We start from the raw sequence: 113,036 nt of genomic DNA, 5'->3' as shown, positions 1-113,036 counted from the left end.
GAAGGATGGACGATTGGTCCAGGTTCTCGAAGGCTTCGAGACCGCGCCCCTGGCGCTGTCGGCGGTGTATCCGCAACATCGGCAGAGCTCGCGCCCGGTGCAGGCGCTGGTGGACTTCCTGCGCGAATACATGCAGTGATCGAGCGAACGCGTTCAGCCGTCCAGGCGACGGCTGAAGCATTCGTGGCCGGTCAGGCAGCGAGGTTGGCGCTGCTCATTTCTTTCTTGTATTGCGCTTTCAGGGTTTCCATCTGCTCACCCAAGGCATCCAGCTTGGCTTTGCCCAGCAGTTTCTTGGCCTGAGGGAACATTTCCTTCTCTTCTTCTTCGATGTGGTGTTCAAGCAGTTCCTTGACCACTTTCACCCGTCCCGCGAATTCCGGCTTGGAAGGATCGGTGGCTTTCAGGTCCGGCAACACCAGGGAGTCGACGGTGCGGTGTTCCTCCTTGGCCTCGTAGTACATCTCCACCTCTTCCTTGCCCCCGGCCTGTTTGTAAGCGGGATACAGGATTTCTTCTTCCAGCCGGGTGTGGATGGTGATTTCCATCTCCAGCTTCGCCAACAGGTCGGTGCGCTTCTTGACGCCGCGTTCGGTGGACTCGCTCAGTTGGGCAAGAATGCCCTTGACGCGCTCATGGTCGGCTTTCAACAGATCGATGGCGTTCATATACAGCTCCTCGGCAATTCACGGTTGCGGGCCGACTTCAAGCGTCGACGCCGCGTTACAGGAGGATTGCATGGGGCGTGCCAGTCGTTGATCTCTTGAAAAGCCTTTAAAAACAGTGGGTTGTATTTGATCTGGATTTCAGCGTCGTGCAGCCTGCATGAAGCGGGGAAAAGCACCTTGCACTTTGCGCTGTCCGCCAATCGCTCCCTGCCTGATCGGGTGGGTGGCCCGATTCGCTAAGGCGTTTCGAGCAGGTGCCGAACCTTGGCGGCAATGGCCAGGCAGGAAGTCAGCCCTGGCGATTCGATACCGAACAGGTTGATCAGGCCCGGTACCCCGTGCTCGGCCTCGCTGCTGATGAGGAAGTCCCGGGCAGGTTCGCCGGGAGCGGAAATTTTCGGGCGGATACCGCTGTAGGCCGGTTGCAGGCTCTGGTCCGGCAGGCCTGGCCAGTAATCGCGAATCGCCGGATAAAAAACCTCGGCCCGGGCCGGATCGACCCGGTAGTCCTCGTGGTCGACCCATTCCACGTCAGGGCCGAAGCGGGCCTGGCCCGCCATGTCCAGGGTCATGTGGGTACCCAGGCCGGCGGCTTGCGGAGCCGGGTAGATCAAGTGGCGGAACGGCGCGCGCCCGGCAAGGCTGAAGTAGTTGCCCTTGCACAGGTAGTCATCGGGCACCGTCTGCGCTGGCAAGCCTTCCATGCGCCGGGCAAGGGCAGGCGCGTGCAAGCCGGTGGCATTGATCAGCAGGCGACAGGACAGGCTCATCTGTGCCGAGCCGCCTACCTCCAGGGTGAAATGCCCGGCTTCGATGCGAACCCCAAGTAGCGGTGAATGGAACGCAACGTCCGCCCCGGCCGCTTGGGCATCGCCCTGCAACGCCAGCATCAGGCCATGGGAATCCACGATGCCGGTGGAGGGCGAGTACAGCGCGGCGACACAGGCCAGCGCCGGTTCCAGGGCCAGTGCCTGCGTCCGGTCGAGCAGGCGCAAGTCGTCCACCCCATTGGCCAGCCCGCGTTCGAGCAGTGTCTGGAGGCCGGCCAATTGCGCCTGGTCTCTGGCGACGATCAATTTGCCGAGGCGTCGGGTGGCCACGCCATGGCTTTCACAATAAGCGTACAGCCGGTGTCGACCTTCGACACACAACTGCGCCTTGAGGCTGCCCGGCGGGTAGTAGATGCCGGCATGAATGACCTCGGAGTTTCGCGAGCTGATGCCCATGCCGACGGCGGCACCGGATTCGATCACCAGCACTTCATGGCCGGCGCGGGCCATCTCCCGCGCCACGGCCAGGCCGACGACCCCTGCGCCTGCCACTACGCATTGGATATCCACACGCAACCTCGATTCTCCTTCAATAGGGAAAGACCTGAGCGCGTTCAGGGTAGCCTCGCCCGGGGAAGGGGGGAAGCGTGGAGGTGACGAAAACATGGATGTGATTAAACTGGCCGGACTCAACGAGGCGTACGGGCTGCGCATTTGGGCCGCGCGTTCCCTACGTTGCCCGTACGTACCCTAGGCGATCGACTTGCCGATCGGGCCTTTTGTCTGACCTTGTCCACGGAGAATCCCCGATGCCTCGTTTTGCAGCCAACCTCAGCATGCTGTACCCGCAACATGATTTCCTGGAGCGTTTCGCGGCTGCGGCGGCCGATGGTTTTTCGGCTGTCGAGTACCTGTTCCCCTATGACCACACCCCTCAGGTGCTCAAGCAGAGGCTCGATGACAACGGCCTTGTCCAGGTGCTGTTCAACGCGCCACCCGGGGATTGGGCCGCGGGGGAGCGGGGGATCGTGTCGTTGCCGGGACGTGAGCAGGAATTTCGCGAGGGTTTCGAGCGTGCCCTGGATTATGCCGCGGTACTGGGCAACTCCAGGATTCATGTCATGGCCGGCGTGCTCCCGTCCGAAGCCGAGCGGGCGCGATATCACGCGGTGTATCTGGAGAACCTCGCCCATGCCACGGCCCAGGCCGCGAAAGCCGGGATCACTGTGCTGCTCGAACCGATCAATACCCGGGACATGCCTGGCTTTTTCCTGAATCGCCAGGACCAGGCCCAGGCCATCTGCCGGGAAGTGGGGGCCGACAACCTCAAGGTCCAGTTCGACTGCTACCACTGCCAGATTGTCGAAGGTGACCTGGCGAGCAAACTGCGGCGCGACTTCAACCGCATCGGCCATGTCCAGATTGCCGGCGTGCCGGACCGCCACGAGCCGGACCTTGGAGAAGTCAATTATCCCTTTGTGTTCGAGCTGCTGGATGAGTTGGGCTATGACGGCTGGGTCGGATGCGAATATCGGCCGCGCGGCGATACTTCGGTGGGTCTGCAGTGGCTGCGGGACTGGAAGGCACGCTGACGCTTGTGGAGCGCGCCTGCTCGCCATGGCGGACTGATTCCAATGACCGATCACTGCGCCAGATCACACCTGGAGCAACCTTGGCGGTGGCAGCGGTCTGTGCCCGGTGACTGGAAGGGCAGGGCCGTGGTAGTGGTGCACTTGGCCGCGAAACCGCGGTAGGCGGACGAGGCGTAAAGCCGAACGACGCTTTTCTCGGGCATAAAAAAACCGTATCTCGCGATACGGTTTTTCTTCAAGCGAACAGCATTCGCGATCAGCCCGTCAGGCCCGCCTGCTGAACCAGGGTCAGCAATGGCTGTGGGTAGACGCCGAGGAAGAACGCCAATACGGCGATGGCCAGCAGCATCACGCCGCCTGCCTTCTGTTCCCAGTGCAACTCGGCATCGTGACGACGCAGGTTCGGTTCCATCAGGTACAGGGTGACCATGACGCGCAGGTAGTAGAACACGCCGATGGCACTGCCCAGCACCAGGGAGCCGACCAGCCACCATTGGTGAGCCTCGACGCCGGTGGCGATGATGTAGAACTTGCCGATGAAGCCGGCGGTCAGCGGGATACCGGCCAGGGACAGCATCATCACGGTGAGCACGGCGGTCAGGTACGGACGGCGCCAGAACAGGCCGCGGTATTCGTACAGGGCGTCGGCGTCGCGGCCGTTGTACGGCGAGGACATCAGGGTGATCACGCCGAACGCGCCAAGGCTGGTGATCACGTAGGTGACCAGGTACACGCCAATGGCTTCCACGGCCAGGCCTTTGCTGGCGATCAGGGCGATCAGCAGGTAGCCGAAGTGGGCGATGGACGAGTAACCCAGCAGACGCTTGAGGTTGCTCTGGGTCAGGGCCAGCAGGTTACCGAACAGGATCGAGGCGATGGCAATGATGGTCAGCACGTTGCTCATGACGCCACTGCTGGCCACCGGAGAGATCTGGAACAGACGCACCATCACGGCGAACACCGCCACCTTGGAAGCTGTGGCCAGAAACGCCGCCACCGGGGCCGGGGCGCCTTCGTAGACGTCCGGGGTCCAGAGGTGGAAGGGCACCAGCGACAGCTTGAACGCCAGGCCGATCAGCATCATGCCCAGGCCCAGTTGCGCGACCGGGCTGGGCAGGCCGGTGGCCGCCAGGGCCTGGCCGATACCGACGAAGCTCAAGGTGCCGGCTTCGGCGTAGAGCAGGGCCATGCCGAACAACAGGAACGCAGAGCCGGCCGCCGACAGCACCATGTACTTGATGCCGGCTTCCAGGGAGCGCTTGTTGAAGAAGGCATAGGCCACCAGGCCGTACACAGGCACCGACAGCAGCTCCAGGCCGATGAACAGGCTGGCCAGGTGCTGGGCGCTGACCAGGACCAGGCCACCGGCGGCGGCCATGAGGATCAGCAGGTACAGCTCTTCGCGGTTGCCCGGGTAGCCCGAACCGCCATCGCCCAGGTAGGCGTGGGCGAGGGTGACACAGGCCAGGGTGGCGACCAGGATCAGCGCCATGTACAGGCAGGCGAAGCTGTCGATCTGCAACAGCGGGGTGACCGTCAGCGGGGCGACTTTCAGGGCCGGCAGGATCGACAGCAAGGCCAGGTTCAGCCCCGCCACCGACAGCAGGAAGGTCTGGGAGTGATTGCGGCGCCAGGCGATCGCCAGCATCACCACGAGGATCGTGGCGCTGGTGATCAACAGCGGCGCAAGCGCGATAAAGTGTTGAATCGTGAATTCCATAGCGCTCTTACCGGGCCGAAGCGAGTTGAGAGAAGGCGGTGCCGAGCCACTGCTGCACGCCATGCATCGTGGCGGCAGAGGTGTCGAGGAACGGTTGCGGGTAGACGCCGAGGTAAATCAGCAACACCGCAAGGCCAAGCACCATGATCAGTTCGCGACCGTCCATGCCGCGCAGCACTTCGTCCGACCTGGACGGGCCGAAGTAGGCGCGGTGGATCATGATCAGCGAGTAGACCGAACCGAACACCAGGCCGGAGGTGGCGATGGCGATGATCCACGGCGAACTGACGAAGGTGCCGATCAGGATCAGGAACTCGCCGACGAAGTTGCCGGTACCCGGCAGGCCCAGGGAAGCGGCCGCGAAGAACAGGCTGATGGCCGGCAGGTAGGCGATGCGCGACCACAGGCCACCCATTTCACGCATATCCCGGGTGTGCAGGCGCTCGTACAACTGGCCGCTGAGGATAAACAGCGCCGCCGCGGACAGGCCGTGGGCCAGCATCTGGATCACCGCGCCCTGCAGGGCCAGCTGGCTGCCGGAATAGATACCGATCAGCACGAAGCCCATGTGCGAGACGCTGGAGAAGGCGATCAGGCGCTTGATGTCGGTCTGGGCGAAGGCCAGGAACGCACCGTAGAAGATCCCGATCAGGCCGAGGGTCATCGCGATCGGCGCGAACTCGGCCGAGGCGTTGGGGAACATCGGCAACGCGAAGCGCAGCAGGCCATAGGCCGCCGTCTTGAGCAGGATACCCGCCAGGTCCACGGAACCTGCGGTCGGTGCCTGGGCGTGGGCATCCGGCAGCCAGGAGTGCAACGGTACCACCGGCAGCTTCACCGCGAAGGCGATGAAGAAGCCCAGCATCAGCACGTACTCGGTGGTGCGCGACATCTGCACTTTCAACAGGTCGGCGTAGTTGAAGGTGATCACGCCGGTGTTGTTGAAGTTGACCAGCACCAGACCGAGGATCGCCACCAGCATGATCAGGCCGGAAGCCTGGGTGAAGATGAAGAACTTGGTCGCCGCGTAGATCCGGGTTTTCTTGCCGTCCGCCGAGCTATGACCCCAGAGCGCGATGAGGAAGTACATCGGCACCAGCATCATTTCCCAGAAGAAGAAGAACATGAACAGGTCCAGCGCGAGGAACACGCCGACGACGCCGCCCAGGATCCACATCAGGTTCAGGTGGAAGAAGCCCACATGGCGCTGGATCTCTTTCCAGGAGCAGAGCACCGAGAGGATACCCAGCAGGCCGGTCAGCAGGATCATCAGCAGCGACAGGCCGTCGAGGGCCAGGTGCACGCTGATGCCGAAGCGCTCGATCCACAGGTGCTTGAATTCAAGCGCCCAGGTCGGATCGGCGCCGGGGGCCGGAGCGAATGAATAGTCGCCGGTCGCCCACAGCCAGAGGCCGAGCGCGAGTTCCAGGGACATGGTCAGCAGCGCGATCCAGCGCGGGAGGGTGGAGCTGGAACGCTCCGCCATCCAGCACAGCAGGCCGCCGATAAAAGGGATCAGGATTAGCCAGGGCAGAATCATGACGGGCTCGTTTCCTTTCGCAAGTTCGCAAGGTTCATATCAGACCGCTACCAGCACGATGGCGCCGATAACCAGCACGGCGCCAGCCGCCATGGAAGCCGCATACCAACGCAGTTGACCGGTCTCGGTACGGCTCAGGGCGGTGTGGCCGCCCTTGGCCATGCGCGGGATCAGGCCAATGGTCTGGTCGAGCGGGTCTTTGCGCAGAATGTGGCTGATCGCAAGGTATGGCTTGACGAACAGTTTGTCGTAGATCCAGTCGAAGCCCCAGGCAGCGAACCACCAGGCCGAAAGGACACGGCCGAGGCCGCTGTTGGCGATCGCGGTCACGAAGCGACGCTTGCCCAGGAACAAGAGGGCGGACAGCAGGATACCCGCCAGGGCGATGGCGCCCGAGGCGATTTCCAGGCTGTGCTTGGCTTCGCCGCCTGCATGGCCGACGCTTTGTGGCAGCACGCCGGCAAGCGGTGGGGTGATCAGGGCGCCGACGAAAGTCGACAGCACGATCAGTACCGACAGCGGCAGCCAGTGGGCGATGCCGTGGCCGGCGTGGGCTTCGGTCTTGGCTTCACCATGGAACGCGATGAAGATCAGGCGGAAGGTGTACAGCGAGGTCATGAACGCACCCACCAGGCCTGCGTAGAGCAGCCCCTGGTTGCCGCTGGCGAACGCTTCCCAGAGGATTTCGTCCTTGGAGTAGAAGCCGGCGGTCACCAGTGGCAGGGCCGCCAGGGCCGCGCCACCGACGATGAAGCTGGCGTAGGCCAGTGGCAGTTTTTTCCACAGGCCGCCCATCTTGAAGATGTTCTGCTCGTGGTGGCAGGCAACGATCACCGCACCGGAGGCCAGGAACAGCAGGGCCTTGAAGAACGCGTGGGTCATCAGGTGGAAGATCGCGCCTTCCCAGGCACCGACACCCAGGGCCAGGAACATGTAGCCGATCTGGCTCATGGTGGAGTAGGCGAGGATCCGCTTGATGTCGGTCTGCACCAGGGCGGCGAAACCGGCCAGCACCAGGGTCACGCCGCCGACGATGCCCACCAGGTGCAGGATGTCCGGCGCCAGGGCGAACAGGCCGTGGGTACGGGCGATCAGGTACACGCCCGCGGTCACCATGGTTGCCGCGTGGATCAGGGCCGAGACCGGGGTAGGGCCGGCCATCGCGTCCGCCAGCCAGGTCTGCAGCGGCAGCTGTGCGGATTTGCCGACGGCACCACCGAGCAGCATCAGGGTCGCCAGGACGATCCAGAAGTCGCCGGCCTTGAAGTGCTCGGGAGCACGGACCAGCAGTTCCTGGATGTTCAGCGTGCCCAGCTGCTGGAACAGGATGAACAGGCCGATGGCCATGAACACGTCGCCGATCCGGGTCACGATGAATGCCTTCAGCGCCGCGTTGCCGTTGTTGCGGTTGCTGTAGTAGAAACCGATCAACAGGTACGAGCACAGGCCCACGCCTTCCCAGCCGAAGTACACGAACAGCAGGTTATCGCCGAGCACCAGGAACAGCATGCTGGCGATGAACAGGTTGGTGTAGGCGAAGAAACGCGAGTAACCGGCTTCACCGCGCATGTACCAGGAAGCGAACAGGTGGATCAGGAAACCCACGCCGACCACCACGCCGAGCATGGTCACCGACAGGCCGTCCAGATACAGGGTGAAGCTCGGCGTGAAGCCTTCCACCGCCATCCACTGCCACAGCACCTGCGCGTACGCGCCACCTTGCGGCGGGGCGACGTTGAACTGCCAGATCACGTAGGCCGTGACGATGGCGGACAGGCCGATGGAACCGACGCCGATCAATGCCGAGAGGTTTTCCGAGAAGCGGCCCCGCGAGAACGACAGCAGCAGGAAGCCGATGAGGGGGAATACGAAAGTCAGGAAGAGTAGGTTCATCCGCGCATCTCGCTGGCAGCGTCGATATCGAGAGTGTGGAAGCGGCGATGCAGCTGCAGCAGAATCGCCAGGCCGATACTGGCCTCGGCGGCTGCCAGGCTGATCACCAGGATGAACATGACTTGTCCATCCGGTTGCGCCCAGCGAGCGCCCGCGACGATGAAGGCCAGGGCGGAGGCATTCATCATGACCTCCAGGCTCATCAGCACGAACAGAATGTTGCGGCGGACCATCAGGCCGACCAGACCGAGACAGAACAGGATGCCGGCAACCGCCAGACCATGCTCGAGAGGGATAGCAGGCATGTGATTACTCCTTCGCCTCGTTACGGCCCAAATGGAACGCCGTGACGGCTGCGGCGAGCAGCAGCATCGAGGCGAGTTCGACCACCAGCAGGTACGGGCCGAACAGGCTGATGCCCACGGCCTTGGCGTCCACGGTGGTTTGACCGATGGCCTGGCCGCTCTGGTGAGCGAACAGCACATACAGCAGTTCACCCAGCAGCAGGGCGGCGAGGATCACCGGCCCGGCCCAGATGCCCGGCTTGAGCCAGGAGCGCTCCTGCTGGACCGAGGCAGGGCCCAGGTTCAGCATCATCACCACGAACACGAAAAGCACCATGATGGCGCCGGCGTAGGCGATCACTTCCAGGGCACCGGCGAACGGTGCGCCGAGGCTGAAGAACGTCATGGCCACGGCGATGAGCGAAATGATCAGGTAGAGCAGGGCGTGCACGGGGTTGGTGTTGGTGACCACTCGAAGCGTGGACACCACCGCGATACCCGATGCGAAATAGAAAGCGAATTCCATCTTTCTTCCTTAAGGCAGCAAGCTCTTCACGTTGATCGGCTCGGCTTCGTTCTGCGCGGCACCTTTCGGCTTACCGGCAATGGCCATACCTGCAACACGATAGAAGTTGTAATCAGGGTTTTTACCGGGACCGGAAATCAGCAGGTCTTCTTTCTCGTACACCAGGTCCTGACGTTTGAAGTCGGCCATTTCGAAATCCGGCGTGAGCTGGATCGCGGTGGTCGGGCAGGCTTCTTCGCAAAGGCCGCAGAAGATGCAACGCGAGAAGTTGATGCGGAAGAAGTCCGGGTACCAGCGACCGTCTTCGGTCTCGGCTTTCTGCAGCGAGATGCAGCCTACCGGGCAAGCCACGGCGCACAGGTTGCAGGCCACGCAGCGTTCCTCGCCGTCGGGGTCGCGGGTCAGGACGATGCGGCCACGGTAGCGAGGTGCCAGGTAGACCGCTTCTTCGGGGTATTGCAGGGTGTCGCGCTTGCGGAAGCCATGGCCGAAGATCATGACCAGGCTCCGCAGTTGGGTACCGGTACCCTTAACGATGTCGCCAATATATTTGAACATGGGTCAAATCCTCACTGAACCGCGGCCGCAGGCGTGTTCAACAACACGATCGCAGCGGTCACCAGCAAATTGATCAGGGTCAGTGGCAGGCAGAATTTCCAGCTGAAGTCCATCACCTGGTCGTAGCGTGGGCGCGGGATCGAGGCGCGCAGCAGGACGAACAGCATGATGAAGAACGCGGTCTTCAGGGCGAACCACACGAAGGACAGTTGCGGCAGGATGCCGAACGGACCATGCCAGCCGCCGAAGAACAGCGTGACCAGCAGTGCCGAGATCAGGACGATGCCGATGTATTCACCGACGAAGAACATGCCCCATTTCATGCCGGCGTATTCGATGTGGTAACCATCGGCCAGTTCCTGTTCCGCTTCCGGCTGGTCGAAGGGGTGACGGTGAGTCACGGCCACGCCAGCGACGAAGAACGTACAGAAGCCGAAGAACTGCGGAATGATGAACCACAGGTTCTGCGCCTGGTACTCGACGATGTCGCGCATGTTGAACGAACCGGCCTGGACCACGACGCCCATCAGCGCCAGACCCATGAACACTTCGTAGGACACGGTCTGGGCCGAAGCACGCAGGCTGCCCAGCAGGGCGAACTTGTTGTTGCTCGACCAACCGGCGAACAGCACCGCATACACCGAAAGGCCGGCCATGGCGAAGAAGAACAGCAGGCCGATGTTCAGGTCCGCCACGCCCCAGGTCGGGGTGATCGGGATGATCGCGAAGGCGATCAGCAAGGCGCTCATGGCCACCACCGGTGCCAGGGTGAAGATCACCTTGTCGGCGAACGGTGGCGTCCAGTCTTCCTTGAAGAACATTTTGACCATGTCGGCGGCGATCTGGAACATGCCGAACGGGCCGACGCGGTTCGGACCGTAGCGGTCCTGCCACCAGCCCAGCAGGCGACGTTCGACGAAGCTCAGCAGTGCCCCGCAGACCACCACGGCCAGCAGGATCACGATGGCCTTGAGGACTGTCAGGATCACTTCGATCACTTCAGGGGTGAACCAGCTCATTGCGCTGCCTCCTGCAGACCATCGACGGTCTTGCCGAACACCGCCGGTGGGATACCCGCCAGGCCGGCCGGCAGGGCCACCAGGCCGGCGCCCAGTTGCTCATTGATACGCAGCGGCAGGCGCAAGGTCTGGCCAGCGACGTTCAGGCTCAGCAGGGCGCCGTCGTTGACGCCCAGGCGATCAGCCTCCGATTTGGCCAGAGACACGTAGGCGGCCGGGATGCGTTCCTGTACCGGAGCGGCCTTGGAAGAGTTCTCTTCGCTGCCGAACAGGTGATGGAACGGTACGACCTGCCAGGTGCCCGGGGCCGGATTGAAAGCGCGCGGTACATTGGCGAACCAGCCCAGGCCATCGCCCTGGCTTTCGATCAGGCGAGTGCCCGGATCGCCGGCACGCAGGTGACCACCGACCTCGTCCTGGAACTTGTTCCAGGCCTGGGGCGAGTTCCAGCCCGGCGACCAGGCGAACGGCACTTGCGAGCGCGGTTCGGCCGAGCCCGAGTAACCTTCCATCGAGAAGGCGAACGCGGTGTCCTTGTCCTGCGGGGTGCGCGGTTCGTGGACGCTGATGTTGGCGCGCATCGCGGTGCGGCCGGAATAACGCAGCGGTTCACGGGCCAGCTTCAAGCCCTTGATGCGGAACGAGGCGGACGGTGCGGCGTCGACGATGCCGGCCAGTTGAGCGGAGCTCGATGCGACTGCAGCCGTGACGTGGTCCAGTTGGGTCCAGTCGATCGGCTGGTTCAGCAGGGTGGCGCGCAGGGCATGCAGCCAGCGCCAGCCCTCGTGGACCAGGATGCTGGCGTCCAGGTATTGCGGGTCGAAGACCTGGAAGAAACGCTGGGCGCGACCTTCCTGGCTGACCAGCGTCCCGTCGCCTTCGGCGAAGCTCGCCGCCGGCAGCACCAGGTGGGCGCGGTCGGTGGTGGCGGTTTTCTGATGGTCGGCGACGATCACCACTTTCGCGGCATTCAACGCGGCGTCCACCTTGGCCTTGTCGGTGCGGGTGAACAGGTCGTTCTCCAGCACCACGATGGCATCGGCGCTGCCGTCGATCACGGCTTGCAGCGCCGCGTCCACCGACTCGCCGCCGAGCATGGCCAGGCCGAGGCTGTTGGCTTCGGGCACCACCAGGCTGATGGAGCCGTTCTTTTCCCGCAGCTTGAGGGCCTTGGCGATGTTGGCGGCCGCTTCGATCAGGGCCTTGGAGCCCAGGGAGGTACCGGCGATGACCAGCGGACGCTTGGCCGCCAGCAGGGCGTCGGCGATGCGCTGTACCAATGCGCCTGCTTCGCTGTCCAGGCCTTCGACGGCCGGGGCGCTGGCGTCCAGGGCGTGGGCCACGGCGAAACCGATGCGCGCCAGGTCGTCCGGAGCTGCATGGACGCATTCCTCGGCCACGTCATCGAGCTTGGTTTCGGCGAGGCTGGCGATGAACAGGGGGTTCAGCTCATGCTGGCCGATGTTCTTCACGGCAGCGTCGAGCCATGGCTGGACACGCATGGCGTCGGCCATCTCCTCGGCCTTGCCCTTGACCGACTGACGCAAGGCCAGGGCCATGCGGGCCGCGGTCTGGGTCAGGTCTTCACCGAGGACGAACACTGCGTCGTGGTCTTCGATGTCACGCATCGTCGGCACGGGCAGCGGGCTGTCCTTGAGCACTTGCAGCACCAGGCGGATGCGTTCCAGCTCGCCGGCTTCGATACCGCTGTAGAAGTGTTCGGTACCGACCAGCTCACGCAGCGCGTAGTTGCTTTCCAGGCTGGCCCGTGGCGAGCCGATGCCGACGATGTTGCGGCCGCGCAGCAGGTCGGCGGCCTTGTCCAGGGCTTCGTCCAGGCTCAGCTTGGTGCCGTCGGCCAGCAGCGGCTGGCGAGGGCGGTCCTTGCGGTTGACGTAGCCGTAGCCGAAACGGCCGCGGTCGCACAGGAAGTACTGGTTCACCGAACCGTTGTAGCGGTTTTCGATGCGACGCAGTTCGCCGTAGCGTTCGCCCGGGCTGATGTTGCAACCGCTGGAGCAGCCGTGGCAGATGCTTGGCGCGAACTGCATGTCCCACTTGCGGTTGTAGCGCTCGGAGTGGGTCTTGTCGGTGAACACACCGGTCGGGCAGACCTCGGTGAGGTTGCCGGAGAATTCGCTTTCCAGGGTGCCGTCTTCGACGCGACCGAAGTACACGTTGTCGTGGGCGCCGAACACGCCCAGGTCGGTGCCGCCGGCGTAGTCCTTGTAGAAGCGCACGCAGCGGTAGCAGGCGATGCAACGGTTCATCTCATGGGAAATGAACGGGCCCAGCTGCTGGTTCTGGTGGGTGCGCTTCTTGAAGCGATAACGGCGCTCGTTGTGACCGGTCATCACGGTCATGTCCTGCAAGTGGCAGTGACCACCTTCCTCGCAGACCGGGCAGTCGTGCGGGTGGTTGGTCATCAGCCATTCGACGACACTGGCGCGGAACGCCTTGGATTCCTCATCGTCGATGGAGATCCAGGTGTTGTCGGTGGCAGGGGTCATGCAGGACATGACGATGCGACCGCGGGTGTCGTTCTCGTCGGTGTACTGCTTGACTGCGCACTGGCGGCAGGCCCCGACGCTACCAAGCGCGGGGTGCCAGCAGAAATAAGGGATGTCGAGGCCTAGCGACAGACATGCCTGTAACAGGTTGTCTGCCCCATCGACTTCGAGCGCTTTGCCGTCTACGTGGATAGTGGCCATGGTTCAAAGTTCTTCGTTGGCCCGGTGTCAGCGGGCGTGGCTAATGGAATCTTGTCGTTCGTCCGAGTCCAAACAGCCCAGGAGGCGTCATCGGACGAAAAGGCGAAGGGCACGGACCCTTCGCCTTCTTAAGCGTTGTTACGCGCCGACCATGGTCGGCGTGACCACCTGATTGAGATCGCCGGCGCGGGTTGGCGCGATGCCGGCCTCGAATTCAGGGCGGAAGTACTTGATCGCGCTGCCCAGCGGTTCCACGGCACCCGGTGCGTGGGCACAGAAGGTCTTGCCCGGGCCGAGGAAACCCACCAGGCCCAGCAGGGTCTCGATGTCGCCGGCCTGGCCTTCGCCATTCTCGATGGCCCGCAACAACTTGACGCTCCATGGCAGGCCATCGCGGCAAGGGGTGCAGAAGCCGCACGACTCACGAGCGAAGAACTCTTCCATGTTGCGCAGCAGCGAAACCATGCTGACGCTGTCGTCCACCGCCATGGCCAGGCCGGTACCCATGCGGGTCCCGACCTTGGCGATGCCGCCGGCATACATCTGCGCGTCCAGGTGTTCGGGCAGCAGGAAGCCGGTACCGGCACCGCCGGGCTGCCAGCACTTGAGCTTGTAGCCGTCGCGCATGCCGCCGGCGTAGTCCTCGAACAGCTCGCGGCCGGTGATGCCGAAGGGCAGCTCCCACAGGCCGGGGTTCTTGACCTTGCCGGAGAAGCCCATGAGCTTGGTGCCCATGTCTTCGCTGCCGTCGCGGGCCAGGGATTTGTACCAGTCCACGCCGTCGGCGATGATCGCCGGCACGTTGCACAGGGTCTCGACGTTGTTCACGCAGGTCGGCTTGCCCCACACGCCCACGGCGGCAGGGAAGGGCGGCTTGGAGCGCGGGTTGGCGCGGCGTCCTTCCAGGGAGTTGATCAGTGCGGTTTCTTCACCGCAGATATAACGCCCGGCGCCCGTGTGGACGAACAGCTCGAAATCGAAGCCGCTGCCCAGGATGTTCTTGCCCAGCAGGCCCGCGGCCTTGGCTTCTTCCACGGCACGGTTCAGGTGCCTGGCGGCGGTGGTGTATTCGCCGCGCAGGAAGATATAGCCGCGGTAGGTCTTCAGCGCCCGGGCGCTGATGAGCATGCCTTCGATCAGCAGATGGGGCAGTTGCTCCATCAGCATGCGGTCCTTCCAGGTGTTGGGCTCCATCTCATCCGCGTTGCACAGCAGGTAGCGGATATTGATGGATTCGTCCTTGGGCATCAGTCCCCACTTCACGCCGGTAGGGAAGCCCGCGCCGCCGCGGCCCTTGAGGCCCGAGTCCTTCACGGTCTGGACGATGTCGTCCTGGCCCATGTCGGTGAAGGCCTTGCGCGCGGCGGCATAGCCGTTCTTGGCCTGGTATTCGTCCAGCCAGACCGGCTCGCCGTCGTCACGCAGGCGCCAAGTCAGGGGGTGGGTTTCGGCCGAACGCTGGATGCGGTTGGCGGGCCCGAAGGAAGTCAGGGTCATACGTAGCCCTCCAGCAGTTTGGCAACGCCGGCTGGCGTAACGTCACCGAAGGTGTCGTCGTCGATCATCAGTGCCGGGGCCTTGTCGCAGTTGCCCAGGCAGCACACCGGCAGCAGGGTGAAGCGGCCGTCGGCAGTGGTCTGGCCCAGGCCGATGCCCAGTTTGCTCTGCAGCTCGCCGACCACCGACTCGTGGCCGCCGATGTAGCAGACCATGCTGTCGCAGACGCGAATGATGTGGCGGCCCACCGGCTGGCGGAAGATCTGGCTGTAGAAGGTGGCGACGCCTTCGACGTCGCTGGCCGGAATGCCGAGGATCTCGCCGATGGCGTAGAGCGCGCCATCGGGTACCCAGCCACGTTCCTTCTGGACGATCTTGAGGGCTTCGATAGACGCCGCGCGCGGGTCTTCGTAGTGATGCAGCTCGTGCTCGATGGCCGAGCGCTCGGTTTCGCTCAGGGCGAAACGGTCTGTCTGGATAAGCGTGCTGTTCATGCTTAGCGGTCCACGTCGGCCATAACGAAGTCGATACTACCCAGGTACGCGATCAAGTCCGCGACCATGCTGCCTTTGATCACCGAAGGGATCTGCTGCAGGTGCGGATAGCTTGGAGTGCGGATCCGGGTGCGGTAGCTCATGGTGCCGCCATCGCTCGTCAGGTAATAACTGTTGATACCCTTGGTCGCTTCGATCATCTGGAAGGATTCGTTGGCCGGCATGACCGGGCCCCACGAAACCTGCAGGAAGTGCGTGATCAGGGTCTCGATGTGTTGCAGCGTGCGCTCCTTTGGCGGCGGCGTGGTCAGCGGGTGATCCGCCTTGTACGGGCCTTCCGGCATGTTGCGCATGCACTGGTCGATGATTTTGATGCTCTGGCGCATCTCCTCGACGCGAACCATGCAGCGGTCATAGGCATCGCCGTTGACGGCCAGTGGTACTTCGAATTCGAAGTTCTCGTAGCCGGAATAGGGGCGAGCCTTGCGCAGGTCGAAATCGCAGCCGGTGGAACGCAGGCCGGCACCGGTGACGCCCCATTCCAGGGCCTCTTTGGTGTTGTAGGCAGCGACCCCGATGGTACGACCCTTGAGAATGCTGTTCTGCAGGGCGGCCTTGGTGTATTCGTCCAGGCGCTTGGGCATCCACTCGACGAAATCCTTGACCAGCTTTTCCCAGCCCCGGGGCAGGTCGTGGGCGACGCCGCCGATGCGGTACCAGGCCGGGTGCAGGCGGAAGCCGGTGATGGCTTCGATCACCGTGTAGGCCCGCTGGCGGTCGGTGAACGTGAAGAACACCGGGGTCATGGCGCCGACGTCCTGGATATAGGTACCCAGGAACAGCAGGTGGCTGGTGATACGGAAGAACTCGGCCATCATGATGCGAATCACGTTGACCCGGTCCGGTACCGTGATACCGGCCAGTTTCTCGACCGAGAGCACGTACGGCAGGTTGTTCATCACGCCGCCGAGGTAGTCGATGCGGTCGGTGTACGGGATGTAGCTGTGCCAGGACTGGCGCTCGCCCATCTTCTCGGCGCCACGGTGGTGATAGCCGATGTCCGGGACGCAGTCGACGATCTCTTCGCCGTCCAGTTGCAGGATGATGCGGAACGCACCGTGGGCCGAAGGGTGGTTCGGGCCGAGGTTGAGGAACATGTAGTCCTCGTTCGCCCCGGAGCGCTTCATGCCCCAGTCTTCGGGTTTGAAGCGCGCGGCTTCTTCCTCCAGCTGCTGCTTGGCCAGGGAAAGGCTGAACGGGTCGAACTCGGTGGCGCGGGCCGGGAAGTCCTTGCGCAGCGGGTGACCTTCCCAGGTCGGCGGCATCATGATGCGTGTCAGGTGCGGGTGACCGCGGAAGTCGATGCCGAACATGTCCCAGACTTCGCGCTCGTACCAGTTGGCGTTCGGCCAGATACCGGTCACGGAGGGCACGCTGAGGTCGTTTTCGGACAAGGCGACCTTGATCATTACGTCACTATTACGTTCCACCGACAGCAGGTGGTAGAACACGGTGAAGTCGACACCGCTCGGTAGCCCTTGGCGCTTGGTACGCAGGCGCTCGTCCACGCCGTGCAGGTCATAGAGCATGACGTAGGGCTTGGGCAGGTTGCGCAGGAAAGTCAGGACTTCGACGAGCTTCTCGCGGGCAACCCACAGCACCGGCATGCCGGTGCGGGTTGCCTGGGCGGTGAACGCCTCGGGGCCAAAACGGTTGTTCAGTTCGACGACCACATCCTGGTCGTCTGCCTTGTAAGGCGGGATGTACAGAGCACTGCCTGTAGTCATGGTTATTTATCGCTTTCGGTCAACGTAAAGAATGAAGCCAGTTTCTCGTTTCTTGTACGGAACAGAGCTGGATCAGACTTCGTCGGGGCTGCGCAGGTTGGTGACTGCGATTCGCTGTTCGCGGCGCTCGGCCTTTTGCGACGGCATGTCGGCGCGGTAGACGCCTTGATCGCCGACGACCCAGGAAAGCGGGCGACGTTCCTGTCCGATGGATTCCTGCAGCAGCATCAGGCCTTGCAGGAACGCTTCGGGACGAGGCGGGCAGCCGGGCACGTAGACATCCACCGGGAGGAACTTGTCGACTCCCTGAACCACGGAATAGATGTCATACATGCCACCGGAGTTGGCACAGGCGCCCATGGAAATGACCCACTTGGGTTCCAGCATCTGCTCATACAGGCGCTGGATGATGGGGGCCATCTTCAGGAACGGCGTACCGGCGATAACCATGAAGTCCGCCTGGCGCGGCGATGCCCGGATTACCTCGGCGCCGAAGCGCGCGATGTCGTGGGGCGCCGTGAAGGCGGTGGTCATTTCCACGTAGCAGCACGAAAGGCCGAAGTTGTACGGCCACAGGGAGTTCTTGCGACCCCAGTTGACCGTGCTGTTCAGCACGTCTTCGAGCTTGCCCATGAAGATATTCTTGTGGACTTGATCTTCTAACGGATCGGCGACGGTTTCCCGCTTGCCGATCGGATACTGCTCGTTAGGAGCATCGGGGTCGATCCTGGTGAGATTGTATTGCATTGCCAAAGCCTCATTGTTTCAGCTTCGCTTGCCGCTTGCGCCGAGCTTCCGGAGCCCAATCAAGTGCCCCCACCCGGTAAAGGTAGACAAGACCTGCCAACAGAATTGCTATGAAAACGAGAGCTTCGACGAATCCGGTCCAGCCGCTTTCGCGGACGGACACAGACCAGGCAAAGAGAAAGAGGGCTTCGATATCGAAGATCACGAAGAGCATCGCGACCAGATAGAATTTGGCTGAGAGCCGCAAGCGGGCGCCACCGGTAGGCAGCATGCCGGACTCGAACGGTTCATTTTTGCTGCGTCCCCAGGCTTTTGACCCGAGGAGGCTGGAGACGCCGAGCATGAAGGCGCACAGGCCGACGACACCCAGAAGGAAAATGGCAAAGCCCCAGTTGTGGGCCATGAGTCCTGTCGCTTCGGGCATGCTGGAAATCCTTAACAGAGAGCAAAGGTCTCTGAGCTTGAAAAGAAATAACGCAGTGACGATATGTCGCAGCAATCAATCGCGGTGATTTTATGGCTAAACACCGGGCAAGTAAAATTCAGATCACGAAATTATTTATTGGAATAAGGACATGGCGCACCTCCAGGGCCGCGCGGCCCCGGCCCGACGGGCATTGGCCGGCTATTGAACAATAATATTTCGTGCGGAATGCAACAATGATAACGACTTCCAAATGATAATTATTGTTATCTGTATTGCGCCCTCCATGTGCACTTAAAGTCGTGTCGAGGGGAGCTGTCTTAATCGTCGCTACTGCAATTGTCAGCGTCGGACGTTTTACTCCTTTTCCGACCGCCCAATACTGCGTTCGATCAATTTTTCTATCGTTGCGCTGAAGTTTCTGCTGAGGTTTCCGTAAAGGAGGGCCGCTGGCGCTCAAGGCTGCATGGGGCACTGCTCCTGTGGAGGCCAGGCTTGGCCGCGATGCCAGCAAATGAGTCCCGAGGCAGACTGTCTTGCGTCCAGCGCGGCCAAGCCTGGCTCCACAGGGGCAGGCTTGTTCCTAAGCGTAGGCCGCTTCCAGGAAAACGAGTGAAAAAAAGGAGCGACGGATCGATGTCCGGCAATCCAGTCCATCCTGGAGCCTGTGACCCGGGGAGGATGCGCATGAGCGATGCCGCTGCTCGAAAAAATCGGCAGGGGTCGGAGACGGAAGTCTTGAAGGAGTGATATCAAATGGCTATCTTTGCGGTTCATTCATCTAATCATCTATATCAATGCTGGTTAGACATGCCTCTTCATAGATAGCTGCGTCAGTTTTCATCGTTCGCGGCTGGGATTACTCAAGGAATGTCATGAAGTCTCCGATCGCGAATATGAGCGTTATGCTCAAGCTGGCTTTGGGTTTTGCCGTTGTGCTGTTTCTGACCGCCATCCTCGCCGCGACCGGCTGGTTCAGCTTGGGCAAGATGATCGAGCGTGCGGACCGGATGTCGAGCATTGCCGAGTTCGGCGACCGTCTGGACCATCTGCGCAGGGCTCGATTCCAATATCAGTTGGACAAGGGCGATGAGCAGAAAGGGGCATTGATCCAGGCGTCGCTGGAGCAGCTTGTCGCCAAGGAGAAAAGCCTGGCAAAAGAGCTGAGAAAACCGGAAAACCTGAAGAAGCTCGCCTTGATCGAGCAGGCCAGCGCGCAGTATCAGCGGGCACTGGATACCATGCGCGAGGCCTATCGCAATGACGCCGCCATGCGCAAGGAGATGGGGACCAACGCGGTCAAAGGCGCCGCGCTGATTGCCAAGGTCATCAGTGATGTGGAAGCCATGCCCGTCTCGGACGAGCGCCGCTTCGACCTGTACAGGGTGATCCTCAAGGTCAAGGAGGACGTGGCCCTGGTGCGTTATGAAGTGCGTGGCTATACCGGCAATCCCAACAGCGCCACCGAACAGGCCGCCACCCGCCAGCTTGAAAATGCGTTCAAGAGCATCGACACCCTCAACAGCGCTTTCGGCCCCGCCTATGCCGATACCATCAAGCAACTGGAAACCGCGCTGATCGCTTACCGCCAATCGGTGCAGAACTTCACCGCCAGCAACCAGGCCATTGGCAAGGCTGTGCAGGAAACCGTCGACCTGGGTGAAACCATCACCCGCCTGACGGATGAAATGTATGCCAGCCAGTTGGCCTACCTGGATGAAGAAAGCACCCGTTCGCGGATCCTGCAGTTGAGCTGTACTGCATTGGCGATACTGTTGGGGATTCTTGCGGCCGTGATCATCACGCGCCAGATTACCCGGCCGTTGCAGGACACGCTGGCAGTGGTTGATCGCATCGCGGCAGGTGACCTCACCCAAGACATGGTCGTGACCCGTGGTGATGAGCTGGGTGCCTTGCAGCAAGGTATCCAGCGCATGGGCGTTACGTTGCGCGACCTGATCGGCGGCATCCGGGATGGCGTCACCCAGATCGCCAGCGCCGCCGAAGAGCTGTCGGCTGTCACTGAGCAGACCAGTGCCGGGGTCAATAGCCAGAAGACCGAGACTGACCAGGTGGCCACTGCCATGCACGAAATGTCGGCGACGGTGCATGAAGTCGCGCGCAATGCCGAACAGGCTTGCGCAGCCGCGTCGGAGGCCGACGCACAGGCCCGTATCGGCGACGAGGTGGTCGCGCAAGCCATCGTCCAGATTGAGCGTTTGGCCGGCGAAGTCGGGCGCTCCGTCGAAGCCATGAACGAGTTGGAGCAGGAAAGCGGGCGCATCGGCAAGATCATGGACGTGATCAGGGCGGTGGCCGAGCAGACCAACCTGCTGGCCCTCAATGCGGCCATCGAGGCCGCTCGCGCCGGTGACGCCGGGCGTGGCTTTGCCGTGGTCGCCGACGAAGTGCGCGGGCTGGCCCAGCGTACCCAGCAGTCCACCGAAGAGATTGAAAGCCTGGTGGCGGGCATGCAGAACGGCACGCGCCAGGTCTCGAATATCATGCGAAACAGCCGTGAACTGACTGACAGCAGCGTGGAATTGGCCGGTAAGGCTGGCACCTCCCTGGGCAATATCACCCAGGCGGTTTCCGGCATCCAGGCCATGAACCAGCAGATTGCCGCCGCCGCGGTGCAACAGAGTTCGGTGGCCGAGGACATCAGTCGCAGTATCTTGAGCGTGCGCGATGTCTCCGAGCAGACCGCCTCGGCCAGCGAGGAAACCGCAGCCTCCAGCATCGAACTGGCGCGCCTGGGGAACCAGTTGCAGCAACTGGTGAGCCATTTCAAAGTGTGAAAACAGCGCAAAGCCGGCGAAAAAAAGCCCCGAACCAGTCGGGGCTTCAGATTGGCGGCCTTGCGGTTAGCTTTGACTCGGTCCGCAAGGGCCGTTTAACGATGGATCAGTGGAACTGTTCTTCTTCGGTGGAGCCGGTCAGTGCGGTTACCGACGAGGTGCCGCCCTGGATCACGGTGGTCATGTCGTCGAAGTAACCGGTGCCCACTTCCTGCTGGTGCGCCACGAAGGTGTAGCCCTTGGCGGCGTCGGCGAACTCCTGCTCCTGCAGTTTCACGTAGGCGGTCATGTCGTTGCGGGCGTAGTCGTGCGCCAGGTTGAACATGCTGTGCCACATGTTGTGGATGCCGGCCAGGGTGATGAACTGGTGCTTGTAGCCCATGGCGGACAGTTCGCGCTGGAACTTGGCGATGGTCGCGTCGTCCAGGTTTTTCTTCCAGTTGAAGGAAGGCGAGCAGTTGTACGACAGGATCTGGTCCGGGTATTCCTTCTTGATCGCTTCGGCGAAGCGACGCGCTTCTTCCAGGTCCGGCTTGGCGGTTTCACACCAGATCAGGTCGGCGTACGGCGCGTAGGCCAGGCCGCGGGCGATTGCCTGGTCCAGGCCGGCGCGGACTTTGTAGAAGCCTTCCTGGGTGCGGGTGCCGGTCACGAACGGCTGGTCGTACGGGTCGCAGTCGGAAGTCAGCAGGTCAGCGGCGTTGGCGTCGGTACGGGCCAGGATGATGGTCGGTACGCCAGCGACGTCGGCGGCCAGGCGGGCAGCGGTCAGCTTCTGTACGGCTTCCTGGGTCGGCACCAGTACCTTGCCGCCCATGTGGCCGCATTTCTTCACCGAGGCCAGCTGGTCTTCGAAGTGAACGCCGGCGGCGCCTGCTTCGATCATGCTCTTCATCAGCTCGTAGGCATTCAGTACGCCGCCGAAACCGGCTTCGGCGTCAGCCACGATTGGCGCGAAGTAGTCGATGTAGCCTTCGTCGCCTGGGTTCTTGCCGGCTTTCCACTGGATCTGGTCGGCGCGACGGAACGAGTTGTTGATGCGCTTGACCACGGTGGGAACCGAATCCACCGGATACAGCGATTGGTCGGGGTACATCGATTCGGCGGAGTTGTTGTCGGCAGCCACTTGCCAGCCCGACAGGTAGATCGCCTGGATGCCGGCCTTGACTTGCTGTACGGCCTGGCCGCCGGTCAGGGCGCCCATGCAGTTGACGAAATCTTTCTCGGGACGGAAGGATGGCTTGGCGCCCTGGGTCACCAGGTTCCAGAGCTTCTCGGCGCCCATTTTCGCAAAGGTGTGCTCAGGTTGAACCGAGCCACGCAGACGGACGACGTCAGCAGCGGAATAATTGCGCTTCACGCCTTTCCAGCGTGGGTTCTCAGCCCAGTCTTTTTCAAGGGCTGCAATTTGCTGTTCGCGTGTCAGTGCCATGGAAATAAACCTCGTCGCATCGTCGGGTGTGGAAGATTCCTGCTCCTGCCGGTTTCACCAAACATTGGCGAAGAAGGCTGCTCGCTGGCCAGGGGGCCGGGCATACAAGTCGGTTCAGGCGAGGAGGCGACGGGATGAACGATGGGCTCGAGGGGAAAGTGAGCAGGTAGAGGCGAACTGCGGGCGCATTCGGGCGTCGTGGGCCTTCATGTGAACTCAGAGTGATGCCGGGTTACCTAGTTACGCTTCCGTCCCTCGGGACAACTTCGTTCCAGTCGCAACCTCGTCAAACACACCTTGTGGGCGGTACAGACACGAATCGGCTCGCGGGGTAGGTGCAAGCGACGACCCGAAGGCCCTTGCCAGGGCCCCTGATTAGCGGGAGCGAGGCCATCATGCCTTCGGTTTTTTTGCTCGTCAAACGTTTTGTAGTGCTTTTTTTCAGCCACTACATCTTTGGTCTAATACGACTCATCAGTCAGTTTTTGATGCTTCAGTTCAGGGTGTCGACCTTGACCCGCAGAATCATGTCGTCGCGACCTTGTGTCGAGTAGCTGCGGGTCAGGCCTTGTTTGTCGGCTTGTGTCTGGCGATTCACGCCCGCCAGGGTGATCCATTCCCCCAGGCGACCGCTGACTGTTGTGTCGGTACTCTGGACGTTCACTACATCGGGACGTTCCTGGCTCATACGGTCACGGTTGGTACTGATGCTCAGATGAACGGTCTCGCCGGTAACGCTGGCGGTGACATAGAAACCCTGGGTGACATTGCGGTATTCGGTCTGGCTCTGCATGCGGCCATAGGTGTCGGTCTGGGTGCTGGTGAAGGGCACGCTTTGTCCGACCTGGATCAGCGCCGGTTGGCCTTCGCTTGCCTGTACCTGCTGCACCCCACCGTCACGGCTGGCTGTGCTGCGGTTGATGATGCGGGTCTGGCTGGGGGCTGCCCCGTTGATGGAGTAGCCTTGGTCGCCTTGCAGGTTGTTCTCGTTGGTGTCCACGGTGATCAGCAGGCGTTTGGGGGCGGTATCCAACTGGGCGAGGAATTGCCGGAGTTCTTCGATCTTGCCAGGTTCGGCGTTGACGATCAGTTGGTTGCCGTAGGCGCTGACCTGGCCGTCCTTGCCGATGAAGTTCTGCGCCACCGGCAGCAGGTCGGCGCTGGTGCGGTAGTTCAGCGGCACGATTTGTGTGTCGGCCATGGCCGACAGGCTGCAGCCGAGCAGCAGGGTGACCAGGAGGGTGCGTAGAGGCATGTCCATTTCTCCGCGAGACAAAGGCTTGATATTGCCAGTTTGTCGGCCCCGAGTGGGGCAAGTTGAATGGTAGACGGCAAAACGCCCCGGCATCGGGGGATGGCGGGGCGTTTTTTGATAAGGCTTGAGGGCTTCATCGCGAGCAAGCTCGCGATGGCCGCGCTGCGGATTCAGGCCGAGTGCCGCACCATGTCCACATGAGGGATCCCCGCTTCCAGGAACTCCTCGCTGACCACGGCAAAGCCCAGGCGCTCATAGAACGGCGTGGCATGGACCTGGGCGCTGAGCATCTGCTGCTTGAGCCCGCGTCTCTCGGCTTCGGCGATCACGGCTTGCATCAGCGCATCGCCGACTTTCAGGCCGCGCCAGTCCTTGAGGACCGAGACGCGGCCGATATGACCCTCGGTCAGCAGGCGAGCGGTGCCAATGGGGAAATCGCCTTCGAAGGCCAGGAAATGCACTGCATCCTGGTCATCGCAATCCCATTCCAGCTCGGGTGGAACGGACTGTTCGACAATGAACACGGTCTCACGAATGCGCCGGATCTCGGCGTTGTCCTTTTGCCAGTCTGCGACACGAACGTGAATTCTATTCATCGGCGAACCCCAGGCTGCCTTGCTTGACCAACTCGCAGAGCAGGCCGCGACCATCTTCGTCGGCCAGCCATGGGCCGAGGTTTTCGATATGCAGCGCATCCGCGGCGCAGATCATCTTCAGCAGCTCACGCAACTTGCCCGGCAGGTAGCGGCTCTGGCCGCTGGCGAACAGTAGCAGGTCGTCGTCGACTTCCGACCAGGCCAGGCGTGCGCTCGGGTTGCGAATGATCACCGCGCCTTGCTCCAGGCCGGCCAGCAGGTCGTCCTCTTCCAGCTCGGGCCCGACCACCAGTTCCGGGTAGCGTGGCTCGGTCATGAACTGGCCGAACCAGGTCAGCAGCAGGCGTTCGTCGCTCATGTGTTCGGCCAGCAGGCCCTTGAGGCGATCGAGGGCGTCGTGCTGGATCTGATGCGGGTCGCTCACCGGGCGCGCATCGGCGTCGGTGTAGCGTTCTTCGTCCGGCAGGAACTGGCTGAGGAAATCGGTGAAATGAGTCAGCACCTCGGCGGCGCTCGGCGCGCGGAAACCCACCGAATACGTCATGCAGTCATCCACGGCCACGCCGCAGTGGGCCAGGCGGGGCGGCAGGTAGAGCATGTCACCCGGTTCCAGGGTCCACTCGTCGTTCGCCTCGAAGTCGGCGAGGATGCGCAGGTCGGCGTGCTGCAGCAAGGGACTCTCGGAGTCGCACATCTGGCCGATCTTCCAGTTGCGCTTGCCATGCCCTTGCAGCAGGAATACGTCGTAGTTGTCGAAATGCGGGCCAACGCTGCCACCGGGGGCGGCGAAGCTGATCATCACATCGTCGATGCGCCAGCTGGGCAGGAAGCGGAAGTGCTCCAGCAATTCGGCGACTTCCGGTACGAATTGATCGACCGCCTGTACCAGCAGTGTCCATTCGCGCTCTGGCAGTTTGCTGAATTCGTCTTCGGCGAACGGGCCGCGACGCAATTCCCAGGGACGCTCGCCGTGCTCGATCACCAGGCGCGACTCGACTTCTTCTTCCAGGGCCAGGCCGGCCAGTTCGTCGGCGTCGATCGGGCTTTCGAAGTCAGGGATGGCCTGGCGGATCAGCAGCGGTTTCTTCTGCCAGTAGTCGCGCAGGAACTCCCGTGCCGTGATGCCGCCCAGGAGTTGCAGAGGAATATCAGGATTCATGTGTAACCTATTGAAAAAAATTACTTTTCAGACGCGAATAAAAACGCCCGGCGCGGCCGGGCGTCTCAGGGCAAGGCAATGGGTCAGATACGCTTGGCTTGTGCCGCCGCATTGCCGATGTAGCGGGCCGGCGTGAGCTTTTTCAGCTCGGTGCGCGCTTCGGCGGGCATGTCCAGGCCGTCGATGAAAGTCTGCAACGCTTCAGGGCTGATGCCCTTGCCACGGGTCAGTTCTTTCAGCTTCTCATACGGGTTTTCGATGTTGTAGCGGCGCATCACGGTCTGGATCGGCTCGGCCAGGACTTCCCAGCAGGCGTCGAGGTCGGCGGCGATCTTCTGCTCGTTCAGCTCCAGCTTGCCGATGCCCTTGAGGCTGGCTTCGTAGGCAATGACGCTATGGGCGAAACCCACGCCCAGGTTGCGCAGTACCGTGGAGTCGGTCAGGTCGCGCTGCCAGCGGGAAATCGGCAGCTTGCTCGCCAGGTGCTGGAACAGTGCATTGGCGATGCCCAGGTTGCCTTCGGAGTTCTCGAAGTCGATCGGGTTGACCTTGTGCGGCATGGTCGAGGAACCGATTTCGCCGGCGATGGTGCGCTGCTTGAAATAGCCCAGGGAGATGTAGCCCCAGATGTCGCGGTCGAAGTCGATCAGGATGGTGTTGAAGCGTGCGATCGCGTCGAACAGCTCGGCGATGTAGTCGTGCGGTTCGATCTGGGTGGTGTACGGGTTGAAGCTCAGGCCCAGCTCGTCTTCGATGAAGGCACGGGCATTGGCTTCCCAGTCGATGTCCGGGTAGGCCGACAGGTGCGCGTTGTAGTTGCCCACGGCGCCGTTGATCTTGCCCAGCAGGGGCACGGCGGCGACTTGAGCGATCTGGCGCTCCAGGCGGTAAACGACGTTCGCCAGTTCCTTGCCCAGGGTGGTCGGCGAAGCCGGCTGGCCGTGGGTGCGCGACAGCATCGGTACGTCGGCGAAACGGATCGCCAGTTCGCGAATGGCCTGGGCGATCTGGCGCATCAGCGGCAGCATCACGTCATCGCGGCCTTCGCGCAGCATCAGGGCGTGGGACAGGTTGTTGATGTCCTCGCTGGTGCAGGCAAAGTGGATGAATTCGCTGACCTTGGCCAGTTCCGGCAGCTGGGCCGCCTGCTCCTTGAGCAGGTATTCGATGGCCTTGACGTCGTGGTTGGTGGTGCGCTCGATCTCTTTGACGCGCTCGGCGTGCTCCAGGGCGAAGTTCTCGGCCAGGGCGTTCAGCACCGCATTGGCTTCGGCGGAGAACGCCGGGACTTCGCCGATGGCGGGGTGGGCGGCCAGGCGCTGGAGCCAGCGCACTTCAACCAGGACGCGGGCACGGATCAGGCCGTACTCGCTGAAAATCGGGCGCAGGGCCTGGGTTTTGCCGGCGTAGCGGCCGTCAACAGGGGAAACCGCAGTGAGCGAAGAGAGCTGCATGGGGTGTTCTCGGACAGTCGGGCAACGAAATGGGGCGCGTATCATACATGAAAACCATCGCCGGTCCGTCGCCAACTGACCGGCGTGTTACGCGTGACAAGGTACAAAAGTGGGTCGAGGCGACTTATTCGTTGCGCATCAACGGGTAAAGCTCTTTAAGCAATTTGCGTCGGCTGATCACCAACTGCCAGCGGTGGCCTCCCAACTGCCGCCACAGCCGCGCCGAGCGAATGCCGGCCAACAGCAGGGCACGGATCTTCGAGGCGTTGCTCGGCTGCTGCAGGTTGCGCATGTCGCCATGCACCTGGATGCGCTGGCGCAAGGTACTCAGGGTATCCTGGTAGAGCGCACCGCAGGCGGCGATCACGTTTTCGTGGGACGGACCGAAGTGTTCGACCTGGGACTGGATCTGCGGCAGGCGATTGCCGATGGTCTCGAGCAGGTCGTCGCGCTTGGCCAACTGGCGCTCAAGGCCCAGCATCGACAGGGCATAGCGCAACGGCTCGCGTTGCAGGGCGCTGGGCTCGCGCTCCAGGGCGCCGATCAGGGCACGATAACCCTCGCGCAGGTTCAGGTCGTCGCCGCCGTAGACTTCGAGGGTGTCCTTGGGGTCGCGAACCAGCAGGCTGCCGAGCATGCAGCTCAGGCCGGCTTCGCTGGCCTGGCCGGTCTTGGCGATCCTGTCCACCAGTACGGCGGCGAGGAACACCCCGCCCAATGCCGTCAGTTGTTCCTGGATCGGGCTCATGCCTTGCTACTCCACGGCTCTGCAACTTCGATCACGCCGCCGCCCAGGCAGACTTCACCGTCGTAGAACACCACGGACTGGCCGGGAGTCACCGCCCGCTGCGGATCATCGAAGGTGGCGCGATAGCCGGTGGCGGTTTTTTCCAGGGTGCAGGGCTGGTCGCTCTGGCGGTAGCGCACCTTGGCCGTCAGGCGACGAGGTTCGCTCAGGTCGATGGGATTGACCCAGTAGATGTCCGAGGCGAGCAGGGCGCGGGAGAACAGCCACGGATGGTCGTTGCCCTGGCCGACGATCAGTTCGTTGTGCTCCAGGTCCTTGACCAGCACGTACCACGGCTCTTCACCGGCGTCCTTCAGGCCGCCGATGCCCAGGCCCTGGCGCTGGCCGATGGTGTGGTACATCAGGCCATGGTGGCGGCCGATGACTTCGCCTTCGGTGGTCTTGATCTCGCCTGGCTGGGCCGGCAGGTATTGCTTGAGGAAGTCGCTGAAGCGCCGCTCGCCGATGAAGCAGATACCGGTGGAGTCCTTCTTCTTGGCGGTCGCCAGGGCATGCTTCTCGGCGATTGCGCGGACTTCGGGCTTCTCCAGCTCGCCTACCGGGAACAGGGTCTTGGCGATCTGCTCGCCACCCACGGCGTGCAGGAAATAGCTCTGGTCCTTGTTCGGGTCCAGGCCCTTGAGCAGTTCGGTGCGACCGTCGATGTCGCGGCGGCGCACATAGTGGCCGGTGGCGATCAGGTCGGCACCCAGCATCATGGCGTAGTCCAGGAACGCCTTGAACTTGATCTCGCGGTTGCAGAGGATGTCGGGGTTCGGCGTGCGGCCGGCCTTGTATTCGGCCAGGAAGTGCTCGAACACGTTGTCCCAGTACTCGGCGGCGAAGTTGGCAGTGTGCAGCTTGATGCCAATCTTGTCGCACACGGCCTGGGCGTCCGCCAGGTCGTCCATGGCGGTGCAGTATTCGGTTCCGTCGTCTTCTTCCCAGTTCTTCATGAACAGGCCTTCCACTTCATAGCCCTGCTCGATCAGCAGGAGAGCGGAAACGGAAGAGTCCACGCCGCCGGACATGCCGACAATGACGCGCTTCTTGGTGGTGTCAGAAGGAGCTGGATCACGCATAGGAATTCAATGAGTGTCTTGAAAAAGGACGCGATTCTATCAGGCCCGGGCGCGCAAGGCTAAAGGGAAGGGCGTATCAGTGCCAGGCTGTGGCGATGACCGGCCAGGTAATCGTCGATGCAGCGGATGATCAGCTCGCTGCGCCAGTGGTCGCGCTGTTCGAGCAGTTCGTCGCGGCTTAGCCATTTAGCGCCGAGGATGCCGTCATCCAGTGGAGAGTCGGGGTTATGGTTCAAGGCCCTGGCGGCGAAACAGACGCGCTGGTAAGTCACGCCGTTGCTGGGCGCGGTGTACAGGTAAATGCCCACCACGTCGGTGGGTTCGACGTCCCAGCCGGTTTCTTCCAGGGTTTCGCGTACAGCGGCTTCGATCAGTGTTTCGTTGGGGTCCAGGTGGCCGGCCGGCTGGTTGAGCACCGCGCGTCCACCCTTGGACTCTTCCACCATCAGGAAACGGCCATTGTCTTCGACGATGGTGGCGACGGTGATGTGGGGTTGCCAGTTCATGGACACTCCTCTGGTTCTCGGACTGGAATGCAGGCCACTGTGGGGGGAGCTTGCTCGCGATAGCGGTGGTGCAGTCAATATCAATGTTGAATGTTATATCGCTATCGCGAGCAAGCTCGCTCCCACAGGGAATATATCTTCAGGGGGAAATGTGTTGAGGTCGCAAACACAAACCCCGGCACAAGGCCGGGGTTTGTGATGTTCCCTTACAACCTTACACCAGCGCAGCGATCGCCGCGTTGAAGGTGGCGCTCGGGCGCATGGCCTTGCTGGTCAGTTCCGGATTGGCGAAGTAATAGCCGCCAATGTCCACTGGCTTGCCTTGGACGGCGTTGAGCTCGGCAACGATCTTCTCTTCGTTGTCGGTCAGGGTCTTGGCCAGGGGCGCGAACTGGGCCTTGAGGGCTGCGTCGTCGTCCTGAGCGGCCAGTGCCTGGGCCCAGAACAGGGTCAGGTAGAAATGGCTGCCGCGGTTGTCGATGCCGCCGACCTTGCGCGAAGGCGACTTGTTGCGGTCCAGGAACTCGCCAGTCGCCTGGTCGAGAGTCTTGGCCAGCACCAGCGCTTTCGGGTTGTTGTAGGTCACGCCCAGGTGTTCCAGGGAAGCGGCCAGGGCCAGGAACTCACCCAGGGAATCCCAGCGCAGGAAGTTCTCTTCCAGCAGCTGTTGAACGTGCTTGGGTGCCGAACCGCCGGCGCCGGTTTCGAACAGGCCGCCGCCATTCATCAGCGGCACGATGGACAGCATCTTGGCGCTGGTGCCCAGCTCCATGATCGGGAACAGGTCGGTGAGGTAGTCGCGCAGTACGTTGCCGGTCACCGAAATGGTGTCCTTGCCTTCGCGGGTGCGGGCCAGGGTGAACTTCATCGCATCGACCGGCGACATGATGCGGATATCCAGGCCCGCGGTGTCGTGATCCTTCAGGTAGGCCTGGACTTTCTCGATCACCACGCCGTCGTGGGCGCGCATCGGGTCCAGCCAGAAGATGGCCGGGGTATTGCTGGCGCGGGCACGGTTGACCGCCAGCTTGACCCAGTCCTGGATCGGTGCGTCCTTGGTCTGGCACATGCGGAAGATGTCGCCGGCTTCCACGTTCTGTTCCAGCAGGGTGCGACCGTTGCTGTCGCTGACGCGGACCACGCCGTCGACCTTGATCTGGAAGGTCTTGTCGTGGGAGCCGTACTCTTCGGCTTTCTTGGCCATCAGGCCGACGTTCGGCACGCTGCCCATGGTGGTCGGGTCGAAGGCGCCGTGCTGCTTGCAGTCTTCGATCACTGCCTGGTAGATGGTGGCGTAGCAACGATCCGGGATCACGGCCTTGGTGTCGTGCAGCTGGCCGTCGGTGCCCCACATCTTGCCGGAGTCACGGATCATGGCTGGCATCGAGGCGTCGACGATGACGTCGCTCGGCACGTGCAGGTTGGTGATGCCCTTGTCGGAGTTGACCATTGCCAGGGATGGGCGCGCCGCGTAGACCGCCTGGATGTCGGCTTCGATCTGGGCCTGCTGTTCGGCCGGCAGGGCCTTGATACGAGCGTACAGATCGCCGATGCCGTTGTTCAGGTTGAAGCCGATCTGTTCCAGTACGTCGGCGTGCTTGGCCAGGGCGTCCTTGTAGAACTCGGCCACGATCTGGCCGAACATGATCGGGTCGGAGACCTTCATCATGGTGGCCTTGAGGTGCACCGACAACAGGACGCCTTTGTGCTTGGCGTCTTCGATTTCGGCGGCGATGAAGTCGCGCAGGGCCTTTTTGCTCATGACGGCGCAGTCGAGGATCTCACCGGCTTGTACGGTGGTCTTTTCCTTCAGGACGGTGGCGGTGCCATCCTGGGCGATCAGCTCGATTTTCACACTGCCGGCGGCGTCGATCAGGGCGGCTTTTTCGCTGCCGTAGAAATCGCCGTTGCTCATGTGGGCCACATGGGACTTGGAGTCGGCGGTCCAGGCACCCATCTTGTGCGGGTGCTTGCGAGCGTAGTTCTTGACCGACAGCGGCGCGCGGCGGTCGGAGTTGCCTTCGCGCAGGACCGGGTTCACGGCGCTGCCCTTGACCTTGTCGTAACGGGCGCGAGCATCTTTCTCGGCCTCGGTGGTCACGGTTTCCGGGTAGTCCGGCAGTGCGTAGCCCTGGGCCTGCAATTCCTTGATCGCGGCCTGCAGTTGCGGCACCGAGGCGCTGATGTTCGGCAGCTTGATGATGTTGGCTTCAGGCGTGACGGCCAGTTCGCCCAGTTCGGCGAGGTGGTCGGCTACGGCTTTGTCACCCAGTTGCTCGGGGAAGCTGGCCAGGATACGCCCTGCGAGGGAGATATCGCGGGTTTCCACAGCGATATCGGCCGAAGCGGTGAAGGCTTCGACGATCGGCAGCAGCGAATAGGTGGCGAGGGCGGGGGCTTCGTCGGTGAAGGTATAGATGATCTTCGAGCGGGTGGGCATATTCGGATTAACTCTCTTCTTTGCTAAAGCATGCGCAGAAACTCGAGGGCGCCGGGTAAGCGCGTTCGTTCAAAGTCATCCGTGAGCCGAATGTCGAGGTTTCTTCGCGGTGATGTTGGGTGCATCAGTCGAGCGTCAAGCGGTCGGGCCGCGGTAACGGACCGGCTTTTAACGGGCGGAAAGTCCTGTCGCAGAGCAGTCAGCCGTCGTGACCCTGTGGTCAGCGGCGGCATTATACATAGGTAGCTGGCGATCTGCCGATGGTTCATAGACCTTCGTACTCGTCCATTGGTCTAAACGTCGCAGGGACGTGAAGGCGTCTATGCTCATGTTTGGCGCTTTTCCCTTGGTTTTCAGGGTTGTACGCGGCGAACTGTATCTCTTTGGTCTTGGTAGGGTTTGCGCGCCGATTCAACTGGGGTACGCTCGAACGCAGCCAGATGTTCAATCCAAGCAATGGAGTTCAGCATGGGGTATCAAAAGATTCAGGTTCCGGCCGTCGGTGACAAAATTACCGTCAATGCAGACCATTCTCTTAATGTTCCTGACAATCCGATCATCCCCTTCATTGAAGGTGACGGCATTGGCGTCGACATCAGCCCGGTCATGATCAAGGTCGTGGACGCCGCGGTGCAGAAGGCCTACGGCGGCAAGCGCAAGATTTCCTGGATGGAAGTCTATGCCGGTGAGAAAGCGACCCAGGTCTACGACCAGGACACCTGGCTGCCCCAGGAAACCCTGGATGCGGTCAAGGACTACGTGGTTTCCATCAAGGGCCCCCTGACCACGCCGGTCGGTGGCGGTATCCGCTCGCTGAACGTGGCCCTGCGTCAACAGCTGGACCTGTACGTCTGCCTGCGTCCGGTGCGCTGGTTCGAAGGCGTGCCGAGCCCGGTCAAGAAGCCCGGCGACGTGGACATGACGATTTTCCGTGAGAACTCCGAAGACATCTATGCCGGTATCGAGTGGAAGGCCGGGTCGGCCGAAGCCACCAAGGTGATCAAGTTCCTCAAGGAAGAAATGGGCGTGACCAAGATCCGTTTCGACGAGGACTGCGGTATCGGCGTCAAGCCGGTGTCCAAGCAGGGGACCAAGCGTCTGGCGCGCAAGGCTTTGCAATACGTGGTCGACAACGACCGAGATTCGCTGACCATCGTGCACAAAGGCAACATCATGAAGTTCACCGAAGGTGCCTTCAAGGAGTGGGCCTACGAAGTGGCCGCCGAGGAGTTCGGCGCGACCCTGCTCGATGGCGGCCCTTGGATGCAGTTCAAGAACCCCAAGACTGGCAAGAACGTCGTGGTCAAGGACGCCATCGCCGATGCCATGCTCCAGCAGATCCTGCTGCGTCCGGCCGAATATGACGTGATCGCCACCCTGAACCTCAACGGCGACTATCTCTCCGACGCCCTGGCGGCGGAAGTGGGGGGTATCGGTATCGCGCCGGGGGCCAACCTGTCCGACACCGTGGCCATGTTCGAAGCCACCCACGGCACCGCACCCAAGTATGCGGGCAAGGACCAGGTCAACCCGGGTTCGTTGATCCTGTCGGCGGAAATGATGCTGCGCCACATGGGTTGGACCGAAGCGGCCGACCTGATCATCAAGGGTACCAACGGTGCGATTTCGGCCAAGACCGTGACCTATGACTTCGAGCGCCTGATGGAGGGCGCCAAGCTGGTGTCCTCCTCGGGCTTCGGTGATGCACTGATTTCCCACATGTAAGAAATTGTCATAAAAAAGCCCGGCTCGATCTCTCGAGCCGGGCTTTTTCGTGCCCGGAAGCTACTGCAGGTCAATGGGTCTCGGTGACCTTGGCTTTGGCGGGAGTGGGGGCGTTTTCGATTTCCTGCAGCGTGATATTGACTGCGTGCAACCCCTTGGGGCCCTGGATGACATTAAATGTAACATCTTGCCCCGCTTTCAAGGTCTTGTAGCCATCCATATTGATTGCCGAGTAGTGCGCGAAAAGGTCTTCTTCCCTGCCAGCCGCGAGAATGAATCCGTAGCCTTTGGCATTGTTGAACCATTTCACCTTGCCACTCATCTTAACGACCGACATAAACCATATCCCTCTGCAACGCACTCCATCACTGGAGTATCATCCGGTTCATCCGCAGTCTAATCTTGTTGTCAGGATCAATGCCGCGGACCTTTTTAACCCGCGATGGGCTCTATTGGTTGTAACACCGTTTTGCCGATAGTCAAGGTGACCCGGCGGTGGCGGTTGAAAACGCCAGCGGGTGCCCCCATTACTGTAAATGCCAACTAAACGAACCTTTCTTTCCATGCATGCAATCAGCCAGATTCGACTAACATTCAATCAGGATCGCCCGGATCTCCACGACGACGATTCCGCAGGCATTGCTGTCCAGGAAGCGAAGCCCGCGTTACAGGCGCCACCGATGTACAAGGTGGTTTTGTTCAACGATGACTACACACCGATGGATTTCGTCGTCGAAGTGCTCGAGGTGTTTTTCAACCTTAATCGCGAGCTGGCGACAAAGGTCATGCTGGCCGTTCATACAGAGGGACGGGCAGTATGCGGAGTGTTTACCCGCGACATCGCCGAGACAAAGGCCATGCAGGTCAACCAGTACGCCCGGGAAAGCCAGCATCCGCTACTCTGTGAAATCGAGAAGGACGGTTAACGCCGACCACTTGGGTATGAGGTGAAGCCATGTTAAACCGCGAGCTCGAAGTCACCCTCAATCTTGCCTTCAAGGAGGCTCGTTCGAAGCGTCATGAATTCATGACCGTCGAGCACCTGCTGTTGGCCCTATTGGATAACGAGGCTGCCGCCACCGTTTTGCGTGCCTGCGGCGCAAACCTCGATAAACTCAAGCATGATCTGCAGGAGTTCATCGACTCCACCACGCCATTGATCCCCGTCCACGACGAGGATCGCGAAACCCAGCCAACCCTGGGCTTCCAGCGTGTCCTGCAGCGTGCTGTCTTTCATGTACAGAGCTCGGGCAAGCGTGAAGTCACCGGCGCCAACGTGCTGGTTGCCATCTTCAGTGAGCAGGAAAGCCAGGCGGTTTTCCTGCTCAAGCAGCAGAGCGTTGCGCGTATCGATGTCGTCAACTACATCGCCCATGGCATTTCCAAGGTGCCGGGGCATGGCGATCATTCCGAAGGTGAGCAGGATATGCAGGACGACGAGGGCGGTGAGTCTTCTTCCTCGGGCAATCCGCTGGATGCCTATGCCAGCAACCTGAACGAACTGGCGCGCCAGGGGCGGATCGATCCGCTGGTGGGGCGCGAGGCCGAAGTCGAGCGCGTCGCCCAGATCCTGGCCCGGCGCCGCAAGAACAACCCATTGTTGGTGGGCGAGGCGGGCGTGGGCAAGACCGCCATCGCCGAAGGCCTGGCCAAGCGCATCGTCGACAGCCAGGTGCCGGACCTGCTGGCCAACAGCGTGGTCTATTCCCTCGACCTGGGTGCCTTGCTGGCCGGCACCAAGTACCGCGGTGATTTCGAGAAGCGCTTCAAGGCTTTGCTGGGCGAGCTGAAAAAACGTCCCCAGGCGATCCTGTTCATCGATGAGATTCACACCATCATCGGTGCCGGGGCTGCCTCCGGTGGCGTCATGGACGCTTCGAACCTGCTCAAGCCGCTGCTCTCGTCGGGCGACATCCGCTGCATCGGCTCGACCACCTTCCAGGAGTTCCGCGGGATCTTCGAGAAGGATCGTGCCCTGGCGCGGCGTTTCCAGAAGGTCGACGTGTCGGAACCCTCGGTGGAAGACACCATCGGTATCCTGCGCGGCCTGAAAGGGCGTTTCGAGCTGCACCACAGCATCGAATACAGCGATGATGCCTTGCGCGCTGCCGCCGAACTGGCTTCGCGCTACATCAATGACCGGCACATGCCGGACAAGGCCATCGACGTCATCGACGAGGCCGGTGCCTATCAGCGCCTGCAGCCTGCCGAGAGCCGCGTCAAGCGTATCGAGGTGCCACAGGTCGAGGATATCGTGGCGAAGATCGCACGCATTCCGCCCAAGCACGTCACCAGTTCCGACAAGGAGCTGCTGCGCAATCTGGAGCGTGACCTGAAGCTGACAGTGTTCGGCCAGGATGCAGCCATCGATTCGCTGTCCACGGCTATCAAACTGTCCCGTGCCGGGCTGAAATCGCCGGACAAGCCGGTAGGTTCGTTCCTGTTCGCCGGGCCGACCGGCGTGGGCAAGACCGAGGCGGCGCGGCAACTGGCCAAGGCGCTGGGGATCGAGCTGGTTCGCTTCGACATGTCCGAATACATGGAGCGTCATACCGTCTCGCGGCTGATCGGTGCGCCTCCGGGGTATGTCGGTTTCGACCAGGGTGGCTTGCTGACCGAAGCCATTACCAAGCAGCCTCACTGCGTGTTGCTGCTCGATGAGATCGAGAAGGCGCATCCGGAAGTCTTCAACCTGCTGCTGCAGGTGATGGACCACGGTACGCTGACCGACAACAACGGGCGCAAGGCGGATTTCCGCAACGTGATCATCATCATGACCACGAACGCCGGTGCCGAGACCGCGGCTCGCGCTTCGATCGGTTTCACCCATCAGGACCATTCGTCCGATGCGATGGAAGTGATCAAGAAGAGCTTCACGCCTGAGTTCCGCAACCGCCTGGACACCATCATCCAGTTTGGTCGCCTCAGTCATGAAGTCATCAAGAGCGTGGTGGACAAGTTCCTTACCGAACTTCAGGCGCAGCTCGAAGACAAGCGTGTACTGCTGGAAGTCACCGATGCGGCTCGCAGCTGGCTGGCGGAGGGTGGTTACGATGTGACGATGGGGGCCCGGCCGATGGCTCGCCTGATCCAGGACAAGATCAAGCGTCCGCTGGCGGAGGAGATTCTCTTTGGCGAACTGGCCGAGCATGGCGGTGTGGTTCACATCGACATCAAGGACGGCGAGCTGACCTTCGACTTCGAAACCACGGCCGAAATGGCCTGATCGCCACCCGTAACAAGCAAAAAGGCGCCGAAAGGCGCCTTTTTGCTGGCTTCAGGAATACGCCGACCTCTGTGGGAGCGAGCTTGCTCGCGATGGCGGCGGCACGCCCGGCATCCATGCAAGCTGATCCTCTGCTATCGCGAGCAAGCTCGCTCCCACAAGGGGGTATCAAATCCCAGGCAAACAAAAACGCCCGGCATCTAGCCGGGCGTCCTGTATTGACTTGTTAGCGAGCGCGGTAAGTGATGCGCCCTTTACTCAAGTCATAGGGCGTCAGCTCGACGCGCACTTTGTCACCGGTCAGAATACGAATGTAGTTCTTGCGCATCTTGCCGGAGATATGCGCGGTAACGACGTGCCCATTTTCCAACTCCACGCGAAACATGGTGTTGGGCAGGGTGTCGACGACAGTGCCTTCCATTTCGAAGCTGTCTTCTTTCGACATGCAGTAAAGCCCTCGGTATCCAGTGAATGGCCCGGTGCAACTGCGCCAGGCAAAAGCGGCGTGCATTGTGCCCGAAAAAGGGGGGGCAAGCCAAGGGGTTCTTGGGGGCGTTCTCTGTTGGTTCTTTATCGCGGTAGGGAAGCCCATCGAGAGCGTCCTCTAGTTGAGAACCACCCAACGCTGGTTGATCAGCAATTCGATAGGCCGATATTGGGTCTTGTAGTTCATTTTTTTGCAGTTCTTGATCCAGTAGCCCAGGTATACCGCTTCCAGGCCCAGGCGCCGGGCTTCGGCGATCTGCCAGAGAATGGCAAACCGTCCCAGGCTACGCCGCTCCTCGTTGGGCTCGTAGAAGGTGTACACGGCGGAAAGGCCGTTGGGCAGCAGGTCCGTCACGGCAATGGCCACCAGTCGTCCTTCGAGGCGGAACTCATAAAAACGAGAGAAGGGCAGGTCGCGAACCAGGAAGGTGGAGAACTGATCGCGGCTGGGCGGGTACATGTCGCCGTCGGCATGGCGCTGCTCGATATAGCGTTGGTACAGGTCGAAATATTCTTCGCTGAACTGTGGTTTGGCCGGCCGCACCTGGATATCGGCGTTGCGTTTGAAGATGCGCTTCTGCTGGCGATTGGGCGTGAACCGCGCTACGGGTATGCGGGCGGGCACACAGGCGTTGCAATGCTGGCAATGAGGCCTGTAGAGGTGGTCGCCGCTGCGACGGAAACCCATTTCCGACAGGTCAGCGTAGACATGCACGTCCATGGGCTGGCTAGGGTCGAGGAACAGCGTCGTGGCCTGCTCCTCCGGCAGATAACTGCAAGAGTGGGGCTGAGTGGCATAGAACTTCAAACGCGCCAACTCGGTCATGATCAACCCTCGGGCATAAGACGAAAACAAACTCTGGTTAAGTGTAAGCCACCAGCGCCAATGTCGCTCAGCAAACCCAGGTCGCTTGGTTGGGGCGGTCCAGATGGGCCTTGAGATAGCCGGCGAACGCAGTGCGTGGGATCGATCGGGCGCCCAGGCTGTGCAGGTGCTCGGTAGGCATCTGGCAGTCTATCAGCACGAAACCGGCCGTCTTGAGGTGCTGGACCAGGGTCGCGAAGCCGAATTTAGAGGCATTGTCGGCCCGGCTGAACATGGACTCGCCAAAAAACAGCTGCCCCATGGCCAATCCGTACAGGCCGCCCACCAGCTGGCCCTGGTCCCAGACTTCCACCGAATGGGCGAAGCCGCGTCGATGCAGTTCCAGATAGGCGGTTTGCATGGCCTCGGTGATCCAGGTCCCGTCGGCATAGGCGCGGGGCTCGGCGCAGGCCTTGATTACAGCAGCGAAGTCCTTGTCGAACGTCACTTCATAGCGTTGCTTGCGCAGAAGCTTGCCCAGGCTGCGCGAGACATGCAGTTCGTCGGGAAACAGAACGGTGCGTGGATCGGGTGACCACCACAGGATTGGCTGACCCTCGGAAAACCACGGGAAGCAGCCGTGGCGGTAGGCCTGGATCAGCCGGTCGGCGGACAGGTCGCCACCAGCGGCCAGCAGCCCGTTGGGGTCGCGCATGGCTTTTTCCAGTGGTGGAAAATCGAGGGTGTTGCGTTGTAACCAAGTCAGCATGGGTGTCCGGGCTTGCAGAAGGGGAGGGGGCGGGCGCGTTCACGTTCTGCTCGGATCGGCGCCCGCCCAAAGGTTAACCGTCAAACGGCAGGAATGTCATCGAGATACTTCTCGGCGTCGAGGGCGGCCATGCAGCCGGCACCGGCCGAGGTAATGGCCTGGCGATACACGTGGTCGGCCACGTCGCCGGCCGCGAACACGCCTTCGATATCGGTGGCGGTGGCATTGCCCTCGCTGCCACCGCGCACCAACAGATAGCCGTCCCGCATGTTCAACTGGCCCTGGAACAGGTCGGTATTGGGCTTGTGGCCGATGGCGATGAACACGCCGGCCAGTTGCAAGGTGCTGGTTTCGCCGCTCTGGCTGTTGCGCAGGCGAGCGCCGGTCACGCCGCTGGCGTCGCCCAGCACTTCGTCCAGGTTCTCGTTCCAGTGCAGGCGGATATTGCCGTTGGCGGCCTTTTCGAAGAGTTTGTCCTGGAGTATTTTTTCCGCGCGCAGCTTGTCCCGGCGGTGGATCAGGTGCACCTCCCTGGCGATATTGGACAGATACAGGGCTTCCTCCACGGCGGTGTTGCCGCCGCCGACGACGGCCACCACCTGGTTGCGGTAGAAGAATCCGTCGCAGGTGGCACAGGCGGAAACGCCCTTGCCGGCGAACGTTTCCTCCGAGGGCAGGCCCAGGTACTGGGCCGAGGCGCCGGTGGCGATAATCAGCGCGTCGCAGGTATAAGTGCCGCTGTCGCCGATGAGTTCGAACGGACGCTGCTGCAACTTGGCGGTGTGGATATGGTCGTAGACGATCTGTGTGTCGAAGCGCTCGGCGTGTCGTTGCATGCGCTCCATCAGCACCGGTCCGGTCAGGCCTTCGACATCGCCGGGCCAGTTGTCGACCTCCACCGTGGTGGTGAGCTGGCCACCGGCCTGCAGGCCGGTGATGACAACGGGTTTGAGGTTGGCGCGGGCGGCATAGACAGCAGCGCTGTAGCCGGCGGGGCCAGATCCGAGAATGATCAGGCGCGAATGCTTCACTTCGTTCATAAAAACACCTCATAAGCCTTTGTCACAAAAGAGAATGCGTGCTCAAATTGGCGCTGGTGCCACTTTTTCTGGCTATGCTCCAACCACGCGGGCGGGCAATGCCTCCGGGCTGCTAAACCCGTACAATGCTTGTGTTTTGAACGCCGGACGGGCAAAAGGTCAAATCTTGGGCAACACCTGCGGTTTTCCGGATGCACGTCTCAGTGGTAAAAGTAGTACCGGTTGAGCACTTTCACTTTTTTGCCGGCTCCTGCGGGCCGTTTTTTACACGTTCAGTCATTCAACAGAGGAACGCGCCGTCGGCGCAGGAAAAGAAGCGTTTTGAAGAAATCCACCGCAGCACCCAAGACAGTCGTTCCGCTCTGGCGCCAGCAATTGCACTACCGGCTCAAGGAAGGTGCATTGATCGCCATCGGGGCCTTGTGCCTGTTCCTGATGATGGCCTTGCTGACCTACGGCAAGGATGATCCGGGCTGGAGCCACAACAGCAAGATCGACGACGTGCAGAACTTTGGCGGTCCGGCCGGCTCCTACAGCGCCGACATCCTGTTCATGGTGCTGGGCTATTTCGCCTATATCTTCCCGCTGCTGCTGGCGATCAAGGCCTACCAGATCTTCCGCCAGCGCCACGAGCCGTGGCAGTGGAGCGGCTGGTTGTTCTCCTGGCGGCTCATCGGCCTGGTGTTCCTGGTGCTGTCGGGCGCCGCGCTGGCCCATATCCATTTTCATGCGCCCACCGGCCTGCCGGCCGGAGCCGGCGGTGCGCTGGGGGAAAGCCTTGGCGACCTGGCCAGGAATGCCCTGAACATCCAGGGCAGCACATTGCTGTTCATTGCCCTGTTTCTCTTTGGCCTGACCGTATTCACCGATCTTTCCTGGTTCAAGGTCATGGACATCACCGGCAAGATCACCCTCGACCTGATCGAGCTGATCCAGGGGGCGGTGAATCGCTGGTGGGCGGCGCGCACCGAGCGCAAGCAGCTGGTGGCGCAACTGCGTGAGGTCGACGACCGCGTCCACGACGTGGTGGCGCCGACCGTCCCCGACAAGCGCGAGCAGGCCAAGGTCAAGGAGCGCCTGATCGAGCGTGAGCAGGCCTTGAGCAAGCACATGTCCGAGCGCGAGAAACAGGTGCCGCCGGTCATCACCATGGCCCCGGCCAAGGCGCCGGAGCCGAGCAAGCGCGTGCAGAAGGAAAAACAGGTGCCCCTGTTCGTCGACAGCGCGGTGGAAGGCACCTTGCCGCCGATTTCAATCCTCGATCCGGCCGAGAAGAAACAGCTCAACTATTCCCCCGAGTCCCTGGCGGCCGTCGGCCATCTGCTGGAGATCAAGCTCAAGGAGTTCGGGGTCGAGGTTTCGGTGGATTCGATCCACCCGGGGCCGGTCATCACCCGTTACGAAATCCAGCCGGCCGCCGGCGTGAAGGTCAGCCGCATCGCCAACCTCGCGAAGGACCTGGCGCGTTCGCTGGCCGTCACCAGCGTACGGGTGGTGGAAGTGATTCCGGGCAAGACCACCGTGGGTATCGAGATTCCCAACGAAGATCGCCAGATCGTGCGTTTCTCCGAGGTGCTCTCGACTCCCGAGTACGACAACCACAAGTCGCCGGTCACCCTGGCCCTGGGCCACGACATCGGCGGCAAGCCGGTCATCACCGACCTGGCGAAGATGCCCCACCTGCTGGTGGCCGGTACCACCGGTTCGGGTAAGTCGGTGGGTGTGAACGCGATGATCCTGTCGATCCTGTTCAAGTCCGGCCCGGAAGACGCCAAGCTGATCATGATCGACCCGAAGATGCTCGAACTGTCGATCTACGAAGGCATTCCGCACCTGCTGTGCCCGGTGGTGACCGACATGAAGGACGCCGCCAACGCCCTGCGCTGGAGCGTTGCCGAGATGGAGCGTCGCTACAAGCTGATGGCCAAGCTGGGCGTGCGCAACCTGTCGGGCTTCAACGCCAAGGTCAAGGAGGCCGAGGAGGCGGGCACGCCGTTGACCGACCCGCTGTACCACCGCGAAAGCATCCACGACGAGGCGCCGCTGCTGCACAAGCTGCCGACCATCGTGGTGGTGGTGGACGAATTCGCCGACATGATGATGATCGTCGGCAAGAAGGTCGAAGAACTGATCGCCCGGATCGCCCAGAAGGCCCGTGCGGCCGGTATCCACCTGATCCTCGCTACCCAGCGACCATCCGTGGACGTGATCACCGGCCTGATCAAGGCCAACATCCCGACTCGCATGGCGTTCCAGGTGTCGAGCAAGATCGACTCGCGCACCATCATCGACCAGGGGGGCGCCGAACAACTGCTGGGCCATGGTGACATGTTGTACATGCCACCGGGGACCAGCCTGCCAATCCGGGTGCACGGTGCGTTCGTTTCCGACGACGAAGTGCACCGGGTGGTGGAGGCGTGGAAACTGCGCGGCGCCCCCGAATACAACGACGACATCCTCAACGGCGTCGAAGAGGCTGGCAGCGGCTTCGAAGGCGGTGGTGGCGGTGGCGACGAAGACGCGGAAACCGATGCGCTCTATGACGAAGCGGTGCAGTTCGTCCTGGAAAGCCGTCGGGCGTCGATTTCCGCCGTCCAGCGCAAGCTCAAGATCGGCTATAACCGCGCCGCCCGCATGATCGAGGCCATGGAAATGGCCGGGGTCGTGACGGCCATGAACACCAACGGCTCGCGTGAAGTGCTGGCGCCGGGCCCGATGCGCGACTGACAACGACCTGGGCGGCCTGTCGGTGACACGCCGCCCATCCCCCACGAATTCATGAGGACTCCCATGCGCCTGATTCGCATGTTGCTGTTACCCGTACTGGCCCTGACCACGTTGTCGGCCCATGCCGATGAAAAGGACGTGGCGCGCCTGACCCAGTTGCTGGAGCGCTCCCAGACCCTGACCGCACGCTTTTCCCAGCTGACCCTCGATGGCAGCGGCACCCAACTGCAGGAAACCGCCGGTGAAATGGCCCTGCAGCGTCCTGGCCTGTTCTACTGGCACACCGATGCGCCGGCCGAACAGCTGATGGTGTCCGATGGCAAGAAAGTCTCCCTGTGGGACCCGGACCTGGAGCAGGTCACTATCAAGACCCTCGACCAGCGCCTGACCCAGACCCCGGCCTTGCTGCTGTCCGGCGATATCTCCAAGATCAGCCAGAGCTTCGACATCAGTGCGAAGGAAGCCGGTGGCGTGATCGACTTCACCCTCAAGCCCAAGACCAAGGACAGCCTGTTCGATAGCCTGCGCCTGTCGTTCCGCAATGGCCTGGTCAATGACATGCAACTGATCGACAGCGTCGGCCAGCGCACCAACATCCTGTTCACCGGTGTGAAGGCCAACGAGCCGATCGCCGCGTCCAAGTTCAAGTTCGACATCCCCAAGGGTGCCGATGTGATCCAGGAGTAACCCCATATAGCCGCTGTGGGAGCGAGCTTGCTCGCGATAGCGTCGGATCAGTGGGAGTTGCGGTGACTGGCACACCGCTATCGTCGGATCGCCGCCCGGAGCAAGCTCGCTCGCGCAATCGATTGTGGTGTTCAATTGTTTAACTGATCGGCAACAGGACCCGGCGGAGGTTTTGTAAAATCATGGACCTGTTTCGAAGTGCCCCGATCGCCCAGCCACTGGCTGCCCGCCTGCGTGCGACCAACCTGGACGAGTACGTCGGCCAGGAGCATGTGCTCGCTCGCGGCAAGCCTTTGCGCGAAGCCCTGGAGCAGGGTGCGTTGCACTCGATGATTTTCTGGGGGCCGCCGGGGGTGGGCAAGACCACCCTGGCGCGGCTGCTGGCGGAAGTCTCGGACGCGCATTTCGAAACGGTCTCGGCGGTGCTGGCCGGGGTCAAGGAGATCCGCCAGGCGGTGGAAGTGGCCAAGCAGCAGGCCGGCCAGTACGGCAAGCGCACCATCCTGTTCGTGGACGAAGTGCACCGCTTCAACAAGTCGCAGCAGGATGCGTTCCTGCCCTACGTCGAGGACGGCACGCTGATCTTCATCGGCGCGACCACCGAAAACCCCTCGTTCGAACTCAACAACGCCTTGCTGTCCCGGGCGCGGGTCTATGTGCTCAAGAGCCTCGACGAGGCCGCGATGCGCAAGCTGGTGCAACGCGCATTGACCGAAGAACGAGGCCTGGGCAAGCGCAGGCTGAGCCTCAGCGATGAAGGTTTCCAGATGCTGGTGTCCGCCGCCGATGGCGATGGTCGCCGCCTGCTCAATCTGTTGGAGAACGCGTCGGACCTGGCCGAGGATGACAGCGAGATCGGCGTCGAGCTGCTGCAAAGCCTGCTGGGCGATACCCGGCGGCGTTTCGACAAGGGCGGCGAGGCGTTCTATGACCAGATCTCGGCGCTGCACAAATCCATCCGCGGTTCCAATCCCGATGCGGCCTTGTACTGGTTCGCGCGGATGATCGATGGCGGCTGCGATCCGCTGTACCTGGCGCGGCGGGTGGTACGCATGGCCAGCGAAGACATCGGCAATGCCGACCCGCGGGCCCTGAGCCTGTGCCTGGCGGCCTGGGACGTTCAGGAACGCCTCGGCAGCCCCGAAGGCGAGCTCGCCGTGGCCCAGGCCATTACCTACCTGGCCTGCGCGCCGAAAAGCAACGCGGTGTACATGGGCTTCAAGGCAGCGATGCGCAGCGCCACCGAGCACGGTTCCCTCGAAGTGCCACTGCACCTGCGCAACGCACCGACAAAGCTCATGAAGCAATTGGGCTATGGCGAAGAATACCGTTACGCCCACGATGAGCCGGATGCCTATGCCGCCGGCGAAGACTATTTTCCCGAAGAGCTCGAACCCCAGTCGTTCTATCAGCCGGTGCCCCGTGGCCTCGAGTTGAAGATCGGTGAGAAGCTCAATCACCTGGCGCAACTGGACCGCTCGAGTCCACGGCAGCGGAGAAAACCTTGATTCCCCTGATCCTCGCAGTCTCCGCCGGCGGCATTGTCGGCACCTTGTTGCGTTTCGCCACGGGCAACTGGATCAATGCAAATTGGCCCCGACACTTCTATACCGCGACGCTGGCCGTTAATATCGTGGGCTGTCTGCTGATCGGCGTTCTATACGGTCTGTTTTTGATTCGCCCGGAAGTGCCCATCGAGGTGCGTGCGGGGCTGATGGTCGGCTTTCTTGGCGGCCTGACGACTTTTTCATCCTTTTCACTGGATACGGTGCGCCTGCTGGAAAGCGGGCAGGTGCCGCTGGCCCTGGGCTATGCGGCCATCAGCGTATTCGGCGGGCTGCTCGCCACCTGGGCCGGCCTGTCCCTGACCAAACTTTGATAACGAGAGACCGACATGCTCGATTCCAAACTGTTACGTAGCAACCTTCAGGACGTAGCGGATCGCCTGGCCTCCCGCGGCTTCGTCCTGGATGTCGCGCGCATCGAAACGCTGGAAGAACAGCGCAAGAGCGTCCAGACCCAGACCGAAAAACTGCAGGCCGAGCGTAACGCCATTTCCAAGAGTATTGGCCAGGCCAAGCAGCGCGGCGAAGATATCGCGCCGTTGATGGCGAACGTCGAGAGCATGGGAACCGAGCTCGCCAACGGCAAGATCGCCCTGGACAAGATCCAGACCGAGCTGGATTCGATCCTGCTGGGCATCCCGAACCTGCCCCACGAGTCGGTACCGATCGGCGAAGACGAAGAGGGCAATGTCGAGGTGCGTCGCTGGGGCACGCCAAAGAACTTCGATTTCCCGGTGCAGGACCACGTGGCCCTGGGCGAGAAATTCGGCTGGCTGGATTTCGAGACCGCCGCCAAGCTGTCCGGCGCCCGTTTTGCCCTGTTGCGCGGGCCGATCGCCCGTCTGCACCGGGCCCTGGCACAGTTCATGATCAACCTGCACGTCACCGAGCACGGTTACGAGGAAGCCTACACCCCGTACCTGGTCCAGGCGCCGGCCCTGCAAGGCACCGGCCAGCTGCCCAAGTTCGAGGAAGACCTGTTCAAGATCGGTCGTGAAGGCGAAGCCGATCTGTACCTGATCCCCACCGCCGAAGTGTCGCTGACCAACATCGTCGCCGGCGAAATCGTCGATGCCAAGCAACTGCCGATCAAATTCGTGGCCCATACGCCATGCTTCCGCAGCGAAGCCGGCGCGTCGGGTCGCGATACCCGTGGCATGATCCGCCAGCATCAGTTCGACAAGGTGGAGATGGTGCAGATCGTCGAGCCTTCGAAATCCATGGACGCGCTGGAAAGCCTCACTGCCAACGCCGAGAAGGTCCTGCAGTTGCTGGAGCTGCCGTATCGCACCCTGGCCCTGTGCACGGGTGACATGGGCTTCAGCGCGGTCAAGACCTATGACCTGGAAGTGTGGATCCCGAGCCAGGACAAGTACCGCGAGATTTCCTCGTGCTCCAACTGCGGCGATTTCCAGGCCCGTCGGATGCAGGCCCGTTACCGCAACCCTGAAACCGGCAAGCCGGAACTGGTCCACACCCTCAATGGCTCGGGCCTGGCGGTGGGCCGTACCCTGGTGGCCGTACTGGAGAACTACCAGCAGGCCAACGGTTCGATCCGCGTGCCTGAGGTGTTGAAGCCCTACATGGGCGGCATCGAGGTCATCGGTTAAATGGATTATCTGCCACTGTTCCATAACCTGCGCGGTAACCGCGTGCTGGTGGTGGGCGGCGGGGAAATTGCCTTGCGCAAATCCCGGCTGCTGGCCGATGCCGGCGCGTTGCTGCGGGTAGTCGCACCCGACATCGAACCGCAGTTGCGGGAACTGGTCAGTGGCAGCGGCGGCGAGTGTGTCCAGCGCGGTTACCTGGAGTCGGATCTGGACGGTTGCGGGCTGATCATTGCCGCCACCGACGACGAACCACTCAATGCCCAGGTCTCGGCCGACGCCCACAAGCGTTGCGTTCCGGTCAACGTGGTGGACGCGCCGGCCCTGTGCAGCGTGATCTTCCCGGCGATCGTCGACCGCTCGCCCTTGGTGATCGCGGTGTCCAGTGGCGGCGACGCGCCGGTGCTGGCGCGGCTGATCCGGGCCAAGCTGGAAACCTGGATTCCCTCGACCTATGGGCAGTTGGCCGGGCTGGCGGCGCGTTTTCGCAATCAGGTCAAGCAACTGTTTCCTGATGTCCAGCAGCGCCGGGCGTTCTGGGAAGAGGTGTTCCAAGGCCCTATCGCCGACCGTCAGCTGGCCGGACAAGGCGGCGAAGCCGAGCGCTTGCTGCGGGAAAAGATCGACGGCCAGGCGCCGAACGCGCCGGGCGAAGTCTATCTGGTGGGTGCCGGGCCGGGTGATCCGGACCTGTTGACCTTCCGCGCCTTGCGCTTGATGCAGCAGGCGGACGTGGTGCTGTACGACCGCCTGGTGGCGCCGGCAATCCTCGAACTGTGCCGGCGCGACGCCGAGCGCATCTACGTTGGCAAGCGCCGCGCCGAACACGCCGTGCCTCAGGATCAGATCAACCAGCAATTGGTCGACCTGGCCCGTCAGGGCAAGCGCGTGGTGCGGTTGAAGGGTGGCGATCCGTTCATCTTCGGCCGTGGTGGCGAGGAGATCGAAGAGCTGGCGGCCCATGGCATCCCGTTCCAGGTCGTCCCCGGCATCACCGCCGCCAGTGGTTGCGCGGCCTACGCCGGGATCCCGCTGACCCATCGCGACTACGCCCAATCGGTGCGTTTCATCACGGGCCATCTCAAGGACGGCACCAGCGACCTGCCATGGGCCGACCTGGTTTCACCGGCCCAGACCCTGGTGTTCTACATGGGCTTGGTCGGCCTGCCGATGATCTGCAACGAGCTGATCAAGCACGGTCGCGCGGCGGATACGCCGGCGGCGTTGATCCAGCAAGGCACCACGTCCAACCAGCGGGTCTTTACCGGCACTTTGGCGGACTTGCCACGGCTGGTGGCCGAGCACGAAGTGCATGCGCCGACCCTGGTGATCGTCGGGGAAGTGGTGCAACTGCGCGAGAAGCTGGCCTGGTTCGAAGGGGCTCAGGGGCAGGTCTAGAAGGACCGAGCTGCCTGCAATCGCGAGCCTGCTCGCGATTGGCCTTCAGAGGCAATAAAAATCCTGGATCAACCCTCAGTCCCACGCCAAATCCCTTTCCCACTCAACCTTCCCCGATCATGGGCAACCCTGAAATCCTGCTGCGGCCCCTTGGGTACGATCCCGTTGGGGTTGATGGTCTTGTGGCTGCCATAGTAATGACGCTGGATGTGGGTGAAGTCCACGGTGTCGGCGATGCCCGGCCACTGGTACAGCTCCCGCAGCCAGTTCGACAGGTTCGGGTAGTCGGCGATGCGGCGCAGGTTGCATTTGAAATGGCCGAAATACACCGCGTCGAAACGGATCATGGTGGTAAACAGGCGGATATCCGCTTCGGTGAGGTATTCGCCGGTCAAGTAGCGTTGCAGGCCCAACAGCGCCTCCAGTCGGTCCAGTTCGGCGAACAGCTGGTCGAATGCCTGCTCATAGGCTTGTTGGGTGGTGGCGAAGCCGGCGCGATAGACCCCGTTGTTTACCGCCGGATAGATGCGCTCGTTCAGCGCGTCGATATCGTTGCGCAAGTGTTCGGGGTAGAGGTCCAGGGTATTGCCGGTCAAGCCATCGAACGCACTGTTGAACATGCGGATGATCTCCGCCGATTCGTTGCTGACGATACGTTGCCGTTGTTTGTCCCACAGCGCTGGAACGGTGACGCGGCCGGTATAGTCCGGCGTATCGGCGGTATAGCGCTGGTGCAGGAAACTCAGGTTGTCGAGTTTGTCGCCGGTCGAGCCGTGGGCCTTGTCGAAGGTCCAGCCGTTCTCCAGCATCAGGTAGCTGACCACCGAGACGTCGATCAGCTCTTGCAGGCCCTTGAGCTTGCGCAAGATCAGCGTGCGATGAGCCCAGGGACAGGCCAGGGACACATACAGATGGTAGCGCCCCGGTTCGGCGGCAAATCCACTATCACCCGTGGGACCGGCGCTGCCGTCGGCGGTGATCCAGTGACGGCGTTGCGCCTGTTCGCGCTGGAACGTGCCGTCCTTGCTTTCATACCACTGATCCTGCCAGCGGCCTTCGACTAACAAACCCATCTCGATCTCCTCGGCCAATACACATTGGAGACGAGTCTATTCCGATAGGTTCGAACAAAAAGCGCAAAGGTTGGGCGTTGATGATCGATTAAATCGATCGATCTCGCGCTTCCCAATAGTGCCGGGCCTTCTCGAACGCTTCTTCGCGAGCCTGGCCCAGGCCGCGCAAGGCCAGGGCCATGGTGGCGATCAACGCGAGTCGGGGGTAGCTGTCTTCCACTTCGCCGCGCCAGACCGCCTTGAGGTGTTCGGGGTCGAGGCTTTCAGGCTTGACGTGGCGCTGATCGGACAGCCGTGGCCATTCCTCATCCCAGCTCGTGCCGCCAGTGGTGCCATACAGATGATTGTCGGCGTCCGGGTTGATCTCGATCTCGCCGCCGTCGCCCTTGATGACGATGGCCGTGTCTCCCAGCAGGCCACTGGCCTGGCGATGCACCGCCTGGTAACCGGGATGGAAGATGCTCTGCAGCCCGCAACGGGCGCCCAGCGGGTTGAGAAGGCGGGCCAGGGAATGGATCGGCGAGCGCAGGCCCAGGGTATTGCGCAGGTCGATCATATGCTGCATCCGGGGTGCCCAGTCCACCAACGGCATGAAGGCCAGGCCACCGTTGTCCAGCGCGGCACCGACCTGTGGCCAGTCGCGGCACAGTGGAATCTGCAGCGATTGCAGCAACTGTTCGGTGTAAAGCCGGCCCGCCGTATGGGCGCCGCCGCCATGCATGAAGATCCGCACCCCGTTCTGTCCCAGGCATTTGGCCGCCAGCAGGTACCACGGCAGGTGACGTTTCTTGCCGGCGTAGGTCGGCCAGTCCAGGTCCACGGCCAGGGCCGGTACCGCCAGGCGCTCGCGCAAGGCTTCGGTGAAGCCGGCCAGTTCCTCGGCGCTTTCTTCCTTGTGTCGCAACAGCATCAGGAAGGCGCCCAGCTGGGTATCCTCGACCGTTTCGTCCAGCACCATGCCCATGGCTTCCCGGGCTTCTTCGCGGGTCAGGTTGCGGGCACCGCGCTTGCCTTTGCCGAGGATGCGCACGAACTGGGCGAATGGGTGTTCGGCCGGGGTCTGGAGGGTCAGCGATGGGAAGTCGGTCATAGGCAGTTCGTCGGTTTGGGCAGGCCCGCCAGCCTGGCGGCGAGTTTGGCGGGCGTGCCTTTGAACAAGCGGTTCAGGTGCAGGCTGTTGCCTTTTTCCGTCCCCAGTTTCAGCGCGGTGTACTTGATCAGCGGCCGGGTGGCGGGAGAGAGCTGGAACTCATCGTAGAAGCTGCGCAACAGCTCGAGGATTTCCCAGTGTTCGGGGCCCAGCTCCATGCCTTCGGCAGCCGCCAGGGCAGCGGCCACGTCGGCCGACCAATCGTTGCGGTCGGCCAGGTAGCCGTCCTTGTCCAGCGCGATGGCGCGATCGCCCACGTTCAGCACATTCATAGCCAGGTATTGACCTTGTCACGCCGGACCGACAGTTCGACGAAGGCCGGGTAATCGATGGCCACGATCCAGTCCGCAATCGCCAGGCCACGCGCCTGGGCATCTTCCAGAAGCACGAAGCGCTGCTGATGGAGGGCTTGCAGGGCCTGGAACGGTTGGGTGCCGGGCTGCAACGCATAAGTCGCGTCGCCACACAGCAGCAGCGCATCCTGGCTCCCCAGGATCCGCAGGCAACTGCCGAAGCGCTCGTCGCCGAAAGGCGAATGGGATAACACATGCAAAGTCGACATCAGAGCGTGATCACCTGGTCGTAACGGTCAATGAGAGCGGTGATGTCTCGGGCGGTCAGCACCTTCATGTCGTCCAGCGCCAGGGCCGCGGTGTCGATACCGCGCCGGGCGGCACTGTCGGCGCAGACGAAGAGCGCTTCCACGCCGAACATCGGCAAAGCCTGCAGGTTCGCGCTGAGGTCTTTCTGCTGGACGGCCCTGGCATCCTGGCCGGCGAGCAGCTGGAGCACACCGTCATCGAGAAAGAGCAGGCCAATGGGCAGGTCGAACGCACCACCGGCCAGCACGATATCCAGGGCTTCCCGGGCACCGGGACCCGACCACGGGGACTGGCGGCTGATGAGCAGCAGGGACTTGGCCATCACGCGCCTCCAAAGCAGATCAAACGGTCGGCATCCTGGATCGCATCGTGCAACTGGCCCAACCCGGACAAGGCCCAAGGCGCCTCGACGCTGACCGCCGAACGCTGGTAGCGCCGGGCTTCGTCTTCGTCCAGCACGCCACGGCGCAATGCCGCGGCGATGCACACCACGCCGTCGAGTCGGTTATCGCTGACGAAGGCGCGCCATTGCCGGGGCAAGTCCTGTTCGTCCTGTGGCGTGACCACGCCGCTGTCGGCGTTATGGACGCCGTCCTGATAGAAAAACAGCCGCACGATCTCGTGCCCGCCGGCCAGCGCGGCCTGGGCGAACAGCAAGGCGCGGCGCGAGGAGGGGGCGTGGGCGGCGGAAAACAGCGCGATGGCGAACTTCATGACAGACCCGATGAGCAAAACTGCGGCCATGATAAAGCTTTATGGGCGCAGCGGCGATTGCCAGGCGATTCAACACAAGGGACGTGGTTTGAAGGCTGTGTGGCGAGGGAGTTTAGCGAAACGTCGCGCCACCCCGCGCCAGAGATGATACCCAGTCCATTCGGGCTACTGCTCGAGGCCATGCAGCTCGCAATATTCTTCCCAGTCCATTCCTGCCATTTCCGCCACTTCCTTATGCACTTCCAGGCGCTGCACCTGGTAGTCCTGGGGTGAGGCGGCGGTCAGTTGCAGGGTCAGTTCCCAAGCGAACAGGCCCAGGCGCTCGGCCTCGGCTTCGAACGCTTCATGCAGCCGCTCGGCACGGTACTGCGCCGGTGTCTCGCCCTTGGCCTGGGCCAGCAGCGGGTTGAGGTTATCCAGTTCCACACGCAGTTCGGGACGCTCATCGAGGAATCTGTCCAAGGCCCGTTCATGTTGCTGTTCGCTTGCCGCCATGGTCACTCCTTTGGGATTGCGAGAAGTCTCACAGGTTGCGCGAATCGTTGCCCTCTGTCCCGTATAAATTTGAGTAAAGCAGCACGAAGGCGAGTGTCGCAGTGCTACAGTCCGCTTTTTTTCGATGAGTGAACGCAATGCGAATGTTGACGGTGGCCCTGGCCGCGATCCTGCTGGCCGGCTGCGCAGGCTCGGCGATGAACCAGGCCAGGACGCAAGCCCCTTACAAGACCATGACGTCCGACAAGCCGGAACAGGTCGTGGCCCAGTGCGTGCAGTTCTCCTGGCAGGATGAAGCGGTGTTCGGCGAGGACGCCGGCGCCTACCTGCAACCGGGCAAGAAAGGTGGCTCGACGGTGTATACCCGTTCCGCCGAATCCTTTGTCGACCTGCAGACCGACGCCACCGGCACGACATTGAACTATTACGCCCGGCACGACGATTTCGTGGCCAAGCGCCGGTTGGCGGCGCTGGCGACCTGCTTGTAGAGCGCTCGCACCAACGCTGCGGATTCTGCGCAGAGCCCTCAAACGCTGGCCCGTTTTAGCGAATGATCCGAGTCCTGTCATCGCCAGGGCTCAGGATCATTGGCTCGAACAAAAGCAATGCCCGCTCCGCAGCCCGCTTCCATCCGCATCGCGTATCAATCGGCGGGAAGCAGGCGTTTCTGGAAAAAGAAACGCGTGTGACCCGGTGGGTAGTCGTCGATCTGTCCGCAGGCGGTGAAACCGAGCTTGCGATAGAACGTCGGCGCCTGGAAATCGAAGGTGTCCAGCCAGATACCGATGCAATCCTGCTCCCTCGCCAGGGTTTCGGCCAACTGCATCAGTTCACTGCCCAGGCCTTGTCCCCGAGCCTCTTGCGGCACCGACAACAATTCGATGAACAGCCAGCGATAGAACAGGCGCCCGTAGAGGCCGCCCAGGATCTCATCGCTTTGCTCGTCCCGCACCAGCCATGCCACCAGTTGCGATGCGCCGTCGCCGGCCTGGGAGACGTTGTAGCTGCGCAGCGGCGCCAGGATGGCCTCGCGTTCTTCAGCGGTGGGGGTGTCCGTACGTTCGATTCGCAGCGTCATCGGCGATGTCCTTGGGCATGGGGTGGCAAGCCGTACGAGCCTATCCCAAAGGCTTGCGTGACGTCACCCGGTCGACGGCGCACGGGCGGATTTCGTAAACCGGGCCATACTGCCTGATGCCCTTGATGCGATCCTGACCCTTAAAACAAGAAGAGACCGACCATGAAGTTCCAATCCTTTGCCCGGATCCTTGTCGCCACCTCCCTGACTTTGAGCGGCTTGCCTGCGCAATCCGCGTCCCAGGCCCCCGTCGCCGCCGAAAACGGCATGGTGGTCACCGCCCAGCACCTGGCGACCCATGTCGGCGTCGATGTGCTCAAGAAAGGTGGCAATGCCGTGGATGCGGCGGTGGCGGTGGGGTATGCCCTGGCGGTGGTGTATCCGGCGGCCGGTAACCTGGGCGGCGGTGGGTTCATGACCCTGCAACTGGCCGATGGGCGCAAGACGTTCCTGGATTTTCGCGAGAAAGCCCCGTTGGCCGCCACCGCCGACATGTACCTGGACAAGGACGGTAACGTCATCCCCGAACTCAGCACCCGCGGGCACCTGGCGGTGGGTGTGCCCGGCACGGTTTCCGGCATGGAACTGGCCCTGCAGAAATACGGCAGCATGCCTCGGGCGGAGCTGATGGCGCCGGCCATCCGTCTGGCCGATGAAGGTTTCACCCTGGAGCAGGGCGATGTGGAACTGCTGGAGACCGCCACCGATCTGTTCAGGAAGGACATGCGCGACTCCGGCGCGATCTTCCTGCATAACGGCGAGCCGATGCAGGTCGGCCAGAAGCTGGTGCAAAAGGACCTCGCCAGGACCCTGCGGGAAATCTCGGCCAAGGGCGCCGACGGCTTCTATAAAGGCTGGGTCGCCGACGCCCTCGTGACGTCCAGCCAGGCCAACAAAGGCATCATCACCCAGGCCGACCTGGACAAGTACAAGACCCGAGAACTGGCCCCGGTGGAGTGTGACTATCGCGGCTACCACATCATCTCGGCGCCACCGCCCAGTTCCGGCGGCGTGGTGCTGTGCCAGATCATGAACATCCTCGATGGCTATCCCATGAAGGAGCTGGGCTTCCATTCGGCCCAGGGCATGCATTACCAGATCGAAGCCATGCGTCACGCCTACGTGGACCGCAACAGCTACCTGGGCGACCCGGACTTCGTGCAGAACCCCATCGACCATCTGCTGGACAAGAACTACGCCGCCAAGCTGCGGGCCGCCATCGAACCGCAGAAGGCCGGTGACTCACAGAAGATCAAGCCCGGCGTGGCGCCCCACGAAGGCAGTAACACCACCCACTATTCCATCGTCGATCGGTGGGGCAACGCGGTTTCGGTCACCTATACCCTCAACGACTGGTTCGGTGCCGGAGTCATGGCGAGCAAGACCGGGGTGATCCTCAACGATGAGATGGATGACTTCACCGCCAAGGTCGGGGTACCCAACATGTACGGCCTGGTGCAGGGAGAAGCCAACGCCATCGCACCGGGCAAGGCTCCGCTGTCGTCCATGAGCCCGACCATCGTCACCAAGGACGGCAAGACTGTCATGGTGGTGGGCACGCCCGGTGGCAGCCGTATCATCACCGCGACCTTGCTGACGATCTTCAATGTCATCGACTACGGCATGAATCTGCAGGAAGCGGTGGATGCGCCGCGCTTCCATCAACAGTGGATGCCGGAAGAAACCAACCTGGAAACCTTCGCCGCCAGCCCCGACACGCAGAAGATCCTCGAAAGCTGGGGGCACAAGTTCGCAGGGCCCCAGGACCCGAACCATATCGCCGCGATCCTGGTGGGCGCCCCGTCGCTGGGAGGCAAGCCGGTGGGCAAGAATCGTTTCTACGGCGCCAACGATCCACGCCGCAATACAGGGCTGTCTCTGGGCTATTGACCATTGGAAGAGCAAGACATGAACACGGCATTGCTGATCATCGACGTCCAGAGCGGGTTGTGTGCCGGCCAAGAAGAGTGCTTCGGCAGTGAACGCCTGGTCCGGACCATCAACGAGCTCAGTGCCAGGGCCCGGGCCCTCGGCTTGCCGGTGATCCTGGTCCAGCATGAAGAACTGGACGGCTCACTGACCTACGGCAGTGCCGCCTGGCAACTGGCCGATGGGCTGGTCACCGGCGCGGACGACCTGCGGGTGCGCAAGACCGCTGCGGATGCGTTCTACCAGACCGATCTGCTGGCCCTGTTGCAGGCCCGGGGCATCGATCGCGTGGTGATTTGCGGGCTGCAGACCGACTACTGCATCAATGCCACGGTGCGCCAGGCGCATGCCCTGGGATACGAGGTGGTCCTGGCCGCCGACGCCCATTCGACGGTGGATAACGGCAGCATGGCGGCCGAACAGATCATCGCCGATCACAACCATCGGCTGGGGCGGCTAAGCAGCGCGGTATCGCGGATCGACGTAGTACCGGTCGCTGAGGTGCGCCTGTAGCAGGCCGTCAGGGCGCGCCGAAGACCATGGTCCAGTAGACCCCCGCATCGCTGCGCGAGTTGCTGGCGGAGGCCGCGCCGACCTGGGTGAACATCGGGTTCATCAAGTTGGCGCAATGCCCGGGGCTGGCGAGCCAGTCGCGCATGGCCTGGCTCGGCGTGCGTTGGCCGGCGGCGATGTTCTCGCCGAGTTTGCGCCCACGAAAGCCGGCGCTCTTGGCCCGGTCGGAGGTGGAGCGGCCATCGGGGTCGCGGTGGGAGAAGTAGTTGCCACGCGCCATGGCCCGGCTGTGACCTTCGGCAGCGGTGCCCAGCGCGGCATTCCAGCTCAACGGTCGAGCCGCCGCGAAGCGCTGGCGACCACACATCCGGGGCTTGGCCCTGGCGGCATTGACCTGGGCCAGCAGTGATTTGTCCGCCGGCGCCTCGTCACTCATGCGCGCACCGCCCAAGGGCTGCGCCAATACCACGCGCCATTCATCCCCGATCCGATTGACGCCAATGTCCGCGTACTGGCTGTCCAGTAGCGCCGAGCAATGTTCTTCCGCCAGTATCTCGAACGCTTCGTCGGCATCCCGTGCGTCGGTCAGGCGGATGCTGCGCACGGTCCGGGCCTGGTAGCCTTCGTCCATCAGGGTTTCGCGCAGACCGCCCCGAAAGCCGATCGGCAAGGCCAGCTTGGCACGCAACACCAGGGGCGGGGCGGCGCGCATCGTTCGCCATTCGCATCGATGGGACTGGCTGCGGTAGTCATTGATGGCGTTCACCAGTTGCCCTTCACCCCGGGCATGGGCCGGGCTGGCGGACAGAGGAAGCAGGAACGGGAGACACAGCGAGGCAAAACGGCGAGAGAGAACCGAGTGGCGCATGAATGAACAGCTCTGGAGGACGGGATTGCTGGAACGCCGCGGAGGGCGCCGATCAGCCCGCAAACCTGTGGTTCCGGGCTGGGGTAGGACTGTGGATTTTCAAACTGGTTTCAGAAGGGGCGAGGATTAAATGCATGACGCCTGAATGCCGCCCTGTCGCAAGGGCGCCCAGGGGGGGCGATGCGGGAGCGGGGGACGGGAGAGAATGGCATTCACTTCGCTGCTTCGGCCATCGGCGCCTTGATCCGCTCGGCCTTGCGCCAGGTCAGCAACACGATGCCTGTCACCACGATCGCGCCGCCGAGCACCTGGCCGGGATTGAGCATCTGGTCCAGCACCAGCCAGCCGATGAGCAGGGTCGCCAGCGGTTCGATGTTCATCACCGGCGCATTGCGCGGCATGTCCAGGCGCGGCACGCACATGAACAGCACGATGAACCCTGTGCCATAGAGCACCACCAGCGTGGCCAGGGCCAACCAGCCCACATGGGTCGCGGGCAGGTCGAGGCCGCCGGGCAGGGCGCCCGTCAGGCCGGCCAGGTTGACGCTGCTGAACACGATGAAAATCGTCAGCAGGCTGCGCACCGAGCCGCGCACCTGGGACAGCTTGTGATCGGTGATCCACAACGCACACGCGAAGACGCACGCGGCGCAGAATGCCAGGCCGACGCCCAGCAGCCATTGCGGGCCGACATCCGCCTGGGACGACAATCGCGACGGCACCTCCAGCACGAACACCAGGCCGACCAGGATCATGCCCATCAAGGCCGCCGTCCGGGCGGTGGGGCGGGGGCCGCCGAGGGCCCAGGTCAACAGGGCCAGCAGGATCGGAAACAGGTTGCCCACCAACAGCGCCAGCGCCACCGGCACTCGCGCCACGGCTGAATACAGGCAAAGGCTCTGGGCAGCGATCAACAGGCCGAGGACCAGTTGCCAGCGCCATGCGCCGACCGGCAGGCGCAAGCTCTGCCGTTGCCACAGAACGATGGTTGCCAGTACCAACAGCGTCCCGCCCGAGCGCAGCAGGATCGCCAGCAACACCCCGGCACCGTCATCGAAAGCCGCCCGCGCCGCGACATGGTTGCCGGCGAAGGCGCAGCCCATGCACAACAGGATCAGCACCGCGAGGTGACGGGGAAACGGGGTGGGGGTGTCGGCAGAGGAGCGGGTCATGGCAGATATCTCAAAGGCGGGACGCCGAGGCGGATAGGCTTCGGACAATTTTTAGTTATAGGTTGTCGTACGACTTGGGTCTTGTACCGAAACAGACGCAAAGAGACAAGTCTCGAATCCCGAGGGCGTGCACCGTCAACCTCGAGCCGTGGACACCCCGCGTCGTGGGGCAAGGGGTGCAGAGGGCCTGACTTTCCGCGGATACCGACGCGTCCATCGGCGATTTGCTGTACAACAACTGACCGCTGCGTTGTTTTCCGCTCCGGTCCATCTGACCTTCTCACGGAGCGACCCATGCGCCTGGCCGATTTCATCGAGCACAATATCGAACCGATCCTCCAGGCTTGGGAAGATTTCGCCAGGACCATAACGCCGGCTTCGATCGGCATGGATTCGGTGGCACTGCGCGACCATGCCGAGCAAATGTTGCGGGCCATCGCCATTGACTTGCGCACCGCCCAGACCACCGAGGAGCAGATCGCCAAATCCCACGGCGACGCCCCGGCGACGGATGTCGAAACCGCGGCCGAAACCCACGCCGTCATTCGCCAGTCCTCCGGTTTCACCGTGGAACAGATGGTCTCGGAATACCGTGCGCTACGCACCAGTGTGTTGATGCTGTGGATGCCGCAGGCCCCGTTGCAGCAAGAGCAGGCGATGTCCGATGTGATTCGCTTCAACGAGGCCGTGGACCAGGCCTTGGCGGAGTCCGTCGTGAGCTACTCGGGGGCGGTGGATGCGGCGCGCAATATGTTTCTCGGGATCCTCGGGCATGATCTGCGCAGCCCGTTGGGTGCCATCCTGCTGGGCTCTGAAGTGCTCCTGCGCGCGGGCGACCTGCCTGCCAAGGCCACCAAGATTTCTTCGCGCATCTACACCAGTGTCAAGCGTGCCAACAAGATCGTCGGCGATCTGCTGGATTTCACCCGCACCCAGCTGGGGGCCGGCATACCGGTGCAGCGCTTCAGGGGAGACCTGGTCGCGGCGTGCGAAGGCATGGTGGAGGAGGCGCGCGCCTACCATCCGGAAAGCACCATCCTCTTCGAACCGCGTGGTGCCCTCGACGGGATGTTCGACCCGGCGCGAATGGAGCAGGTGTTCTCCAACCTGATCGGCAATGCCGTGCAGCATGGGACAGAAGGCGCACCGATCACGGTTTCCCTGAGCCGGGAAGGGGATGAAGGGGTCATTGCGATCAATAACCAAGGCAAGATCATTGAAAAAGATGCCCTTGCCAGCATTTTCAATCCCCTGGTCCGTCAACTGCGCAGCGGTGACATGCAATACGGACCCACGGCTGGCCTGGGGCTGGGACTTCACATCGCCTCGGCGATCGTATCGGCCCACCAGGGCACTATCGAGGTACATTCCCAAGCGCGGGCCGGCACTACGTTCACTGTACGCATCCCGCTCAGCCAGGCTTGAGGCGTATGGCGGGACGCAGGATATTAACTTGTACGATGTCTTATCACGCGGTAAAACTGGCGTCCCCGTCCAATAATAATTAACGGAGACGTACGATGGATGCTTCACAACCTTCAATCACCGATCAGCAGCGCCGGCTCTTCCTGAAAAAATCCCTGGTGGTCTCGGCCGCCGCCGCCACCCTGGGGAACCTGCCCGGGCTCACCCAGGCCGAGCCGTTGAGCCAACGGTATCCGGACCCCCTGGTGAATGTCCTAGACCCCAGCTTCATGGACCTGCGCATTTTCAACGCCAGTGTGGAAAAGCTCGCCACCGGCCTGCGCTGGGCGGAAGGGCCGGTATGGATCGGCGATGGTCGCTACCTGCTGGTCAGCGACATCCCCAACAATCGCATCATGCGCTGGGATGAGGTTACGGGCAGCCTGTCGGTGTATCGCGAGAACGCCAACTTCTCCAATGGCATGTGTCGCGATCGCCAGGGACGGCTGCTGGTGTGCGAAGGGTCCACTACATCCAGCGAAGGCCGGCGCGTCACCCGTACCGAGCACAACGGTACGATCACCGTGCTGGCGGACAGTTTCGACGGCAAGCCTTTCAACTCGCCCAACGACATCGTCTGCAAACGCGATGGCTCGGTCTGGTTCACCGACCCACCGTTCCAGACCGGCAATAACTATGAAGGGCACAAGGTCACTCCCGTCCAGCCTCATGCGGTCTATCGCATCGATGGCGAGACTGGCAAGGTCAGCCGGGTGATCGATGACTTGGCGGGCCCCAACGGCCTGTGCTTTTCCCCGGACGAAAAAATCCTCTACGTGGTCGAAGGCCGGGCCAAGCCCAACCGCCTGGTCTGGGCGATCACGGTCAAGGACGATGGCACCCTGGGGGAGCGCCGCAAGCATATCGAGGGCTTGGATTACGCGGCCATCGACGGACTCAAGTGCGACGAGAGCGGCAACCTCTGGTGCGGTTGGGGCGGTAACGGCGACCCCAGGGCCGACCTGGAGAAACTCGACGGCGTGCGGGTGTTCGATCCGCAAGGCAAGGCCATCGGGCATATTTCCCTGCCGGAGCGCTGCCCCAATGTGTGCTTCGGCGGACGTGAGGGCAACCGGCTGTTCATGGCTGGCAGCCACTCGCTGTACTCGCTGTTCGTGAACACCCGGGGTGCGACGTTCGCCTGAAGTCCAGGCATCGCGGATCGGTTGTCGCAGGCGCCACTTGCCGAGCCCGACGGCGACCTCTCGTTCATCGATCGGTCGCCGACTGGAGCGCGCAGCTCCATAGCTCCACAGCCGGTCGAGCCTGGCTAGCCGGTCCCAGCCAATGGCTCATCGGCTGGCAGTGTCCGGCATGACACAGCTGGTAGTCACCGGCTTGGGGCGTGCGCCCCAGCTTCAGCGGTTGCAGCGGTGGCAGTTGGCGATGGAAGCGCCAACTGCCATTTGCCAGCCGGGCACCTTCGGGAATTTCCATGCCGGCCCCATTGCCCTTGACCCTGGCCTCGCCCAGGACCAGGCCTTCTTCTGTGATGTGATAGTCCTCTTCCCAGCGGATCTTTTCGATGGTGTGATCCCAGGCCAGCGTGAAGTCGCGCAGCTCCAGTTGCGCCCAGACTGCGCCGGAGAGTCCCAGGCATAGGCCAATCAAGCCAAGGCCCGCCCGACACGGCGGGCACGCCAGAGGTGTTGGCCGATCAACAGCGCACCCAGGACAAAGCCGATTTCATCGGTCAGCGGCAGCGCCACCACCAGCAGTGCGCCGGCGGCAAAACAGGCCAGCCGTTCCAGGAGGGGCATCTTCTGTTGCAGGAAACCGGTGGATGCCATTCCCCACAGGCCGACGGCGAGCAGTGTCTTGACCAGCATGTAGGCGGTCATCCACAAGTTGTCGCCCTGAAGCATCAGCGCCGGGTTGTAGACCGTCATGAACGGTATGACGAAACCGGCGAGGGCGATACGTACGGCCCAGAAGCTGATCTTCAGGCCGCTTTCCCTGGCAATGGGCGCGGCGGCGAAGCAGGCCAGGGCCACCGGCGGTGTCAGGTCGGCGAGAATGCCGAAGTAGAATACGAACATGTGTGACACGATCAGCGGCACCCCTAGCTCCAGCAAGGCGGGCGCGGCGATCGAGCTGGTGATGATGTAGTTGGGAATGGTCGGGATGCCCATGCCCAGCACCAGGCAGGTGAGCATGGTCAGGATCAGTGACAGCAGGAGGTTGTCCTTGCCGATGGCGAGGATGTAACCCGCAAAAGTGGACGCGACGCCGGTCAGGGAAACCACGGCGATGATGCTGCCGACCAGGGCGCAGGCGATTCCTACCGGCACGGCGTGGCGGGCACCGTCGACCAGGGCATGCAAGCAGATGACCAGGGTTTCCCGGGTGCCTTGCATGAACCAGCAGGCCATCATCAATACAGCGATGACTGCAAAGACGATACCGATCCCCAACTGGAAAAAACCGACGCAGAAAATACCCAGCGCGACCCAGAACGCACAGCGCAGGGCATAGTTCGAGACTTTCAGGATGATCGCCGAGCCGAGGATCACGATAGCCGTCAATGCCAACCCCACCATGCCGGAAAACAGTGGTGTGCGTCCGGAAAAGAGCAGGTAGACCAGCACCGCGAGCGGGATCAGCAGATACCAGTTCTCCTTGACCGCGCTCCAGGCGCTCGGGCATTGGTCCTTGGGCAGGCCTTTGAGATCGGAGCGTTTGGCCTCCAGGTGCACCATCCAGAATACCGAGCCGAAATACAGGCATGCCGGTATCAAGGCCGCCTTGGCAATTTCCACGAAGGGCACGTTGATGGTCTCGGCCATGATGAACGCCACGGCGCCCATCACCGGTGGCATGATCTGGCTGCCCATGCTGGCCGTCGCTTCCACGCCACCGGCGAACGCAGCCTTGTAGCCGAAGCGCTTCATCAACGGGATGGTGAACTGCCCGGTGGTCACCACATTGGCGATGCCCGAACCGGTGATGGTGCCCATCAATGCCGATGACACCACCGACACCTTCGCCGGGCCGCCCAGCTTGTGGCCGAACAGGCCCATGGAAAAGTCGGTGAACAGTTTGATCATGCCGGCCTTTTCCAGGAAGGCGCCGAACAGGATGAAAAGGAAGATATAGGTGGCCGATACATAGGTCGGCGTGCCGTAGAGCCCTTCGGTACCAAACGCCAACTGGTTGATGATCTGGTCCAGGCCATAACCGCGATGGGCCAGGTCGCCCGGCAGGTATTCGCCGAACAGGCCATAGGCCAGGAACAGGCCGCAGATGATCGGCAGCGCGATGCCCATCACGCGCCGTGCGGCTTCGAACACCAGGATGATCAGGAGACTGCCGATGACCATGTCGGTCGTGGTCAGGTCGCCGGAGCGCTGGATCAGGTCGGCTTCGAATATCCATTGGTATAGCGCCGTCGCCACGCTCGCCAGGCTCAAGGCCCAGGCCAGTGGCTGCCACGGTCGTTGTTTTCCGTAGGCCGGGTAGCTGAGAAATACCACCCACAATAGAAAACCAACATGCACAGCCCGTAATACGATGCTGGACACTGGGGAAAAGGCCGCCGTGATGATCTGGAATACGGAAAACAGCAGTGCCACGCAAAACAGGGCCTTGGGCCAATCCCGAGGATCTGCGGGGATGCCGTGCTGGTCTTCACTCATAGGTACCTGCCTGTTGTCTGCAGCGGGTGCGGAACGCAATGCTGCAACGGCGCGGTGCCATTGCAGCCCGGGAAACTACAGTGCGCCCACTTCCTTGTAGTAGCGCTCGGCACCGGGGTGCAGGGCGATCGGCAGGTTCTTCGCGGCGTTTTCGAGGGAAATGTCCTTGGCTGCCGAATGGGAGGTGCCCAGGCGATTGAGGTTGTCGAACAGCAGCCTGGTCATTTGATAAGCCACTTCGTCCGGCACGTCCTCGCGAGTCACCAGGATGTTGGTGATGGCAACAGTGGGCACTGCGTCGGCCTGTCCGTCGTAGGTATTGGCGGGGATCTGGGCACTCTGGTAAGCCGGGTTGCCTATTTTTCCTACCACATCGACCGGAATCGACACGTAGTTCAACGCCATCGTCGACGCCAGGTCGCGAATGGCCGCCATGCCCAGGCCGGAGGATTGCAGCGTGGCATCCAACTGGCGGTTCTTGATCAGGTCCACCGACTCGGCGAAGGGCAGGTACTGCACCTTCATATCGTCGTACGTCAGGCCCGCGGCCTTGAAGATCGCCCGGGCATTGAGCTCGGTGCCGGATTTCGCCGCGCCGACCGAAACGGTCTTGCCCTTGAGATCGGCCAAGGTCTTGATGCCCGACTCCTGGCTGGCGACGATCTGGATGTAGTTGGGGTAGGCTCCGGCGATGGCCCGCAACTTGGTCAAGGGGGCCTTGAAGCCAGCGTCTTCCACGCCATTGCTGGCGTCCGCCACCGAATCGCCCAGGGCAAAGGCCAATTCCCCGCGTCCGGCTTGGAGCAGGTTCAGGTTCTCCACCGAAGCCTTGGTAGCCTGGACCGAAGTCTTGGAATCCTTGATGCCGCTGCTGTAGATCTGGGAGAGCCCGACCCCGATCGGGTAATAGACACCGCTGGTGCCCCCGGTCAGTATGTTGATGTACACCGGGGCTGCGTAGGCCGTGCTGGCCACCATCAAGGCTGCGGCGGTGGCCAGGGAGATGAAGTGCTTGTTGATTTGCATGGGGAGACTCTCCGTCTTGTTATGGCTTTATGCAGAGTCTTTCCACTGTAGTTGAAACGGGCCTGATGGCGAGTCGATAAAGCCCATGTGCCTGGTCAGGTCATACCGGAACCTGGCGCCGCACTGCTGCCGCGCACCGTCAACTCGAACGGCAGCAGCACATGCCGCTGTGGGATGGGCTTGTTCTCGATCAGGGCGATCAGCATGTCCACGGCCATCTGGCCGAAGGTTTCGGCCGGTTGGGAAATGGTGGTCAGGGGCGGATCGCAATACGCCGCGAAAGGGATGTCGTCGAACCCCACCAGAGAAATGTCCTCGGGCACCCGCAGGCCCGTCTGCTTGATGCGCTTGAGGGCGCCGATGGCCATCTCGTCGTTTTCGCAGAACAGCGCACTGGGGCGCTCGGCCAGTGCGAGCATCGCGCCGGCACCCTCGAATCCGGCCTTGAGGGTGAAGTCGCCATGGCAGATCAGCTCGGGGTCGATGGCGATGCCGGCGTCGTGCAAGGCGTCCTGGTAACCGGCCACGCGGTCGAGGGTCAACGGACTGCTGCGCGGCCCCTTGATGATGCCGATGCGGCGGTGGCCGAGCCCGAGCAAGTATTCGGTCATGGCCCGGGCGGCGCTGCGGTTGTCCAGGCTGATGGTGGGGTAGGAAGCGCCCTTGACCACTTCGCAGGCGTTGACCAGGGGCAGCGGGTCGGTGCCGGGGGGCAGTGATACGAAAGGGTCGCAGGCGCGCAGTTGTATGACCCCATCGGCCTGATGGGCGTAGACCAGCGCGGCAAAGGTCTGCTCGATGTCTTCCCGGCCCTGGGTGTCGCACAGCAGCAATCGGTAACCCGCCGCCTGCGCCGCCTGTTGGGCGCCGCTGATGACCCGGGCGAAAAAGGTATTGGCAATGGTCGGGACCAGGATCACCAGGTTACCGGTTCGCCGGGACCGAAACTGCACGGCCATCAGGTTCGGTCGATAGCCGGCCTGTTCCACCGCCGCGTTCACCTTGTCCCGCGTCTGGGGCAGCACCCGCTCCGGGGATTTCAGCGCTCTGGACACCGTGGCCACGGAAACGCCAGCCAGCCGGGCCACTTCACGAATATTGGACAAACGCACCTCGACGCAGCGCCAGGAAATAGGGGCACGGCTGCGCAGCTTACCGCAGGTTGGACGGCGCACAAACGTCCGGGGGGCGTCCCTCCTGGATTTGACACGGCACGAAACCGGGCCTAGATTCGGCCATGATGTAACCGGTTACATCCCATATCAATCCTGCATGAGAGCGTCGTGATGAACCCTGTGGCACCCAAAATAAGAATGGGCTTCGTGGGCGGTGGAGAGGGCGCTTTCATCGGCCAGGCCCATCGCCAGGCCGCCGGCCTGGACGGCGGCTTCGAACTGGTGTGCGGTGCGTTCAGCCGCGACCCCCATAACAACCGGCAGACCGGCGCGTCCCTGGGGCTGCCCGCCTCCCGTTGCTATCACGACTGGCAGCAAATGCTCGATGCCGAAGCGGTGCTGCCTCTGGATCAGCGCATGGAACTGCTGGTGATCGTCACCCCCAATCACCTCCATGCCCCCATTGCCAGCCAGGCACTGAAGGCCGGTTTCCATGTGTTCAGCGAAAAACCCGCCGGGCTGAACCTCAAGCAATTGCTGGCGCTCAAGGACGATCTGCGAGGCAGCCGCTGCCTCTACGGTCTGGCCCACACCTACCTGGGCTATCCCATGGTCTGGCAGGCCCGGGAAATGGTGCGCTCGGGTGTCATCGGCAGGGTGCGCAAAGTGTTCGTCGAGTATCCCCAGGGCTGGCTCAGCCAGGACCTCGCCGGGCAAGGCAACAAGCAGGCCGAGTGGCGCGACGACCCGGCCCGGTCCGGGCTGGGCGGTTGCATCGGGGACATAGGCACCCATGCGTTTTCCCTGGCGGAGTTCGTCGCGGACCAGCCGATCCAACATCTGTGCGCCGCGTTGGGCACCCATGTCCCAGGTCGGCAACTCGATGACGATGTCGCCATGTTGTTCCGGATGGAAGGCGGCGCCAGTGGCGTGTTGCTGGCCAGCCAGGTCTGCAGCGGTGAAGAGAATCCGCTGAAGATCCGCGTCTATGGCGACAAGGGCGCCCTGGAATGGCGCCAGGAAGAACCTTCGAGCCTGATTCATCGTGCCGTCGACCAACCCTTGCGCATCCTGCGCAGTGGTGTCGGCCAGCCTTGGCTGAGCGAAGCGGCGACGCGACGCATGCGTTTGCCGGCCGGGCACCCCGAGGGCTACCTGGAAGCCATGGCGAACCTCTATGGCGATTTCGCCCGGGCCATTCGCGAGCGGGTCGAAGGCCCCGACGTGCCTGGCGTACCCGGCATCGAGACCGGCCTGCGCACCATGGCATTCATCGAGGCCGCCATCATCAATCATCGCGGCGAGGCGAAGTGGACCGCGCTGGAAACCGGAGAATCGCTGTTGTGAAAACCACCGAAGAAACACCGATGGGCCTGCGCGGGCCGGCTATTTTCCTGGCCCAGTTCATGTCCGACGAGACACCGTTCGACTCGTTGGCGAACATCGCCCGGTGGGCCGCCTCGCAAGGCTACAAGGCCATCCAGTTGCCGACCCTGGGCACGCGCTACATCGACCTGGCCCGGGCCGCCGAGAGCCAGGATTATTGCGATGAGCTCAAGGCCACCTGCGCCCAGGCCGGGGTCGAAATCAGTGAGTTGTCGACGCACCTGCAGGGGCAACTGGTGGCGGTGCACCCGGCGTTCGACGCGCTGTTCGATGACTTCGCCCCGGCCCACCTGCGCGGCCAGCCCCAGGCGCGGACCGAGTGGGCCATCGAGCAACTGAAGCTAGCCGCCCGGGCCAGCCGGCGCCTGGGACTCAAGGCCCACGCGACCTTTTCCGGTGCGCTGCTGTGGCCCTATATGTACCCGTGGCCACAGCGCCCGTCCGGGCTGGTGGAACAAGGGTTCGCCGAGCTGGCCCGGCGCTGGTTGCCGATCCTCGATCGCTTCGACGAGGCCGGCGTGGACCTGTGCTACGAGATCCATCCCGGCGAAGACCTGCACGATGGCGCCTCCTTCGAACGCTTCCTGGAAGCGGTGGACCATCATCCTCGGGCAGCCATCCTCTACGACCCCAGCCACCTGTTGCTGCAGCAGATGGACTACCTGGGCTTCATCGACCGCTATCACGAACGCATCCGCATGTTCCACGTCAAGGACGCCGAGTTCCGCCCCGATGCTCGTTCCGGTGTCTACGGCGGCTATCAGGGCTGGGTCGATCGACCCGGCCGATTCCGCTCCCTGGGCGACGGACAGATCGACTTCGGATCGATCTTCAGCAAGTTGACCCAATACGATTTCAACGGCTGGGCGGTGCTGGAGTGGGAGTGCTGCCTGAAGGATTCGCAGCAGGGCGCCGCCGAAGGCGCGGCGTTCATCCAGCGGCACATGATCAGCAAGACCCGCAAGGCGTTCGACGATTTTGCCGGCGTTACGGCGGACGAAGAATCCAATCGGCGGCTGCTGGGCCTATTGAAATAGACCTGCACCCGTGTGGTGAGGGCGCTCACGCCCGCTGGAGCGCGAAGCGGTCCCAGGCCTGACACTTCGGCGTGTCAGGCTCATGGAGTCCATGGCCTCGGGCCCGCTTCGCAGCGCAGCGGGGATAGATCCCCTCGCCATCGGGAGCTTGCCTGGCTCCAGAGGGGTTATGAACTGGATAAACCCATGGCCTGGTTGCTTAACGGTCCTTTTACAAAAACAACAATCAGAACGGTGACGGTCATGACCACGATGAATGCACGCCTGAGCGTGATGATGTTTTTTCAGTTCTTTATCTGGGGAGGCTGGTTCGTCACCCTGGGGACCTTTCTCTCCAACACCCTCGGCGCCAGCGGCGGGCAGGTCGGCATGGCGTTCTCCACCCAGTCCTGGGGGGCGATCATCGCGCCGCTGGTGATCGGCCTGATCGCCGACCGTTATTTCAACGCCGAACGCATCCTCGCGGTGCTGCACCTGATCGGCGCGGTGCTGCTGTACCAGCTGTATGGCGCGGCGCAATTCGGCGAGTTCTATCCGTATGTGCTGGCGTACATGGTGGTCTACATGCCGACGCTGGCCCTGGTCAATTCCGTGGCGTTTCGCCAGATGCGCGACCCGGCGCTGGAGTTCTCGCGCATCCGGGTCTGGGGCACCCTGGGCTGGATCGTCGCGGGGGTGGTGATCAGCTTCGTGTTCGCCTGGGACTCGCGTGAGTCCATCGCCGCGGGCGGACTGCGCAATACTTTCCTGATGGCGGCCATTGCCTCGCTGGTCCTTGGGCTCTACAGCTTCACCCTACCGGCCACGGCGCCGCTGGAGGAGCAGGCCGGCGGTGGCGGCATCAAGCAACTGCTGGGACTGGACGCGCTGGGACTGTTGAAGGACCGCAGCTACCTGGTGTTCTTCATGGCCTCGATCCTGATCTGCATCCCCTTGGCGTTCTACTACCAGAACGCCAACCCGTTCCTGGCCGAAACCGGCATGGCCAACCCCACGGCGAAGATGGCCATCGGGCAGGTGTCCGAAGTGCTGTTCATGCTGCTGCTGCCACTGTTCATCCAGCGCTTCGGCATCAAGCTGGCGCTGTTGGTGGGGATGCTGGCGTGGGCGTTGCGCTATGTGTTGTTCGCCTACGGCAACAACGGGGACCTGGCATTCATGCTGTTCACCGGCATTGCGCTGCACGGCATCTGCTATGACTTCTTTTTCGTCTCGGGGCAGATCTACACCGACGCCAAGGCGCCCAAGCACCTGCGCAGTTCGGCCCAGGGGTTGATCACCCTGGCGACCTATGGGGTGGGGATGCTGATCGGCTTCTGGGTGGCGGGGCAGGTGACCGATCGCTTCGTCGTGGATGCAGGCCACGATTGGAACAGCATCTGGCTGTTCCCGGCCGGTTTCGCGTTGGTGGTGCTGGTGTTCTTCCTGCTGACCTTCAGTGGCCGGCAAGCGCTGGCGGCGACCTCGAAGGCATGAGGCCGGGCGGGACGTCGGTCATTTATGGCTGACGTCCAGCTTGGTGTAGGTCACTTTCCCGCCTTCGCTGGCGTTGCCGACGTTGTCCAGGGTGTAGACACCGGCCTTGAAGTAGAAGTCATAGGGATGCCAGGACGAGTCCAGCTTCACCTGCTTGCCGACGTTGTTGACCAGTACGGTGAGCTTGCCTTGCTTGTCCATCTGCAGCGAGTAGTTGAAGACTTTGTTCAGGGCCACGTTGGGTACGCTGAAGAGCACGGGGCTCTTCTTGTCCTTGGGTTTGACCCGGTACTCCACATCCACATTGCCCTTGCCCTTGGCGTAGCGGTACACCAGTTTCAAGAGCGGCGTAGGGGCATCCTTGGCGTGGATCTGCGCCACCACCACGCGACCTTCGGAAGGCACCTGGTTCACCGCCAGCGTGCCCTTGAGGGTATTGATGCCGCTGTTGTAGCGCCAGTTGCGCAGCTTGCCGTCCTTGCCGGTTTCCCGCAGCTCGGAGCGCGGGAATTCGCTCTTGCCGGTATGGGAACCGGTCACCGGCGCCCAGAACACGATGCGTTCGCCGCTGCGGTTGAAGTACTTGTTCTGCAGGCTCGGCATGGCCTTGGTGTGCACCACTTGCGCCGGGGTCTGCACGGGAAGGGTGATGTTCCAGACAGTCAGGTCAATCATGATCGGGTACTCCCATGGAGTCGGCCGTGGTCTCGGCCGTAATGGCAAATTTGCCTTCCATGGCACAGTGTCCATGTTATCGACCCAGGCCTGTTTCGCTGGAGAGGCACCTGACGGATGGCTCTGCACCGAGCCTTGCCGGCGTTTTCGCGGGTTGGCGTGACTGATGTCAAACTGAAGTCGATGGGGTAGAGTACGCGCCGCCCGAGAGATGGATCCCGGGCGTTATCCCATGGAGTAGTTGATGAAGCATTTCAGCAAAGTTGTCGCCGGCGCATTGTTGGGCCTGGTCCTGGCGGGTTGCACCGGTACCGCGATGAAGACCCAGCAGTACGACAGCAGCCAGTACACCGTTGTCGGTCACAGTGAAGCCAAGGCCACTGGCCTGCTGTTGTTCGGTTTCATCCCGATTCGCCAGAACAACCGCTTCGTGCGTGCCCAGGATGCGGCGATCAAGGCCAAGGGCGGCGACGCCATGATCAACACCCAAGTGCAGGAAAACTGGTTCTGGGCCTGGGTCCTGACCGGCTACACCACTTCGGTGTCCGGCGACGTGGTCAAGCTGAAGAACGTTCAGTAAAGACCCACGCTCGCAAGGTCAGAGCCCTGACCCGTGGCGAGGGAGCCAGCTCTCGCTCTCCCTCGCCACAAAGCGGATTACCTTCCTCCCACCACCATGTGACTGAAAGGCTCCACATACGCCTGCAGCGTCACCAGCCCGCCCACCAGGATCGCCAGCACCACCGAGTGGAAAAACACATACCGCAGGATTTCCCCTTCGTGGCCGTACCAGCGTGTGGCGGTTGAAGCGACCACGATCGACTGGGCGTCCACCATCTTGCCCATGACCCCGCCGGAACTGTTGGCAGCGGCCATCAGCACCGGGCTGATCCCCAGCTGTTCCGCCGTCACCCGCTGCAAGCCCCCGAACAGCACGTTGGACGCCGTGTCCGAACCGGTCAGCGCCACGCCGAGCCAGCCCAGCAAGGTGCCGAACATCGGGTAGAAAATGCCCGTGGCCGCAAAGGCCAGGCCCATGGTGGCGTCCAGCCCGGAATAACGGGTGAGGAATCCCAACGCCAGCATCGCCACGATGGTAATCAGCGAATAGCGCACCACCCACAGCGTTCGCAGGTATTGGCGCACCAGTTGCGGGATGGAATAGCCCATCAGCAGGCCGCCGAGAATGGCCGCCAGGAAGATGCCGCTGCCGGTGGCGGTGAACCAGTTGAACTTGTAGACCGCTTCTTCGGTTTTTGGCTGGGGCACCACCGGCGGGACTTTTTCGATCTGCTGGTGGATGGTGCCGAAGGTCAGCAGGGGCGAGAAGACCGGATTGGCTTCGCGCATCGGCTTGCCCTGGGGGTCGAGCCGGACCGACTGGGTCTGCGGATCGATGGCCGGGCGGGTATCGAACAGGTTCTTGAAACCCTGGGTGCCCCAGGCGAACACGAAGACCGTGAGGATGATCCATGGCATCCAGGCTCGCAGCACGGCGGGGCGGGTGTCGCTGGCGAAAGCGCCGCTGGCCGCCGGTTGCTGTTGCTCGCTGGCGTCGATCTTCGAGTCATCGTGCCGGCCCGACAGCGCCGCCGAGGTGTGCACCGTGGCCGGTTTCCAAACCTTGAGGAAACCGGTCAGGCACGCCATGGAAATCAACGCGGCAATCACATCCACCAGCATCGGCCCATGGTAGTTGGAGACCAGGAACTGCGGGATGGCGAAGCTGACGCCGGCCACCAGGATCGCCGGCCACACCTCAAGCATCTTGCGCCACCCGGCGAACGCCCAGATCAGCCAGAACGGCACGATCACCGAGAAAAACGGCAACTGCCGACCGACCATCATCGACAGCTCCATTTCATCCAGCCCGGTGACCTTGGCAAGGGTGATGATGGGCGTGCCCAGGGCGCCGAACGCCACCGGCGCGGTGTTGGCGATCAAGGCCAGCCCGGAGGCGGCCAATGGCGAAAAACCCAGCCCGATCAGGATCGCACCGGTCACCGCCACCGGCGTGCCGAAGCCCGCCGCGCCCTCGAAGAACGCCCCGAAACAGAAGGCGATCAGCAGCAGTTGCAGGCGTCGGTCATCGGTGATGCGGGCCAGGGAGTCCTGCAGCACCTTGAACGAGCCGTTTTCGGTGGTCAGTCGGTGCAGGAAGATGATGTTGAGCACGATCCAGCCGATGGGCAGCAGGCCGTTGGCGGCACCATAGAGCGCCGCTGAACCGGCCATGTCGGCCGGCATGCCGAAGGCGAAGATCGCGATGAGCAGCGCCGAGGCCAGGGCATACAATGCCGCCAGGTGCGCCTTGATATGAAAGAACGCCAGAGACGCCAGCATCACCACCACCGGAACCGCCGCCAGGATCGTCGACAGCACCGCATTACCGAAGGGATCGTAGACTTGTTGCCAAACCATGTTCCACCTCTGCTTTTTATTGTTGGAAGTGCAGGCCCCGGGGGGATTGGCACAAGAGTATAGGCGGGTATTGGCGGGGGGATTGGCGCGCGGGCGAGGGGCAGGCTCCAAGGGGAGGCCAGCGCCCTTGCCGCAAGTGGTGTGCTGGCCAGCGCAGGTCAGCGCTCACCTTCCTCCTGGCGAAGTCCGAGACTCAAGCCGTCGCAGCTTTGCGACCAGGCGACCAGCCAGTCGGGCATGGCCGGCGACTGTTCGGCCAGGCCCAGCTCGCGGACGAATTCAGTCGGCGCCAGGGTGCCTTTGGCTGAGCGGAACAGGCCTCGCATGATCACCACCCCGACCACACGTCCCCGGCTGATGAAACGGTGCTCCATGAAGGTCCATTTTTCGTCCCAGCCGAGCATGCGGGTGTGTACCTCGAACGCTTCGAACAACTTCAATTCCCGCCTGAATTTGCCCCACACATCCCCCACGATCGGCACCGCCCGGTTGCGCAACGCCACCCTGTAGGCGCCGCTGCGCAGCACGTAATCCATGCGTCCCACATCGGCCAGGGTGAAATAACGCCCGTTGGTGACGTGGCGATTGAGGTCCAGGTCCAGCGGCCACACGCGCATGCGCACCACCGTAGTACCCAAGGGCGCCGCGGGCTTGCGCCACGGGCGGCGGAACAGCATCAGCAACAGTCGGAACCAGAGATTCATAAGTACGCCGTGAACAAGGAAAACGGCGCACTTTAGCCTCCGCGCAGGGGGCGGGCTAGGTGCGTAACTGACGAATTGCGTGGGAAACGCGCATTTGAGATATGTTCGGGATATTTGCGGCGAGAGGGCGATGTTTCGCTCAATCCCCTCGCCACAAAGCGTTTTGCAGGTCCACGAACGTTCTTTGCCGCTCAGCCCTTGGCCGCCATCGCCGTCACTTCCACCCGCATTCCCTCGACCGCCAGCGAAGCCACGCCCACTGCCGCCCGGACCGGCCATGGCTTGGTGAAGAAGCGTTTGTAGACTTCGTTGAAAGCCGCGCGATCGGCCATGTCGGTGAGGTAGATGGTCAGGTGCAGCACGCGGTCCATGGAGCTGCCGGCACGCTCCAGCGCGGACTTGAGGGCCTGCAGCGTGCATTCGCTCTGCAGCGTGATGTCCCCCAGTTCAAGGCTGCCGTCGGCGCGGGTCGGGATCTGGGTGGACACCAGCAGGCCGCCGAAGCCGGCGACGTCGGACGAAATGGAATCCGCATCCGGGTCGGGAGTGAACGTGATGTCTGGGTGGGTCATGCGGCGCCTCATGAGTTAGGAAAAGACGCCGCAGTTTACCGCCCAATGCCGCCTCGTTCCCGGATTCCTTTATCCCGAGGACCAACCGTTCTGCCTGGGTCAAAGATTGCCCTGGACCTGGGCGGACATCGCCGGTTCAAGGTGCGGTTCCACGCCGTTCAGGCGCTCGGCCAATTGTTGCGCCTGCTCCCAGCCGAACTCCGGGTCCAACCAATCGAGCGCGTCTTCGGTGCCCAAGGCCAGTACGCACTGCTGTTGGCTGGCGATATCGCCATAGGTCACCAGGCTCAGGCCGTCACAGCCCAAGGGGGTTTCGCTGGCCTGGGCCAGGGCCGCAAGGAAAATCGGGGCCGAATGCCGGGACGTCGTGTACGTGAGGCGTTGTGCCTGGCTTGAGGAGGGGACCTGCGTCTCGTACCAGCCTTCCACGGGAACCAGTACGCGGCCTTCGCGCTTGATCGCGTCGAAGACCTTGGAACGCATCACCAGATGCAGCGGCAGATGCGTCAGGGGCGGCATCGTTCCCACTGACCAGATGGGTGACCAGCCCCAGCGAACCTTGATGGACTCCAAGTGACCGCCGCGACGACGAATGGCGCTGACCTGCATGTTCGGCTTGATCAGGCTGTGCCGCTCCGGTGGCCTGACGGGTGTCGTCCGAAACAGGTCCATGCGTGTCAGGTGCGTATCGATACGTTCGCCGGGAGTGTCTCGCTGGGCAAAATACGCCAGGGAGTCCTTTGAGCAAACGTGCTGAACAAAACCGTCACACATAGTGAAAACTCCCTGGAGTGAAGCGCAAAGGACCCTCGATGCGCCTGACGAGTCCCGATTGTCCAAGCGCGCCGTCATTGCTTTCAGTGGGGCCATGTAAGTCCGAGCCGTGGGCCGATGCTTGGTTCGAAAATCCTCGTGACGGGGAGACGAGCGGCGGTCCGTGCCTCCTGGGCCTGCCGCCGTCTCGGTGCGTAACGGCTTGCCCTGGCACGGGCAATGGAAAAATACTGGCAGGTCTCTGCCAACCACCGGGCTGCTCATGACTGACACACCAATTGAAATTTCCCAGCAAATCACCCGTGCTCTCCAGGTGCTGGCGGCTCATCTCGGCGATGGACTGCAAGCCGTCTACCTGTTCGGTTCCGCGGTGGACGGCGGGTTGCAGCCCGGCAGCGACATCGACCTGCTGGTGATCGTCCACCAGCCACTGCCGCAATCGCTGCGGCACGGGTTGATGAGTGATCTGCTATCGGTATCGGCCTGGCCGCCGACCGAGTCATTGCGGCCGCTGGAGGTGACGGTGGTCGCCCAAGCGGCGCTGGTGCCGTGGCGCTATCCGCCGGTGCGCGAGTTGCAGTTCGGCGAATGGCTGCGCGAGGACTTGCAGGCCGGGTATTTCGAACCGCCCATGGCCGATCACGACCTGGCGATCCTGCTGACCAAGGCCAGGCAGCACAGCGTCTGTCTGCTCGGGCCCGCGGCCACCGCGATCATCCAGCCGATACCCGAGGCCGACTTGCTGCGGGCGCTCTATGACACCACCACGCAATGGAATGAAGACGCCGATTGGCAGGATGAACAATGCAATGTGGTGCTGGCCCTGGCTCGCATCTGGCTGACCCTCGCCACGGGCCACATCGTTCCCAAGGACGGGGCAGCGACATGGCTGCTCGAGCGTTTGCCCTTGGCCCATCGGCCTGTACTTGAAACGGCCCGGGCGGTCTACCGGGGGCAGGCCCGGGATGACCTGGCCAGCCGACCCCGGCAGGTTGCGGCGTTCGTGTGTCACGCCCGGTCGGAGATCGACCGGCTCTATTCGCGGTCGCTCAGCGGCCCCGGTTCTGATTGATGAAATCCACGAACGCCCGCAACGGCGAGGGCAGGTAGCGGCGGCCGGGGTAGTAGAGAAACGGTCCGGTAAAGCCCTGCCACCAGGGTTCGAGCACCGGCTCCAGGGCGCCGCTGTCCAGGTAGGGGCGGAGCCAGTCTTCGAACAGATAGACGATGCCCAGCCCGTCCACCGCGGCCTGCACCGACAGGTCCACCGCACCGCCAATGCGAGTGATCAACGGGCCGCTCGGATCGACGCTGACGGTTTCGCCGTCACGCTCGTACTCCCACAACGGCATGGCGCCGCTGGGGAACTTGCCCCGCAGGCAGGCGTGTTCCAGCAAATCCCTTGGGTGCTCGGGACGCCCCCTGGCATCGAGGTATGCCGGCGAGGCGGCGGTTGCGAAGCGCTGCAAGCGTGGGCCAATGGGCAGGGCGATCATGTCCTGCTCCAGGCGCTCGTCGTAGCGAATGCCCGCATCACACCCGGCCGCCAGCATGTCGACGAAGCTTTCTTCGGTGATCACTTCCAGGCGAATGTCAGGGTAGCTCTTCAGAAACGGTGTGATGATGGACGGCAGCACCAGGCGTGCGGCACTGACCGGTACGTTCAGCCTGAGGGTGCCGGAAGGGCGGTCGCGAAAATCGTTGACCACATCCAGGGCGGACTCGACCTCGCCCAAGGCCGGCACGATGCGTTCCATCAAGCGGGCGCCGGCCTCGGTCGGCACCACGCTGCGGGTGGTGCGGTTGAGCAGGCGGACACCGAGCCGGCTTTCCATCCGGCGTACGGCATCGCTGAGGCTGGAAGCGGACTTGCCGCTGGCCCGCGAGCCTTCTCGAAATCCCCCTGCATTGACCACGGCCACGAAGGCCAGCAGGTCCTGAATATCCGTCGCCATTGTTCTCTCCACCGTACAGCCCGTGCGGATTGCACCTGATTATCAGTGGAGTGGTCAACGCCTATAGTCGGCTTCAGGCAATCAATCCAAGGGGTACGAGATGAGCAAGGCAGACAAGGCAGGTCATTTTTCGTTGGGAGACCGTACGGTCAACCGCATGGGCTACGGTGCCATGCAACTGGCGGGGCCTCACGTGTTCGGGCCGCCGAAGGATCCGGCGGCGGCCATCGCCGTGCTGCGCGAGGCGCTCGCATCAGGGGTCAACCATATCGATACCGCTGACTTCTATGGGCCCCACGTCACCAACCGGCTGATCCGTGAGGCGCTGCACCCTTACGCCGAGGACCTGGTGATCGTCACCAAGGTGGGTGCCGTTCGTGGCGCCGACGCTTCCTGGAATCCCGCCGCGAGCCCGGCCGAGTTGACCCAGGCCGTCCACGATAATCTGCGCAACCTGGGTGTGGACGTATTGGACGTGGTCAACCTGCGGGCCTGGGGCGACATGCAGTCGCCCACGGAGGCGTCCATCGAAGAATCGTTCACCGCACTGGCCGAACTGCAGCGTCAAGGCCTGATCCGTCACCTGGGGTTGAGCAACGTCACGGCAGCGCAGGTCAAGCAGGCCCAGGGCATTGCCAGGGTGGTCTGCGTGCAGAACCACTACAACCTGACCCATCGCGGTGACGAGTCACTCATTGCCGACCTGGGCCGGCAGGGTATCGCCTACGTGCCGTTCTTCCCGTTGGGCGGTTTCACACCGCTGCAATCGGGCACCCTTTCGGCCGTAGCGGCGCGCCTGGACGCGTCACCGCTGTGCGTGGCGCTGGCGTGGCTGCTGCAACGTGCGCCGAACATCCTGCTGATTCCCGGTACGTCGTCGGTGGCGCACCTGCAGGAGAACCTCTCGGCGAGCGAGCTGCAGATCCCGGCGCCATTGCTGGCCGAGCTGGATGCCCTGGGCGAGGGCTCGAATTGACCGTACAGAGCCTAGGCAGGCTGGAACTCCAGCGTCTGGCCATCTTCCGGCACATGCAGTCGCGCTCCGAGCCCGGCTGTCATGGCGGCGTCGCGCAGTGCCTTTCGCGTGGTGGGGCAGTGGCTGATCGCTTCGAGGTGATTGGCGAGCACGGCTGCACCCGATAAACGGGTGAACTCGATGGCTTCCTCGATTCCCATGATGATATCGCCGCCCAAATCGAAGCGTGCGCCGCCGGCCGGAATCACACTGACCTGCGGTTGATGGCGCAGGACGAACTCGCGCACGGTGGGGGTGAGCACGGTGTCGCCGGCGAGGTACACACTGGGTTCACCGGGCAGCTCGATCAGGTAGCCGACGCCGTGTTCCATCAGTTTGCCCACCAGGCCACGGCCGTGGGTGCATCTGACGGAGCGAAGAGTGCCGTCCAGGAAGGACACGGGCCGCTCGTGGTCCTCGGCCAGCGGCTGGACATTCAAGCCCCGTTTGGCGAGGTAGCCGGCATCGTGGGGCGTGCAGATGACCGGGATCCGTTTTTCCCTCAGCCAGCGTTTCGCCGTGCGGTCAAGATGATCGAAATGGCCTTTCTGGCAATGCGTGATGAGGCAGTGAGTGACGCGCTCCAGGTCTTTTTCGGCAGAGGCTGGAAGCTCCACCAGCGGATTGCGCTGGGTGGCACCGAACAGGCGAAGCGGCGGCAGGGTGCCTTTGCCGGCCAGCATCGGGTCGACAAGCACGCGATACGGACCGGACTCCAGGATGATCGTGGCGTTGCGGATCTGTTGGATTTTCATGAAGGTTTCCTGTTCAAGGCGAGCGCTTCATGGTGCCGATCCGGGGGGGCGGGCATAATGGCCGAGTCTGACATCATTGATTCATTTCATGCCATGCCCCAGCCAATCCGTGTCGGTCTACTCCTGTTCCCCGGCTGCATGCCTGCCGGCCTGTTCGCATTTGCCGATCTGCTGCACGCGGCCAACCGTCGCAGGGGCCGGGATCTGTTCGAGGCGACGTACGTCGCGCTGCAGGCCGGTCCGGTGGACTGTGCCCATGGCGTCAGCCTCCAGGCGCAGGCGGCCCTGGGCGAGACCGATCTGGACGCGGTCCTGGTTCCCGGCTTCTGGGCCGAATCGGCCGAACAGGTGAATGCGCTCGTTGCCGCCCAGGCCCTGCTGGTGAAGGCATTGTCCAAAGGTCCCCGGGACCGTCAGCTCTGGGCCTACTGCACCGGCGTCTGCCTGCTGGCTGCCTGCGGCCGTCTGGATGGGCAATGCGCGACGGTGACCTGGTGGCTGGCGCAGGCGATGCAAGCGCGGTATCGCAAGGTGCGTTGGCAAAACGAACGCATCTGCGTGTTCAACGAGCGCAACGCCACTGCGTCGGGGGTGAACGGCTATTTGCCCTTGGCCGAAAACCTGATCGAGAAAAGTCTCAGCCGTGATGCGCTGCGCGACATCACCCGGCTGATGGTGTTGCCGCGCCCGGCCGTCCCCCACGCGGCATTCCAGGGCATCGCGCTGATCCAGCAGCCCGACGGGTTGCTGCGGCGGTTGCATGGATTGGTGGAGCGAATGCCGGCGGAGCAGATCACGGTCAAGGCGCTGGCGGATCGGCTGGCCATGTCCGAGCGTACCCTGGCTCGCAAGGTCGGCAGCGAAACCGGCCAGACCGTCGCCGCCTACGCCCGTTGCATCAAGTTGAACCAGGTCGGCGAGCGCCTGGTAATGACGTCATTGCCTCTGGCCAGCATCGGCGCCGAACTGGGTTTCAGCAGCAGTTCCAACCTGCAACGGATGTTCAAGGCGCTGACCGGGCTGACGCCGATGGCGTACCGGCGTCAGTTCGCACGTGTGTGAGGAGGGCGGTCTAGCTGCGCGCCTCCTCCGTTTCGTTGCGATGATGTTCAGGCCAGCTGTCGACGGGGTGGGCTCGGTCTTCGTTGAACATCTCGGTGAGCAGGGCATTGGCGCGCCGGTAGGCGTCGTGGCGGAACTTGAGGTCGTCTTCCGGCTGGGCGACGATTTCCTCCAGCATCTGCAGGTTCAGGCGACGGAACTGATCCGCTCGCTCCCGCGCCTCGTAGGCGCCGACACCCATCTGCACCAGCGCCCGGCGACCCAGCGACAATGCGCTCTCGAAGGTTTCCCGCTCGGCCACCTCGACCCCCATCTGGCGCAGGGTGATCAGGTGCCCCATGTCCCGGGCCCGCACGATCAGTTTCAGCGCGGGGAAGTGCTCCTGGACCAGGCGGGTCAGCGTCAGGTTGTCCTGCAGATCGTCAATCGCGTTGATCAGCACAGTGGCCTGGGCCGCGCCGGCGGCGTGCAGCAAGTCCAGGCGCGTGGCGTCGCCGTAGAACACTTTCACGCCGAACTTGCGCAGGGTCTCGATGTTGTCGGGGTCGTGGTCCAGGACCACCACTTCCACGCCGCAAGACATCAGCAGGCGGCCGGCGATCTGCCCGAAACGGCCGAACCCGGCGATGATGATCCGTGGGTTCTGCTGATCCACCAGGTCGGTTTCCTGGCGGCCCTTTTTGCTCGCCGATTCCAGTCGATCCAGCAGCAGGATCAGCAACGGCGTCACGCACATGGACAGGGCCACTGCCAGGGTCAGACTCTTGCCCCACTGGTCGGTGAGGATACCCGCCAGCGTCGCGGCGCCGAACACCACGAAGGCAAACTCGCTGCCCTGGCCGAGCAAGACCGCCTGCCAGGAGCGTTGCCCGGCGGGGACATTCAGGAAGCGGCTGACAGCCTTGATCACCAGCAGCTTGATCAGGATGAAGCCCAGGGTCAAGGTGATGACTTTCAGCGGCGCGTCGATCAGCGTGCCGAAATCGATGGACATGCCCACGCCGATGAAAAACAGCCCCAGCAGCAGCCCCTTGAACGGTTCGATGTCGCTTTCCAGGGCATGGCGGTACTCGGAGCTGGCCAGCAACACCCCGGCGAGAAACGCCCCCATGGCCATGGACAGGCCGGCTTCCTCCAGGAGAAAGCCGAAGCCGAACACCAGGAACAGGGCCACGGCGCTGAAGATCTCCCGCAGGCCCGAGCGCGCGGCGAAGCGCAGCAACGGCCGCGTCACGTAGCGTCCCAGCAGGACAACGGCGCTGATGGCCGCGACGATCTTGACGATGGACAGCACCAGGGCGGTACCGGACGGTGTTTCGCCGTGGGCCGACAGCAACGGGATCATGGCCACCAGCGGAATGGCCGCGATGTCCTGGAACAGCAGCACCGCGAAGCTGCTGCGCCCGACGGCGGTGGCGGTCAGGTTGCGTTCGCTCATCGCCTGCATGGCGATGGCCGTTGACGACAGGCTCAGGGTCAGCCCCACCAGCAGCGCCGCCGTCCAGCCCAGGCCCAGGGCTGTGCAGAACGCTGCAATGGCGGCACCGCAGGCCAGCATCTGCAAGGCGCCGCCACCGAACACCATCCGTCGCAGCGCCCAGAGACGCTTGGGATCGAGTTCAAGGCCGATGATGAACAGCATCAGCACGACGCCGATCTCGGCGAATTCCAGGATCGCCTTCACGTCAGTGATCAGCTTCAGCCCCCACGGGCCGATTGCGCACCCGGCCAGCAGGTAGCCCAGCACGGGCCCCAGGCCCAACCGGACGGCAATCGGCACGATCAACGCCGCCGAGCCGAGGTAGATGAGCATCTCAATCAGGCTGTGGGTCTCCATATCAATCTTCCTTCCAGGCGGCCAGGCGGGCGGCGTAATGTTCGATTTGTGCGTGTTGCGCAGCGGATTCAGCGGCATAGGCGCCGTGCACCACCACCGGTTCCAGCCAGCGCATGTGGCAATAGAGGGCCGTTGCGTGAAGGGGCTGGGCCAGCACGGAAAAACCCGGATGGGCGCCGATCTGGAAATGCGCCTGGTCGCCACCGGTGGTGACCGCCCACAGCAGGCTCTTGCCCTTGAGGGCCGTGGTGCCCCGGCCATAGGCCCAGCCGTGGGTGAACACCTTGTCGATCCACAGTTTCAGCAGGGGCGGCATGCTGTACCAATACATCGGATGCTGGAGGACGACCAGTTGCGCCTGCTCGACCACACGCTGCTCGGCCTCGACGTCGATGGCAAAGTCCGGGTAGAGATCGTAGAGGGACCGCACGACTACGTCCGGATGACCGGACACCCGCTCGAGCATCTGCTGGTTGACCCGCGATTGGTCGGGGTAGGGGTGGGCATAAACGATCAGGATCATCGGCAATTCCAGGGCGGGTCCAGGCAAAAGGCCGGACATCCTACCGAGGAAGGCGACAGTTGTTTAGGCTTTAGTTCGTCGACCATTGCGGGGATGGTCAGGTCAAGGGCAACGAGACCTTGACCTCCAGGCCGCCATCGGGGCGATTGCCGAGGGTCAGCGTCCCGCCGTGTTCGAGCACCGTGGCCCGCGCCGCCGACAGTCCGAGCCCGACACCGCCGGTGTGCTTGTTGCGCGAGCCTTCGATCCGGAAGAACGGGGTGAAGACCTGCTCGAGGTATTCGGGGGCAATGCCGGGGCCTTGGTCCAGGATGCGGATGTCCACGCGGTTGGCATCGGCCTCCAGCGTGATGGTCGCTTCGCCGCCATATTTGATGGCGTTGTCCATCAGGTTGACCAGGGCGCGCTTGATGCCGATGGGCCGGCCCAGATAGACGAGGCGATGGGAGCCCTGGAAAGACACCTCGGCGCCCGCATCCTTCAAGTCGTCGACGATGGTGTGGAGCAACTCCGCCAGGTCGAACGCGGTGGCGTGTTCGAGCCGCGCGTCGTCGCGGAAGAATTCCAGGGCCGAATTGACCATCGCCTGCATCTCGTCCACATCCCTGAACAGCCGGGATTGCTGCTCGGGGTCTTCGATGAATTCCCCCCGCAGGCGCATGCGGGTCAGGGGCGCCCGCAGGTCATGGGAAATGGCCGCGAGCATCTGCGTGCGATCCTGCAGGTAGTGCTTGAGCTGGGCCTGCATGGCGTTGAAGGCACTGATCGCCTGGCGGATTTCATAGGGGCCGACCGCGGGGATGGGCGGCGCCTGGTGATCCACGCCAAAGCGCCTGGCGCCTTCGGCGAAGCGCTCCAGCGGGGTTGCCAGGTGCCGCGTGGCCACCAGCGCGACGACGAAGGTCGACAGCAGGATCAAGCCGATGATGATCAGATTGCGCTCCCATTCGTCCAGCCCCCAACTGCGCGAGGGGGCAGACAGCACCAGCCACGTCTGGTCGGCCAGCCCGATGATCACCGCGTAGCGTGCGGCCGGGTCATCGTTCGGCCAGTCGCCGGGTTGGTAGGCTTCCACGGGGGCATCCGGCCTGCCCAACTGCTGGCGCAGGAAGTCCAGCCCTGCGCTGAATTCCGGATCGTCGATCACCGGCAGCCGGGCCTCCTCACGGCGTTGCAACCATTGCACGTTGAAGCCGGCGTCGCTGGCCGCCCTGGCGATGTCGGGCCGTTGTGCAACGGGTGCCGTGTCAATGATGCGGGCCACGGCGGCGACTTTTTCGATCAGGCCGGTCTCCATCAGCGGCGGCCGCGCCCAGGCACCGGCGAGCATGCTGAACAATTCATTCAAGGCCAGCAGGGTCAGCATGGCGAGCAGGGTGGTCAGGGCGATCCAGCGGGCCACCGTGTCCCGTGGCCGGCGGGGGGCCGTGGGTGAAGGTCTCATCGTTTCAGCACCTGGGGGCTGAAGTAGTAGCCGCTGTTGCGTACGGTGCGGATCATGGACGCGCCGCCGATGTCGGTCTCCAGCTTGCGACGCAAGCGGCTGACCTGCACATCGATGCTGCGGTCGAAGGCGTCGAAGGTTTCGCCCCGGGCCAGGTCCAGCAATTGCTGGCGGCTCAGCACCCGGCGCGGGTGTTCGGCGAACACCAGCAACAGTTCGAACTCCCCCGTGGACAGCGGGATCATGACCTTGTCTGGCGAACGTAACTCGCGCCGGGCGACGTCCAGCTGCCATTTCTCGAATTCCAGGACCGGGCGCGACGCGTCGCCCGGCACGCCCCTGGCTTCGCCGGTGCGCCGCAGCACGGCACGTACCCGGGCCAGTAGCTCCCGGGCGTCGAAGGGCTTGGTCAGGTAGTCGTCCGCCCCCATCTCCAGGCCGACGACGCGGTCACTCAACTCGCCCATGGCGGTGAGCATGATGATGCCGACCCGGTGCTCGGCCCGCAGGCGCTGGCACAGTACCAGGCCGTTGTCCCCCGGCAGCATGACGTCGAGGATGATCAGCTCCGGCATCCTGCGTTCCACCGCCTGCCACAGGGCGATACCGTCGGCGGCCACTTCCACGCTGTAGCCGTGTTGTTCGAGGAATTTGCGCAAGAGGGCGAGGACTTCGAGATCATCGTCCACCAGTAGTAAATGGCTCACGGCGAGTACGCAGGGTGATGGATACAGGGGGCGATACTAGGGTCAATCCGTGGCCTGCGTCATATATTTCAATCCGGAAATAAAGTTGCAGGCGGGCAATATTGCGGAAATCTCCAGGCAAGAAAACAGCGGCAGGATCGCGCCGTTGCCAGTCGATCAGCCAACCACGGGTTCGGTTCTGGGCGGGCGTTGGGCGACACCTCTCCATTCCTTGCCGAGATAGCCTCGTATGCCGAAGTTCAAACCCGCGCCGCTACGTGTTGGATCCTCCCTGGTCATTGCACTGGCGGCACTCGCCAGCGGCTGCACCAGTACACCCGCTGCAAAGCCCGGCAGTTGCGAAAGCGTTCCGTACACCGTCCACGATCCTGCGCAGCCCATCAACCGTGGGATCTTCGCTTTCAACCGCACGGTGGACGATTATGCGCTGGCCCCGGTGGCCCGCGGGTATCGCAAGCTGCCGGACGCGGTCCAGACAGGCGTGCACAACTTCGTGGCCAACTTCGGCGAGCCCAAGGTGTTCATCAACGACCTGCTGCAAGGCAATGCGCAACGTTCGGTCAATACCCTGGGACGTTTCGTCATCAACTCGACCGCAGGCATCGTCGGGCTGATCGATGTCTCGGGCAAGCTCGGGATCGAGCGCCACAAAGCCGATTTCGGCCAGACATTCGGGGTCTGGAACCTCGCCCCGGGGCCCATCGTCGAGCTGCCGTTGCTGGGCACCGCCAACCTGAGGGACGCCACGGGCAAGGTGGTGGGTTTCGTGGTCGATCCGTTCGCAGGCGACAGCGACACCCTGGACACCCTGGGTACGATCAACACCGCAGGCGGCATCGTCGATGGTCGTGCGCAGGCGCTCCCGCAAACCGACCAGTTACGCACCCAACCGGATTACTACGTGGCCCTGCGTGACGCGGTGGCGCAACAGCGCGCCGATTTTGTCGCACAAGGCAAGCTGGGGGCGGTCACCCCGCAATGCGCGCAGGAACAGGCCGATGACTAACCAGGCGCTGGTGTTGCGACGACACACCAAGACCCTCAGCCGGGGCGGGCTGCAGTGTCGTGAGGTGGAGCTGCGGCTGGCCGAGGATGGCCATCATGTGTTGCTCAGTCGTTACGTCGAGCGCTACCACCATGAGCAAGGCGGTGAGTGCATCGTCCAGCATCATCAGGTGTCGATGGCGACCCTGATACGTTGGATGACCGAGCATGGAGAGCGGGTGAGGGCGTAGCCGCCAGCCTTGCCTGGCGGTGGGAACGCTTCGTGCACCGGCGCGGATTTGGCCGTCCGTGTCTAGAAACATTTTTACACACTTCGTCGACAATAAAGGTTGTACGACGTCGTATGTAGTGTGTTCGACTAGCTCCGTTTCTTACAAAAAAAATAAACGGAGACTCCATCTCATGACGAGCATTCCTACCGTCGAGGGTCAGGCCGCAGCGTCTACCCAAAGCCGCTTCGTCCGCATCCTGAAGCTTCTTGGTCCTGGAATCATCGCAGTATTGTCCTGGCTGGGCGCAGGCGACCTGATCACGTCTTCCGTGGCCGGGGCAAACTACGGCTACGCCATGATGTGGGTGTTGGCAGTGTCGCTGCTGTTGCGCTACCTGATCGTCAACATCATCGCGCGTTTCCAGCTCTGCAATAACCAGGGCATGACCATCCTGCAAGGCTATGCCCAGCTCAACCCGTTCTTCGCCTGGTTCCTGCTGGTGTACGCGCTGCTGATGGGGCATCTGATGAATGCCTACATGATCAAGGGCGCCGGCGAATCCCTGGCCATGCTGCTGAAGGTGGATTACCCCCTGGCTTGCTCGATGGCCGTGGTGCTGGCGGTGTGGCTGCTGGTCGGGCGCAATATCTATTCGATGATCGAAGGCGTCATGAAGGCGCTGCTGGCAATCATGACACTGGCCTTCATCGCCCTGGCTGTCATGTCCGGCCCGGATGTCGCCGGTATCGTGCGGGGCACCATCGGCTTCAGCATTCCACCCGATGAAGGCGTACACGGTGCGTTGCTGGTGGCCGTCTCGGTCATCGGTGCGGTCGCCGGCTCCATCGCCAACTTCGTGCACCCCTATGTCATGCGCCAGAAGGGCTGGACAGGTCCCGAGCACAAGCGCATCCAGCGCAACGACCTGCTGTTCGCGGTGTTCGTCGGGATCGTCATCAACCTGGCGATATGGATCGTCGGCGCGGAAATCCTGCGGCCCAACGGCATAGAGGTCAAAACCCTGGGCGACCTGGGCAAGGCCCTGGAACTGTTCTTCGGCCCGATCGGCTGGTATGTGTTCTTCGTCGGCGTGTTCGCCACGCTGTTCGCCAGTATTTCCGGCAAGACCACCGCTTTCCCGATGCTCATCACCGATGCCTTCCAGCACGTGCGGCCCGAGCGCCGGGAGCGGTATGGCAAGGAGTTCCACCGCGATCCGATGCACAAGTGGTTCATGCTGTTCATCCTGGTCACGCCGCTGATCTGGTCGTTCCCCGGCATGCCTGACTTCGTCACGCTGACCATCGGGGTCAGTGCCCTGAACATCATCGGCTTGCCGGTGATTTCCCTCGGACTGCTGATCATGTCCAACCAGAAATCGTTGCTGGGCAAGGAGTACCGCAACAACCTGTTCGAGAACATCGCCCTGGCCTTTGCCACCGGCCTGGCGCTGTGGGTCGCGTTCCAGCTGGGTGTCGACCTGTTCACTTGAGGCCGGGCCGCGCCCATCCGCTTGCCGCAGTGCCATGTCGCTGCGGCAGGCCGTTCATCACACCGACCATGGCGCAACGGGCGCACTGCTAGACTTTGCCGACCCGTGCCATTTCGGAGAATCCGGATGAACAAGAACAGAATCTGCCTGTGGTATGACGGTGCGGCGCTGGACGCCGCGCAGTTCTATGCCGCGACGTTTCCCGACAGCACGGTGGATGCCGTGCATCACGCTCCCGGTGATTATCCGGCCGGCAAGGAAGGCGACGTGCTGACCGTGGAGTTCACGGTGATGGGCATTCCTTGTCTCGGGCTCAACGGCGGCGCCCTGTTTCCCCACAGCGAGGCCTTCTCGTTCCAGGTCGCCACCGATGACCAGGCCGAAACGGACCGGCTGTGGAATGCGATTATCGACAACGGCGGCCAGGCCAGCGCCTGTGGCTGGTGCAAGGACAAGTGGGGGCTGTCGTGGCAGATCACGCCTCGGGTCCTGAGCAACGCGATCGCCAACCCCGATAGAGCCGCCGCCAAGCGCGCGTTCGAAGCCATGATGCAAATGAGCAAGATCGACATCGCGACGATCGAGGCGGCGGTCAAAGGCTGACACGATATCACCGGCGCCGCCGATTCCTTGCGCGAGCGAGCCTGCTCGCGATGGCGCCGCTGGCCTGCGCCGACCCACTTAGCCCCCAGCGGCGTCAGGCACTTTGGCGATCACCTTGATCTCGAACTCAAACCCATACAACCAGGTCACGCCCACCGCCGTCACCGTCGGGTGCGGCGCGTTGCCCCAGAACTCAGGCACCACTTCCCATATCTTCTCGAAGGTGGACTGTGGATCGACCATGAAAACGGTCACGTCCACCACATCGTCAAAGGTGCAACCGGCGGCTGCCAGGATCGCGTTCAGGTTGTTGAAGGCGCGCCGGACCTGGGCTTGCAGGTCGGCTTCCGGCGAACCGTCTTCCAGGCTGCCCACTTGTCCCGATACGAACAGAAACCCATTGGAGCGCACGCCTGGAGAGTAGCGGTTGCGCTCGTAAAGCGCCTGGCGTCCAGGGGGGAAAACAACGTCACGCTGTGTCATAGATACCTCCATCAAAAAGGTCGGACCTGACCCGAAATCAACGATGAAGGCACTCTAGGGGCTTGTGCCGAGGCGATAAACGAGCAACCTTGGCGATCACTGTTTGTAAAATCCAAACAATCCGATGAGCCGGGGCAACCATGGACCGTTTCGATGCGATGCAGGCGTTCGTTCGCGTGGTGGAGGCGGGCAGCTTCACCAAGGCGGCTGAAACACTGCACATGAGCAAGACCACCGTGACCCAGCTGGTGCAGCAACTGGAGGCACGGTTGCGGGTCAGGCTGCTCAACCGCACCACGCGCAAAGTCAACGTGACCGCCGACGGCGCCGTCTACTACGAGCGGGTCATCCGCCTGCTGGCCGACATGGACGATGCCGAGACCAGCCTGTCCGGTGCCCAGGCCTTGCCCAGGGGCCGGCTGCGGGTGGACGTGCCGAGCCCGCTGGCCGCCCTGATCCTGGTGCCGGCATTGCCGGCGTTCTACGCGCGATACCCCGACATCCAGATCGACCTGGGGGTGAGCGATCGCATCGTCGACATGATCGACGAGAACGTCGATTGCGTGGTGCGCGGCGGTGAGCTGACGGACCAGTCATTGATCGCCCGCCGCATCGGCGATCTGGCCCTGGGGGTCTTCGCCTCGCCGGACTACCTGGCACGGGTGGGCACGCCTGTGCATCCGCGAGAGCTGGAAGAGGCGCCGCATCGCATCGTCGGCTTCCTGTGGGCGCGCACCGGCAAGGCCGTGCCGTATGCCATGCGCAATCACAGCGAGCAGCTGCATATCAAGGGACGCCATGCCCTGGCCGTCGACGACGGCAACGCCTACCTGGCCGCCGGCCTGGCGGGGCTGGGGGTGCTCTGGTTGCCGGAATACATGTCCAGGCGCCACGAGGCCCAGGGCGAGTTGGTGCGCCTGTTCCACGGCTGGCGCCTGGATCCGATGCCGCTTTACCTGGCCTACCCACCGAACCGGCACATCAGCGCCAAGCTGCGGGTGTTCATCGCCTGGGTGTCGGAGCTGATGGCGGAACATGCGCCTATCATTGAACGTCATCCGTTGTAAGTCGAATCCGATTGCAGAGGAGAACATGATGGAACGATTCACCGGCGGTTGCCTGTGCGGCGATGTGCGCATCGAGGCTTCGGGGCGCCCTTATCGAGTCGGCCTTTGTCACTGCCTGGACTGTCGCAAGCATCACGGCGCGCTGTTTTTCGCAGCGGCCGTGTTCCCCCAGGACGCGGTGACGATCCAGGGCCAGACACGGGAATATGCCGGGCGACATTTCTGCCCCCGCTGCGGTTCGTCGTTGTTCGCTCGCAGCTCCGATGAAATCGAAGTGCACCTGGGCACCCTCGACGCTCCCGACCAACTGGCGCCTACCTACGAAAGCTGGACCGTGCGCCGCGAAGGCTGGCTGCCGCCGTTTCCGCTTGCACACCATTACTCACGGGACCGTGACGGCCAGGGGCGGTTCGAGGATTGATCGGCTTCATCGACCGGGCTAGCTGCGCGAACCTGACGGACGATAGAGCAAGACAGGCTCTGCTACGCCGGGCCCGCGCCGTCATTGCCCGTCTGGATCAGCGAACTCACCCGCTGGCCGAGCTCGTTCAAGCTGAACGGCTTGGTCAATATCCGGGTGTGCGCATCGGCCGTCACCAGCCTTTCGCCCTCGGCGAAACCGGTGATGAACAGCACCTTGAGCCGTGGATGCCTGGCTCTCATTTCCCGGGCCAGGGCGATGCCGTTCATGGCGCCGGGCAGGCCGATGTCGGTCAGTAGCAGATCCACAGGGCCGGTCTTTTCGGCCTGCTTCAAGGCCGAAACGCTGTCCAGCGATTCGATGACGCGGTAGCCGGTTTCAGCCAGGAATTCGGCCACCATCTGCCGGATGGCGGCTTCGTCGTCCACCAGCAGGATGGTTTCGTTGTTGCCCGGCTGCAACGACGTCGTCTCCTCCGAGCCGGGCTGTGGCGTGGTGGCGGACGGCTGGCTGACCACCGGGAAATACATCGTCACGGTGGTACCCACCCCGACGCTGCTCCGGATCCTGACCTGTCCGCCAGACTGCTGGACAAACCCGTAGATCATCGACAGGCCCAGGCCGGATCCTTCGCCAATGGGCTTGGTCGTGAAGAACGGATCGAACACCCGGGACAGGATGTCGGCGCTGATACCGGTGCCTGTGTCCACCACCGAGATGTCGACGTAGGGGCCCGACGGCAGCATCTTCTCGTCGGCGGACTGTTCATCGATCAGGCGACTGTGCACGTTCAACTTCAGGGCGCCGCCCCCGGGCATGGCATCCCGGGCATTGATCGCCAGGTTCAGCAGGGCGTTTTCCAGCCCGTTGGGATCGCATCGGATCGGGTCGTTGCCACTGAAAGAGCACTCGACCTGGATACTGGGCCCCACGGAGCGCCGGATCATTTCTTCCAGGCCCGCCACGACAATCCGTGGTTCGAAGACTTCGGGCTGGAGCGACTGCTGCCTTGAAAAGGTCAACAGGCGCTGGGTCAATGCCGCCGCGCGGGTGGCCGAGGTCAGGGCGACGGAGTTGTAGCGTGACAGCTCGTCGTACCGGCCCTGGTCGATGTGCCGTTGCATCAGTTCCAGGCTCGACGTGATGCCGGCCAGGAGATTGTTGAAGTCGTGGGCGATACCGCCAGTCAGTTGCCCGACCGCTTCCATTTTCTGGCTCTGGCGCAGCTTGGACTCGGCCAAGGTGCGTTCCCGCTGCTCGCGTTCGAGCTGCTCGGTGCGCTTGGCGATGCGTTCCTCGAGCCGGTCGTTCCAGTCCCTCAGCGCGTTTTCCAGCTGGACGCGTTCATGGATGTCTTCAACGGTGCCATACCACTGCTCGCACTCTCCGGCAGGGCCCAGGCTGCAGAGCGCCCGGATCCTGAACCAGCGGTATTCGCCGTTGCTCTTGCGCAAACGCAGCTGGGTGTCGAAGGGTTGCAAGGTGGTAAGTGACAGCGTCCAGAGCCGGGCAAAGGCGATTCGATCATCGGGGTGGGCGGCGTTCAGCCACTGGCGGCCCAGGGTTTGTGTCGGCGAGCGCCCGGTGTACTCGTACCAGCGCTGATCCAGGGTCAGCACCGCGCCGAGGCTGTCGGCGGTCCAGGGCCACAGGGGATTGAGCTCGGCGGCGATTCGATAGTGTCGCTCGCTTTCGCGCAGTTTTTCTTCAGAGCGGCGCATGGCCTGCAATGCGTTGACCCGCCGCTGTGCCGCGCCGAGCAGGTTGCCGTATCCGCGCAGAAAGTCGATATCGCTTTCGCTGAACAGGCGGGGGCTGCGGCTGTCGACTTCGAAGATGCCGAACGGGTGCTTCTGCCCGGCGTCGTACACCAGCACGTTGACGAAGGCCCGGACCCCGTTGCGTATCTGGAAGTCGTGGTAGCGAAACCGGGTTTCGGTGGCGATGTCCGTGGAGATGACCGGGCTGCTGGTCTGCAGCGAATAGCGCTCCGGTGTCCCCGGCAACGCCTGTACGCGCACCTGGCCGACGACATCCGGTGTCCAGCCCACGCCGTTGCGCACCAGGAACGTCACGCCGTCTTCCTCCAGCCACATGAACTTGGCCAGGTGCGTGTCGAGCGCCTCGCTCACCAGGCGGCACGCCTGGTCAAGGATGTGCTCCAGGTCATCCGAGGCCAGGGCCAGCTCGCCGAACTCGGCCAGTACCTTGCGTTGGCGCAACAACGTGTCTTCGATTGCCATGGGGATCATCCGTGGTACGTCCTCAGTATCCGAGGGCCGGACGGCGGCGAGGTTCACAGCAATCGATGAGCGTTGCTCCGGGCGCTTCCGGCGAGGGTCTGGGTAACGCAAAAGCCCTTCCAGGGAAGGGCTTTTGCGAGGGGCAGGTGGGCGCGAGCCGGCTCGCGCCTACAGGGTTTATTCCTGGAGGAACTTCAGCAGATCCTGGTTGAGGCGATCCTTGTGGGTCTCGGTCAAACCATGGGGCGCACCTGCATAGACGATCAACCGGGCACCTTTGATCAGTGCGGCCGAAGCCCGGCCGGCGGCATCGATGGGCACGATCTGGTCGTCGTCGCCATGGATCACCAGCGTCGGCACGTCGAACTTCTTCAGGTCGGCGCGAAAATCCGTGGCCGAGAAGGCCGCGATCGAGTCATAGGTGTTCTTGCTGCCGCCCATCATGCCCTGCGCCCAGAAAGACTGGATCAGACCTTGAGATGGCTTGGCGCCCTTGCGGTTGTAGCCGTAGAACGGGCCCGAAGCGATGTCCAGGTAGAGCTGCGAGCGATTTTCCAGGGACGCCTTGCGCAGGCCGTCGAACACGGTGATCGGCAGGCCGCCGGGGTTGGTGTCGGTCTTGAGCATCAGCGGTGGCACGGACGAGACCAGTACGGCTTTCTTCACTCGCGCGGTGCCGTGGCGACCGATGTAGCGCGCCACTTCACCACCGCCGGTGGAGAAGCCCACCAGGGTGACATCCTTCAGGTCCAGCGCTTCGATCACCGCTGCCAGGTCGTCGGCGTAGTGATCCATGTCGTTGCCTTCCCAGGGCTGGCTGGAACGGCCATGGCCGCGGCGGTCGTGGGCGATGACCCGATAGCCCTTCGAGGCGAGGAACATCATCTGCGCTTCCCAGCTGTCGGAGTCCAGCGGCCAGCCGTGGCTGAAGGTCACTACCTGGCCGTTGCGAGGGCCCCAGTCCTTGTAGTAGAGCTGCACGCCATCCCGGGTGGTGATGTAGCTGGCGGACTGGACGACGCTGCCGACGGCGGACACGGTCGTACCGGCCTGGGCAGGCGTCGCGGCATGGGCGCTGAGGGTGGCGAGTGCGAGGGTGGCAATGGCCAGGGTGCGGTTGAAGGTGTTCATCGTTTCTCTCTCCATAAGGGGTGTGGTTCGATCTGCGGCGGTCGTCATCGATCGCGTTGGTGGGCAGATTAGAGAGAGTGGAGGGGGACGAGAACTGCATGCTATCGATAGCGACTATAAGGAAAACGGATAGCTGCGCTGCGCTTGGGTCGAGGGCTCCCCGAGCCCTCACGCATTGCGGCATGCAGACGCTCAATATCGATGGACGATGCCCAGCCGCCCCATGATTTCCAAGGCATCGACCAGGCCCAGGCCATTCATGGGCAGGCAGGCGAAGGCCTGGTATTCATCGAAATGCGTGCCGAGGGCCAGCAACTTCAGATCGTGGGCGTCGAGCCGGGCATTGAAATATTGCAGCACCGCCCGCTCCCAATCGCTGGCACGGTTGACGGCATCGACGGTGTCACGCTCAGGCGCGGGGATTTCGATACCCGACTGCCGTAGCGGGGCCAGGGCATTGACCGCATGGATCCCGCAGGACGACCACGCTTTCCAGTCGAACTCGGCCAACTGGTTGGCCGCGGTGAGTGCTGAGGCCACCTGCGTCCACGCCCAGTCCCACTGCGCGGTAGGCGCCGGCAGGTTCTCGACGAGCGCTTGGGCGTGGACCTCGTCGAACAGGCAATGGAACAGGTCGGCCAGCGTATCGGCCACATCGAGCCCGGGGCCTTGCGCCTGGGTGTCCAGGTCGCGGCTCAAGCGCTGCCAGAGGCTGTCCAGCTCCTGCCAGTCCTCTTCGTCCATCTCATCGTCGATCACCTGGGCCTTGTGCCCGCGCTGGTAGTTATCCAGCCGCGTCTTGTGCACGCGAACCTCACCTTCGGCAAGATGGACGGCATAGCTGGTGTGGTCCAGGTAGTTGGTCTGCAAAACGATGCGGTCTGGAAACACATCATGGACGAGGCTTTCCTCGGCATCGAAATACGTCGCGCCCTCGAACGTGCCATGGGCCTTGGTGATACGTTGAAACGACAGCGGATCGATTGGATTCATAGGGCAAGCGCCTGCAGGAGGGCGGGAGCGGATGCGCCGGGGCAGGTGCACCGCTTTTTCAATGGCGCTGATCCTACACCAAGGTACCGGGGTTGCTGAATCCCGGGTTCTGCAAGGAAAAATCCGAAGGCTCGAACCGCTCGCCAGTGTCCATGCGCACGTTGCGCAGCCCCACGGTCTCCAGGTGCGAGGCGTATAACGTCTCGGCAAAATAGCTGATCAGAATGGAGCGCCGGCGCGTGCCCATGGAATTCAGGCTGCCGGCATGCACCAGGTCGACATCGAGCACCAGGATGTCACCGGCGCAGCCCGCCAGCTGCACGGAGCGTGACTCATCGGCGAAGTCGAAGGCCGGTTCCCCCGGCCCGGGGCGATGGCTGCCGGGAACGAGACGGGTCGCACCGTTGCCAAGGCCATAGTCATCGAAAAAAGCCAGGGCAATCGCAACGTCGCCGGGCCGTTTGGCTGACAGGTCCCGATGCAACGGCTGATGGCCGCCACCGGCAAGAGGTTCGCGTCCTTCCACCTGGGACAGAAAGAACCGCTCGGCGATCAACTCGCCTGCTACCGCCAGCACCTGGGGCAAACGACACACTGCCTGCACCGTCTCATTGTCATCCAGCATCGAATAACGCCAGCCCGTGCCACGCGGTACCGGCCATTGATCCGCCGGCCTCACGCCGGCATCGAAAGCCTTGCGCAGCGCCTCCAGCCACCCGGCCGGGATCGCCCGACGAAGCAGCGCGTAGCCATCGCGATGAAGTCGCTCGCGATCCGTCATGTCTTTCCTCGACTTGCGTACAAGGGCATCCGCAAGGCTAGCCGTCAAACCCAACCCAGACCACCCCGCATGGCAAATCGAAGGCGATCACCGGGACAATATCCCGCGCCACCGTTATCATGACGCCACCATCCAGAAAAGGACTTCACCGATGAAGCGTCTGTTCGCCTGTACCTTCCTGGCGCTGGCTGTTGCCGGCTTTGCCAACGCCGAAGAAAGCACCTTCGAAGAAACCAACCAATGCACGCAAGACATCGACTGCCAAGGTGACTTGATCTGCAAGAACGGCCTGTGCGATCTGCCCCAGCCGCAACAAAGCCCCGTGGCAAAAACCACCACCACCCAAAAAGCCGCACCGTCGGCACCGCCCGGCGTAGCCTACCAGGCGCTGCCCATCAATACGGAGCGTGCAGGCCCCTTCACGACCCAGCCCCAGGGCACGGGAACCGCGCTGAACTACCGATCCCGTGCCGGTGTGATCAACGTCATGGAATCGGTCGTCGAACAGGCCGAATACACCGGCTATGTGACCATCGAAAGGGCCTTCACATTTGGCCCGAGCCGGTACGTGGTGGTCGTGTCCACCGGCGAGGGCGGCAATGCCTGCCCGGCGTCCACCTATGTCTTGAGCTTCGACACCGAGGCCGAGCGGGTCGATGGCAAGCAAGAGGTCAAGGGTTGCTCGGAACGGGTGGAGGTTGAGGCGCAGGGGAATAAGTTGCTGGTGAAGAAGGAGGACGGTGAGGTGACGGTTTATAACGGGGTTGTGCAATAGGCAAGGACTCGTCCACACAATCATGCAGGCAGGGCCCGATCCCGCTGTAACCCCAACGGAATTTCTCAACATGCATTTGCGTTCAAGCCTGTTTTGCCTGTGTCTTTTCAGTGGCCTGACCCAGGCAGCCGTCGACTGTTCAGCCCTGGCGGAAAAGCTATCGGGGACGGTGCCGGAATTTCATCCGCCGCTACAAGGCAAGGTCATTGGCAGCGGCCGCCTGCATTTCCACGAAGCCCCGGACGAGGCCTGCGCCAACAAGAAAATCTTCGTCATACCCGGCGACTCCCTCACCCTCTACTCCAGCCTTGAAGACGAGTCATGGCTGGAAGTGAACTTCATCGCCAAGAGCGGAGATGACTTTACCGGTTGGGTGAGGGCGGATCGGGTGGAGATCGGCGAGTCTTATGGAGCACCATCGGGTGAGGCTGGGGATTCGGCGGAGGGGGATGACCAGTAAGCGTTGGGTAGCGATGAATACGCTCAGTTGAGGTGTGCTTACAGGTTGGGGAGGTGGTGAGTGAGTCTTGATCTGCGCATAGAGGCTGACCTGTATGCTCCGACGATGATGGCAGTCTTTTACTTCTCCAGAGAGCCAGGCTGTGCAATTTCTGTCAATGTCATTCCGACCTCAGGTGCGGCCTTCCATTGAAATAACTTGCAACCCTTGAGTGATTGAGAAACCGCACGCGCCTCTCTAAATTTTTTCTCACAACGCCGGGCCCCTCTGACAGCGAATCGCTGCCATGTCGGAGTTGCAGTTTGTACAACTTCGACATCAGAGGAGGGGGCTCATGACTGCCCTGGAAGCGTTCTTTCTTGCCGAGTTTCTCGGCACCGCCAGCTGGTTGTGGCTCGTTTTTGTCAGCATCGTCTTGAGCCTGTTGATCTTTGACCTCGGGGTGCTGCACCGTGAGCATCGAGAAATCGGCGTTCGTGAAAGCCTGTTACTGTCTGCCGGCTATGTCACGGCTGGCTTGCTGTTCGGCCTCTGGGTCTGGCAGGTCAAGGGCGGTGATGCCGGGATGGATTTCTACACCGGCTTTCTTATCGAAAAATCGTTGTCGATGGACAACGTTTTCCTCATGGCGATGATCTTCAGCTTTCTCTCAATTCCGCGTAAGTATCAGCACGAGGTGCTGTTCTGGGGCATTCTCGGTGTCATAGTGCTGCGCGCTATCATGATTGGCCTAGGTGCAGCGCTGATCGCCGAGTTCAGTTGGATTCTCTATGTATTCGGCATCTTCCTGCTGTTGACCGGGGTAAAGATGCTGTTCAGCAAGATCGATGCCCACCCGAACCTTAGCGATAACTTGCTGGTGAAGTTCCTGCGCAAACACATGCGGGTCACCGATCGCTTGCATGAAGAGCGCTTCTTCGTCCGCCAGGTGGATGCCAATGGCAAGTCCGTGGTCTGGGCGACGCCGTTGTTCCTGGCCTTGGTGTTGATCGAGTGCGCCGACCTGGTATTCGCTGTGGACAGCGTGCCGGCGATCTTTGCCATCACCCAGGACCCCTTCATCGTCTACACCTCGAACATTTTCGCCATTCTCGGCCTACGTGCGCTGTATTTCGCTCTGGCGGCGATGATCCACCGCTTCGCCTACCTCAAGTACGCCTTGGCGCTGGTACTGGTGTTCATCGGCGGCAAGATCTTCATGGTCGGCATCATCGGCAAGATTCCGGCAGTCTTTTCTCTGGGGGTAACGGTGGCTTTGCTGTTGGGCGGTGTGCTGCTGTCGCTTTGGAAAACCCGCGACCAAACCTCCGCTGGTCCCCAGGTTTAGATCCAGAAAACCGTCGGCTGCCAAACGAAAACAGTAAACCCGGCGCGAGGGCCGGGTTTGGAAACATATGCCAGTTACGCTTGCAGCGGATATCGTCCGTAGAAGTTGCACTGATAACAAACTAAAACGCCACCTCAGAACCTCTCTTCGCTGCATAACTGGCAACCAGACCGAGCCGTGTCTATTGTTTTGGGCGACAAATTGCTACGGGAGGCATGGACATGAGTCATAGCACTTCGCCCACCGCTGCGGCGCTGGGGAACACGGGCATGGTAGCCACAGCCTTATGGGGCTCGGACAAGATCGGCGGCATCACGGTCGATCCGGACGGTGCCATCTGGCTTGGCGCCTACAGCCGCCTGGGCCTGGGAGGCGAAGAGGATTCGGGCTTCACCGGCAGCCTGGTCCGGTTCAATGCCGACGGTAGCCTGGACCGCAGCTACAGTGCAGACGGCAAATCCCTCCTGCCTGTGTCGCTCGATATCGAGGACGGCGGTAATGCCGCGGTGCAGCCGGGCGGGGGCTACCTGGTGGCTCAGTACGTGAAAGTCGGCGATGCCTGGGTGTCGGGCGTAAGTCGTACCTTGGCTGACGGCCGCCTCGATACGAGTTTCGGCAACGGCGGAACCGCGACCGTGCCGTTCTACTGGAATGAATCTCTAGGCCAGCAAGCGTCGTTCTCCGTGCAGCGCGACGGCAGCTTTTTCGCGAGCGCTGCGTATCCCACTGGGGAAATCTATATCGCCCGCTTCGACGCGACGGGGGCCCTGGTCTCGTCTTTCGCAGAGGGCGGGGTCCTGCACCTGCCAGCATCCGTCGGCATTCAACCCCGCGGTACGATCGACGTTTCCTTGCAGGAAGACGGAAAAGTACTGGTCACGGGGCAGGACACCCTGACCCGCCTTAACCAGGACGGTACCCTGGATAGCAGCTTTGCCAACGGCGGCAGCCTGGCCCTGGATGTTCATGCAAACGCCCTCGTTATCCAGGAGGACGGCAAAATCCTGCTGGCGGGCGCCTCGGGCGGCGTGGCGACGGTCACGCGGCTCAACGCCGATGGCTCGCTCGACACCGGGTTCGGTGATCAGGGGCAGGTGAGCTGGGGCTCGCAAAGTGCGCCTTTCGCAGTCGCCGACATGGTGGTGCTGGCCGACGGCAGGGTGTTGATTGGGGGAAGCCAGGGGACGAAGGCGGACGGTTATCTGGCCGCCCTGGTTCAGTTGAACCCCGACGGTAGCCTGGATCACAGCTTCGGCAATCCCGACGACGGCTATTACCACCTTGACGGTAGCCAGAATGATGACTTCTTGCTGGGTACCGACTCGTTCGACGATGCCATCGTTGGCGGGGCCGGTAACGATCTGCTCGATGGCCAGCAAGGTCGCGACCTGCTGACGGGCGGCGTCGGGGCCGATACGTTCCGTTACGAGTCAGTCGCAGACAGCTACCGAACCGTAACCACGGCCCATAGCGACCGAATCACCGACTTCGACCCCAACACCGATACGATCGATCTCTCATCCCTGGGCTTCCTCGGGCTGGGCAATGGACATGACGGAACGCTGGCGATACGAGTCAATGAAAGCGGAACGCGGACCTACCTCAAGAGTTTCGATGCCAACGCGGAGGGGGAACGCTTCGAATTGGTCTTCGACGGTGACTTGAGCCAAACGCTGAATGAAACCAATATCCTGTTCCAGCAAGCCAGGTTGACGGGCACCGAAGAGTCCGATCGTCTACAGGGCAACGCCCGAGGCGAAATCATCGAAGGGTTCGCGGGGGATGACCGCCTCTATGGCGCACTGGGAAATGATGTGCTGGTAGGCGCAGAGGGCCGGGACCTGCTGGCAGGTGGCGGTAACAACGATGTGTTCCGCTTCGACGCGCTGAGCGACAGCTACCGTACCGCCACCGAAAACCACACGGATCGGCTGCTTGACTATACGGTGGGTGAAGACACCATCGATTTGTCCGCCCTGGGCTTTACCCGGCTGGGAAATGGCTACAACGGCACGTTGGACGTGGTTGTCAATGAAGCCAAGAACCTGACCTACTTGAAGAGCTACGAAGCCGACGCCAATGGAGCTCGATTCGAGTTGAGCCTGGCAGGGGACCACTCCGGGTACCGTAACCTGGACATCATCTTCGCCGAGCCTGCGGGAGATGAAGTCTTCCAATTGATCGGAGTGACTGACCTCTGGGTGTGAACGCCAACCTGGTCATTCCTTGCCTTGGGCCGATTCCTGAGCGGTCCAAGGCGCTATGCGCGTGGAAGACCTCCATATAGGGCAGCTTTAGGTCGATCGCTGGCCTTGGTCATTGCACCTACCCAGCACCCAACCCCCTCAACACATCCAACACATGTTGCGTAGACCGCTCGACCTCGCCACCCCGGTGGGCAATCCCCAGTTCACGCCACAACAAGGGCTGCAATGGCCTCATGACGATTCGTGTATCGGGCAATGGCGTGGAGGCTTCATGGGGCAGTAACGTTGCGCCATAGCCGGCAGCCACCAGGCTTTTTATCGCATCGTTGTAGTTCAGTTGAATTCGCGGCGTAGGCTGGCGTTCATCATTGGCGAACCATTCCGACGTCAAGCGCGAAAGCCGTGTGGTGCTGTCGTTCAGAATCAAGGGTTGGGCGGCCAGCCAACCGGGTGTCACGATGTCCGGGCAGTCCCAGCGAGCCGGCAAGAAGGCCATGACCGGGTCGCGTCGCCATGGCTCGATCCGCAACCCCTTCACCGGGGGCTGTGGCAGCGCGACCAGGCCGATTTCCAACGAGCCCTCGGCAAGCTTCTTCAACGTCTCCTGGGAGGTAAGCACGGCGACCTGCACATCGATAGCGGGATGGCGTTGGTCTAACGTCTCCAACGCTTGCGGCAGCAACTGGGCGATGGCCCCTGTGGAGGCCCCCAGCCGCACACGCCCGGCCAAGCCCTGTACCTGACGCTCGACGTCCTCAAGCGCCTGTTCCGCATCCGCCAACAGGCGCCGCGCGCGGTCCACCAGTGTTTCGCCAATCGTCGTAGGCTGAATGCGTCCACGGGTACGTGACAACAGCTGACCACCAACCCGCGACTCCAGATCGGTGATATGCAAGCTGACGGTGGGGGGCGCAAGGTGCAAGGCACGAGCGGCCTCGGCAAACGAGCCCAGGTCGACAATGGCTACCAAGGTGCGCAGGCGGTCCAGGCTGATTTCACGCATGGGTCATTCCATATTCAGGAAAACTGAATTCAATCGTTTGGAAATTCAACTTTTCCAATCTTAGCCGTTCCCTGAAGATGGAATCTCCTGATTTCCTGTGTCCGGGAGCTTTCCATGGCGATTCCTCACCTGTTCATCGACGGCGACCAAGGCACCACCGGGTTGCAAATCCATCAGCGTTTAAGCGGGCGGACCGATCTGCGGCTTGTCACGCTCAGCTCCGAACATCGCAAGGATCCGCAACGCCGCGCTGAAATCATCAACGACTGCGACATCGCCATTCTTTGCTTGCCCGACCCGGCTGCACGCGACGCGGTAGCGAGCATAAAAAACCCCGCTGTACGGGTGATCGACGCAAGCTCCGCGCACCGTACCCATCCAGACTGGGTCTACGGCTTCGCGCAGATGAACGCACAGCAGGCCAGACGAATCGCCACGGCGCGGCGGGTCAGCAACCCCGGTTGCTATCCCACGGGAGCGATAGGGCTGCTGCGTCCATTGCTGGAGGCTGGGTTGCTTCCCACGGACTACCCGATGAGCATTCACGCCGTGTCGGGCTATTCCGGAAAAGGGCGCGTCGGCGTACAAGAGTATGAGGGTGAGGGCGCATCGCAGGCTCCCGCGTTCCAGGTCTACGGTCTGGGGTTGGCGCACAAACATATTCCGGAAATACAGCAGCACAGCGGTTTGACGGAGCGGCCGATGTTCGTACCGGCCTACGGGGCTTTTCGCCAGGGCATCGTGCTGACCATCCCGTTGCAATTTCGCTTGCTGGCGCCAGGCGTGGATGCGATGCGGTTGCATGCCTGCCTGATGCAGCACTACGCCGACGCCCCCTCTGTACAGGTCATGTCGATGCAAGAGGCTAAGGAGCTGACATACCTTGATCCCCAGGCCCTCAACGGGACTGACGGTTTGCGTTTAGTGGTGTGTGAAAATGACGAGACGGGACAGGTTCTGTTGGCGGCGGTATTCGACAATCTCGGGAAGGGGGCCGCTGGCGCGGCGGTGGAGAATCTGGATTTGATGATGGCGTGAGGATTTTTCATCAGCATCTTGATCGCTAGGAGGGAGCTTGGCACCGAAAGCTATTCTGTTCGATCTGGACAACACGCTCACCCATCGTGCGCTCAGTATTGACCGCTACGTTGAGCGATTTCTGGATGAGTTCAAGGGTGAAATCTCGGGAGTGGACCCCCGTCGGATCTCCCATCTGATCGCACGCACCGATAACGGTGGGTATCTGCGACCGGAGTCTGAATACTCTTCCATCCGTGAGGCGGTTGGGTACACGTTGGCTCAGGAGTTGAAGTGGCGCGGGCCAATCGATCCCAAGCGATTGATCACCCATTGGATCAATCACTTTCCGAGCGCTGCGGTTGAAATGCCAGGCGCTGGCGCGATGATTCAAGCGCTTCGTCGCAAGGGAATTGCCATCGGTGTCATCTCCAATGGCGCCGAGCATTCGCGACGGCAGACCCTGAAGGCACTGCCCTTCGGGGATGCCATTGAGACGATGATTTGCTCTGAAACGTGGGATGTTTCGAAACCGGCGCCTGAAATATTCCATCAGGGAGCGAAGGCATTGGGGGCCCGTCCCGAGCATTGCTGGTTTGTGGGGGATCACCCGCAGAATGATTACCTGGGTGCCACAGCCGCCGGAATGCTTGCCGTCTGGTTGAGTGGATTCCATCCGTGGCCCGCGAACATAGCACCAGCGGAGCGCTCCATTGAAACATTGAAAGAGCTCGTGGACATGCTTACAACCTGATAGCGGTACCTGACGATCAATTGGCATATCACCGTCTAATCGACGTAGGTCTGCTGGATCAGATCGTGCACTGCTCGCCCTTTCTGACCAGACTTTGACCGAGTGGCTGCCCTCAGGGCTTGCTCCCCATCCGACCTTGGGTCGCCCCGTTTTTACACCCATCAAGGGGACGGATGCCGCAAGTTCTGACTAATTGAAAGTCATTATCATTTGATATACTCTCGCGATTCTTCCTTGCTAGAGTCGCATGCGTGTCCTGGCCATCCGATCCTCATTCCGCCGACGGCCAGTTCGAGAGCCATTCGAACGAACTGCTGCGCTTTCTCACACGTCAGGTGAAGTGTGAAGAGCTGGCGGCCGACCTGCGCCAGGAAACCTGGTTGCGCTTTCGTCGGCGCGAGTCCGGGACGGAAATCGGCAATCTTCGCGCGTTTCTCTACCGCATCGCGCGCAACCTGATCATCGACTACCGCCGCCAGCAAAAATCCCGCCCGGTCGAGGAGCAGATATCCATCGAATTGGTCAGTGCCCAGCCGGGTCCGGAGCGAGCGGCAAGCGACGCCCAGCGCCTGGAGCGACTGCAGCGCGTGGTCGAGGGTTTGCCCCCGCACCTGCGCCAGGCGTTGTTGTGGAATCGCCTGGACGGGCTGACCCAGCGTGAGATCGGCGAGCGCCTGGGTGTCTCGGAAAGTATGGCCGGACGCTATATCCTGAAGGCCCTCGAACACTGCCAGCAGCAGATGGACCCGCAGCCGTGAATCATCCTTCGCTTCTCGACCAGGCCCGACAGTGGCAGGTGCTGCTGCACTCCGGCCGCGCCACCGCTGCCGATCGCGCTGCCGCGCAGGCCTGGCGCCAGGCGGCGCCCGAGCACGAGCAGGCGTTGCGTGAGGTGGAAGGGCTGTGGTCGTTGCTCGGCCAGATAGAACGTCCGGCCGAGCAGCCTCAGGTGCGCGTGCTGCGTCGTCGTCGACTGTGGGCGGCTCCGCTGGCCTGCGCCGCGATGCTGTTGCTCGCCCTGTGGCTGCCGCGCGGCACCTGGATTGGCCTGTATGCCGACATCAGCACCCAGCCGGGCGAGGTGCGCGAGGTGCGTCTGGCCGATGGTTCGCTGTTGACCCTCAACGGCGATTCGGCGCTGGACTGGCAGTTTGTCGACGGTCGTCGCGAGGTCAGGCTGTACCGTGGCGAGGCGGATTTCCAGGTCGCCCATGACCCGGCCCGGCCGTTCATGGTCAGTGCCGGCGAGGCGCGCATCCGCGTCACCGGCACGCGCTTCGATGTGCGTCTGGAGGAGGGCGGTGTCGACCTCGCAGTCAGCGAGGGCCGAGTGCTGGCCTCCAGCGCGGGCGGCGAGCCGCGGCCCGTGGTCGGCGGGCAGCAGGTGCAGTGGCGCGGCGGGGCGCTGCAGGCGCCGCAAGCACTGGATGCGCGCCAGCGCCTGGGCTGGCAGCGCGGCAAACTGGTGTTCCGCGACCGGCCCCTGGAGCAAGTGTTCGCCGAACTCGAGCGCAGCCAGTCTGCGCGGGTGCTGTTTGTCGATGACGCCGCTCGCCGCCTACAGGTGACCGGCGTGTTCGCCCTTGACGATCCGCAGGCGGTGTTGAGCGCTGTGGAAACCACCTTGCCTGTGCGCCTGGTGCGCCTGCCGGGGTTGATCCTGGTCGCGTCACGTCGCTGAGACCCGCGCCGCGCCTGTACCTTCAAGAAAAAAGAAAATATTTGGGCGGCGATGGTTCAGAAATCATCGCCGCCTTCGTCTTCCGTTCCTGCAAATGCGACTTCTTCGTATTGATAGCCAAGGACATCAGCATGCGGTCGACTTCCTTCCTCGCGGCGCTAGCCGTTCTCCCCCTGGCCATTACTGCCGCACAGGCGCAGGCCGTCGAGCTCGACGTGCCGGCCCAGCGCCTCGACTCGGCGCTCACCGACTTCGCCGAGCAGGCCAATGTACGGCTGCTCTATGACGCCGGCCTGACCCGTGGCAGCGGCATGGTGCCGGCACTCAAGGGCGATTATTCGGTGGTCGACGGTCTGCAGCAGTTGCTGGAGGGCAGCGGCCTGACCTTCCAGGCCGGCGGCGACGGCACCATCACGCTGGTGCCGCTGCCCGAGCAGGGCGTGTTGGAGCTGGGTTCGACCACCATCAATGGAATCACCGAAGGCCGTGTCGACCTGCCGGCCGAGTACGCCGGCGGGGAGGCGGCGCGGGGTGCGCGCATCGGTGTGCTGGGCAACCAGGACATGCAAGATGTGCCCTTCGCTTTCTCCAGCTACACCTCCGAGTTGATCGAGAAGCGCCAGGCGCAGACCCTGGCCGATGTGCTGGCCAGCGATCCGGGCGTGCGTCAGTCGTTCGGTTTCGGCAACTTCTCCCAGGTGTTCGTCGTGCGCGGGTTCCAGCTGTTCAGCGACGACATTGCCTTCAACGGCCTGTACGGCATTCTGCCGCGCCAGATCATCTCCACCGAGTCGGTCGAGCGGGTCGAGGTATTCAAGGGGGCCAACGCCTTCGTCAATGGCGTATCGCCGTCGGGCAGCGGTGTCGGCGGGGCGATCAACGTGGTCTCCAAGCGTGCCCAGGACACCCCCACGCGCAGCGCCACCCTGGACTATGCCAGCAACAGCCGGGTAGGCGGCCACCTCGACCTGGGCCAGCGCTTCGGCGAGGACAACCGCTTCGGCGTGCGGGTGAACCTGGCCCAGCGCGAGGGCGAGACCGCGGTGGACGATGAACACTCGCGCTTCAGCCTGGCCACCCTCGGTCTGGACTACCGCGGTGACCGTCTGCGCCTGTCTGCGGACTTCGGTTACCAGAAGCAGCGGGTCAACGAAGGGCGCTCGGTGGTCTACCTGACCACGACGGGGCCGACCAGCCGGCTCAATGGCAAGACGCCGTCGGCACCGGATTCCGACCACAACTACGCGCAACCCTGGAGCTGGTCGCAGCTCGAAGACACCTATGGCATGTTCAGCGCCGAGTATGACCTGTCGCCCACCTGGACCGCCTACCTGAGCGCCGGCGGCAAATACACGCGGGAGAACGGTGTCTACGCCTCGAACTATGTCTATGGCGCGAATGGCGACGCCCGTATCGGTCGCCTCTATTCGCCGCTGGACCAGGAAACCCTCAGCGCTGTCACCGGGCTGCGCGGCGAACTCGCCACCGGGCCGGTCAGCCACCGCATCAACCTGGCCGCCAATGGCATCTGGCAAGAGAAGCGCAACGCGTTCGAGTCCACCGCGGCGGGCAGTCGTGGCTTCGGCAACCTGTATGAGGGCCAGCCCGTGGCCGAGCCGCCGGCCACCAGCGTCTCCGGCGATATCCACGACCCGGACACCACCGCCAAGGTGCAGAACCGTAGCCTGGCGGTGTCCGACACCCTGGGCTTGCTCGACGACCGCGTGCTGCTGACCCTGGGCGTACGCCGCCAGTCCATCGGCGCCGATGCCTGGAACGCGGCCAGCGGTGCCCGCACCTCCAACTATCAGGAAAGTATTACCACGCCGGCCTATGGCCTGGTGATCAAGCCCACCGAGTACCTGTCGCTCTATGCCAACCGCGTCGAGTCTCTGCAACAGGGCCCGACTGCGCCTGCCGCCGCACTCAACAACGGCGAGATGTTCGCGCCTTATCGCTCCAAGCAGACCGAGGTGGGCGCCAAGCTCGACTGGGGCACCTTCGGCGGCAGCCTCAGCCTGTTCCGCATCGAGCAGCCGCAGGGCGTGCTCGGCGGCGACGGCTACTACCGGGTGGATGCCGAGCAGCGCAATCGCGGCGTGGAATTGAGCCTGTTCGGCGAACCGCTGGACGGCCTGCGCCTGCTGAGCGGCGCCACCTGGACCAAAGCCGAACTGCGCGGCACCGCTGGCGGGCGCGACGATGGCAACCAGGCGGTGGGGGTGCCCAAATTCCAGTTCAATCTGGGCGCCGACTGGGATGTGCCCGGCTTGCCCGGGGTGAGCCTGAACGGCCTGCTACTGCGCACCGGCGGCCAGTTCGTAGACAGCGCCAACGAATACAGCATCCCCGCCTGGACCCGCGTCGACCTGGGCGCACGCTATCGAACAAAGATGGATGGCCGCGCGCTGACCTTCAACGCGATGCTGGAGAACGTCGCCGACGAGAACTACTGGGCCTCGGCCAATGGTGGTTATCTGACCCAAGGGGCGCCGCGTATGCTGAAGGTGTCGGCTACTGTTGATTTCTGAGGTTGCCGGCGATTAACGAGGCGCCGTCGCAAGTTGTGTGATTATGCGAAAGGCGGTTTTGCCAGACGCTCCGAGAGGCTGCATTTGCGGCCTCTGTCGTCGGCTGGAGTCAGCCAGAAACCGCCACTGCAATCGCGGCATCCGAGCCTATCTTCGTGCACCCGGCAGCGCTCCGTAAAAAGGGGCAGTCTGTCGTTTTCCACAAGCCTGCTATTACACGCCACAGGCTCGGCTCAGCCCCGTCAAGCTCGACGAGCACAGGTATTACACGTTCAGTTGAACGGCTACCTCTTGAGCCACTTCGATGAAAACTCGCATCGCTGCGCTCTGAAAGGCATCCTTGCGCCGCATCAGGACTGCGGTGCGTTGCAAGCGCTCGGGCTCCAGTGCGATAGCCACCAGATCATCATGGGCCAACGCGATTTTGGCAGGCAATAAAGTCGATAGATTGGTTCTGCGAACAATTTCGATCACGGCGCCGAGGGCATTGGCCTCCATCTGCACCTGAGGGTGAATCGCGTGTTTGCGGAAGTAGCGGTCGATTTGTTCGCGGGTTGCAAACTCTGGACTGAGCAGAATCAGGGATTCAGCATTCAGGTCCTGCAATCCAATGGACCGCTCCTCGGCCAAGCGGTGTTTGCGACTTACCACCAAGGCGAGGGTTTCGTTCAGCAAGGGGATGGCATCAATGTTCGGTGTATTTATTTCATCGAACGCGATTCCGGCGTCCAACTCGCCTGCCAAAAGCAGCTCCTCAATGCGCTCCTGGGAAATCTCCTTCAGATTGAGGGTAATTCCAGAGTACCGGGAGTGAAATGCTTCGATTACCGGCCCTACCAGATAGGTCGTGAACGTCGGCGTCACGGCCAGGCGCAATGAGCCGCGGGTGAGGTCGCTCACATCATGGATGGCGCTTTTGGCCTCCCGCAGTTGCTGATAAGCACGGCGCGCATACAGAAGATAGACGTCCCCCGCGTCAGTCAGACGGGTGGTGCGTCCTGAGCGGTCGAACAACTGGGCTCCAAGGCTTTCTTCCAACTGCCTCACTTGCTGCGAAAGGGCCGGCTGAGAGACGTGCAGCGCCGCCGCGGCCTTCGTAAAACTGAGATGTTCCGCCACCGCGAGGAAATATTGGACGTGTCGAGCAAGCATGGTTTTGACCATAAGGTAATCTGATCTATCTCATAATAAATGAGACTTTTACCTTATGTAACGCGTTGCTTAGTCTTTGTTTCACACCCGCGACATTGAGACAGCAACCATGAAAGCGATCATCGACGGTTTTCTGAAATTCCAAAAAAACGCCTTCCCTGAGCGGGCCAAACTGTTCAAGGACCTGGCCAATCAGCAGAACCCGAGAGCGCTGTTCATCTCCTGTTCTGATAGCCGCTTGGTGCCGGAGCTGGTCACCCAGCGCGAGCCAGGCGATCTGTTTGTCATTCGAAATGCCGGCAATATCGTGCCGTCGTATGGGCCGGAGCCGGGCGGCGTTTCGGCCTCCGTTGAATACGCAGTCGCCGCACTTCAGGTCGCAGACATCGTGGTATGCGGCCACTCAGACTGCGGCGCGATGACCGCCGTGGCCACCTGCAAGTGCCTGGATCACATGCCTGCCGTCGCCGGATGGCTCCGTTACGCCGACTCGGCCAAGGTCGTCAACGAAGCCCGCAAACACCCGGATCTGCCGAGCAAAGTAGCGTCCATGGTGCGCGAAAACGTCATCGCGCAGTTGGCCAACATCCAGACACACCCATCCGTTCGCCTGGCTCTCGAAGAAGGCCGCCTGACCCTGCATGGTTGGGTCTATGACATCGAGAGCGGGCGTATCGACGCCTTCGATGGCCGTACCGGGATCTTCGTGTCCCTCGCCGAGAACCCCGAAGTACAAGCCAGGCACGTTGCCTGAAGCCTGTACCTGCACCGTTGCTAACCCAGGAGATACGCCATGATCCAGACTCAAGCCACCCGCACCGCTCGCCAGGAGCTGACTGAAACCATCATTCTGGCCAAGGCTCGCAAAGACCTGTCCTTCGCCGAGATCGTTGACGGCACCGGCTTGTCCGAAGCCTTCGTCACTGCTGCCTTGCTCGGCCAGCATCCGCTGCCTGCCAGCGCCGCCAATGTCGTGGGCAGGAAACTCGACCTCGATGCCGATCAGATCGCCTTGCTGCAATCGATGCCAATTCGCGGCAGCTTTTTTGACGGCGTACCGTCCGACCCGACCATCTACCGTTTCTACGAGATGATCTCGGTATACGGCACCACCCTCAAAGCTCTGGTTCACGAAAAGTTCGGCGACGGCATCATCAGTGCCATCAACTTCAAGCTGGACATCAAGAAAGTCGAAGATCCGGAGGGCGGCCATCGCGCCGTGATCACCCTGGACGGCAAGTACCTGCCTACCAAGCCCTTCTGATGCAAGTCAGCCCGGCGTCTGGCGGCGACCGGGCTACACCCGAAACCTTTATCACGACTGAGCACAAATTGAGTGCTTTGGCCTTCTCACGCCTTCATTACAGGTGATTGCTATGAAACGGTTACTCGTCTTATTCCTGGCCTGCCTTGGCTCTGTCGCCATGGCCGATGAACAGGATACTCGGGCTGCGCAAGTTACAGTCGAGCCCTATCAATACGCTCAGAAACTGGATATCGCGCACATTGTGGCGATGACGCCGATACCCAATATCTGCGATGTAGTGCCGGTGCAGATGACTTACGACGACTCCAGAGGCGATCGGCACATCATGGAGTACCAGGTTATAGGGACGGGCTGTACCAATTGACGCCTCTGCCGCCGACTCCCCTGGCGCTCGATCACTCGGCGCCGGGGGAGGGGGCTCAAACATCCGCCGACCCCTGTGCCTTTTGAGAACAATATCCTTCGCTACCTGCACCTCGCGCCAAGCTTTGCTGCTTCTATTCGGACGGTATTCTGGAAAAAGAAACAGATTTGTTTTTCTGATAAAAAATCTGTTTCCTTTTTCGCGGGTGAACTCAAAATCGTGGCTTGTCCCAGCTTCACGTTATCCCTTTCGAAAAACGGTTCAGTCGTACGCTGACTTTCAGGAGAGATCCATCAGAGCCTTATCAATAGTTCGACCCAGTGGCGGTCGAATCGCTTCTGGCGAGAAAACACTTGAAGTTCGTCGTTGGCATCCAGATCTAGATCCCGCCGAGGATCTGCTGATTGTCGAAAACAAACGATTTCTCCACGCCGACGGAGACGAAGATGCTGACGGTATCGCTGTCGCAATCGTGCGCGTTAAAGTCGTGCGTCCTTTCCTCCTGGCTGACATGGAAGCAGCCTGTGCAAGCTATTTTGAAGAGGGCTGGTTAGCCTGGGAGCTGAGTCACGTGAGGCCAGTCGCACACCCTGCCATTGTCCGCGCGGCAAGGGGGATATACGAAGTAGATTTTCTTCTTCCAGGCAAGTACTGAAATATGAGCAAGTTGGGCTTGCGCAGACGCGATGCTGGACCACTGCTCAGCGGCAAACGGGCGGCAGTGAATATGTGTCTCATCCAGTCAGCACGCGAAGGAAAAAGAGGACCAAGTAAGCCCCAGTTCTTTAAGGCACAGGGATGATGCAATCAGGAAGTAGCCATAACGATGATTTTGGTTGTTGAAGGTATCAGCGCCAGCGGGAAAACCACGTGGTGCACCAAGCATGGGGGGCCGCATGTCATTCCTGAAAACGGCCGTTTTGAAAACGAGCCGGATCGAAAGCTGGATCCGGCGGGAGCAGCCGCTTTTTGGGCAGAGCGAAACGTGGACCGCTGGCAAGCGGCGCTGGCCATGGAAGAGATTTCTTCGTGGGCTTTGTGTGACAGTGATCCTCTCAAGCTCCACTATATCTGGAGCCTTTGGCAGATCGGCGAGGCGAGCGAACAAGACTGGCGAACAGAGTTGGACGCCACAAGAGAAACTATTTCACAAGGCCGTATTGGCTTCGCTGACCATTACATCATTGGCTGCATAGAACCTCAGCTCGCCCGCGAGCGAGCCAAAGCGGACACGACCCGGCGCCGGAGTAGATTCGAGTTACACGTACGCCTGCAACACGCTCTGCTGACTTGGTATTCAGCCATGAGTGAAGTGCTTCCCGGAACCGTGCGATTTGGCTTTCCTTCAGAAATGCCCACCTTGAAAAACGTTGATCGAAGGTGTTCGGTGGAGGCCTTTGATCGAATGATCGCGTCGCTCCCGCAACCGCCTCACTTCTCATAGCGAGACGAAGCTTTATTGAAAGTTAAGCGGATCGACGCACCTGCCAGATTGGATTCATTAATGCGGAGTGGCCCGTGTGGACGCCGCTCTGGCACTTGGGTTAGCTTGCGTATCCGTTTATTTTGGGCTCCACAACCATGACTGATCGTCAGATCATTGTTCCAGATGCCATGAGATTGCTCTGCGAGCAGGCTGGTTATGCACCAGCGGTAAAGGTAGGAAAAACCCTTTACTGCGCTGGTCAGGTAGGCCGGACGCCGGACTTATCAGTTATCGAAGACCCCGAACAGCAGTTTTTGGCTGCATGGGAAAATCTCCGGATCGTCTTGAAAGCCGGCGGTTGCGAATTTGAAGATGTCGTCGAAATGACAACCTATCACGTCGATATGCACCGCCACATGCCGATTTTCAGACGCGTGAAAGATGAGGTCTTTCCCAGGAGTACATGTGCATGGACATGCATAGGTGTCAGTGAACTGGCTCGCCCCGGCCTTCTCGTGGAGATCAAATGCGTCGCTGTAGAGCGATAGCTTTTCTGATAGGCGCCTGATCTTGGATGGAGGTCTATCTATGCGGCAGTAGATCCGGAAAAAATGGGACAGACTTTTCTCTGATAATAAATCTGTCTTCTTTTTTCGTTGTAGATCGAACGTGCTGCTTATGGAGAGTTCGTCCGGCTGTGGAGCCGAGGGGCTTCGAGCAACAGCGACCGGGTCAAGTGTTCTGTGACCATTTCAAACCACACAAACTTACCGGCCAGGCTCCGTTGCGAAGCCTTTACGAGGCAGAAGGCGAAGAAGCTTCGGCTTGATCTTGAGGATTTACACCTTCACTGAGCAGCAGCTACCGACCCATAGCAGGCTTTGGATCCAGCAAAGATTGACCGACCCGATGCAATGATAAGAAAGGCGTTGGATGATGCCGGCGTTGTGCGCACAATCCTAATAATCGGACGTTTTACAATGACGCAGCAGCTACCATCGTATTCATCCGGACAACATTTATGATCAGCGTTTTACCAATGAATGAACTCAATAGGCTGGCGGTGACGGCGGAAGCGGAGGGTTTGGCGCTGAGCGAGATTGTCCCTATTTGTGAAAGGTACTGCGTTGCCCCCACAGACGTCCTGAACGAACTATCCATTGCGGTTGCGGAATGCTATCTGGATGGGTCGCTTACCTACGCATTTTGTGATGGAGTATGAACGGGATCATAAATGCGATAGTTGACCTGAGCGTCACTGGGGTCATGCCACAGCCCGCCTTTTCGCTTTACCAAGCATTCGATGAAGGTGAGTGGTTACGCAGTGAAGACCCACCGGGGACTGATGCCGGTGCGAAATACACGAAGCCTGTGGTCGTGGAAATAATGCGTGTCCTGAAGGCGAGCTCAGAGGTTGGTTGACCACTTTGTTTAGCTTGGAAAATACGGTACAGACTTATTTTTTTGATAATAAATCTGTCCCGTTTTTCGAAACAAGCCGTCGTTCACTCCTGTGGATAAGGCGCTTCATCTGTCGACTGATGCCAAATAGAGCCATGGGCTCGGCTGAGCTCGACGGAATATCTGTTGCACAACATCTCGATGGCAGATTTATCAAGCGCCTGATCTGAAGAGGAAATCGCCCCACCACAGGTCAGGTACAGGTACAACGCACACAGCGCCTCCAGCCTCGACGAGTCGGACTGCACGGTAAACCTAGAGCCATCTACCTCGCTCGCTTGGATTTCTATGCAAGGGTCATCGCTCTCCCTGTCTTTCACATACAGGCATGTCCAGGAGCGGTTGTTCACAGGGTATGAATTACCCTCTGTGTCTACGTTTCGCCCAGGGCCATATAGCATATCCAGGAAGCACCTGAAGTCGGGTCGTTCGCTAACGACGGTCACTGTGTACATCGATTCTCCTCAGCCTCGTGCGTATCGTCGGCTACAGGTCAACTGTTCGCCAGCCACTCCCTGTCAAATCCAAAACGGGCGCCTTAAGCGCCCATAATCCCTTAACGTCCAACCTGTTCCTGAAGCCGCCGCCCAATCACCTCCAGCAAATCACACCCATCCCGCAACGGAATCACCAAAAGCTGCGCGAAATCTGAAAGCACCACCGTATCGCTGGCAATCTCGGAGCGAAACGCGATGTTTTCCAATACCTGGGTCACCGTGCGGATACGGTAATCGGCAGTTGCGTGCAGCACGTCAAGCGGTGCCTGGGTATCGATGAGCAGGGCGGCTGGGGTGCAGTCGATGCCGGTGATGGGGATGTATCTCTGCATGGGATTGCTCCATTTGGTTAGAGGGCTTATCCGATACGCAGGTCGCCAAACCTGATCACCATGGTTGGCGACGGGACTGACTATAGATTTGCGCCCACAAGACGAACAAGGTGAGAGATTCCGACGCCTTCGTAGGAATCATGAGAATTCTCCAAGGAAACCAATCGACGTGATCCATTTCCGTAGGACCAATTGCTCACGCCGGAGAAAACCCCACCCGACCCCTGAGCCCTCCCGACATCGGGTATTCTCCGCCCCCTGAAACACCATCCCGGCCCGAGGCGTTCCGATCGTCTCCCAGCCCCTCGAACGGTCTGCAAAACAACGCACCAGGAGGCATGCATGTTGATAGGACATCGGTTCGAGCGCACCGCGCAGGGTGACTTGCACATCCATTCGCGCAACGTGGTGCAGAGCTTGGTCGTATGGGTGATAGGGGCGTTGGCCTTTATCTTGCCGATGGCGTTTGCCGTGTTCGTGATGGTTGATGGGGCCTCGTCGATGGCTGAGGTGCATCCACTGTCCGCTCTATTGATGGTGCTGCTGTGGCTGCTGATTCCTGCCCTTGGCCTGCTGCTGGTGGTGTACACCGGCGTCCACGAGACGTTGGTGTTGTCGCGGGTCGACGGCGAAGGCAAGCGCCTGACCCGTAACTTTTTCGGGCGCCGCGAGCGTGTGCAATCGGTCTTTCGGATCGAGGCGGCCAAATCCCTCGAACTGCGTCGCTTCCCGCAGGTTGAGCGAGCCCGCACCCAGCTGTGGCTGATACTGCGCGATGGCACCGCGCATCGCCTGACCACCGACAACGTTCCGGTGGTGCCGGGCAGTCAACGCACGGACCTGTGGCTGCGGGAGCTGGCCGACTACCTGGGCGTGGCGTTGCCCAACGAGGTCGTCGAGGGGGCGGCGCCGGTTGTGAAGGTGCCCTACAGGCCAACTCCGGCCCCTACCAGCGGCAAGGCGGTGAGGGCAGCCCGTCAGCGCCGGGAAAGCGGCGACACTCCTTCGCCTGAGCCAGTCGAGAAACTGGGCTTGCCCGCACGAGCCTTGCTCACACTGTTGGGCGCCTTCTTTGCGGTGCTGGAACTGACCAACGTCATGACCTTGGTGCCGGCCATTTTTACCGGACGGCTGCGCGTCAGTGGTTTTCGAACGGGCTCGACGACGTTTTACTGGGCCGAGCAACCGCTCAGTTTTTCTTTCAACTTGCTGGTGGGTATCGCTGAGGGCGTGATCGTCGGCTTTATTGCCTGGGGTTGCCTGCGCGTGGCGATCCAGGGGCGCATGAATGCCAAGCCTTAAGGGCAGTGTCTAAGGAAACAGGCGTTGGAAACGATGTTGCTTCGAGTGGGTGAGCTGGAAGAACCCAGCCTCGCCGAAGGCACCTGGCTGGATGAGCA

109 protein-coding genes and 1 pseudogene (2 of these 110 cut by a window edge) are annotated in these 113,036 nt (G+C 62.1%); 48 read left to right on the top strand and 62 right to left on the bottom strand.

Annotated elements, in window-relative coordinates:
* Positions 1–139, top strand: partial view of a LysR family transcriptional regulator gene (locus BT179_RS07635; protein ID WP_072392788.1) — the final stretch only. The gene continues 740 nt to the left of window position 1, outside the view; the window shows 139 of its 879 coding nt (coding positions 741–879); the start codon falls outside the window, past its left edge; it ends in the stop codon at positions 137–139.
* 52 nt (positions 140–191) lie between these two features.
* Here BT179_RS07635 and BT179_RS07630 read toward each other — a convergent pair whose 3' ends face one another.
* Both BT179_RS07630 and BT179_RS07625 read right to left on the bottom strand, forming a co-directional pair.
* Entirely contained in the window at positions 192–668 is a 477-nt protein-coding gene (locus BT179_RS07630; protein WP_072430643.1) for a hemerythrin domain-containing protein, read from the bottom strand.
* A 236-nt stretch (positions 669–904) separates the two neighbouring features.
* Positions 905–2,014, bottom strand: coding sequence for an NAD(P)/FAD-dependent oxidoreductase (locus BT179_RS07625; RefSeq protein WP_072430642.1), 1,110 nt, complete (start codon positions 2,012–2,014; stop codon positions 905–907).
* Positions 2,015–2,247: 233 nt separating this feature from the next.
* Between BT179_RS07625 and otnI the strand changes: the two genes are divergently transcribed.
* A complete protein-coding gene (gene otnI / locus BT179_RS07620) occupies positions 2,248–3,030 on the top strand; it encodes a 2-oxo-tetronate isomerase (RefSeq protein ID WP_072430641.1) in 783 nt (260 codons plus the stop codon).
* A gap of 256 nt (positions 3,031–3,286) precedes the next feature.
* Here otnI and nuoN read toward each other — a convergent pair whose 3' ends face one another.
* The 13 genes from nuoN to BT179_RS07555 all read right to left on the bottom strand — a co-directional run bounded on the left by nuoN (position 3,287) and on the right by BT179_RS07555 (position 18,230).
* Positions 3,287–4,750 (bottom strand): NADH-quinone oxidoreductase subunit NuoN, encoded by a 1,464-nt coding sequence (gene nuoN / locus BT179_RS07615; protein ID WP_072392801.1) that lies wholly within the window; start codon positions 4,748–4,750, stop codon positions 3,287–3,289.
* A 7-nt stretch (positions 4,751–4,757) separates the two neighbouring features.
* Positions 4,758–6,290 carry an NADH-quinone oxidoreductase subunit M gene (gene nuoM, locus BT179_RS07610; RefSeq protein WP_072392804.1) on the bottom strand — a complete coding sequence of 511 codons (1,533 nt, stop codon included), beginning with the start codon at positions 6,288–6,290 and terminating at the stop codon, positions 4,758–4,760.
* A gap of 39 nt (positions 6,291–6,329) precedes the next feature.
* Complete coding sequence (nuoL, locus tag BT179_RS07605; protein ID WP_072392807.1) at positions 6,330–8,183, bottom strand: NADH-quinone oxidoreductase subunit L; 1,854 nt, start codon at positions 8,181–8,183, stop codon at positions 6,330–6,332.
* Positions 8,180–8,488, bottom strand: coding sequence for an NADH-quinone oxidoreductase subunit NuoK (gene nuoK / locus BT179_RS07600; protein WP_072392810.1), 309 nt, complete (start codon positions 8,486–8,488; stop codon positions 8,180–8,182). The genes nuoL and nuoK overlap by 4 nt, the downstream gene beginning before the upstream one ends.
* A gap of 4 nt (positions 8,489–8,492) precedes the next feature.
* Positions 8,493–8,993, bottom strand: coding sequence for an NADH-quinone oxidoreductase subunit J (nuoJ, locus tag BT179_RS07595; protein WP_072392813.1), 501 nt, complete (start codon positions 8,991–8,993; stop codon positions 8,493–8,495).
* Between the two features lie 9 nt (positions 8,994–9,002).
* A complete protein-coding gene (gene nuoI, locus BT179_RS07590; protein ID WP_072392816.1) occupies positions 9,003–9,551 on the bottom strand; it encodes an NADH-quinone oxidoreductase subunit NuoI in 549 nt (182 codons plus the stop codon).
* 11 nt (positions 9,552–9,562) lie between these two features.
* Complete coding sequence (nuoH, locus tag BT179_RS07585; protein WP_072392820.1) at positions 9,563–10,570, bottom strand: NADH-quinone oxidoreductase subunit NuoH; 1,008 nt, start codon at positions 10,568–10,570, stop codon at positions 9,563–9,565.
* Complete coding sequence (nuoG, locus tag BT179_RS07580) at positions 10,567–13,281, bottom strand: NADH-quinone oxidoreductase subunit NuoG (protein WP_072430640.1); 2,715 nt, start codon at positions 13,279–13,281, stop codon at positions 10,567–10,569. The genes nuoH and nuoG overlap by 4 nt, the downstream gene beginning before the upstream one ends.
* Positions 13,282–13,419: 138 nt before the next feature.
* A complete protein-coding gene (gene nuoF / locus BT179_RS07575) occupies positions 13,420–14,778 on the bottom strand; it encodes an NADH-quinone oxidoreductase subunit NuoF (protein WP_072392826.1) in 1,359 nt (452 codons plus the stop codon).
* Entirely contained in the window at positions 14,775–15,272 is a 498-nt protein-coding gene (gene nuoE, locus BT179_RS07570) for an NADH-quinone oxidoreductase subunit NuoE (RefSeq protein ID WP_072392829.1), read from the bottom strand. Before nuoE ends, nuoF begins: the two co-directional genes overlap by 4 nt.
* Before the next feature lie 2 nt (positions 15,273–15,274).
* Positions 15,275–17,059: an NADH-quinone oxidoreductase subunit C/D gene (gene nuoC, locus BT179_RS07565; RefSeq protein WP_072392832.1), complete on the bottom strand. Its 1,785-nt coding sequence runs from the start codon at positions 17,057–17,059 to the stop codon at positions 15,275–15,277.
* A 72-nt stretch (positions 17,060–17,131) separates the two neighbouring features.
* On the bottom strand, positions 17,132–17,806 hold the full coding sequence (locus BT179_RS07560; RefSeq protein ID WP_072392835.1) for a NuoB/complex I 20 kDa subunit family protein: 675 nt from the start codon (positions 17,804–17,806) through the stop codon (positions 17,132–17,134).
* A gap of 10 nt (positions 17,807–17,816) precedes the next feature.
* Positions 17,817–18,230, bottom strand: coding sequence for an NADH-quinone oxidoreductase subunit A (locus tag BT179_RS07555; RefSeq protein WP_030141323.1), 414 nt, complete (start codon positions 18,228–18,230; stop codon positions 17,817–17,819).
* A gap of 875 nt (positions 18,231–19,105) precedes the next feature.
* Here BT179_RS07555 and BT179_RS27165 point away from each other — a divergent pair.
* Positions 19,106–20,170 (top strand): annotated as a pseudogene (locus tag BT179_RS27165) (methyl-accepting chemotaxis protein); the annotation flags it as partial.
* Positions 20,165–21,028 (top strand): methyl-accepting chemotaxis protein, encoded by an 864-nt coding sequence (locus BT179_RS27160; protein WP_371128588.1) that lies wholly within the window; start codon positions 20,165–20,167, stop codon positions 21,026–21,028. The pseudogene BT179_RS27165 and the gene BT179_RS27160, both read left to right, overlap by 6 nt.
* Before the next feature lie 106 nt (positions 21,029–21,134).
* Here the strand turns inward: BT179_RS27160 and aceA are convergent, their stop codons facing one another.
* The 9 genes from aceA to BT179_RS07505 all read right to left on the bottom strand — a co-directional run bounded on the left by aceA (position 21,135) and on the right by BT179_RS07505 (position 31,739).
* The gene (gene aceA / locus BT179_RS07545; protein WP_072392842.1) at positions 21,135–22,460 is read right to left on the bottom strand and encodes an isocitrate lyase; all 1,326 of its coding nucleotides are present in this window, start codon (positions 22,458–22,460) and stop codon (positions 21,135–21,137) included.
* Between the two features lie 493 nt (positions 22,461–22,953).
* Entirely contained in the window at positions 22,954–23,715 is a 762-nt protein-coding gene (locus BT179_RS07540) for a secretin N-terminal domain-containing protein (RefSeq protein ID WP_072392845.1), read from the bottom strand.
* 170 nt (positions 23,716–23,885) lie between these two features.
* Positions 23,886–24,311, bottom strand: coding sequence for a GNAT family N-acetyltransferase (locus BT179_RS07535; RefSeq protein WP_072392848.1), 426 nt, complete (start codon positions 24,309–24,311; stop codon positions 23,886–23,888).
* On the bottom strand, positions 24,304–25,470 hold the full coding sequence (locus BT179_RS07530; RefSeq protein ID WP_072392851.1) for a ribosomal protein uL16 3-hydroxylase: 1,167 nt from the start codon (positions 25,468–25,470) through the stop codon (positions 24,304–24,306). Before BT179_RS07530 ends, BT179_RS07535 begins: the two co-directional genes overlap by 8 nt.
* A gap of 83 nt (positions 25,471–25,553) precedes the next feature.
* Positions 25,554–26,924, bottom strand: a complete 1,371-nt coding sequence (purB, locus tag BT179_RS07525) for an adenylosuccinate lyase (RefSeq protein ID WP_072392854.1) — start codon at positions 26,922–26,924, stop codon at positions 25,554–25,556.
* Positions 26,925–27,048: 124 nt separating this feature from the next.
* Positions 27,049–27,672, bottom strand: coding sequence for a high frequency lysogenization protein HflD (hflD, locus tag BT179_RS07520; protein WP_072392857.1), 624 nt, complete (start codon positions 27,670–27,672; stop codon positions 27,049–27,051).
* Positions 27,669–28,793 (bottom strand): tRNA 2-thiouridine(34) synthase MnmA, encoded by a 1,125-nt coding sequence (gene mnmA / locus BT179_RS07515; RefSeq protein ID WP_072392860.1) that lies wholly within the window; start codon positions 28,791–28,793, stop codon positions 27,669–27,671. Before mnmA ends, hflD begins: the two co-directional genes overlap by 4 nt.
* Before the next feature lie 59 nt (positions 28,794–28,852).
* The gene (locus tag BT179_RS07510) at positions 28,853–29,299 is read right to left on the bottom strand and encodes an NUDIX hydrolase (protein ID WP_072392863.1); all 447 of its coding nucleotides are present in this window, start codon (positions 29,297–29,299) and stop codon (positions 28,853–28,855) included.
* A 214-nt stretch (positions 29,300–29,513) separates the two neighbouring features.
* Positions 29,514–31,739 carry an NADP-dependent isocitrate dehydrogenase gene (locus BT179_RS07505; protein ID WP_072392866.1) on the bottom strand — a complete coding sequence of 742 codons (2,226 nt, stop codon included), beginning with the start codon at positions 31,737–31,739 and terminating at the stop codon, positions 29,514–29,516.
* 468 nt (positions 31,740–32,207) lie between these two features.
* On the opposite strand from BT179_RS07505, the gene icd reads away from it, so the two are divergent.
* Positions 32,208–33,464, top strand: a complete 1,257-nt coding sequence (gene icd, locus BT179_RS07495; RefSeq protein WP_024779303.1) for an NADP-dependent isocitrate dehydrogenase — start codon at positions 32,208–32,210, stop codon at positions 33,462–33,464.
* Between the two features lie 70 nt (positions 33,465–33,534).
* Here icd and cspD read toward each other — a convergent pair whose 3' ends face one another.
* Positions 33,535–33,801, bottom strand: a complete 267-nt coding sequence (cspD, locus tag BT179_RS07490; RefSeq protein ID WP_072392869.1) for a cold shock domain-containing protein CspD — start codon at positions 33,799–33,801, stop codon at positions 33,535–33,537.
* Positions 33,802–34,027: 226 nt separating this feature from the next.
* Here cspD and clpS point away from each other — a divergent pair, with 226 nt between their 5' ends.
* Both clpS and clpA read left to right on the top strand, forming a co-directional pair.
* Complete coding sequence (gene clpS, locus BT179_RS07485; RefSeq protein WP_015094394.1) at positions 34,028–34,390, top strand: ATP-dependent Clp protease adapter ClpS; 363 nt, start codon at positions 34,028–34,030, stop codon at positions 34,388–34,390.
* A 29-nt stretch (positions 34,391–34,419) separates the two neighbouring features.
* Positions 34,420–36,690 (top strand): ATP-dependent Clp protease ATP-binding subunit ClpA, encoded by a 2,271-nt coding sequence (gene clpA / locus BT179_RS07480; protein WP_072392872.1) that lies wholly within the window; start codon positions 34,420–34,422, stop codon positions 36,688–36,690.
* 226 nt (positions 36,691–36,916) lie between these two features.
* Here clpA and infA read toward each other — a convergent pair whose 3' ends face one another.
* From infA to trxB, 4 genes are all read right to left on the bottom strand, one after another.
* Positions 36,917–37,135 (bottom strand): translation initiation factor IF-1, encoded by a 219-nt coding sequence (infA, locus tag BT179_RS07475; RefSeq protein WP_002553999.1) that lies wholly within the window; start codon positions 37,133–37,135, stop codon positions 36,917–36,919.
* Between the two features lie 159 nt (positions 37,136–37,294).
* Positions 37,295–38,002, bottom strand: a complete 708-nt coding sequence (locus BT179_RS07470) for an arginyltransferase (RefSeq protein ID WP_072392875.1) — start codon at positions 38,000–38,002, stop codon at positions 37,295–37,297.
* Positions 38,003–38,069: 67 nt separating this feature from the next.
* Complete coding sequence (aat, locus tag BT179_RS07465; RefSeq protein WP_072392878.1) at positions 38,070–38,750, bottom strand: leucyl/phenylalanyl-tRNA--protein transferase; 681 nt, start codon at positions 38,748–38,750, stop codon at positions 38,070–38,072.
* Positions 38,751–38,830: 80 nt separating this feature from the next.
* The gene (gene trxB / locus BT179_RS07460; protein ID WP_072392881.1) at positions 38,831–39,790 is read right to left on the bottom strand and encodes a thioredoxin-disulfide reductase; all 960 of its coding nucleotides are present in this window, start codon (positions 39,788–39,790) and stop codon (positions 38,831–38,833) included.
* 321 nt (positions 39,791–40,111) lie between these two features.
* Here trxB and ftsK point away from each other — a divergent pair, with 321 nt between their 5' ends.
* The 6 genes from ftsK (at position 40,112) to cysG (ending at position 47,774) form a co-directional block, all read left to right on the top strand.
* Positions 40,112–42,517, top strand: coding sequence for a DNA translocase FtsK (gene ftsK, locus BT179_RS07455; RefSeq protein WP_072392885.1), 2,406 nt, complete (start codon positions 40,112–40,114; stop codon positions 42,515–42,517).
* Positions 42,518–42,580: 63 nt separating this feature from the next.
* Complete coding sequence (gene lolA, locus BT179_RS07450) at positions 42,581–43,204, top strand: outer membrane lipoprotein periplasmic chaperone LolA (RefSeq protein ID WP_072392887.1); 624 nt, start codon at positions 42,581–42,583, stop codon at positions 43,202–43,204.
* Between the two features lie 182 nt (positions 43,205–43,386).
* On the top strand, positions 43,387–44,712 hold the full coding sequence (locus BT179_RS07445) for a replication-associated recombination protein A (RefSeq protein ID WP_072392890.1): 1,326 nt from the start codon (positions 43,387–43,389) through the stop codon (positions 44,710–44,712).
* The gene (gene crcB, locus BT179_RS07440) at positions 44,709–45,083 is read left to right on the top strand and encodes a fluoride efflux transporter CrcB (protein WP_072392893.1); all 375 of its coding nucleotides are present in this window, start codon (positions 44,709–44,711) and stop codon (positions 45,081–45,083) included. Before BT179_RS07445 ends, crcB begins: the two co-directional genes overlap by 4 nt.
* Before the next feature lie 15 nt (positions 45,084–45,098).
* Positions 45,099–46,379 carry a serine--tRNA ligase gene (serS, locus tag BT179_RS07435; protein WP_072430639.1) on the top strand — a complete coding sequence of 427 codons (1,281 nt, stop codon included), beginning with the start codon at positions 45,099–45,101 and terminating at the stop codon, positions 46,377–46,379.
* A complete protein-coding gene (cysG, locus tag BT179_RS07430) occupies positions 46,380–47,774 on the top strand; it encodes a siroheme synthase CysG (RefSeq protein ID WP_072430638.1) in 1,395 nt (464 codons plus the stop codon).
* 68 nt (positions 47,775–47,842) lie between these two features.
* On the opposite strand, the gene BT179_RS07425 is transcribed toward cysG, so the two are convergent.
* From BT179_RS07425 to BT179_RS07395, 7 genes are all read right to left on the bottom strand, one after another.
* On the bottom strand, positions 47,843–48,847 hold the full coding sequence (locus BT179_RS07425) for a glutathione S-transferase family protein (RefSeq protein WP_072430637.1): 1,005 nt from the start codon (positions 48,845–48,847) through the stop codon (positions 47,843–47,845).
* Between the two features lie 88 nt (positions 48,848–48,935).
* Entirely contained in the window at positions 48,936–49,937 is a 1,002-nt protein-coding gene (locus tag BT179_RS07420) for a glycosyl transferase family protein (protein ID WP_072430636.1), read from the bottom strand.
* Positions 49,934–50,269: a TusE/DsrC/DsvC family sulfur relay protein gene (locus BT179_RS07415; protein ID WP_072392908.1), complete on the bottom strand. Its 336-nt coding sequence runs from the start codon at positions 50,267–50,269 to the stop codon at positions 49,934–49,936. Before BT179_RS07415 ends, BT179_RS07420 begins: the two co-directional genes overlap by 4 nt.
* The gene (gene tusB, locus BT179_RS07410) at positions 50,266–50,559 is read right to left on the bottom strand and encodes a sulfurtransferase complex subunit TusB (RefSeq protein ID WP_072430635.1); all 294 of its coding nucleotides are present in this window, start codon (positions 50,557–50,559) and stop codon (positions 50,266–50,268) included. The genes BT179_RS07415 and tusB overlap by 4 nt, the downstream gene beginning before the upstream one ends.
* Positions 50,559–50,921 carry a sulfurtransferase complex subunit TusC gene (tusC, locus tag BT179_RS07405; RefSeq protein ID WP_072430634.1) on the bottom strand — a complete coding sequence of 121 codons (363 nt, stop codon included), beginning with the start codon at positions 50,919–50,921 and terminating at the stop codon, positions 50,559–50,561. Before tusC ends, tusB begins: the two co-directional genes overlap by 1 nt.
* Positions 50,921–51,313 (bottom strand): sulfurtransferase complex subunit TusD, encoded by a 393-nt coding sequence (gene tusD / locus BT179_RS07400; protein WP_072393073.1) that lies wholly within the window; start codon positions 51,311–51,313, stop codon positions 50,921–50,923. The genes tusC and tusD overlap by 1 nt, the downstream gene beginning before the upstream one ends.
* A gap of 165 nt (positions 51,314–51,478) precedes the next feature.
* Entirely contained in the window at positions 51,479–51,808 is a 330-nt protein-coding gene (locus tag BT179_RS07395) for a DUF6388 family protein (protein WP_072392917.1), read from the bottom strand.
* A 137-nt stretch (positions 51,809–51,945) separates the two neighbouring features.
* On the opposite strand from BT179_RS07395, the gene BT179_RS07385 reads away from it, so the two are divergent.
* Positions 51,946–52,296, top strand: a complete 351-nt coding sequence (locus BT179_RS07385; RefSeq protein ID WP_072392920.1) for a hypothetical protein — start codon at positions 51,946–51,948, stop codon at positions 52,294–52,296.
* A gap of 155 nt (positions 52,297–52,451) precedes the next feature.
* On the opposite strand, the gene BT179_RS07380 is transcribed toward BT179_RS07385, so the two are convergent.
* Positions 52,452–52,886, bottom strand: a complete 435-nt coding sequence (locus tag BT179_RS07380) for a GNAT family N-acetyltransferase (protein WP_072392923.1) — start codon at positions 52,884–52,886, stop codon at positions 52,452–52,454.
* Positions 52,887–53,048: 162 nt separating this feature from the next.
* Between BT179_RS07380 and ggt the strand changes: the two genes are divergently transcribed.
* Positions 53,049–54,776 carry a gamma-glutamyltransferase gene (gene ggt / locus BT179_RS07375; RefSeq protein ID WP_072430633.1) on the top strand — a complete coding sequence of 576 codons (1,728 nt, stop codon included), beginning with the start codon at positions 53,049–53,051 and terminating at the stop codon, positions 54,774–54,776.
* Between the two features lie 18 nt (positions 54,777–54,794).
* Positions 54,795–55,328, top strand: coding sequence for a cysteine hydrolase family protein (locus tag BT179_RS07370; RefSeq protein ID WP_072392929.1), 534 nt, complete (start codon positions 54,795–54,797; stop codon positions 55,326–55,328).
* A 7-nt stretch (positions 55,329–55,335) separates the two neighbouring features.
* Here the strand turns inward: BT179_RS07370 and BT179_RS07365 are convergent, their stop codons facing one another.
* Together BT179_RS07365 and BT179_RS07360 are read right to left on the bottom strand one after the other, a co-directional pair.
* The gene (locus BT179_RS07365; RefSeq protein ID WP_072430632.1) at positions 55,336–56,196 is read right to left on the bottom strand and encodes a CAP domain-containing protein; all 861 of its coding nucleotides are present in this window, start codon (positions 56,194–56,196) and stop codon (positions 55,336–55,338) included.
* A 212-nt stretch (positions 56,197–56,408) separates the two neighbouring features.
* Entirely contained in the window at positions 56,409–57,368 is a 960-nt protein-coding gene (locus BT179_RS07360) for an EamA family transporter (protein ID WP_072392935.1), read from the bottom strand.
* Positions 57,369–57,662: 294 nt separating this feature from the next.
* On the opposite strand from BT179_RS07360, the gene BT179_RS07355 reads away from it, so the two are divergent.
* Both BT179_RS07355 and BT179_RS07350 read left to right on the top strand, forming a co-directional pair.
* Positions 57,663–58,793, top strand: a complete 1,131-nt coding sequence (locus BT179_RS07355) for a sensor histidine kinase (protein WP_072392938.1) — start codon at positions 57,663–57,665, stop codon at positions 58,791–58,793.
* 95 nt (positions 58,794–58,888) lie between these two features.
* Positions 58,889–59,977 carry an SMP-30/gluconolactonase/LRE family protein gene (locus BT179_RS07350; RefSeq protein ID WP_072392941.1) on the top strand — a complete coding sequence of 363 codons (1,089 nt, stop codon included), beginning with the start codon at positions 58,889–58,891 and terminating at the stop codon, positions 59,975–59,977.
* Positions 59,978–60,041: 64 nt separating this feature from the next.
* Here BT179_RS07350 and BT179_RS07345 read toward each other — a convergent pair whose 3' ends face one another.
* The 4 genes from BT179_RS07345 to BT179_RS07330 form a co-directional block, all read right to left on the bottom strand.
* A complete protein-coding gene (locus tag BT179_RS07345) occupies positions 60,042–60,443 on the bottom strand; it encodes a DUF1850 domain-containing protein (protein ID WP_072430631.1) in 402 nt (133 codons plus the stop codon).
* Positions 60,440–62,467, bottom strand: coding sequence for a TRAP transporter permease (locus tag BT179_RS07340; protein WP_072430630.1), 2,028 nt, complete (start codon positions 62,465–62,467; stop codon positions 60,440–60,442). Before BT179_RS07340 ends, BT179_RS07345 begins: the two co-directional genes overlap by 4 nt.
* A gap of 75 nt (positions 62,468–62,542) precedes the next feature.
* Positions 62,543–63,493 carry a TAXI family TRAP transporter solute-binding subunit gene (locus BT179_RS07335; RefSeq protein ID WP_072430629.1) on the bottom strand — a complete coding sequence of 317 codons (951 nt, stop codon included), beginning with the start codon at positions 63,491–63,493 and terminating at the stop codon, positions 62,543–62,545.
* A 95-nt stretch (positions 63,494–63,588) separates the two neighbouring features.
* Positions 63,589–64,599 carry a LacI family DNA-binding transcriptional regulator gene (locus BT179_RS07330; protein ID WP_072430728.1) on the bottom strand — a complete coding sequence of 337 codons (1,011 nt, stop codon included), beginning with the start codon at positions 64,597–64,599 and terminating at the stop codon, positions 63,589–63,591.
* Between the two features lie 180 nt (positions 64,600–64,779).
* On the opposite strand from BT179_RS07330, the gene BT179_RS07325 reads away from it, so the two are divergent.
* From BT179_RS07325 to BT179_RS07315, 3 genes are all read left to right on the top strand, one after another.
* Entirely contained in the window at positions 64,780–65,955 is a 1,176-nt protein-coding gene (locus BT179_RS07325) for a Gfo/Idh/MocA family protein (protein ID WP_072430628.1), read from the top strand.
* Between the two features lie 20 nt (positions 65,956–65,975).
* Entirely contained in the window at positions 65,976–67,031 is a 1,056-nt protein-coding gene (locus tag BT179_RS07320; RefSeq protein WP_072393082.1) for a sugar phosphate isomerase/epimerase family protein, read from the top strand.
* 243 nt (positions 67,032–67,274) lie between these two features.
* Positions 67,275–68,507, top strand: a complete 1,233-nt coding sequence (locus tag BT179_RS07315; protein ID WP_072430627.1) for a nucleoside permease — start codon at positions 67,275–67,277, stop codon at positions 68,505–68,507.
* An 18-nt stretch (positions 68,508–68,525) separates the two neighbouring features.
* On the opposite strand, the gene BT179_RS07310 is transcribed toward BT179_RS07315, so the two are convergent.
* Entirely contained in the window at positions 68,526–69,182 is a 657-nt protein-coding gene (locus BT179_RS07310) for a polysaccharide lyase family 7 protein (protein ID WP_072430626.1), read from the bottom strand.
* Positions 69,183–69,426: 244 nt separating this feature from the next.
* On the opposite strand from BT179_RS07310, the gene BT179_RS07305 reads away from it, so the two are divergent.
* On the top strand, positions 69,427–69,762 hold the full coding sequence (locus tag BT179_RS07305; protein WP_072392963.1) for a hypothetical protein: 336 nt from the start codon (positions 69,427–69,429) through the stop codon (positions 69,760–69,762).
* 77 nt (positions 69,763–69,839) lie between these two features.
* Here the strand turns inward: BT179_RS07305 and BT179_RS07300 are convergent, their stop codons facing one another.
* From BT179_RS07300 to BT179_RS07285, 4 genes are all read right to left on the bottom strand, one after another.
* Positions 69,840–71,603 carry an L-lactate permease gene (locus tag BT179_RS07300; RefSeq protein ID WP_072392966.1) on the bottom strand — a complete coding sequence of 588 codons (1,764 nt, stop codon included), beginning with the start codon at positions 71,601–71,603 and terminating at the stop codon, positions 69,840–69,842.
* Positions 71,604–71,761: 158 nt separating this feature from the next.
* Positions 71,762–72,307: a thioesterase family protein gene (locus BT179_RS07295; RefSeq protein WP_072392969.1), complete on the bottom strand. Its 546-nt coding sequence runs from the start codon at positions 72,305–72,307 to the stop codon at positions 71,762–71,764.
* Positions 72,308–72,498: 191 nt separating this feature from the next.
* Positions 72,499–72,879, bottom strand: coding sequence for a RidA family protein (locus BT179_RS07290; RefSeq protein ID WP_072430625.1), 381 nt, complete (start codon positions 72,877–72,879; stop codon positions 72,499–72,501).
* Positions 72,880–72,978: 99 nt separating this feature from the next.
* The gene (locus BT179_RS07285; protein ID WP_072430624.1) at positions 72,979–73,653 is read right to left on the bottom strand and encodes an SOS response-associated peptidase family protein; all 675 of its coding nucleotides are present in this window, start codon (positions 73,651–73,653) and stop codon (positions 72,979–72,981) included.
* Positions 73,654–73,915: 262 nt separating this feature from the next.
* Between BT179_RS07285 and BT179_RS07280 the strand changes: the two genes are divergently transcribed.
* A complete protein-coding gene (locus BT179_RS07280; RefSeq protein ID WP_072392979.1) occupies positions 73,916–74,725 on the top strand; it encodes an aminoglycoside adenylyltransferase family protein in 810 nt (269 codons plus the stop codon).
* On the opposite strand, the gene BT179_RS07275 is transcribed toward BT179_RS07280, so the two are convergent.
* Positions 74,703–75,608, bottom strand: a complete 906-nt coding sequence (locus BT179_RS07275) for a LysR family transcriptional regulator (protein WP_072392982.1) — start codon at positions 75,606–75,608, stop codon at positions 74,703–74,705. The genes BT179_RS07280 and BT179_RS07275 overlap by 23 nt on opposite strands.
* A gap of 100 nt (positions 75,609–75,708) precedes the next feature.
* Here BT179_RS07275 and BT179_RS07270 point away from each other — a divergent pair, with 100 nt between their 5' ends.
* Positions 75,709–76,584 carry an aldo/keto reductase family oxidoreductase gene (locus BT179_RS07270; RefSeq protein WP_072430623.1) on the top strand — a complete coding sequence of 292 codons (876 nt, stop codon included), beginning with the start codon at positions 75,709–75,711 and terminating at the stop codon, positions 76,582–76,584.
* Positions 76,585–76,595: 11 nt separating this feature from the next.
* Here the strand turns inward: BT179_RS07270 and BT179_RS07265 are convergent, their stop codons facing one another.
* Complete coding sequence (locus BT179_RS07265; RefSeq protein ID WP_072392987.1) at positions 76,596–77,378, bottom strand: MBL fold metallo-hydrolase; 783 nt, start codon at positions 77,376–77,378, stop codon at positions 76,596–76,598.
* A gap of 93 nt (positions 77,379–77,471) precedes the next feature.
* On the opposite strand from BT179_RS07265, the gene BT179_RS07260 reads away from it, so the two are divergent.
* Positions 77,472–78,440, top strand: coding sequence for a GlxA family transcriptional regulator (locus BT179_RS07260; protein WP_083568877.1), 969 nt, complete (start codon positions 77,472–77,474; stop codon positions 78,438–78,440).
* 10 nt (positions 78,441–78,450) lie between these two features.
* On the opposite strand, the gene kefC is transcribed toward BT179_RS07260, so the two are convergent.
* From kefC to BT179_RS07240, 4 genes are all read right to left on the bottom strand, one after another.
* A complete protein-coding gene (kefC, locus tag BT179_RS07255) occupies positions 78,451–80,277 on the bottom strand; it encodes a glutathione-regulated potassium-efflux system protein KefC (RefSeq protein WP_072430622.1) in 1,827 nt (608 codons plus the stop codon).
* 1 nt (position 80,278) lies between these two features.
* Positions 80,279–80,800 (bottom strand): glutathione-regulated potassium-efflux system oxidoreductase KefF, encoded by a 522-nt coding sequence (gene kefF / locus BT179_RS07250; RefSeq protein WP_072430621.1) that lies wholly within the window; start codon positions 80,798–80,800, stop codon positions 80,279–80,281.
* Between the two features lie 97 nt (positions 80,801–80,897).
* Positions 80,898–82,244: a sensor histidine kinase gene (locus tag BT179_RS07245; RefSeq protein ID WP_072392995.1), complete on the bottom strand. Its 1,347-nt coding sequence runs from the start codon at positions 82,242–82,244 to the stop codon at positions 80,898–80,900.
* Positions 82,241–82,951, bottom strand: a complete 711-nt coding sequence (locus BT179_RS07240; protein WP_072392998.1) for a response regulator — start codon at positions 82,949–82,951, stop codon at positions 82,241–82,243. Before BT179_RS07240 ends, BT179_RS07245 begins: the two co-directional genes overlap by 4 nt.
* A gap of 229 nt (positions 82,952–83,180) precedes the next feature.
* Between BT179_RS07240 and BT179_RS07235 the strand changes: the two genes are divergently transcribed.
* The 4 genes from BT179_RS07235 (at position 83,181) to BT179_RS07220 (ending at position 86,263) form a co-directional block, all read left to right on the top strand.
* Positions 83,181–83,957, top strand: coding sequence for an MlaA family lipoprotein (locus BT179_RS07235; RefSeq protein ID WP_072430620.1), 777 nt, complete (start codon positions 83,181–83,183; stop codon positions 83,955–83,957).
* Positions 83,950–84,186, top strand: coding sequence for a hypothetical protein (locus BT179_RS07230; RefSeq protein WP_072393005.1), 237 nt, complete (start codon positions 83,950–83,952; stop codon positions 84,184–84,186). Before BT179_RS07235 ends, BT179_RS07230 begins: the two co-directional genes overlap by 8 nt.
* A 172-nt stretch (positions 84,187–84,358) precedes the next feature.
* Positions 84,359–85,660, top strand: coding sequence for an Nramp family divalent metal transporter (locus BT179_RS07225; RefSeq protein WP_072393008.1), 1,302 nt, complete (start codon positions 84,359–84,361; stop codon positions 85,658–85,660).
* Positions 85,661–85,786: 126 nt separating this feature from the next.
* A complete protein-coding gene (locus BT179_RS07220) occupies positions 85,787–86,263 on the top strand; it encodes a VOC family protein (RefSeq protein ID WP_072393012.1) in 477 nt (158 codons plus the stop codon).
* A 78-nt stretch (positions 86,264–86,341) separates the two neighbouring features.
* Here the strand turns inward: BT179_RS07220 and BT179_RS07215 are convergent, their stop codons facing one another.
* The gene (locus BT179_RS07215) at positions 86,342–86,746 is read right to left on the bottom strand and encodes a RidA family protein (protein WP_072430619.1); all 405 of its coding nucleotides are present in this window, start codon (positions 86,744–86,746) and stop codon (positions 86,342–86,344) included.
* Positions 86,747–86,886: 140 nt separating this feature from the next.
* On the opposite strand from BT179_RS07215, the gene BT179_RS07210 reads away from it, so the two are divergent.
* Positions 86,887–87,813, top strand: a complete 927-nt coding sequence (locus BT179_RS07210; protein WP_072393018.1) for a LysR family transcriptional regulator — start codon at positions 86,887–86,889, stop codon at positions 87,811–87,813.
* Between the two features lie 28 nt (positions 87,814–87,841).
* Positions 87,842–88,234 (top strand): GFA family protein, encoded by a 393-nt coding sequence (locus BT179_RS07205; RefSeq protein WP_072393021.1) that lies wholly within the window; start codon positions 87,842–87,844, stop codon positions 88,232–88,234.
* Between the two features lie 62 nt (positions 88,235–88,296).
* Here the strand turns inward: BT179_RS07205 and BT179_RS07200 are convergent, their stop codons facing one another.
* From BT179_RS07200 to BT179_RS07185, 4 genes are all read right to left on the bottom strand, one after another.
* Positions 88,297–90,477, bottom strand: a complete 2,181-nt coding sequence (locus BT179_RS07200) for an ATP-binding protein (RefSeq protein ID WP_083568876.1) — start codon at positions 90,475–90,477, stop codon at positions 88,297–88,299.
* A gap of 177 nt (positions 90,478–90,654) precedes the next feature.
* Positions 90,655–91,608 carry an alpha/beta fold hydrolase gene (locus tag BT179_RS07195; RefSeq protein WP_072393028.1) on the bottom strand — a complete coding sequence of 318 codons (954 nt, stop codon included), beginning with the start codon at positions 91,606–91,608 and terminating at the stop codon, positions 90,655–90,657.
* A gap of 192 nt (positions 91,609–91,800) precedes the next feature.
* The gene (locus tag BT179_RS07190) at positions 91,801–92,601 is read right to left on the bottom strand and encodes a DUF6630 family protein (protein ID WP_072430617.1); all 801 of its coding nucleotides are present in this window, start codon (positions 92,599–92,601) and stop codon (positions 91,801–91,803) included.
* 73 nt (positions 92,602–92,674) lie between these two features.
* A complete protein-coding gene (locus BT179_RS07185) occupies positions 92,675–93,382 on the bottom strand; it encodes a phytanoyl-CoA dioxygenase family protein (protein WP_072430616.1) in 708 nt (235 codons plus the stop codon).
* On the opposite strand from BT179_RS07185, the gene BT179_RS07180 reads away from it, so the two are divergent.
* The 4 genes from BT179_RS07180 (at position 93,381) to BT179_RS07165 (ending at position 98,151) form a co-directional block, all read left to right on the top strand.
* Positions 93,381–94,157: a hypothetical protein gene (locus BT179_RS07180; protein ID WP_177305101.1), complete on the top strand. Its 777-nt coding sequence runs from the start codon at positions 93,381–93,383 to the stop codon at positions 94,155–94,157. The genes BT179_RS07185 and BT179_RS07180 overlap by 2 nt on opposite strands.
* 70 nt (positions 94,158–94,227) lie before the next feature.
* Positions 94,228–94,617, top strand: coding sequence for a hypothetical protein (locus BT179_RS07175; RefSeq protein ID WP_072393037.1), 390 nt, complete (start codon positions 94,228–94,230; stop codon positions 94,615–94,617).
* Positions 94,618–94,951: 334 nt separating this feature from the next.
* Complete coding sequence (locus tag BT179_RS07170; protein ID WP_072430615.1) at positions 94,952–95,944, top strand: TerC family protein; 993 nt, start codon at positions 94,952–94,954, stop codon at positions 95,942–95,944.
* Positions 95,945–96,159: 215 nt separating this feature from the next.
* On the top strand, positions 96,160–98,151 hold the full coding sequence (locus BT179_RS07165) for a M10 family metallopeptidase C-terminal domain-containing protein (RefSeq protein WP_256343833.1): 1,992 nt from the start codon (positions 96,160–96,162) through the stop codon (positions 98,149–98,151).
* 118 nt (positions 98,152–98,269) lie between these two features.
* Here the strand turns inward: BT179_RS07165 and BT179_RS07160 are convergent, their stop codons facing one another.
* Positions 98,270–99,154: a LysR family transcriptional regulator gene (locus tag BT179_RS07160; protein WP_072393057.1), complete on the bottom strand. Its 885-nt coding sequence runs from the start codon at positions 99,152–99,154 to the stop codon at positions 98,270–98,272.
* 114 nt (positions 99,155–99,268) lie between these two features.
* Here BT179_RS07160 and argC point away from each other — a divergent pair, with 114 nt between their 5' ends.
* From argC to BT179_RS07135, 5 genes are all read left to right on the top strand, one after another.
* On the top strand, positions 99,269–100,192 hold the full coding sequence (gene argC, locus BT179_RS07155) for an N-acetyl-gamma-glutamyl-phosphate reductase (protein WP_072430613.1): 924 nt from the start codon (positions 99,269–99,271) through the stop codon (positions 100,190–100,192).
* Positions 100,193–100,229: 37 nt separating this feature from the next.
* Positions 100,230–100,925: an HAD family hydrolase gene (locus BT179_RS07150; RefSeq protein ID WP_072430612.1), complete on the top strand. Its 696-nt coding sequence runs from the start codon at positions 100,230–100,232 to the stop codon at positions 100,923–100,925.
* A gap of 251 nt (positions 100,926–101,176) precedes the next feature.
* Positions 101,177–101,683, top strand: a complete 507-nt coding sequence (locus tag BT179_RS07145) for an RNA polymerase sigma factor (RefSeq protein ID WP_072399132.1) — start codon at positions 101,177–101,179, stop codon at positions 101,681–101,683.
* Positions 101,680–102,606, top strand: a complete 927-nt coding sequence (locus tag BT179_RS07140) for a FecR family protein (RefSeq protein WP_072399130.1) — start codon at positions 101,680–101,682, stop codon at positions 102,604–102,606. The genes BT179_RS07145 and BT179_RS07140 overlap by 4 nt, the downstream gene beginning before the upstream one ends.
* Positions 102,607–102,737: 131 nt before the next feature.
* Positions 102,738–105,137 carry a TonB-dependent receptor gene (locus BT179_RS07135; RefSeq protein ID WP_072430726.1) on the top strand — a complete coding sequence of 800 codons (2,400 nt, stop codon included), beginning with the start codon at positions 102,738–102,740 and terminating at the stop codon, positions 105,135–105,137.
* Positions 105,138–105,401: 264 nt separating this feature from the next.
* Here BT179_RS07135 and cynR read toward each other — a convergent pair whose 3' ends face one another.
* On the bottom strand, positions 105,402–106,289 hold the full coding sequence (cynR, locus tag BT179_RS07130) for a transcriptional regulator CynR (RefSeq protein WP_072430725.1): 888 nt from the start codon (positions 106,287–106,289) through the stop codon (positions 105,402–105,404).
* A gap of 109 nt (positions 106,290–106,398) precedes the next feature.
* Between cynR and BT179_RS07125 the strand changes: the two genes are divergently transcribed.
* The 6 genes from BT179_RS07125 (at position 106,399) to BT179_RS07100 (ending at position 109,894) form a co-directional block, all read left to right on the top strand.
* A complete protein-coding gene (locus tag BT179_RS07125; protein WP_072430611.1) occupies positions 106,399–107,043 on the top strand; it encodes a carbonic anhydrase in 645 nt (214 codons plus the stop codon).
* Positions 107,044–107,082: 39 nt separating this feature from the next.
* A complete protein-coding gene (cynS, locus tag BT179_RS07120; RefSeq protein WP_063320589.1) occupies positions 107,083–107,553 on the top strand; it encodes a cyanase in 471 nt (156 codons plus the stop codon).
* Positions 107,554–107,665: 112 nt separating this feature from the next.
* A complete protein-coding gene (locus tag BT179_RS07115; RefSeq protein ID WP_072399126.1) occupies positions 107,666–107,920 on the top strand; it encodes a DUF2790 domain-containing protein in 255 nt (84 codons plus the stop codon).
* 205 nt (positions 107,921–108,125) lie between these two features.
* On the top strand, positions 108,126–108,575 hold the full coding sequence (locus tag BT179_RS07110; RefSeq protein ID WP_231991135.1) for an ASCH domain-containing protein: 450 nt from the start codon (positions 108,126–108,128) through the stop codon (positions 108,573–108,575).
* A 171-nt stretch (positions 108,576–108,746) separates the two neighbouring features.
* Positions 108,747–109,364, top strand: a complete 618-nt coding sequence (locus BT179_RS07105; protein WP_072430610.1) for a hypothetical protein — start codon at positions 108,747–108,749, stop codon at positions 109,362–109,364.
* Between the two features lie 137 nt (positions 109,365–109,501).
* Positions 109,502–109,894, top strand: coding sequence for a RidA family protein (locus tag BT179_RS07100; protein ID WP_072430609.1), 393 nt, complete (start codon positions 109,502–109,504; stop codon positions 109,892–109,894).
* 1,469 nt (positions 109,895–111,363) lie between these two features.
* On the opposite strand, the gene BT179_RS07080 is transcribed toward BT179_RS07100, so the two are convergent.
* Positions 111,364–111,636, bottom strand: a complete 273-nt coding sequence (locus tag BT179_RS07080) for a hypothetical protein (protein ID WP_072430605.1) — start codon at positions 111,634–111,636, stop codon at positions 111,364–111,366.
* A gap of 342 nt (positions 111,637–111,978) precedes the next feature.
* On the opposite strand from BT179_RS07080, the gene BT179_RS07075 reads away from it, so the two are divergent.
* Positions 111,979–112,938 carry a hypothetical protein gene (locus BT179_RS07075; protein ID WP_072430604.1) on the top strand — a complete coding sequence of 320 codons (960 nt, stop codon included), beginning with the start codon at positions 111,979–111,981 and terminating at the stop codon, positions 112,936–112,938.
* Between the two features lie 24 nt (positions 112,939–112,962).
* Positions 112,963–113,036, top strand: the 5' portion of a protein-coding gene (locus tag BT179_RS26965; protein WP_256343832.1) for a hypothetical protein. 55 nt of this gene lie beyond the right edge of the window; only the first 74 of its 129 coding nucleotides appear in the window; its start codon is at positions 112,963–112,965; its stop codon lies beyond the right edge, outside the window.

Source organism: Pseudomonas sp. NFACC43, from assembly GCF_900119645.1.
Lineage (GTDB): Bacteria > Pseudomonadota > Gammaproteobacteria > Pseudomonadales > Pseudomonadaceae > Aquipseudomonas.
This window is presented reverse-complemented; position numbering and strand designations above follow the sequence as displayed.

Excerpts from the sequence above, each read along its gene's own strand:
- BT179_RS07080 (WP_072430605.1), bottom strand. The coding sequence starts at position 111,636 with ATGCAGAGATACATCCCCATCACCGGCATCGACTGCACCCCAGCCGCC.
- nuoJ (WP_072392813.1), bottom strand. The coding sequence starts at position 8,993 with ATGGAATTCGCTTTCTATTTCGCATCGGGTATCGCGGTGGTGTCCACG.
- nuoK (WP_072392810.1), bottom strand. The coding sequence starts at position 8,488 with ATGCCTGCTATCCCTCTCGAGCATGGTCTGGCGGTTGCCGGCATCCTG.
- BT179_RS07325 (WP_072430628.1), top strand. The coding sequence starts at position 64,780 with ATGAACCCTGTGGCACCCAAAATAAGAATGGGCTTCGTGGGCGGTGGA.
- BT179_RS07235 (WP_072430620.1), top strand. The coding sequence starts at position 83,181 with ATGCCGAAGTTCAAACCCGCGCCGCTACGTGTTGGATCCTCCCTGGTC.
- BT179_RS07245 (WP_072392995.1), bottom strand. The coding sequence starts at position 82,244 with ATGAGACCTTCACCCACGGCCCCCCGCCGGCCACGGGACACGGTGGCC.
- BT179_RS27160 (WP_371128588.1), top strand. The coding sequence starts at position 20,165 with ATGGGCGTTACGTTGCGCGACCTGATCGGCGGCATCCGGGATGGCGTC.
- clpA (WP_072392872.1), top strand. The coding sequence starts at position 34,420 with ATGTTAAACCGCGAGCTCGAAGTCACCCTCAATCTTGCCTTCAAGGAG.
- BT179_RS07265 (WP_072392987.1), bottom strand. The coding sequence starts at position 77,378 with ATGAAAATCCAACAGATCCGCAACGCCACGATCATCCTGGAGTCCGGT.
- BT179_RS07470 (WP_072392875.1), bottom strand. The coding sequence starts at position 38,002 with ATGACCGAGTTGGCGCGTTTGAAGTTCTATGCCACTCAGCCCCACTCT.
- BT179_RS07210 (WP_072393018.1), top strand. The coding sequence starts at position 86,887 with ATGGACCGTTTCGATGCGATGCAGGCGTTCGTTCGCGTGGTGGAGGCG.
- BT179_RS07260 (WP_083568877.1), top strand. The coding sequence starts at position 77,472 with ATGCCCCAGCCAATCCGTGTCGGTCTACTCCTGTTCCCCGGCTGCATG.
- BT179_RS07295 (WP_072392969.1), bottom strand. The coding sequence starts at position 72,307 with ATGAATCTCTGGTTCCGACTGTTGCTGATGCTGTTCCGCCGCCCGTGG.
- BT179_RS07365 (WP_072430632.1), bottom strand. The coding sequence starts at position 56,196 with ATGCGCCACTCGGTTCTCTCTCGCCGTTTTGCCTCGCTGTGTCTCCCG.
- BT179_RS07125 (WP_072430611.1), top strand. The coding sequence starts at position 106,399 with ATGAAAGCGATCATCGACGGTTTTCTGAAATTCCAAAAAAACGCCTTC.
- BT179_RS07075 (WP_072430604.1), top strand. The coding sequence starts at position 111,979 with ATGTTGATAGGACATCGGTTCGAGCGCACCGCGCAGGGTGACTTGCAC.
- cspD (WP_072392869.1), bottom strand. The coding sequence starts at position 33,801 with ATGTCGGTCGTTAAGATGAGTGGCAAGGTGAAATGGTTCAACAATGCC.
- BT179_RS07415 (WP_072392908.1), bottom strand. The coding sequence starts at position 50,269 with ATGAATGTGCTGAACGTGGGCGATCGCGCCATCGCGCTGGACAAGGAC.
- BT179_RS07530 (WP_072392851.1), bottom strand. The coding sequence starts at position 25,470 with ATGAATCCTGATATTCCTCTGCAACTCCTGGGCGGCATCACGGCACGG.
- nuoN (WP_072392801.1), bottom strand. The coding sequence starts at position 4,750 with ATGGAATTCACGATTCAACACTTTATCGCGCTTGCGCCGCTGTTGATC.
- BT179_RS07285 (WP_072430624.1), bottom strand. The coding sequence starts at position 73,653 with ATGTGTGACGGTTTTGTTCAGCACGTTTGCTCAAAGGACTCCCTGGCG.
- ggt (WP_072430633.1), top strand. The coding sequence starts at position 53,049 with ATGAAGTTCCAATCCTTTGCCCGGATCCTTGTCGCCACCTCCCTGACT.
- BT179_RS07370 (WP_072392929.1), top strand. The coding sequence starts at position 54,795 with ATGAACACGGCATTGCTGATCATCGACGTCCAGAGCGGGTTGTGTGCC.
- icd (WP_024779303.1), top strand. The coding sequence starts at position 32,208 with ATGGGGTATCAAAAGATTCAGGTTCCGGCCGTCGGTGACAAAATTACC.
- BT179_RS07630 (WP_072430643.1), bottom strand. The coding sequence starts at position 668 with ATGAACGCCATCGATCTGTTGAAAGCCGACCATGAGCGCGTCAAGGGC.
- BT179_RS07445 (WP_072392890.1), top strand. The coding sequence starts at position 43,387 with ATGGACCTGTTTCGAAGTGCCCCGATCGCCCAGCCACTGGCTGCCCGC.
- BT179_RS07510 (WP_072392863.1), bottom strand. The coding sequence starts at position 29,299 with ATGAACTGGCAACCCCACATCACCGTCGCCACCATCGTCGAAGACAAT.
- clpS (WP_015094394.1), top strand. The coding sequence starts at position 34,028 with ATGCATGCAATCAGCCAGATTCGACTAACATTCAATCAGGATCGCCCG.
- BT179_RS07185 (WP_072430616.1), bottom strand. The coding sequence starts at position 93,382 with ATGACGGATCGCGAGCGACTTCATCGCGATGGCTACGCGCTGCTTCGT.
- nuoL (WP_072392807.1), bottom strand. The coding sequence starts at position 8,183 with ATGAACCTACTCTTCCTGACTTTCGTATTCCCCCTCATCGGCTTCCTG.
- BT179_RS07170 (WP_072430615.1), top strand. The coding sequence starts at position 94,952 with ATGACTGCCCTGGAAGCGTTCTTTCTTGCCGAGTTTCTCGGCACCGCC.
- BT179_RS07230 (WP_072393005.1), top strand. The coding sequence starts at position 83,950 with ATGACTAACCAGGCGCTGGTGTTGCGACGACACACCAAGACCCTCAGC.
- nuoI (WP_072392816.1), bottom strand. The coding sequence starts at position 9,551 with ATGTTCAAATATATTGGCGACATCGTTAAGGGTACCGGTACCCAACTG.
- BT179_RS07355 (WP_072392938.1), top strand. The coding sequence starts at position 57,663 with ATGCGCCTGGCCGATTTCATCGAGCACAATATCGAACCGATCCTCCAG.
- trxB (WP_072392881.1), bottom strand. The coding sequence starts at position 39,790 with ATGAACGAAGTGAAGCATTCGCGCCTGATCATTCTCGGATCTGGCCCC.
- argC (WP_072430613.1), top strand. The coding sequence starts at position 99,269 with ATGGCGATTCCTCACCTGTTCATCGACGGCGACCAAGGCACCACCGGG.
- BT179_RS07215 (WP_072430619.1), bottom strand. The coding sequence starts at position 86,746 with ATGACACAGCGTGACGTTGTTTTCCCCCCTGGACGCCAGGCGCTTTAC.
- BT179_RS07160 (WP_072393057.1), bottom strand. The coding sequence starts at position 99,154 with ATGCGTGAAATCAGCCTGGACCGCCTGCGCACCTTGGTAGCCATTGTC.
- BT179_RS07105 (WP_072430610.1), top strand. The coding sequence starts at position 108,747 with ATGATTTTGGTTGTTGAAGGTATCAGCGCCAGCGGGAAAACCACGTGG.
- hflD (WP_072392857.1), bottom strand. The coding sequence starts at position 27,672 with ATGAGCCCGATCCAGGAACAACTGACGGCATTGGGCGGGGTGTTCCTC.
- purB (WP_072392854.1), bottom strand. The coding sequence starts at position 26,924 with ATGCAGCTCTCTTCGCTCACTGCGGTTTCCCCTGTTGACGGCCGCTAC.
- BT179_RS07290 (WP_072430625.1), bottom strand. The coding sequence starts at position 72,879 with ATGACCCACCCAGACATCACGTTCACTCCCGACCCGGATGCGGATTCC.
- BT179_RS07535 (WP_072392848.1), bottom strand. The coding sequence starts at position 24,311 with ATGAATAGAATTCACGTTCGTGTCGCAGACTGGCAAAAGGACAACGCC.
- nuoG (WP_072430640.1), bottom strand. The coding sequence starts at position 13,281 with ATGGCCACTATCCACGTAGACGGCAAAGCGCTCGAAGTCGATGGGGCA.
- nuoC (WP_072392832.1), bottom strand. The coding sequence starts at position 17,059 with ATGACTACAGGCAGTGCTCTGTACATCCCGCCTTACAAGGCAGACGAC.
- BT179_RS07280 (WP_072392979.1), top strand. The coding sequence starts at position 73,916 with ATGACTGACACACCAATTGAAATTTCCCAGCAAATCACCCGTGCTCTC.
- BT179_RS07115 (WP_072399126.1), top strand. The coding sequence starts at position 107,666 with ATGAAACGGTTACTCGTCTTATTCCTGGCCTGCCTTGGCTCTGTCGCC.
- BT179_RS07275 (WP_072392982.1), bottom strand. The coding sequence starts at position 75,608 with ATGGCGACGGATATTCAGGACCTGCTGGCCTTCGTGGCCGTGGTCAAT.
- BT179_RS07310 (WP_072430626.1), bottom strand. The coding sequence starts at position 69,182 with ATGATTGACCTGACTGTCTGGAACATCACCCTTCCCGTGCAGACCCCG.
- BT179_RS07200 (WP_083568876.1), bottom strand. The coding sequence starts at position 90,477 with ATGGCAATCGAAGACACGTTGTTGCGCCAACGCAAGGTACTGGCCGAG.
- BT179_RS07135 (WP_072430726.1), top strand. The coding sequence starts at position 102,738 with ATGCGGTCGACTTCCTTCCTCGCGGCGCTAGCCGTTCTCCCCCTGGCC.
- nuoF (WP_072392826.1), bottom strand. The coding sequence starts at position 14,778 with ATGACCCTGACTTCCTTCGGGCCCGCCAACCGCATCCAGCGTTCGGCC.
- BT179_RS07560 (WP_072392835.1), bottom strand. The coding sequence starts at position 17,806 with ATGCAATACAATCTCACCAGGATCGACCCCGATGCTCCTAACGAGCAG.
- aceA (WP_072392842.1), bottom strand. The coding sequence starts at position 22,460 with ATGGCACTGACACGCGAACAGCAAATTGCAGCCCTTGAAAAAGACTGG.
- BT179_RS07425 (WP_072430637.1), bottom strand. The coding sequence starts at position 48,847 with ATGGGTTTGTTAGTCGAAGGCCGCTGGCAGGATCAGTGGTATGAAAGC.
- BT179_RS07300 (WP_072392966.1), bottom strand. The coding sequence starts at position 71,603 with ATGGTTTGGCAACAAGTCTACGATCCCTTCGGTAATGCGGTGCTGTCG.
- nuoM (WP_072392804.1), bottom strand. The coding sequence starts at position 6,290 with ATGATTCTGCCCTGGCTAATCCTGATCCCTTTTATCGGCGGCCTGCTG.
- otnI (WP_072430641.1), top strand. The coding sequence starts at position 2,248 with ATGCCTCGTTTTGCAGCCAACCTCAGCATGCTGTACCCGCAACATGAT.
- BT179_RS07320 (WP_072393082.1), top strand. The coding sequence starts at position 65,976 with ATGGGCCTGCGCGGGCCGGCTATTTTCCTGGCCCAGTTCATGTCCGAC.
- BT179_RS07100 (WP_072430609.1), top strand. The coding sequence starts at position 109,502 with ATGACTGATCGTCAGATCATTGTTCCAGATGCCATGAGATTGCTCTGC.
- BT179_RS07195 (WP_072393028.1), bottom strand. The coding sequence starts at position 91,608 with ATGAACACCTTCAACCGCACCCTGGCCATTGCCACCCTCGCACTCGCC.
- tusD (WP_072393073.1), bottom strand. The coding sequence starts at position 51,313 with ATGAAGTTCGCCATCGCGCTGTTTTCCGCCGCCCACGCCCCCTCCTCG.
- BT179_RS07305 (WP_072392963.1), top strand. The coding sequence starts at position 69,427 with ATGAAGCATTTCAGCAAAGTTGTCGCCGGCGCATTGTTGGGCCTGGTC.
- BT179_RS07225 (WP_072393008.1), top strand. The coding sequence starts at position 84,359 with ATGACGAGCATTCCTACCGTCGAGGGTCAGGCCGCAGCGTCTACCCAA.
- BT179_RS07505 (WP_072392866.1), bottom strand. The coding sequence starts at position 31,739 with ATGCCCACCCGCTCGAAGATCATCTATACCTTCACCGACGAAGCCCCC.
- BT179_RS07270 (WP_072430623.1), top strand. The coding sequence starts at position 75,709 with ATGAGCAAGGCAGACAAGGCAGGTCATTTTTCGTTGGGAGACCGTACG.
- tusB (WP_072430635.1), bottom strand. The coding sequence starts at position 50,559 with ATGTCGACTTTGCATGTGTTATCCCATTCGCCTTTCGGCGACGAGCGC.
- cysG (WP_072430638.1), top strand. The coding sequence starts at position 46,380 with ATGGATTATCTGCCACTGTTCCATAACCTGCGCGGTAACCGCGTGCTG.
- BT179_RS07385 (WP_072392920.1), top strand. The coding sequence starts at position 51,946 with ATGCGAATGTTGACGGTGGCCCTGGCCGCGATCCTGCTGGCCGGCTGC.
- BT179_RS07205 (WP_072393021.1), top strand. The coding sequence starts at position 87,842 with ATGGAACGATTCACCGGCGGTTGCCTGTGCGGCGATGTGCGCATCGAG.
- kefC (WP_072430622.1), bottom strand. The coding sequence starts at position 80,277 with ATGGAGACCCACAGCCTGATTGAGATGCTCATCTACCTCGGCTCGGCG.
- BT179_RS07165 (WP_256343833.1), top strand. The coding sequence starts at position 96,160 with ATGGACATGAGTCATAGCACTTCGCCCACCGCTGCGGCGCTGGGGAAC.
- BT179_RS07175 (WP_072393037.1), top strand. The coding sequence starts at position 94,228 with ATGCATTTGCGTTCAAGCCTGTTTTGCCTGTGTCTTTTCAGTGGCCTG.
- BT179_RS07350 (WP_072392941.1), top strand. The coding sequence starts at position 58,889 with ATGGATGCTTCACAACCTTCAATCACCGATCAGCAGCGCCGGCTCTTC.
- aat (WP_072392878.1), bottom strand. The coding sequence starts at position 38,750 with ATGCTGACTTGGTTACAACGCAACACCCTCGATTTTCCACCACTGGAA.
- BT179_RS07540 (WP_072392845.1), bottom strand. The coding sequence starts at position 23,715 with ATGCCTCTACGCACCCTCCTGGTCACCCTGCTGCTCGGCTGCAGCCTG.
- BT179_RS07420 (WP_072430636.1), bottom strand. The coding sequence starts at position 49,937 with ATGACCGACTTCCCATCGCTGACCCTCCAGACCCCGGCCGAACACCCA.
- infA (WP_002553999.1), bottom strand. The coding sequence starts at position 37,135 with ATGTCGAAAGAAGACAGCTTCGAAATGGAAGGCACTGTCGTCGACACC.
- BT179_RS07340 (WP_072430630.1), bottom strand. The coding sequence starts at position 62,467 with ATGAGTGAAGACCAGCACGGCATCCCCGCAGATCCTCGGGATTGGCCC.
- tusC (WP_072430634.1), bottom strand. The coding sequence starts at position 50,921 with ATGGCCAAGTCCCTGCTGCTCATCAGCCGCCAGTCCCCGTGGTCGGGT.
- lolA (WP_072392887.1), top strand. The coding sequence starts at position 42,581 with ATGCGCCTGATTCGCATGTTGCTGTTACCCGTACTGGCCCTGACCACG.
- BT179_RS07380 (WP_072392923.1), bottom strand. The coding sequence starts at position 52,886 with ATGACGCTGCGAATCGAACGTACGGACACCCCCACCGCTGAAGAACGC.
- BT179_RS07335 (WP_072430629.1), bottom strand. The coding sequence starts at position 63,493 with ATGCAAATCAACAAGCACTTCATCTCCCTGGCCACCGCCGCAGCCTTG.
- cynS (WP_063320589.1), top strand. The coding sequence starts at position 107,083 with ATGATCCAGACTCAAGCCACCCGCACCGCTCGCCAGGAGCTGACTGAA.
- serS (WP_072430639.1), top strand. The coding sequence starts at position 45,099 with ATGCTCGATTCCAAACTGTTACGTAGCAACCTTCAGGACGTAGCGGAT.
- BT179_RS07315 (WP_072430627.1), top strand. The coding sequence starts at position 67,275 with ATGACCACGATGAATGCACGCCTGAGCGTGATGATGTTTTTTCAGTTC.
- cynR (WP_072430725.1), bottom strand. The coding sequence starts at position 106,289 with ATGCTTGCTCGACACGTCCAATATTTCCTCGCGGTGGCGGAACATCTC.
- BT179_RS07220 (WP_072393012.1), top strand. The coding sequence starts at position 85,787 with ATGAACAAGAACAGAATCTGCCTGTGGTATGACGGTGCGGCGCTGGAC.
- BT179_RS07395 (WP_072392917.1), bottom strand. The coding sequence starts at position 51,808 with ATGGCGGCAAGCGAACAGCAACATGAACGGGCCTTGGACAGATTCCTC.
- BT179_RS07180 (WP_177305101.1), top strand. The coding sequence starts at position 93,381 with ATGTCTTTCCTCGACTTGCGTACAAGGGCATCCGCAAGGCTAGCCGTC.
- kefF (WP_072430621.1), bottom strand. The coding sequence starts at position 80,800 with ATGATCCTGATCGTTTATGCCCACCCCTACCCCGACCAATCGCGGGTC.
- nuoE (WP_072392829.1), bottom strand. The coding sequence starts at position 15,272 with ATGAACAGCACGCTTATCCAGACAGACCGTTTCGCCCTGAGCGAAACC.
- mnmA (WP_072392860.1), bottom strand. The coding sequence starts at position 28,793 with ATGCGTGATCCAGCTCCTTCTGACACCACCAAGAAGCGCGTCATTGTC.
- BT179_RS07360 (WP_072392935.1), bottom strand. The coding sequence starts at position 57,368 with ATGACCCGCTCCTCTGCCGACACCCCCACCCCGTTTCCCCGTCACCTC.
- BT179_RS07555 (WP_030141323.1), bottom strand. The coding sequence starts at position 18,230 with ATGCCCGAAGCGACAGGACTCATGGCCCACAACTGGGGCTTTGCCATT.
- nuoH (WP_072392820.1), bottom strand. The coding sequence starts at position 10,570 with ATGAGCTGGTTCACCCCTGAAGTGATCGAAGTGATCCTGACAGTCCTC.
- BT179_RS07190 (WP_072430617.1), bottom strand. The coding sequence starts at position 92,601 with ATGAATCCAATCGATCCGCTGTCGTTTCAACGTATCACCAAGGCCCAT.